The sequence below is a fragment of the Actinoplanes sp. NPDC019969 genome (genome assembly GCF_055562375.1).
The window spans coordinates 274,781-355,889 of the sequence record NZ_JBVHFK010000013.1 but is presented as its reverse complement, the minus strand read 5'-3'; the positions used below and the strand labels follow the sequence as shown (position 1 = coordinate 355,889).

At 70.3% G+C, this 81,109-nt stretch carries 82 protein-coding genes; 50 read left to right on the top strand and 32 right to left on the bottom strand.

Features of this window, described 5'->3' with window-relative positions:
• From ACZ3II_RS34765 to ACZ3II_RS34755, 3 genes are all read left to right on the top strand, one after another.
• Positions 1-1,127: IS256 family transposase (locus ACZ3II_RS34765; protein WP_465523348.1), on the top strand; the 1,127-nt coding region annotated here is incomplete at its 5' end.
• A 207-nt stretch (positions 1,128-1,334) separates the two neighbouring features.
• On the top strand, positions 1,335-1,751 hold the full coding sequence (locus tag ACZ3II_RS34760) for a cytidine deaminase (RefSeq protein WP_465523346.1): 417 nt from the start codon (positions 1,335-1,337) through the stop codon (positions 1,749-1,751).
• 16 nt (positions 1,752-1,767) lie between these two features.
• Positions 1,768-2,277, top strand: coding sequence for a class I SAM-dependent methyltransferase (locus ACZ3II_RS34755; RefSeq protein ID WP_465523344.1), 510 nt, complete (start codon positions 1,768-1,770; stop codon positions 2,275-2,277).
• Here ACZ3II_RS34755 and ACZ3II_RS34750 read toward each other — a convergent pair.
• A complete protein-coding gene (locus ACZ3II_RS34750; RefSeq protein WP_465523342.1) occupies positions 2,253-3,176 on the bottom strand; it encodes an ATP-binding protein in 924 nt (307 codons plus the stop codon). The two genes, ACZ3II_RS34755 and ACZ3II_RS34750, sit on opposite strands and share 25 nt — an antisense overlap.
• Positions 3,177-3,286: 110 nt before the next feature.
• Between ACZ3II_RS34750 and ACZ3II_RS34745 the strand changes: the two genes are divergently transcribed.
• Both ACZ3II_RS34745 and ACZ3II_RS34740 read left to right on the top strand, forming a co-directional pair.
• Positions 3,287-4,249, top strand: coding sequence for an AraC family transcriptional regulator (locus ACZ3II_RS34745; RefSeq protein ID WP_465523340.1), 963 nt, complete (start codon positions 3,287-3,289; stop codon positions 4,247-4,249).
• A gap of 15 nt (positions 4,250-4,264) precedes the next feature.
• On the top strand, positions 4,265-5,221 hold the full coding sequence (locus ACZ3II_RS34740) for a helix-turn-helix transcriptional regulator (protein WP_465523338.1): 957 nt from the start codon (positions 4,265-4,267) through the stop codon (positions 5,219-5,221).
• Here the strand turns inward: ACZ3II_RS34740 and ACZ3II_RS34735 are convergent.
• Positions 5,193-5,939 (bottom strand): MBL fold metallo-hydrolase, encoded by a 747-nt coding sequence (locus ACZ3II_RS34735; protein WP_465523336.1) that lies wholly within the window; start codon positions 5,937-5,939, stop codon positions 5,193-5,195. The genes ACZ3II_RS34740 and ACZ3II_RS34735 overlap by 29 nt on opposite strands.
• 9 nt (positions 5,940-5,948) lie before the next feature.
• A complete protein-coding gene (locus tag ACZ3II_RS34730; protein WP_465523334.1) occupies positions 5,949-6,542 on the bottom strand; it encodes a TetR/AcrR family transcriptional regulator in 594 nt (197 codons plus the stop codon).
• 98 nt (positions 6,543-6,640) lie between these two features.
• Between ACZ3II_RS34730 and ACZ3II_RS34725 the strand changes: the two genes are divergently transcribed.
• The 4 genes from ACZ3II_RS34725 (at position 6,641) to ACZ3II_RS34710 (ending at position 10,920) form a co-directional block, all read left to right on the top strand.
• Complete coding sequence (locus ACZ3II_RS34725) at positions 6,641-7,000, top strand: response regulator (protein WP_465523332.1); 360 nt, start codon at positions 6,641-6,643, stop codon at positions 6,998-7,000.
• Positions 6,997-8,898, top strand: coding sequence for an RAD55 family ATPase (locus ACZ3II_RS34720; protein ID WP_465523330.1), 1,902 nt, complete (start codon positions 6,997-6,999; stop codon positions 8,896-8,898). Before ACZ3II_RS34725 ends, ACZ3II_RS34720 begins: the two co-directional genes overlap by 4 nt.
• Positions 8,899-9,588: 690 nt before the next feature.
• Positions 9,589-10,356: a rod shape-determining protein gene (locus ACZ3II_RS34715; RefSeq protein WP_465523328.1), complete on the top strand. Its 768-nt coding sequence runs from the start codon at positions 9,589-9,591 to the stop codon at positions 10,354-10,356.
• A 66-nt stretch (positions 10,357-10,422) separates the two neighbouring features.
• Positions 10,423-10,920 (top strand): glutathione peroxidase, encoded by a 498-nt coding sequence (locus tag ACZ3II_RS34710; protein WP_465523326.1) that lies wholly within the window; start codon positions 10,423-10,425, stop codon positions 10,918-10,920.
• Positions 10,921-11,101: 181 nt separating this feature from the next.
• Here the strand turns inward: ACZ3II_RS34710 and ACZ3II_RS34705 are convergent, their stop codons facing one another.
• On the bottom strand, positions 11,102-11,326 hold the full coding sequence (locus tag ACZ3II_RS34705; protein ID WP_465523324.1) for a hypothetical protein: 225 nt from the start codon (positions 11,324-11,326) through the stop codon (positions 11,102-11,104).
• A 253-nt stretch (positions 11,327-11,579) separates the two neighbouring features.
• Between ACZ3II_RS34705 and ACZ3II_RS34700 the strand changes: the two genes are divergently transcribed.
• A complete protein-coding gene (locus ACZ3II_RS34700) occupies positions 11,580-12,686 on the top strand; it encodes a glycoside hydrolase family 12 protein (protein WP_465523322.1) in 1,107 nt (368 codons plus the stop codon).
• Positions 12,687-13,254: 568 nt separating this feature from the next.
• Positions 13,255-13,737, top strand: coding sequence for a phosphatase domain-containing protein (locus ACZ3II_RS34695; protein WP_465523320.1), 483 nt, complete (start codon positions 13,255-13,257; stop codon positions 13,735-13,737).
• A 156-nt stretch (positions 13,738-13,893) separates the two neighbouring features.
• On the opposite strand, the gene ACZ3II_RS34690 is transcribed toward ACZ3II_RS34695, so the two are convergent.
• Positions 13,894-14,640, bottom strand: a complete 747-nt coding sequence (locus ACZ3II_RS34690) for a L,D-transpeptidase family protein (protein ID WP_465523318.1) — start codon at positions 14,638-14,640, stop codon at positions 13,894-13,896.
• Between the two features lie 101 nt (positions 14,641-14,741).
• Between ACZ3II_RS34690 and lon the strand changes: the two genes are divergently transcribed.
• Both lon and ACZ3II_RS34680 read left to right on the top strand, forming a co-directional pair.
• Positions 14,742-17,051: an endopeptidase La gene (lon, locus tag ACZ3II_RS34685; RefSeq protein WP_465523316.1), complete on the top strand. Its 2,310-nt coding sequence runs from the start codon at positions 14,742-14,744 to the stop codon at positions 17,049-17,051.
• A 157-nt stretch (positions 17,052-17,208) separates the two neighbouring features.
• Positions 17,209-18,618 (top strand): FAD-dependent oxidoreductase, encoded by a 1,410-nt coding sequence (locus tag ACZ3II_RS34680; protein ID WP_465523314.1) that lies wholly within the window; start codon positions 17,209-17,211, stop codon positions 18,616-18,618.
• On the opposite strand, the gene ACZ3II_RS34675 is transcribed toward ACZ3II_RS34680, so the two are convergent.
• From ACZ3II_RS34675 to ACZ3II_RS34665, 3 genes are read right to left on the bottom strand one after another with little or no spacing between them, the layout of a single operon-like run.
• Positions 18,564-18,923 carry a TfoX/Sxy family protein gene (locus ACZ3II_RS34675; protein WP_465523312.1) on the bottom strand — a complete coding sequence of 120 codons (360 nt, stop codon included), beginning with the start codon at positions 18,921-18,923 and terminating at the stop codon, positions 18,564-18,566. The genes ACZ3II_RS34680 and ACZ3II_RS34675 overlap by 55 nt on opposite strands.
• A gap of 2 nt (positions 18,924-18,925) precedes the next feature.
• Complete coding sequence (locus tag ACZ3II_RS34670) at positions 18,926-20,275, bottom strand: M20/M25/M40 family metallo-hydrolase (protein ID WP_465523310.1); 1,350 nt, start codon at positions 20,273-20,275, stop codon at positions 18,926-18,928.
• Between the two features lie 32 nt (positions 20,276-20,307).
• Positions 20,308-22,500, bottom strand: coding sequence for an Orn/Lys/Arg family decarboxylase (locus tag ACZ3II_RS34665; RefSeq protein ID WP_465523308.1), 2,193 nt, complete (start codon positions 22,498-22,500; stop codon positions 20,308-20,310).
• Between the two features lie 65 nt (positions 22,501-22,565).
• Here ACZ3II_RS34665 and ACZ3II_RS34660 point away from each other — a divergent pair, with 65 nt between their 5' ends.
• The 5 genes from ACZ3II_RS34660 (at position 22,566) to ACZ3II_RS34640 (ending at position 28,596) form a co-directional block, all read left to right on the top strand.
• Positions 22,566-23,720, top strand: a complete 1,155-nt coding sequence (locus ACZ3II_RS34660) for an MFS transporter (RefSeq protein WP_465523306.1) — start codon at positions 22,566-22,568, stop codon at positions 23,718-23,720.
• A gap of 38 nt (positions 23,721-23,758) precedes the next feature.
• A complete protein-coding gene (locus ACZ3II_RS34655) occupies positions 23,759-24,601 on the top strand; it encodes an AraC family transcriptional regulator (RefSeq protein WP_465523304.1) in 843 nt (280 codons plus the stop codon).
• A 61-nt stretch (positions 24,602-24,662) separates the two neighbouring features.
• Positions 24,663-25,493, top strand: coding sequence for an ABC transporter ATP-binding protein (locus tag ACZ3II_RS34650; protein WP_465523302.1), 831 nt, complete (start codon positions 24,663-24,665; stop codon positions 25,491-25,493).
• Positions 25,490-26,536, top strand: a complete 1,047-nt coding sequence (locus ACZ3II_RS34645) for an iron-siderophore ABC transporter substrate-binding protein (RefSeq protein WP_465523300.1) — start codon at positions 25,490-25,492, stop codon at positions 26,534-26,536. The genes ACZ3II_RS34650 and ACZ3II_RS34645 overlap by 4 nt, the downstream gene beginning before the upstream one ends.
• Positions 26,533-28,596 carry an iron ABC transporter permease gene (locus ACZ3II_RS34640; protein WP_465523298.1) on the top strand — a complete coding sequence of 688 codons (2,064 nt, stop codon included), beginning with the start codon at positions 26,533-26,535 and terminating at the stop codon, positions 28,594-28,596. The genes ACZ3II_RS34645 and ACZ3II_RS34640 overlap by 4 nt, the downstream gene beginning before the upstream one ends.
• 70 nt (positions 28,597-28,666) lie before the next feature.
• Here the strand turns inward: ACZ3II_RS34640 and ACZ3II_RS34635 are convergent, their stop codons facing one another.
• Positions 28,667-29,410, bottom strand: a complete 744-nt coding sequence (locus ACZ3II_RS34635; protein ID WP_465523296.1) for an alpha/beta fold hydrolase — start codon at positions 29,408-29,410, stop codon at positions 28,667-28,669.
• A 5-nt stretch (positions 29,411-29,415) separates the two neighbouring features.
• A complete protein-coding gene (locus ACZ3II_RS34630) occupies positions 29,416-30,870 on the bottom strand; it encodes an aldehyde dehydrogenase family protein (RefSeq protein WP_465523294.1) in 1,455 nt (484 codons plus the stop codon).
• A 54-nt stretch (positions 30,871-30,924) separates the two neighbouring features.
• Between ACZ3II_RS34630 and ACZ3II_RS34625 the strand changes: the two genes are divergently transcribed.
• Both ACZ3II_RS34625 and ACZ3II_RS34620 read left to right on the top strand, forming a co-directional pair.
• Positions 30,925-31,728, top strand: a complete 804-nt coding sequence (locus ACZ3II_RS34625; protein WP_465523292.1) for an IclR family transcriptional regulator — start codon at positions 30,925-30,927, stop codon at positions 31,726-31,728.
• A gap of 161 nt (positions 31,729-31,889) precedes the next feature.
• Positions 31,890-33,353 carry a benzaldehyde dehydrogenase gene (locus ACZ3II_RS34620; RefSeq protein WP_465523290.1) on the top strand — a complete coding sequence of 488 codons (1,464 nt, stop codon included), beginning with the start codon at positions 31,890-31,892 and terminating at the stop codon, positions 33,351-33,353.
• A 25-nt stretch (positions 33,354-33,378) separates the two neighbouring features.
• Here ACZ3II_RS34620 and ACZ3II_RS34615 read toward each other — a convergent pair whose 3' ends face one another.
• Entirely contained in the window at positions 33,379-33,738 is a 360-nt protein-coding gene (locus ACZ3II_RS34615; RefSeq protein ID WP_465523378.1) for a hypothetical protein, read from the bottom strand.
• A 41-nt stretch (positions 33,739-33,779) separates the two neighbouring features.
• Between ACZ3II_RS34615 and ACZ3II_RS34610 the strand changes: the two genes are divergently transcribed.
• A complete protein-coding gene (locus ACZ3II_RS34610) occupies positions 33,780-34,241 on the top strand; it encodes a DUF427 domain-containing protein (protein WP_465523288.1) in 462 nt (153 codons plus the stop codon).
• Positions 34,242-34,383: 142 nt separating this feature from the next.
• A complete protein-coding gene (locus ACZ3II_RS34605; protein WP_465523286.1) occupies positions 34,384-34,911 on the top strand; it encodes an excalibur calcium-binding domain-containing protein in 528 nt (175 codons plus the stop codon).
• A gap of 7 nt (positions 34,912-34,918) precedes the next feature.
• On the opposite strand, the gene ACZ3II_RS34600 is transcribed toward ACZ3II_RS34605, so the two are convergent.
• Entirely contained in the window at positions 34,919-35,104 is a 186-nt protein-coding gene (locus ACZ3II_RS34600; RefSeq protein WP_465523284.1) for a DUF1737 domain-containing protein, read from the bottom strand.
• Between the two features lie 27 nt (positions 35,105-35,131).
• On the opposite strand from ACZ3II_RS34600, the gene ACZ3II_RS34595 reads away from it, so the two are divergent.
• Positions 35,132-35,485 carry a hypothetical protein gene (locus ACZ3II_RS34595; protein WP_465523282.1) on the top strand — a complete coding sequence of 118 codons (354 nt, stop codon included), beginning with the start codon at positions 35,132-35,134 and terminating at the stop codon, positions 35,483-35,485.
• On the opposite strand, the gene ACZ3II_RS34590 is transcribed toward ACZ3II_RS34595, so the two are convergent.
• A complete protein-coding gene (locus ACZ3II_RS34590) occupies positions 35,482-36,105 on the bottom strand; it encodes a lipoprotein (protein ID WP_465523280.1) in 624 nt (207 codons plus the stop codon). The genes ACZ3II_RS34595 and ACZ3II_RS34590 overlap by 4 nt on opposite strands.
• A gap of 32 nt (positions 36,106-36,137) precedes the next feature.
• A complete protein-coding gene (locus ACZ3II_RS34585; RefSeq protein WP_465523278.1) occupies positions 36,138-37,115 on the bottom strand; it encodes a sialidase family protein in 978 nt (325 codons plus the stop codon).
• 82 nt (positions 37,116-37,197) lie between these two features.
• On the opposite strand from ACZ3II_RS34585, the gene ACZ3II_RS34580 reads away from it, so the two are divergent.
• Positions 37,198-37,878, top strand: coding sequence for a hypothetical protein (locus ACZ3II_RS34580; protein WP_465523276.1), 681 nt, complete (start codon positions 37,198-37,200; stop codon positions 37,876-37,878).
• 3 nt (positions 37,879-37,881) lie between these two features.
• Here the strand turns inward: ACZ3II_RS34580 and ACZ3II_RS34575 are convergent, their stop codons facing one another.
• Together ACZ3II_RS34575 and ACZ3II_RS34570 are read right to left on the bottom strand one after the other, a co-directional pair.
• Positions 37,882-38,121 (bottom strand): hypothetical protein, encoded by a 240-nt coding sequence (locus ACZ3II_RS34575; protein ID WP_465523274.1) that lies wholly within the window; start codon positions 38,119-38,121, stop codon positions 37,882-37,884.
• Positions 38,118-38,543, bottom strand: a complete 426-nt coding sequence (locus ACZ3II_RS34570) for a hypothetical protein (RefSeq protein WP_465523272.1) — start codon at positions 38,541-38,543, stop codon at positions 38,118-38,120. Before ACZ3II_RS34570 ends, ACZ3II_RS34575 begins: the two co-directional genes overlap by 4 nt.
• 98 nt (positions 38,544-38,641) lie before the next feature.
• Between ACZ3II_RS34570 and ACZ3II_RS34565 the strand changes: the two genes are divergently transcribed.
• The gene (locus ACZ3II_RS34565; protein WP_465523270.1) at positions 38,642-39,985 is read left to right on the top strand and encodes a DUF1810 domain-containing protein; all 1,344 of its coding nucleotides are present in this window, start codon (positions 38,642-38,644) and stop codon (positions 39,983-39,985) included.
• Here the strand turns inward: ACZ3II_RS34565 and ACZ3II_RS34560 are convergent.
• The 3 genes from ACZ3II_RS34560 to ACZ3II_RS34550 all read right to left on the bottom strand — a co-directional run bounded on the left by ACZ3II_RS34560 (position 39,975) and on the right by ACZ3II_RS34550 (position 42,793).
• Positions 39,975-40,820, bottom strand: a complete 846-nt coding sequence (locus ACZ3II_RS34560; protein WP_465523268.1) for a helix-turn-helix domain-containing protein — start codon at positions 40,818-40,820, stop codon at positions 39,975-39,977. The two genes, ACZ3II_RS34565 and ACZ3II_RS34560, sit on opposite strands and share 11 nt — an antisense overlap.
• 5 nt (positions 40,821-40,825) lie before the next feature.
• On the bottom strand, positions 40,826-41,581 hold the full coding sequence (locus ACZ3II_RS34555; RefSeq protein WP_465523266.1) for an alpha/beta fold hydrolase: 756 nt from the start codon (positions 41,579-41,581) through the stop codon (positions 40,826-40,828).
• A 108-nt stretch (positions 41,582-41,689) separates the two neighbouring features.
• The gene (locus ACZ3II_RS34550; protein WP_465523264.1) at positions 41,690-42,793 is read right to left on the bottom strand and encodes a phospholipase D-like domain-containing protein; all 1,104 of its coding nucleotides are present in this window, start codon (positions 42,791-42,793) and stop codon (positions 41,690-41,692) included.
• Between the two features lie 67 nt (positions 42,794-42,860).
• On the opposite strand from ACZ3II_RS34550, the gene ACZ3II_RS34545 reads away from it, so the two are divergent.
• Entirely contained in the window at positions 42,861-43,307 is a 447-nt protein-coding gene (locus ACZ3II_RS34545; RefSeq protein WP_465523262.1) for a PNPOx family protein, read from the top strand.
• Here ACZ3II_RS34545 and ACZ3II_RS34540 read toward each other — a convergent pair.
• Entirely contained in the window at positions 43,294-43,842 is a 549-nt protein-coding gene (locus tag ACZ3II_RS34540) for an alpha/beta fold hydrolase (protein ID WP_465523260.1), read from the bottom strand. The two genes, ACZ3II_RS34545 and ACZ3II_RS34540, sit on opposite strands and share 14 nt — an antisense overlap.
• A 22-nt stretch (positions 43,843-43,864) precedes the next feature.
• Here ACZ3II_RS34540 and ACZ3II_RS34535 point away from each other — a divergent pair, with 22 nt between their 5' ends.
• The 3 genes from ACZ3II_RS34535 to ACZ3II_RS34525 all read left to right on the top strand — a co-directional run bounded on the left by ACZ3II_RS34535 (position 43,865) and on the right by ACZ3II_RS34525 (position 45,285).
• Positions 43,865-44,260: an NUDIX hydrolase gene (locus tag ACZ3II_RS34535; RefSeq protein WP_465523258.1), complete on the top strand. Its 396-nt coding sequence runs from the start codon at positions 43,865-43,867 to the stop codon at positions 44,258-44,260.
• Between the two features lie 83 nt (positions 44,261-44,343).
• A complete protein-coding gene (locus ACZ3II_RS34530) occupies positions 44,344-44,550 on the top strand; it encodes a hypothetical protein (protein WP_465523256.1) in 207 nt (68 codons plus the stop codon).
• A gap of 114 nt (positions 44,551-44,664) precedes the next feature.
• Positions 44,665-45,285, top strand: a complete 621-nt coding sequence (locus ACZ3II_RS34525; RefSeq protein WP_465523254.1) for a maleylpyruvate isomerase family mycothiol-dependent enzyme — start codon at positions 44,665-44,667, stop codon at positions 45,283-45,285.
• Here the strand turns inward: ACZ3II_RS34525 and ACZ3II_RS34520 are convergent.
• Positions 45,282-45,782, bottom strand: coding sequence for an SgcJ/EcaC family oxidoreductase (locus ACZ3II_RS34520; protein ID WP_465523252.1), 501 nt, complete (start codon positions 45,780-45,782; stop codon positions 45,282-45,284). The genes ACZ3II_RS34525 and ACZ3II_RS34520 overlap by 4 nt on opposite strands.
• A gap of 113 nt (positions 45,783-45,895) precedes the next feature.
• Between ACZ3II_RS34520 and ACZ3II_RS34515 the strand changes: the two genes are divergently transcribed.
• Entirely contained in the window at positions 45,896-46,579 is a 684-nt protein-coding gene (locus ACZ3II_RS34515) for a hypothetical protein (protein WP_465523250.1), read from the top strand.
• On the opposite strand, the gene ACZ3II_RS34510 is transcribed toward ACZ3II_RS34515, so the two are convergent.
• Positions 46,564-47,442, bottom strand: coding sequence for an alpha/beta hydrolase (locus ACZ3II_RS34510; RefSeq protein ID WP_465523248.1), 879 nt, complete (start codon positions 47,440-47,442; stop codon positions 46,564-46,566). The genes ACZ3II_RS34515 and ACZ3II_RS34510 overlap by 16 nt on opposite strands.
• Before the next feature lie 95 nt (positions 47,443-47,537).
• Here ACZ3II_RS34510 and ACZ3II_RS34505 point away from each other — a divergent pair, with 95 nt between their 5' ends.
• Complete coding sequence (locus tag ACZ3II_RS34505) at positions 47,538-48,284, top strand: SAM-dependent methyltransferase (RefSeq protein WP_465523246.1); 747 nt, start codon at positions 47,538-47,540, stop codon at positions 48,282-48,284.
• A gap of 121 nt (positions 48,285-48,405) precedes the next feature.
• On the opposite strand, the gene ACZ3II_RS34500 is transcribed toward ACZ3II_RS34505, so the two are convergent.
• Positions 48,406-48,846, bottom strand: coding sequence for a DoxX family protein (locus tag ACZ3II_RS34500; RefSeq protein ID WP_465523244.1), 441 nt, complete (start codon positions 48,844-48,846; stop codon positions 48,406-48,408).
• A 108-nt stretch (positions 48,847-48,954) separates the two neighbouring features.
• On the opposite strand from ACZ3II_RS34500, the gene ACZ3II_RS34495 reads away from it, so the two are divergent.
• The 6 genes from ACZ3II_RS34495 (at position 48,955) to ACZ3II_RS34470 (ending at position 56,218) form a co-directional block, all read left to right on the top strand.
• Entirely contained in the window at positions 48,955-51,255 is a 2,301-nt protein-coding gene (locus tag ACZ3II_RS34495) for a hypothetical protein (RefSeq protein ID WP_465523242.1), read from the top strand.
• Between the two features lie 631 nt (positions 51,256-51,886).
• Positions 51,887-53,557: a hypothetical protein gene (locus ACZ3II_RS34490; protein ID WP_465523240.1), complete on the top strand. Its 1,671-nt coding sequence runs from the start codon at positions 51,887-51,889 to the stop codon at positions 53,555-53,557.
• A 355-nt stretch (positions 53,558-53,912) separates the two neighbouring features.
• Positions 53,913-54,275: a hypothetical protein gene (locus ACZ3II_RS34485; RefSeq protein ID WP_465523238.1), complete on the top strand. Its 363-nt coding sequence runs from the start codon at positions 53,913-53,915 to the stop codon at positions 54,273-54,275.
• A gap of 243 nt (positions 54,276-54,518) precedes the next feature.
• The gene (locus ACZ3II_RS34480) at positions 54,519-55,001 is read left to right on the top strand and encodes a macro domain-containing protein (RefSeq protein WP_465523376.1); all 483 of its coding nucleotides are present in this window, start codon (positions 54,519-54,521) and stop codon (positions 54,999-55,001) included.
• Between the two features lie 10 nt (positions 55,002-55,011).
• Positions 55,012-55,548 carry a hypothetical protein gene (locus tag ACZ3II_RS34475; protein WP_465523236.1) on the top strand — a complete coding sequence of 179 codons (537 nt, stop codon included), beginning with the start codon at positions 55,012-55,014 and terminating at the stop codon, positions 55,546-55,548.
• A 4-nt stretch (positions 55,549-55,552) separates the two neighbouring features.
• Positions 55,553-56,218 carry an alpha/beta fold hydrolase gene (locus ACZ3II_RS34470; RefSeq protein WP_465523234.1) on the top strand — a complete coding sequence of 222 codons (666 nt, stop codon included), beginning with the start codon at positions 55,553-55,555 and terminating at the stop codon, positions 56,216-56,218.
• Here ACZ3II_RS34470 and ACZ3II_RS34465 read toward each other — a convergent pair.
• Positions 56,208-56,942, bottom strand: coding sequence for a Rossmann-fold NAD(P)-binding domain-containing protein (locus ACZ3II_RS34465; RefSeq protein ID WP_465523232.1), 735 nt, complete (start codon positions 56,940-56,942; stop codon positions 56,208-56,210). The two genes, ACZ3II_RS34470 and ACZ3II_RS34465, sit on opposite strands and share 11 nt — an antisense overlap.
• Before the next feature lie 47 nt (positions 56,943-56,989).
• On the opposite strand from ACZ3II_RS34465, the gene ACZ3II_RS34460 reads away from it, so the two are divergent.
• Both ACZ3II_RS34460 and ACZ3II_RS34455 read left to right on the top strand, forming a co-directional pair.
• Positions 56,990-57,316: a winged helix-turn-helix transcriptional regulator gene (locus ACZ3II_RS34460; RefSeq protein WP_465523230.1), complete on the top strand. Its 327-nt coding sequence runs from the start codon at positions 56,990-56,992 to the stop codon at positions 57,314-57,316.
• Positions 57,313-57,921: a hypothetical protein gene (locus ACZ3II_RS34455; RefSeq protein ID WP_465523228.1), complete on the top strand. Its 609-nt coding sequence runs from the start codon at positions 57,313-57,315 to the stop codon at positions 57,919-57,921. Before ACZ3II_RS34460 ends, ACZ3II_RS34455 begins: the two co-directional genes overlap by 4 nt.
• Here ACZ3II_RS34455 and ACZ3II_RS34450 read toward each other — a convergent pair.
• Both ACZ3II_RS34450 and ACZ3II_RS34445 read right to left on the bottom strand, forming a co-directional pair.
• Positions 57,872-58,624, bottom strand: coding sequence for a GNAT family N-acetyltransferase (locus ACZ3II_RS34450; protein ID WP_465523226.1), 753 nt, complete (start codon positions 58,622-58,624; stop codon positions 57,872-57,874). The two genes, ACZ3II_RS34455 and ACZ3II_RS34450, sit on opposite strands and share 50 nt — an antisense overlap.
• A 237-nt stretch (positions 58,625-58,861) precedes the next feature.
• On the bottom strand, positions 58,862-60,391 hold the full coding sequence (locus ACZ3II_RS34445) for a hypothetical protein (RefSeq protein WP_465523224.1): 1,530 nt from the start codon (positions 60,389-60,391) through the stop codon (positions 58,862-58,864).
• A 52-nt stretch (positions 60,392-60,443) separates the two neighbouring features.
• Between ACZ3II_RS34445 and ACZ3II_RS34440 the strand changes: the two genes are divergently transcribed.
• Both ACZ3II_RS34440 and ACZ3II_RS34435 read left to right on the top strand, forming a co-directional pair.
• Positions 60,444-61,211, top strand: coding sequence for an SDR family oxidoreductase (locus tag ACZ3II_RS34440; protein ID WP_465523222.1), 768 nt, complete (start codon positions 60,444-60,446; stop codon positions 61,209-61,211).
• A gap of 339 nt (positions 61,212-61,550) precedes the next feature.
• On the top strand, positions 61,551-62,198 hold the full coding sequence (locus ACZ3II_RS34435) for a hypothetical protein (RefSeq protein WP_465523220.1): 648 nt from the start codon (positions 61,551-61,553) through the stop codon (positions 62,196-62,198).
• Between the two features lie 3 nt (positions 62,199-62,201).
• On the opposite strand, the gene ACZ3II_RS34430 is transcribed toward ACZ3II_RS34435, so the two are convergent.
• Complete coding sequence (locus tag ACZ3II_RS34430; protein ID WP_465523218.1) at positions 62,202-66,524, bottom strand: AAA family ATPase; 4,323 nt, start codon at positions 66,522-66,524, stop codon at positions 62,202-62,204.
• Positions 66,525-66,843: 319 nt separating this feature from the next.
• Between ACZ3II_RS34430 and ACZ3II_RS34425 the strand changes: the two genes are divergently transcribed.
• The 5 genes from ACZ3II_RS34425 to ACZ3II_RS34405 all read left to right on the top strand — a co-directional run bounded on the left by ACZ3II_RS34425 (position 66,844) and on the right by ACZ3II_RS34405 (position 71,830).
• On the top strand, positions 66,844-67,998 hold the full coding sequence (locus tag ACZ3II_RS34425; RefSeq protein ID WP_465523216.1) for a M50 family metallopeptidase: 1,155 nt from the start codon (positions 66,844-66,846) through the stop codon (positions 67,996-67,998).
• A gap of 188 nt (positions 67,999-68,186) precedes the next feature.
• Complete coding sequence (locus ACZ3II_RS34420; RefSeq protein WP_465523214.1) at positions 68,187-69,623, top strand: M48 family metalloprotease; 1,437 nt, start codon at positions 68,187-68,189, stop codon at positions 69,621-69,623.
• A gap of 8 nt (positions 69,624-69,631) precedes the next feature.
• Positions 69,632-70,687: a hypothetical protein gene (locus ACZ3II_RS34415; protein WP_465523212.1), complete on the top strand. Its 1,056-nt coding sequence runs from the start codon at positions 69,632-69,634 to the stop codon at positions 70,685-70,687.
• A gap of 94 nt (positions 70,688-70,781) precedes the next feature.
• Positions 70,782-71,237 (top strand): MaoC family dehydratase, encoded by a 456-nt coding sequence (locus tag ACZ3II_RS34410; protein ID WP_465523210.1) that lies wholly within the window; start codon positions 70,782-70,784, stop codon positions 71,235-71,237.
• A complete protein-coding gene (locus ACZ3II_RS34405; RefSeq protein WP_465523208.1) occupies positions 71,237-71,830 on the top strand; it encodes a YdeI/OmpD-associated family protein in 594 nt (197 codons plus the stop codon). The genes ACZ3II_RS34410 and ACZ3II_RS34405 overlap by 1 nt, the downstream gene beginning before the upstream one ends.
• Before the next feature lie 14 nt (positions 71,831-71,844).
• Here the strand turns inward: ACZ3II_RS34405 and ACZ3II_RS34400 are convergent, their stop codons facing one another.
• Entirely contained in the window at positions 71,845-72,606 is a 762-nt protein-coding gene (locus tag ACZ3II_RS34400) for an endonuclease I family protein (RefSeq protein ID WP_465523374.1), read from the bottom strand.
• A 170-nt stretch (positions 72,607-72,776) separates the two neighbouring features.
• Positions 72,777-73,757, bottom strand: a complete 981-nt coding sequence (locus ACZ3II_RS34395) for a GlxA family transcriptional regulator (RefSeq protein ID WP_465523206.1) — start codon at positions 73,755-73,757, stop codon at positions 72,777-72,779.
• Positions 73,758-73,858: 101 nt separating this feature from the next.
• Between ACZ3II_RS34395 and ACZ3II_RS34390 the strand changes: the two genes are divergently transcribed.
• Positions 73,859-74,794, top strand: coding sequence for an NADP-dependent oxidoreductase (locus ACZ3II_RS34390; RefSeq protein ID WP_465523204.1), 936 nt, complete (start codon positions 73,859-73,861; stop codon positions 74,792-74,794).
• Between the two features lie 45 nt (positions 74,795-74,839).
• On the opposite strand, the gene ACZ3II_RS34385 is transcribed toward ACZ3II_RS34390, so the two are convergent.
• The gene (locus ACZ3II_RS34385; protein ID WP_465523202.1) at positions 74,840-75,295 is read right to left on the bottom strand and encodes an SRPBCC family protein; all 456 of its coding nucleotides are present in this window, start codon (positions 75,293-75,295) and stop codon (positions 74,840-74,842) included.
• Between the two features lie 42 nt (positions 75,296-75,337).
• Here ACZ3II_RS34385 and ACZ3II_RS34380 point away from each other — a divergent pair, with 42 nt between their 5' ends.
• From ACZ3II_RS34380 to ACZ3II_RS34370, 3 genes are all read left to right on the top strand, one after another.
• On the top strand, positions 75,338-75,958 hold the full coding sequence (locus ACZ3II_RS34380; RefSeq protein WP_465523200.1) for a hypothetical protein: 621 nt from the start codon (positions 75,338-75,340) through the stop codon (positions 75,956-75,958).
• A gap of 55 nt (positions 75,959-76,013) precedes the next feature.
• Positions 76,014-78,302, top strand: a complete 2,289-nt coding sequence (locus ACZ3II_RS34375) for a glycoside hydrolase family 9 protein (protein ID WP_465523198.1) — start codon at positions 76,014-76,016, stop codon at positions 78,300-78,302.
• Between the two features lie 63 nt (positions 78,303-78,365).
• Complete coding sequence (locus tag ACZ3II_RS34370) at positions 78,366-78,740, top strand: VOC family protein (protein ID WP_465523196.1); 375 nt, start codon at positions 78,366-78,368, stop codon at positions 78,738-78,740.
• A gap of 4 nt (positions 78,741-78,744) precedes the next feature.
• Here the strand turns inward: ACZ3II_RS34370 and ACZ3II_RS34365 are convergent, their stop codons facing one another.
• Entirely contained in the window at positions 78,745-80,664 is a 1,920-nt protein-coding gene (locus ACZ3II_RS34365) for a caspase family protein (protein WP_465523194.1), read from the bottom strand.
• 9 nt (positions 80,665-80,673) lie between these two features.
• On the bottom strand, positions 80,674-81,039 hold the full coding sequence (locus ACZ3II_RS34360; RefSeq protein ID WP_465523192.1) for an effector-associated constant component EACC1: 366 nt from the start codon (positions 81,037-81,039) through the stop codon (positions 80,674-80,676).
• Positions 81,040-81,109 lie beyond the last annotated feature (70 nt).

Genomic DNA, 81,109 nt, shown 5'->3' with positions numbered 1-81,109 from the left:
CGGCGTTGAACGAGGAGATGACCGAGCATCTCGGTCATGAGAAGAACCAGGCCGGTCAGGATCGCGAGTCGACAAATGTGCGTAACGGCGCCCGGTCGAAGACGGTGGTGTCGGACGCGGCCGGTGAAGTCTTGATTGCTGTTCCCCGTGATCGCGAAGGAACCTTTGAACCGAAAATTGTGAAGAAGCGGCAGCGCCGGCTCGGCGAGGTCGACGAAATGGTGTTGTCGTTGTACGCGAAAGGATTGACCACCGGGGAGATCTCGGCGCATTTCGCGGAGATCTATGGTGCGTCGGTTTCGAAAGAGACCGTCTCGCGGATCACTGACACGGTGGTAGCGGAGATGACGGAATGGTCGTCGCGGCCGCTGGACGCCGTGTACGTCGCCGTGTTCATCGACGCCATCGTCGTCAAGGTCAGGGACGGTCAGGTCGCGAACCGGCCTGTCTACGCGGCGATCGGAGTCACCGTGGACGGCCGCAAGGACGTCCTGGGGCTGTGGGCAGGCAGCGGCGGTGAAGGCGCGAAGTTCTGGATGAGCGTGCTGGTCGACTTGAAGAACCGGGGCGTTCAAGACGTGTTCTTCCTCGTCTGTGACGGGCTGAAAGGGCTTCCCGGCGTGGTCGAGAGCGTGTGGCCGCTGACCACCGTTCAAACCTGCATCATTCATTTGATCCGCAATACGTTCCGGTTGACGTCTCGCGCGGACAGCGACGCGATCAAACGAGACATCAAACTGATTTACACGGCACCGAACGCGGACGCCGCATCGGCTGCACTTGACGAACTGGACGAGAGATGGGGAACCAAATACCGGGCGATGATCCGGTTGTGGCGTAACGCGTGGAACGAATTCATTCCTTTCCTCGACTACGACGTCGAGATCCGCACGGTGATCTGTTCCACCAACGCCATCGAATCACTGAACGCCCGCTACCGCCGCGCCATCCGGGCCCGCGGGCATTTCCCGACCGAACAAGCCGCGATGAAATGCCTGTACCTTGTAACTCGCAGCCTGGATCCCACCGGGGCCGGCCGCACCCGATGGACGATGCGTTGGAAGCCGGTACTCAACGCCTTCGCCATCACCTTCGGTGACCGCTGGCCGGCCGCCGAGAACTACTGACCGAACGCCAGAAACACCGTTCGCGTTACGGACCCAGGGTGGGTGCCGGGGCTGTGGAAGGGAGTGTGGGCTGAGACGGTCGGGAAGGGAAGCCGGATGAGAAGGGCGAAGCGGCGGACGAGAGGTTCGGGAAAAGGCGCGGGACCGGCCGCCGCACGTCAGGATGCAACGGAGACGATGGCAGCGGCTGGACGGAGTAGACGACGCATGACTTCGATTCCGAGTGAGATGTGGGAGAACCTGCGGTCGCACGCCAGGGTGGCGATGGGCAAGGCGTACGCGCCCTACTCCCGCTTCCCGGTAGGGGTGGCGGCGCTCGTCGACGACGGCCGGATCGTGACCGGTGCGAACGTCGAGAACGCCTCCTACGGCCTGGGCCTGTGCGCCGAGTGTTCGCTGATCTCCGATCTGATCATGACGGGTGGCGGCACGCTCGTCGCGTTCACCTGCGTGGACGGGGACGGGAACACGCTGATGCCGTGCGGCAGGTGCCGGCAGTTGCTGTACGAGCACTCCGCGCCTGGCATGCTCCTCGACACGGTCAGCGGTATCCGGACCGTCGAGGACGTGCTCCCGGACGCTTTCGGCCCGCGTACCCTGCGCGCGTATCAGGAATCCCACTGACGGGAAGGGACGCGGCATGGACGCCGGCACCGAGGAGCTACGTGACGCGCACGACGTGCTGTCCGAGTGGTACGCGGCGCACCTGCCCGGTGTGCTGGAGAGCATGCCGGTGGAGCGGGCGATGCTGGACCTGTTCGCCGAGGTGACGGCGGCGGTGGGCACGGAGGTCGCGGATGTGCGCGCGCTGCCGTTCCCGGACGGGTCGCCGGCGGGCGTGGTGTGCTGGTTCTCGCTGATCTATCTGGCGCCGGGGTCCCGCGCCCGGGCGTTCGCCGAGCTGGCCCGCGTGCTGCGGCCGGGCGGTCACCTGGTCGCGGCGTTCAAGCACGGCGACGGTACGGTCCACCGGAACCCGCCCGGCAGCCGGGTCGCCGCCATGGGCCTCGACTTCGACCGTTACTGGCTGTCACCGGCGGAGATGACCGACCGCTTCACCGCCGCCGGTTTCACCACGGTGTTCCAGGGTGCCACCCCGCCGGAGGGCGACGAGCCGGCGTACGGCTACATGCTGGTTAAGAGGCGGTAGCCGAGCAGCAGGCGGGTGCCGGTCCTGTCGCTGGTGACGTCCACGCTGCTGCAGGCCCGGCGGATGAGGAGCAGGCCGCCGTCGGCCGCGCCTCCGCCGGTCATGCCGGGGCCGTGGTCGGTGATCTCGCACCACAGCCGGTCGTCCTTCCGCCACATCAGCAGTTGGCCGTGCCCGTGACCGTGGCACACGGCGTTGGCCATCGCCTCGTGCACGGCGAGCACGAGCAGCGGGAGCTCGTTGTCGGGGAGGCCGTGAGCGGCGCCGAACGAGCCGGCCCGCAGGCGTGCCCGGCGCAGGGTGGCCTGGTTGAACCAGCGCAGCAGTGGAGCCTCCGGTGTGTCCGGGGTCCCGATGAGGTCGCCGATGCGCCCGGCGGTGAAGGCGTCGCCCAGGCGCATCCGGTGGCGCCGCAGGGTGAGCAGTTCGGTGGCCGCGGCGGTGAACGTGGCCGCGCTGTGCCCGGTGCCGGCCCAGTCGCCGGCGGTGCGCCGGTAGAGGCCGACGGCGCCGTGGTGGCGTACGCCGCCGGCGTGCAACGGCACGGCGTGCACGGCGCGGATCCCGGCGTTCAGGGCGGCCGCGGTGAAGCGTGGCCACCGCCGCGACCACACGGCGGCGGTCAGATCGGCGGCGCGGACCGGCTCGCCCGTGGCGGCGTCGTGGCACGGTCCCTCGCCGAGGTCGTCCTGGGTGGCTTCGAGCCGGGCGCTGGTCGTGTCGCTGCCGAACAGCGTCCGCGGGGTACGCCCGGCCGGGCCGGCGGACACCCCGATCCCGTCGGCGCCGGCGACGAGGGCGAGGCCGGCCCGGCACAGGGTGCTCAGGTCGGGCCCGTAGCCGGCGATCAGGTCGAACACGCGCTCGTGGTGGCCGGCCTGGCGGCGCACGTCAGTCACGGTGCCATTAGGTCATCCCGTACGGGGGACCGTGCAGTTGATCTCTTTCGATGTTCGCCTGGTGGGGTATAGCGTTCAGAAAACGCACCGTCGCCGGCGGGAGGACGGTCATGGTCACGGTGGAACGAGCCACGGTCGACATCTCCGATCCCGAACGTGCCCACGAGCTGCTCAGCGACACCTATGTCGACCATCGGTACCGCATCGTCCGGACGGCTCCCGGCTTCACGTACCGGTCCCACTCGGCGCGCGCGGGCGAGCTGGCCATCGACCGCATGGTCCACACCGGGCCCACGGAGACCTTCTCCGCGCCGGTCGAGGGGCGCGCCTGGGTGATCACCCTGCTCGGCGGCCGGTTCACCATCGGGGACGGGCGCGAGGAGCGCCGCCTGGTCAAGGGTGACAGCATGCGCCAGTCCTTCGGCGACCGGCCGACCGCCGCCTGGGAGGCGGTGAACAGCCAGATCATCCAATACCCGTACGCGGCGGTGACCCGTCTCGCCCGCCAGCTCGGGGTCGAGCCCGCGGCGTTGCGTTTCGACGGCACCGCGCCGGTGTCGGCGGCGATGAACCGGCACTGGCTGGCCACCGCCGCCCACGTGGCGCGCAGTTTCGCCGGCCCGGACCCGGCTGTCGCGCATCCGCTGCTGCTGGGCAGCATGATCCACAGCGTCGCCGCGGCCATGCTGACGGTCTTCCCGAACACGACCATGGGCATCGACTACGTCGCCGGGCCGGGCCGGGTTCCGCCGAGTGTGGTGCGGCGGGCGGTGACCTTCATCGACGCGCACGCCGGTGAGCCGATCACCCTCGACGACGTGGCCAGGGCTGCCGGGATCGGCGTGCGCGGGCTGCAGGCCGCGTTCGCCCGTCACCGCGACACCAGCCCCACCGGTTATCTGCGCCGGGTCCGCCTGGAACGCGCCCACCGGGACCTTCAGGCGGGCGACCACACCCGCGGCGACACGGTCGCCGCCATCGCCCGCAGGTGGGGGTTCACCTCCCCCGGCCGGTTCGCCGCCGACTACCGCGCCGTCTTCGGCCGCTCACCCGGTCACACGCTGCGCACCTGAACGGAGGGCACGATCGTGCACGCCCCCAGGACCACGACGTTCACGCTCACCGACGCGGATGCCATCGAACAGTTCTACCAGGACGCCTACGGCGACCTCCGGATCCGGAGCGACGAACACCCCGGCCTGCGGTATCGCGGGACCGCCACCGCGCAGTTCACGCTGGACAGCATGGACCAGTCGGCGGTCCTCGACTTCGCGATCGAGCCGCTGCACAAGATCGTGGTGTCCCGGATGGCCACCGCCCGGATCCGGCACACCAGCCACGACGCCGAACGCCGTTTCCGCGCCGGTGACGTCTTCCTCGGCGCCTACCCGGACCGCCCGTACTCCGCGCACGTGCTGCCCGGCACGCTGACCAACTGCATCCTGGACCCGGCCCTGCTGACCCGGGTGGCGGCCGTCGCTCCGGGCCGCCGCGCCGCGGCCCTGGAGTTCACTGATCTCGACCCGGTCACCCCCGCCGCCGCCGCACAGTGGTGGCGCACCCGATGCCACGTCGCGGACCTGCTCGGCAACACCGAGGCGGCGGCCTTCCCGCTCCTGATCGGCACTGCGGCCCAGCTGCTGGCCACCGTGACGCTGATGACCTTCCCCAACACGGCCCTGACCGACCCCACCATCGAAGATCGGCACGACGCCGCTCCCGCGACCCTGCGCCGTGCCGTCGCGTTCATCGACGAGCACGCCACGGCGGACATCAGCGTCGCCGACATCGCCGCGGCCTGCCACGTCAGCATCCGCGCCGTGCAGCTGACCTTCCGCCGCCACCTCGGCATCACCCCGACGGCGTACCTCCGCCGGGCCCGTCTCGATCAGGTGCACCGTGCTCTCGCCACCGCCGATCCGGCCGGCACCACCGTGGCCGCGGTCGCCGCCCGGTTCGGTTTCGTCAACCACAGCCGGTTCACCGCGACCTACCGTGCCACCTACGGCGTGCTGCCTAGTCACACTCTCCGTGGTGACGGCTGACCGCACCGGCGGCGGAGGGGTGCCGCTTCTGCTCCCGATCGGCCCATCGCCGGACCCGTTCCGGATCGAGCCGCCCGCCGTGCCCGGCGTGGATCGCGACCGGGTCGAGGGCCAGCATCGCGCGCAGGCTGGCCAGGTTGGCGGCCGGGTCGTCGTGGAACGGCGGGTTGGCCGGCCGCCCGGTGATCGAGCCCATGAACGGGCTGGCGATGAGGTCGCCGGCCACCAGGTCGCCGTCGTCGGTCAGCACCGACACCGATCCGGCGGTGTGGCCGGGGGTGGGCATGATCCGGGCGGCGACCCCGAGGTCGTCGAGGCGGTGCGGGCCGTCCAGGATCAGGTCCGGTTCGACCGGGTGGGTGGCGCGGTGCAGCGCGGGCAGGCGGCTGAGCAGGGCGCCGAACGGGCCGGTCGGCCGGTACGGCTCGCGGGCCCGGCCGGCCCGGTACGGCTCGAGGTCGGCGCGGTGGGCGGCGATCGGCGCTCCGGTGAGCCGGCGCACGTGGGCCGCGGCGCCGAAGTGGTCGATGTGGGCATGGGTGAGCACGATCAGCGCCAGGTCGGCGGGGTCGACGCCGTGCGCGGCGATGCCGTCGACGATGCGCCGGCCGGTGCCGGGGATCCCGGCGTCGACCAGGATCGGCCGGCGCCCGAGCAGCAGATAGGCGTTGATGGAGTGCCGCCCGGCGACGGGTATGGCACGAACGGTGACAGGCATGGGTTCTCCTCAGGCCGGGGCCCGTAGCAGCAGTCGGATGTCGGTCTTGGCGAGCAGCACCACGTCGGGGTCGTCGTGCGCCTTGGCCAGCAGTGCCAGCCCCTGCATCAGCGCGAGGACGCGCAGCGCGGCCTGCCCCGGGTCGGCGCCGGCCGGCACGTCGCCGCGCTCGGCCGCCTCGCGGACCGCGGCCGCGAAGTAGCGGGTCCAGCCGGCCAGCACCCGGGCGGCCCGGGCCCGGCCGTCCGGGCCGTGCCCGGCGACCTCGGTGGCCAGGCCGCCGAGGGGGCAGCCGGGGGTGGCGCCGAACCGTTCCCGCATGGCCGTGAGCATCCGCACGAATCCGTCGACGAACCGGTCGATGCGCTCCAGCGGCGGCACGTCGCCGGCGAACGCCTCCTCCAGCAGGGCGTGCATCAGGTCCCAGTTGTGGTCGAGGATCGCTCCGCCGAGCGCCTCCTTGGACGGGAAGAAGTGGTAGAGGCTGCCCTTGTGGACGCCGGCGGCCTTGCAGACGTCCTCGGTGCTGACCTGCGCCAGTGACGCCCCGTGCACCAGATCGCGTGCCACCGCGACGATCCGTTCCCGCGTGTCCCGCGCCACTTCACACCCCTCTCGAACTTGACCGACCAGTCAACCCTAGGACTCTATTGACTGATCAGTCAAGAAATAGTTATGCCCATGAAAGGGGCAAGAGGGACGTGCGATCAACGTGGTGGGTCGACGACGAACCGGACCTGCGGTTCCTGGCACGGCGGATCCTCACCCGCGCCGGGCACCAGGTCGTCGAGGCCGGCAACGGGGCGCTCGCCCTCGACGCCGTCCGGCAGATCCGCCCGGACCTGGTGGTGACCGACGTGATGATGCCGGTGATGGACGGCGTCGAGTTCATGCGCCTGCTGCGGTCCGACCCGGCGACCGCCTCGATCCCGATCCTGTCGGTCAGCTCGGACTGGCGGCTCGCCGTCGACGCCGACGCCGCCCTGGCGAAGCCCTACGAGCGCGCCGATCTGGTCGCGGTCACCGAACGCCTGCTCCGGGAAGGACGTGCCGAACCGTGACGTACCGGAGCACCGGCCAGCCGGACCTCGACCTGATCCTCGGCGGCGGCCTGCGCGAGGGCTCGGTGGTGGTCCTGGCCGGCCCGCCGGGCACCGGCAAGACCGTTCTGGCGCAGCAGATCTGTTTCGCGGCCGCCACCACCGACCGCAAGGCCGTCTACTACACGACCCTGTCCGAGCCGCACGCCAAGCTCGTCGAGCACCTGCGCCACTTCTCCTTCTTCGACCCGGAGGCGCTGGGTTCCCGGGTCGAGTACGTGCATCTCGGCGACATGCTGCGCGACCGCGGGGCCACCCACCTCGACCCGCTGATCAACGAGGTGGTGCGCAAGGCCGTCGAGGACGAGCCGGCGATCCTGGTCATCGACAGCACCATGATGCTGCGGGACTTGGTCAGCGACCAGGCGCTGCGCACCGCGCTCTACGACCTGACCAGCCGGGTCGCGCACAGCGGCGCCGTGCTGCTGCTCGGCGAGTACACCGACGAGGACATGTCGTCCACCGTCGAGTTCTCCCTGGCCGACGGCATCGTCCTGCTGTCGCATCAGGTCCGGGAGCCGGTCGACCGGCGCGGCCTGCGGGTCGCCAAGATGCGCGGCACCGGCCCGCTCGGCGGGCTGCACACCATGCACATCACCGATGACGGCGTACGCGTCTACCCCCGCATCGAATCGTTCCTGCCCACCGACATGCCCGGCCGCGGCGCCCGGGTCACCTCCGGCATCCGCGGCCTGGACGACCTGATGGGCGGTGGCATCCCCGACGGCGACGGCACCGTCGTGCTCGGCCCGACCGGCGTCGGCAAGACCATCGGCTGCCTGGGCTTCCTCGCCGAGGGGCTGGCCCGCGGCGAACGCTGCCTCTACGTCACCTTCCAGGACACCCTCGACGAGCTGCAGGAGATGGCATCCCGGTTCGGCTGGGACTTCCGGTCCGCCCGCGAGCGCGAGCAGCTGATCATCGCCCATGTCCCGGTCGGCGCGCTCGACCTCGATCTCGACGTCCTCGCCTCGATCATCCGGCACAGCCTGGAGGACGGCTCGATCCGCCGGGTCGTCATCGACAGCCTGGCCGAGATGGCCCACGCCGCCCGCGAGGCGCAACGGTTCCCGGCGTACCTCCGCAGCATGCTCGGCGTCGTCCGTGCCGCCGGCGCGTCACTCTGGGTGACCAGCGAGACGCAGTTGTTCGGCCAGGTCGAGGACCCGCTGACCGGCCTCATGTACTGTTCCACAACGTCGTCCAGGTCCGCTACCTGGAACACTGCGCCGAGATGGGCCGCTTCCTCAACGTCGTCAAGATGCGCAACAGCCGCCACGACAACGCCATGTACCGCTGCCACATCCACGACGACGGCGGCCTCGTGGTCGGCGACCGCCTGGAACGCGCCACCGGCCTCCTCGGCTGGAGCGCCCCACGGGACTGCCCGCCAAACCTTTGAGGGGGTACGGGCCACGCAACGCCCCGTGACCCCCGGTGGCTGCGGCAGGCGTTCCCTTCCGATCGTCCCCGGCTGCTACTCATGCATGCCCGTCGCGGTCACCCCGGCGACCAGCGCCCCGGCGCTGCCCGCCACCGGGAACTCGATCGCGGCGTTCCCGGACCGGACGGTCAGCATCTCCACCCCCCGGTACCGCTCGTGCGGCCGCGCGCTGACCTCGGTGATCCGCGCCCGGGGCAGCACCGTCCGGGCCAGCGACAGATCGTCCCCGGCCGGCGTGAACCAGTCCCGCCGGTGGATCACCTGCACCTCCCGGTCGTCGGCCACGACGATCGACGCGTGCAGCACGAGCGGCCACAGCTTCCGGTGGAGCCGCTCGCCCAGGCCGACCGGCGTCACCACCTGCCGCCCGGCCACGTGGACCAGCCGCAGCCACGGCTCGGCCCGGATCAGATGACGGAAGTCGGTCACCAGTCCGGTGTCCTCCCGGCCCAGCCACGCCTCGATCCGCTCCGGCTCCGCGCTTGTCGTCGCCGCTCCCGGCAGATACCGCTCCCGCACCAGCCGGACCAGGTTCCGGATCGGCGCGTTCGCCGACCCGTTGTAGGTGACCGTGTGCGCCGATCCGTCCACCGCGTGGATGGTCAGCCGCCCGTCGAGCAGCCGAACACTCTCCTGGATCGCCACCACCTGATCGAGCGGCAGCCGCGCCGTCCGGTACGTCTCCCCGGTCCGCCGGAGCACCGTGATCGTCTCCGTGTCGAGGGCGATCAGGTAGTCGTACAGATGCATGCCCGGGTCGGCGTTGCGCCGTTCGATGTCCCGCGGCACCTTCAGCACGAGCCGGAACGCCGCCGGGTCGAGGCCCGCGCCCCGGTAGAGCCGCGGCAGATCGTCGACGCCGTGCACCTCGTCGATCCACGGCCCGAAGGCATCGAACTCCCTGGTGCTGATCATCCGGCCGCCCCCCACGTGACATTGTCGGCGCGAATCGTAGACCTCGTCGCACCACCGCCGAGCCGGCATCCCGCTGCTGAGCGCGGTTTCCGGCACCGCCCCGCTCTACCCCGTAACTCAGCACCCCCGCCCTCCCTCCCGCCAGGAATTCGCGTGGCGGCGGCGCGGCCGCCGACCCTATGGTTGGCGCATGCCGGAACCCGTCGAAATGCCCGTTACCGCCCGCCGCGCCAGAGCCTCGGCCGGGTCCCCGCCCGTCGCCGTCGCGGTCGACCTGGGCAGCAGCACCGCCGGCATCTGGGCCACCGATCGCGGGATCGTCAGCGGCCCCAGCGGCCGCGGCCCGGTCCGCCGTGGCCGGGTCGCCGACGTCGCCGCCTGCACGGACCTGCTGACCGGGCTCGTCCGCCGGTACCCGCAGCCGCTCCCCGGCGCCGACATGGTCGTCGCCTGCCGCCCGGTGCTCTCCACCGAGACCGACGAGAAGCTGATGCGCCGCGTCCTGGACAGCGCCTTCGCACCGCGCCGGATCATGTTCATCGACACCGTGCGCGCCGCCGCGATCGGTTCCGGCGCGGCCACCGGCGTGCTGCTGATCGCCGACGTCGGAACCCGTATCACCGAGACCGCCCTGCTCGATCACGGCCGTGTCGTCGCGGCCCACCGCGCCGACATCGGCACCGGTGACCTCGGCGGCAACCTGACCGCCGGCCTGCTGGCCGACGTCGTCGCCCGGCACGTCACCGCCCTGGCGGCCACCGACGCCGACGGCCTGGACCTGGCGCGTGGACGGGGCCTGCTGCTGACCGGCGACGGCGCCCTGCACCCGGACCTGCCCAGGGCCCTGACCGCCGTCCTGGACCTGGAGATCCACCGAGCCGCCGACCCGCGCACCGCGGCCCTGCACGGCGCGGGCCTCGCCGCCACGTCGGCGCTCCGGCATCCCGCCCTGTCCTGACATGACACGTACGCTTGCCGCCGTGGATCGATCCGGGTCCACGACGACGAGCCGCTGGAGGGCCGCGTGCCGCAACCGACCATCTACGACAGCCCGATCGCCGATCTGCACGGCAAGCCGCTCGACCTCACCGGGTTCCGTGGCACCACCGTCCTGATCGTCAACGTGGCCTCGCGGTGCGGGCTGACCCCGCAGTACGCGACTCTGGAGAAGGTGCACGCCCGCTACGCCGACCGCGGATTCACCGTGCTCGGCGTGCCGTGCAACCAGTTCGGCGGCCAGGAGCCGGGCACCGCCGACGAGATCGCGGAGTTCTGCAGCGCGACCTACGGCGTGACGTTCCCGATGACCGAGAAGATCGAGGTGAACGGCGCCGGGCGGCACCCGCTGTACCAGCTGCTCACCGCCGAGTCCGACGCGGACGGCCACACCGGCGACATCCGGTGGAACTTCGAGAAGTTCCTGGTCGGCCCGGACGGCACGGTCCGCGCCCGGTTCTCCCCGCAGACCGCCCCGGACGCACCCGAACTCACCACGGCGATCGAGGCGGCCCTGCCGGCCTGATCCGGCGGGGATCCCCGGCTGCGGGCGCCGTGATCAGCGGCGCCCGCGCCCTTTCCAGCGACCACGCACCGACCTGCGCAAAAGGTTTACGACGCGGGTGAACCTCCGTAGCACATCGTTCATTTCCCGGGTTGACGACCCGATGCCCCGCCATGGCTAGCATCGATTTCCGTAAGCGCGACTACGCGCTACCTGGCCGGCCTGAACGTTTCGAAAGTACCGGCCGGAAACGGTGCTGGACGCTGCCGAGACCATTCTTTGCTTCGCCTGGTCGACGCATTCCCGCGCCATCGGCAAAGGGGGGAAAATGAACCGCACGCTCGAACGACTCGCCATGACCGGTCTCCTGACCGGCGCCCTGCTGGCGCACCGTCACGGCGAGCTGCAAGGGCAGCGGCACCTTCACGTACCGCACCCTGGTCCACCGCCGCGACCTGGCCGGAAAGCCGCACAACTGGACGTCCTCCCACCTCCGGGTCCGCTGCTGACCCATCACTGTGTGGAGTTCGGCCGCGCAGAGCGCCCGAACTCCACACAGTGATAACCATCGCCGAATGGGAGCGATCCCATTACACTCATGTGTCCATGGTGTTGCCGGAGCGCACATCCCCCGCAATCGAAGCGCTTCGACAACGCTCCCCCGACGATGGGAAGAGCACATGACAAGGCGAAAGATCGCGCTCGCGGTGACCACGGCGGCTTCCGTCCTCACCGGAGCGGGGGTCCTCACCGCGCTGCCGGCCTCGGCCGCCGCCGGGTGCAGCGTCACCTACGCGGTGACCAACTCGTGGCAGGGCGGCTTCGGCGCGAACGTCACCGTCAAGAACCTCGGCGACGCCCTCTCCTCCTGGACACTGACCTGGTCGTACGCGGCCGGCCAGACGGTCACCCAGGCCTGGAACACCAACCTGACCCAGAGCGGTTCGGCCGTGACCGCCCGGAACGCCGGCTACAACGGTTCGGTCGCCACGAACGGGACCGTGTCGTTCGGGTTCAACGGCTCGTGGACCGGCAGCAACCCGGCGCCGACCGCGTTCAGCCTGAACGGGACGGCCTGCACCGGCAGCGTCACCACTCCGACGGGCGGCCCGACGACATCCGCCCCGGGCAACGGTGTGCCGGCGGACGCGGTCTGGTCCGGCTCCGGCCAGTGGGACAACTGGACCAGCAACGGCTACACGGTCTACAACAACATCTGGGGTTCGGGCGCCGGCACCCAGACCACCTGGGCGAAGTCCCCGGGCAACTGGGGCGTCGTCGCGAACCATCCCCGGACCAGCGGCATCAAGTCGTACCCGAACGTCAGCTACACCCTGAACCGTTCCCTGTCGTCGCTGAGCACGCTGAGCAGCTCCTACAACGTGACCGTCCCGGTCGACGGCGACTACGTGAGCTCGTACGACATCTGGGCGAACAACAACGCGTACGAGATCATGATCTGGACGAACAAGCAGGGCGCGGTCGGCCCGATCGCCGAGTCCTACGACGCCAACGGCGCGGTCCCGTCAGCACGCAACGTCAGCGTGGGCGGCGCCACCTGGAACATCTACCGCGGTTCCAACGGGGCGAACATCGTGTACTCGTTCGTGCGTACGTCCAACAGCAACTCCGGAACCCTGAACGTCCTGGCGATGCTGAACTGGCTGCGCACCAACGGCTGGTGGGGTGACGTGACGCTCGGCCAGTTCCAGTTCGGCTACGAGATCTCCGGCACGAACGGCCAGGCCGCCTTCACCACCAACAGCTACACCCTCACCGCCAACTGACCCCTTCTCCGGTACGGGCCACCAAAAGTCCCGTGACCCCCGGCGGCTACGGCAGGCGTCCCCTCCGGACCGCCCCCTGCTGCCGCTCATGCATGCCCGTCACGGCTACCCCTGGGGGTGGGGGCCTCAGCTCCGCTGAGACCCCCACCCCCGCACCGTCACGTCCAAGCCAACCCCACCGCACAGCCGCACAGCCGCACAGCCGTGCGGCCGTGCGGCCGTGCGGGCGCGCCGCCGTGCGGACGTGCGGACGTGCGGACGTGCGGACGTGCGGACGTGCGGCAGATCGTGAGCCGTCGCTGACGCCGCTTTCGAGTGGCGCTTGACCGGCCTGAACGACGGCTGACGTCGTCAGCCGTCGGCCAGACCGGCCACCGCGCGGCCAAGACCGGCGTCAGCGACGGCTGGCGAAGCCAGCCGTACACCACACCGGCCACCCCGCCACCAAAACCCGCCTCAACGACGGCCGGCGGTCTTTTCTAGCGGGAGGGTGTGGGGGCGCGATGGCCGGGACGGGACGGCTCGACGTCGCGGTCGGCGGCGGAGGGCGGCGGGGCAGAATGATCACATGCCGGAGAAGCCGATCGCTGTGTTCGACGTGGATGGGGTGGTCGCTGATGTGCGGCATCGGCTGCGGCATGTCGCGCGGCGGCCGAAGAACTGGCTGGCGTTCTTCGCGGCCGCTGACCGGGATCCGGCCCTGGAGGAAGGGGTCGCGATGGTGCTGAGGTATGCGGCCGATCACCGGGTCGTCTGGCTGACCGGCCGCCCGGAACGGTTGCGGCAGGTGACGGAGACGTGGTTCGCCCGGCACGGGCTGCCGGCGGGCCGGTTGCTGATGCGGCCCGACGACGATCGGCGGCCGGCCCGCGAGTACAAGCACGGCCGGCTGCGCGCACTCGCCGGCGAGGGGACGATCGCCGTGGTCGTCGACGACGATCCGGCCGTGGTGAAGGTGTTGAAGGCGGCCGGTTTCCCGGTGCGGCTTGCCGACTGGGTGGGCTACGCCGAGTCGCTGCGCCAGGCCCAGGAACGCGACGGCCGCACGTAAAGGCAGGGAACACGAACGCCCCCGGGTAGAAGGCTGGGAAACACGACGGCCACGCATGGGGAATGCGGGAATGCGATGGCCGCGCATGAGGGAAACGGGACGGCGATGGCCGCATCGTTACAGCGGGAACGCGACCTGCCGTACCGGGCAGAGGGGTCAGGCGGCTCGGAGGGCGACGGCGGGCGCCATCACGATGCGGGGCTTGTGGGCCGGGTCGAGCCAGGTCAGCAGGCGGACCATATCGGGCAGGGCGACGGAGACGCAGCCGGCGGTGGACCCGGCGCCGCTGGCGTGCAGGAAGATCGCTGAGCCGAGCCGGGTGTCGGCGGGCTGGTCGGCGATGTTCTGGCCGCGGACGGTGTCGTACCGCACGCCTTTCGGCTTGTTGAAGTCGATGACGATGGCGTGCGCGTACTGGGTGGGGTAGCCGGCGAGGCGTTCCGCCTCGGAGGTGCGCCAGGTGCGGTACGGCGACGCCCACGTCTGGAACAGGTTGTACGTCTTCGCGTCCTGGTTGTCGCCGGCCCAGTGGTCGTTGCCGTCGACCTTGCGGTACGGCAGCCGGGCGCCCGGGTTCGCGCGGACCCCGAACGCCTCGGTGAGGGTGAACGTCCCGGCCGGGGTCTGCCCGGTGTCCTGGCGCCGGATCGGTGTCCACCGCCAGCCGCCGTACCCGATGCGGGCGGGCATGGCGGTGAGGACTTCCCGCCACCGGTTGTCGGAGCCTTTCTGGTACGCCCGCACTGTCGCCTGGGTCGACGTCCAGCTCTGCCCGGTGACGACGACGAGCTGCCGGGCGTCGCCGACGTGGGCCAGCATGTCGGGCAGTGCGGCGCCGGCCGGTGAGGCGGGCAGCAGCATGATCGTGATCACCAGCGCGGACAGGGCCGCGAACCGTCTCATGGCCGTCGATCTTAGGGCCTGTGTTCGCTGAAAGTGAACGCCGGAAGATCCGGAAGACCGGTGGAGTTGAGTCGTGCGTACTCAACTTCCCGGAGGTAACCGTGACCAGCAAGCGACTCCCCGTGCTGTTCCTCGATGACACCGTCCTGCTTCCGGGCATGGTCGTTCCGGTCGTTCTCGACGAGGCCGCGCAGGCCGCCGTCGACGCGGCCCGCACGTCGGCCGGCTCCGAGCTGCTGATCGCCCCGCGGCTGGAGGACCGGTACGCCTCGTACGGCGTGATCGCCACCCTGGAACAGGTCGGCAAGATCCGTGGCGGCTCTCCCGCCGCCGTGCTGCGGACCGGCCCGCGCGCCAGGATCGGCAGTGGGGTGACCGGCCCCGGTGCCGCCCTGTGGGTGGAGGCCGAACCCGTTCCGGCGACCCCGGCGAACCCGGAGGTACGCGACCTCGCGGACGCGTACAAGAAACTGGTCGTCTCGGTCCTGCAACGTCGTGAGGCGTGGCAGGTCATCGACTCGGTCAGCGCCATCGACGACCCGAGTGATCTGGCGGACACCGCCGGCTGGGCGCCGTACCTGAACAACGATCGCAAACGTGAGCTGCTGGAGACCCCGGACGTCGAGGCCCGGCTGCGGCTGCTGATCGAGTGGACCCGCGATTTCCTGGCCGAGTCCGAGGTCAGCGAGACGATCGAGAAGGACGTCCGCGAATCGGTCGAGAAGCGCAACCGCGAGTACCTGCTGCGGGAACAGCTCAAGGCGATCCGCAAGGAGCTCGGCGAGGGCGAGCCGGACGGCACCGACGACTACCGGTCCCGGATCGAGGCCGCCGACCTGCCGGAGGCGGTCCGTGAGGCGGCGCTGCGGGAGGCCGGCAAGCTGGAGAAGGCAGGCGACCAGAACCCGGAGGCCGCCTGGATCCGGACCTGGCTCGACACCGTCCTGGACCTGCCGTGGAACGAGCGGACCACGGACAACACCGACCTCGAAGCCGCGCGGGCGGTGCTCGACGCCGACCACCACGGTCTCGACGAGGTCAAGGAGCGCATCGTCGAATACCTCGGTGTCCGGGCCCGGCGCGAGTCGCGTGGCCTGGAGACGATCGGCGGCCGGGGTTCCGGCGCGGTGATCCTCCTCGCCGGCCCGCCCGGGGTCGGCAAGACGTCGCTCGGTGAGTCGGTGGCCCGCACGCTGGGCCGCAAGTTCGTCCGGGTCGCGCTCGGCGGCGTCCGGGACGAGGCGGAGATCCGCGGGCACCGGCGCACCTACGTGGGCGCGCTGCCCGGCCGGATCGTCCGCGCGATCAAGGAGGCCGGCACGCTGAACCCGGTGGTGCTGCTGGACGAGGTGGACAAGGTCGGGAGCGACTACCGCGGCGACCCGGCGGCGGCGCTGCTGGAGGTGCTGGACCCGGCGCAGAACCACACGTTCCGCGACCACTACCTGGACCTCGACCTGGACCTGTCGGACGTGCTGTTCATCGCCACCGCGAACGTCCTGGAGACGATTCCGCAGGCGCTGTTCGACCGGATGGAGCTGATCACCATCGACGGCTACACCGAGAACGACAAGGTCGCCATCGCCCGCGACTTCCTGGTGCCGCGCCAGCTCGAACGCGCCGCCCTCTCCCCCGGCGAGGTGACCGTCACCGAGGACGCGTTGCGCGAGATCGCCGCGAATTACACCCGGGAGGCGGGCGTACGGGTCTTTGAACGCCTGCTCGCCAAGGCGTTCCGCAAGGTGTCTCTGCGTGAGCTCCCGGCGACCGTGGACACCGGCGACCTGAAGGACCTGATCGGCCGTCCCCGGTTCACCCCGGAGTCCGGCGAGCGCACCGCCGTGCCCGGCGTCGCCACCGGCCTCGCGGTCACCGGCATGGGCGGTGACGTGCTCTGGATCGAGGCGTCGCTGCTGCCCGGCAACTCCGGCGGCCTGTCGGTGACCGGCCAGCTCGGTGACGTGATGAAGGAGTCGGCGCAGATCGCGCTGTCCTGGGTGCGGGCCAACGCCGGCGCGCTCGGCATCTCCCCGGAGCAGCTGGACCACCCGATCCACCTGCACGTCCCGGCCGGTGCGGTGCCGAAGGACGGCCCGTCGGCGGGCGTCACCATGGTGACGGCGCTGGTGTCGCTGCTGCTGGGCCGCAACGTGCGGGCCGAGGTCGGGATGACCGGCGAGGTGTCGCTGACCGGCCGGGTCCTGCCGATCGGCGGGGTGAAGCAGAAGCTTCTGGCCGCCCAGCGGGCCGGCCTGACCGAGGTCTTCCTCCCGGAGCGCAACGAGCCGGACCTGGACGACGTGCCCGCCGACGTGCGGGAGGCGCTGACCGTGCACATCGTGTCGGACGTGCGGGACATTCTGCGCACCGCCCTGGAGCCGGTCTCCGCCGACGCGGTCGCGGTGGCCTGAGAAAGGGACGCACCGGGATCCGGGTCTCGACTGTCGGATCCCGGTGCGGCGCCCGATCGGGCTTCGGACTTTACGGCCGCCGACGCGGCGTCCGTGGCCACTCTGGAGAAGCCCGTGCCCCCGGTGTGGGGGCACCGCGATCGGAGAGGCATCAGAAGTGAGGCAACGACCAGCCGAGACGTTCATCAGGCTGAGCAGCACCCGGAAACCCGTGGCCGGGGCGAAGTCGCTGCGGCGCGCGATAGTGCTCGGCGGCAGCGTCGCCGGGCTGCTCGCGGCGCGCGTGCTCGCCGACCACGCCGACGAGGTCGTCGTGGTGGAACGCGACGAGACCGGCGAGGACGGCGCCGGCGGCCGGCGCGGGGTTCCGCAGCAGTTCCAGGTGCACACGCTCCTGCCGGCCGGCCGCGAGCAGATCGAGCGCTGGTTCCCCGGGTTCACCGCGGAGGCGGTCAGCCGGGGCGCGGTGCTGTCCCTGCCGCACCAGGTCCAGGCGTGGGCCGACGACGTCGCCGCGGTACAGGCGCCGAACGCCGTGCTGCTGAGCGAGAGCCGGACCTTCCTGGAGACCATGCTGCGCCGGCGCACCCTGGCGCTCGGCAACGTCCACCAGGTCAGCGGCGCCGCCGAAGGGCTCCGGTACGGCGCCGGCCGGGTCACCGCGGTCCGGGTCGCCGGCCGCGACCTGCCCGCCGACTTCGTGGTGGACGCCATGGGCCGGGCGAGCAGGCTGTCGGACTGGCTGCACGAGGACGGCTGGGAACGGCCCGAACTCGAACGGATGCGCATCGACGTCAACTACGCGACGGCGTACTTCCGGCGAGCCGAGGAGGATCCGCCGACCGGGGCGGCGATCTCGCGTTTCTCGCCGCACTACCGGAAGCGGACGCAGGCGGCGGTCACCGCGATCGAGGACATGCGGTGGATGCTGATGCTGACCACGTACGGGGCGGATCGCCCGCTGCCGGACCTGGACGACTTCCTCGCCCGGTGCACCGACCTGCCGCAGCTGTTCCAGCGGATCGCCCGGCAGGAACCGGTCAGTGAGGTGCGCACCTACCGTCAGGCTGACGCGCGGCGCCGCCACTTCGACCGGCTGACCCGGTTCCCGGCCCGGCTGGTCAGCGTCGGCGATGCGGTGGCCTCGTTCAACCCGGTCTACGGGCAGGGCATGTCGTCGGCCGCGCTGCACGCCTCCTGCCTGTCGGAATACCTGTGCGGGGGTCCGGATCTCGACCGGCCGGCGACGGAGTTCCTGCGGCTGCAGAAGGTCGTGGTGGACGCCGCGTGGGAGCTGTCCACCGCGGGCGACGCGCAGCGGACCGAGACCACGAGACCCCCCTTCGCGGTACGCCTGCAACGCGCGCTGGCGGGCCAGGTGATCGCGGCGGCGACGGTGGACCTGCGGATCGCGACGAAGTTCAACGACGTCGCGTTCATGCTCGCCCATCCGAGCACCCTGGCCACCCCGTCGGTGCTGCTCAGATCATTGCTGGTAAACCTTCGGCACCGTCATTCGAGCGAGGCCGTCCCGGAGCCGGCCCCCGCGGAACCGGCGCCGGTGTAGTCGAGGGCCTCCCGGATCCAGCCGGCGAGGACCTCGTCGGAGGCGACGCTGCCGGCGTCCACGACGATCCAGCCCTTGCTCATCCGTTTGCCGCGCATCTGCGGCCACTGCGCGCCGTCGCGTTCCAGGAGGGCGTCGGCGCGGGCCGGGTCGCAGCGCACCATCAGGTCGCCGTGGGTGTTCGCGGTGGCGGTGAGCTTGTCGTCGACCATGAAACTCAAACCCCCGAACATGCGAACCTCCCGCACGGTACGGCCGGCGAGGGCGGCCCGGATGCGGTCGGCGAGTTGCGGGTCGTACGCCACGTTCACCTCTGTGGGCTCGGGGCGGCGGCCGGGCTGCGGTGGCCGTTGGTGGCGACCGCCCGTACGCCGAACAGGACGTTGTCCTTGGACAGGTCGACGGTGACCGTGCCGACCTTGCCGACCGGCAGCGAGTGCTGCCAGTCGGGGGCGGTGGTCTCCCGCCACACCACCTCGTATCCTGCCAGGCCCGGCTCGGTGCCGAGCTGCCACCGCAGTGTGGTCTCGTTGGTGAGCTGGGTGGTGTCGATGACCACGCCTTTCGGGGTGCCGGGCGCCTGGGCGAGGGACCACAGCGCGGCCGCGTTGACCCGGGCGACGCGGGCGATGTAGTGGAAGTCGCAGAACTCGGGCAGGTCGCCGTACTGGACGCCGTTCTCCACCCGGACGTCCTGGTGCTCGTGGGCGAAGTTCTCCCGCGGCTCGGTGAACCGGGCCGCCGGGTACCCGCGCAGCAGGAACGAGATGTGGTCGCTGCCGCGCAGGTAGCGGTCGCGCCGCCAGATCACCCGCACGTTCGTGCCGTCCGGTTCGGTGTCCTTGACGAAGCGGCCGAGCTGCCGGGACGGGCCGTCGTTCTCGCCGCCGGTGCTCTTGCGGACGGTCGCCTCGGCGGCGGTCTCCGACGTGGGCACCCCCTCGACGAACAGGCGCACGGTGCGCGCGTCGGGACGGGTGCCGTCGTGGGCGTCGCCGGTGCCGACGATGTCGTTGCTGAACATGGCCTGGACGTCGGCGCCGGCGTCCCGGTACTGCTGGGCCATGTGGTCGGAGCCGTACAGCCCCTGCTCCTCGCCGGCGACCGCCGCGAACACCAGGGTCGCCCCGGGCCGCCGCGTCGCCAGGACGCGGGCCAGCTCCATGATCACCGCCACGCCGGAGGCGTCGTCGTCGGCGCCCGGGGCGTCCTTGACCGCGTCCATCACGTCGGTGACCCGGGAGTCGTAGTGGCCGGTGACCACGTAGATCCGGTCCGGGTTGACGCTGCCGCGCAGGGTGGCGATGACGTTGGTGATACGGGTCGGGGCGGGGACGCGGGGCGAGACCGGCTGGATGAACGACTGCTGCTCGACGGTCATCCGGCCGGCGCCGGCGGCGGCGTACCGCTGCAGCTCGGCGAAGATCCAGTCGCGGGCCGCGCCGATGCCCCGGTTCGGGTCGTCCTGCGCGGACAGGGTGTGCCGGGTGCCAAACGACACCAGCTTGCGGACGATCGCCTCGACCCGGCGTGGATCGATCTCCCGCAGGACGGCCCGCAGCTCCCGGTCGGGTGGCGCCGCCTTGGCGGGGCCCGGAACGGCGACGCCGGCGGCTGACGCCGCGCCGGCCATCAGGATGGTGCGCCTCGTCGACATGCGCCCCACTCTGCCGCACATGTCCACGCTCATCAATGTCTGAGACAGGCGACCGTGTCGTCGACGACGCCGTGGGTGATGCCGGTGAAGCCGGGCCAGCGCTGCGCCAGGATCTGCTCGTGGCGCAGGAACCGCACGATCGGCGCGCTGATCCGCTCGCCCGGCACCAGCAGCGGGATCCCCGGCGGGTACGGCGTGAGCAGCACCGCCGTGGTCCGCCCGGCCAGCTCGGTCACCGGCACGTGCTCGACCCGCCCGGCCGCCATCGCCGTCCATGCCTCGGCGGGCGGGGTGACCTGTTCGACCGGCTCGGTGTAGACGGTGGTGGTCAGCTCGGCCAGGTCGGCGTCGCGGTAGGTGGCGTGCAGGTCGGCGCAGAGATCCCGGAGACCGCGGGCCGCGTACCCCGGGAAGCTCGCCGCGAAGGCCGGCATGAGCCGTTCCACCCGGGCGTTGCCGTCGTAGGCGGCCTTGAACCGGTGCAGCTCGGCGACCAGCGAGTTCCACCGTCCCTTGGTGACGCCGATGGTGAACAGCACGAACAGCGAGTACAGCCCGACCTTCTCCACCACCACCCCGTGTTCGGCGAGGTAGCGGGCCAGCACCACGCCGGGGATCGCGGGCTCACCGGGGGCGCTGAACTCGCCGTGCACGGTCAGGCCCGGCGTGGTGAGGGTGACCTTGATCGGGTCAAGCATGGTGAACCCGTCGTCGACCTTCGCGAAGCCGTGCCAGGTGGCGTCCGCCGTCAGTTCCCACTCGGCGCGCTCGGCGAGCCCGGTGCGCGGCGGGGTGTCCGGCCCCCACACGCCGAACCACCAGCCGGGCTGTTCCGTGCCGATCCGGATGATCGCGCGGCGGAACTCCATCGCCTCGGTGATCACCTCCTCGACCAGGGCGGGGCCGCGTTTGCCGGCCATCATCTCGGCGGAGACGTCGCAGCTGGCGATGATGGCGTACTGCGGGCTGGTGGAGGTGTGCATCCGGTACGCCTGGGCGAACACCCGCTCGTCGAAACGACCGCCGGCGGTGTCCTGGACGAGGATCTGGGACGCCTGGGAGAGGCCGGCGAGGAGTTTGTGGGTGGACTGGGTGGCGTAGACGACGGTGTGATCGGTGCGGTCCCGGTCGTTGGCGACACCGTGCATGCCCTCGTACAGCGGGTGGAACGCGGCGTGCGGCAGCCACGCCTCGTCGAAGTGCAGGGCGTCGGCCACCCCGTCGAGGGTCCGCCGCAGCTCGTCGGCGCGGTAGATGATCCCGTCGTAGGTGGACTGGGTGAGCGCCAGCAGCCGGATCGGCCGGGTCTTGTCGGTGATCAGCGGACTGGCCTCGATCTTGGCGCGCAGCGCGGCCGGGCTGAACTCGCTGCGCGGGATGGGCCCGATGATGCCGGCCTTGTTGCGGGTCGGCATGAGATAGATGGGTACGGCGCCGGTGATCATGATCGCGTGCAGCACCGACTTGTGGCAGTTCCGGTCGACGGCGACGACGTCCCCCGGCCCCACCAGGGAGTTCCACACGATCTTGTTGGAGGTGGAGGTGCCGTTGGTGACGAAGTAGAGGTGGTCGGCGCGGAACGTCCGGGCGGCGAGGCGCTCGCTGTCGGCGATCGGGCCGGTGTGGTCGAGCAGCTGCCCGAGGTCCTCGACGGCGTTGCACACGTCGGCGCGCAGCAGGTTCTCGCCGAAGAACTCGTGGAACAGGGTGCCGACCGGGCTCTTGAGGAACGCGGTGCCGCCGGAGTGGCCGGGGCAGTGCCAGGAGTAGGCGCCGTCGGCGGCGTACCGCATCAGCGCGGCGAAGAACGGCGGCGCGAGCTGCCCGACGTAGTGGCCGACCTCCCGCTTGATCTTGCGGGCCAGGAAGTCCGGGGTGTCCTCGTAGGCGTTGACCACCCCGTCGATGCGGGCGAGGACCGTCTGCGGGATGCCGCGCGCGGTCAGCTGCTCACCGAACAGCAGGATCGGCACCCGGTCGTTGTGCGCCCGGATCGTCTCCACGAAGTCGGCGGCGAGCCGGATCGCGGGAGCGTCGGTGGGATGCAGGGCGTAGACGATGGTCGCGCTGGACCGGGCGATGTGCGCGAGCATGCCGGGGCGTTCCGCGCCGTACTCCCGCAGCTCCAGACCGGCCCGGACCAGGGCTTCCTCGAGCAGGTCGAGGGGTCGCCGCGCCCCGGTGGCGCCGTTCGCGGGCGCGACCAGAGCGACGGGGAACGACATGCCGTGACGCTAGCCGGGGAGCGGGCGGCCCGTCCCGGAAACCGCGCACATGAGATGATCTTGACATGCAGCGGATGGTGATCGCCGCCGTGCAGGTGCTCGCCCTGACGGTGTGGTTCTCCGCGTCCGCCGTGGTGCCCGCGCTGCGCGAGTCGTGGGGCATCAGCGCGAGCGCCGCCGTCTGGCTGACCGCCTCGGTCCAGCTCGGGTTCGTCGCCGGGGCGGTCGTCTCGGCCGCGTTCAACCTGGCCGACCGGATCCGGGCGCACCTGCTGATGGCGGTCTGCGCCGCGCTGGCCGCCGGGTGCACCGCGGTCTTCGCCGGCGCCGTCGACAGCCTGGCCGGCGCGGTGCCGCTGCGGTTCCTCACCGGCGTCTTCCTGGCCGGGGTCTACCCGGTCGGCATGAAACTGACCGCCTCCTGGACCCCGCCCGGCCGCCGGGGCCTCGCCTTCGGCGTCATGATCGGCGCGCTGACTCTCGGGTCGGCCCTGCCGCACCTGATCCGCGGCCTCGGCGACCTGCCGTGGCGCGGGGTGATGGGCGCCGCCGCCGGGTGCGCTGCCGCCGGGGCGGTGCTGGCGGCGGCGCTGGTGCGGGAGGGTCCCCAGTTCGCCCGCGGCGTGCCGCCGCGACCCCATCCGCGGTACGCCGTGACGATGTTCCGGGAACGCGGCCCCCGCCTGGTGAACCTGGGCTATTTCGGTCACATGTGGGAGCTGTACGCGCTGTGGACCTGGCTCCCCACCTTCCTGGCCATGGGCGGTGGCGGCGGCAGCCTCCTGGCGTTCACGGCGATCGGGGTCGCCGGGGTGGCCGGCTGCCTGCTCGGTGGCTGGGCCGCGGACCGGTTCGGCCGGGTGCCCGCCGCGGTCACCGCCCTCGCCGTCAGCGGCCTCTGCTGCCTGCTCTCCCCGCTGTTCTTCGCCGCACCACCTGCGCTGGTCGCGGCGCTCGCCGTGGTGTGGGGCGCGGCGGTGATCGCCGACTCCGGGGTGTTCTCCACGGCGCTGAGCGAGGTCGCCGACGCCAGGTACGTGGGCACCGCCCTGACCGCGCAGACGGCGATCGGTTTCGCGCTGACCGTCGTCACCATCCAGCTGGTCCCGGTGCTCGCCGCCGCGGCCGGTTGGCGCTGGGCGTTCCTGCTGCTCGCGCCCGGTCCACTGGCCGGCGCCTGGGCCATGGTGCGCGCACGGGGTGCGCTGCGGAGCACGTGAACGAATCTCCCGGGAGGTCGCCACGTACGCTCCCCGGCATGCTCGCACCCGACGTCAGCCTGGGCACATGGCGGCGCGATCCGGCAACCGTGGTCCGCCGGGCCGTGTCGGTGCCGCCGGGTGACCTGACGATCTTCGCCGAGTCCGAGGTGCCGGGCACCGCGACCGACTGGCTGCCGCACACCCATCCGATGCACGAGCTGGTGTGGGTGCGCGGCGGCACGCTGACCTCCCGGATCGGCAACCGGATCCTGACCGTGCCGCCCGGTTTCGGCCTGTGGCTGCCGGCCGGGGTGATGCACGGTGGCCGGCTGACGGCGTCGGCCGAGCTGCACGACGCGTTCTTCGCCCCGGATCGCACCCCGGACGTGATCGCCTTCACCGAGCCGACCTTGATCACGATGACGCCGCTGCTGGAGTCGTTACTGCTGCGCCTGGCCTCGGATGAGCTGGAGCCGGGCGCGCGGGCCCGTACCGAGGCGGTGGTGTTCGACGTGCTCGTCCCGTCGGAGCGGCAGTTCGCCCTGGAGCTGCCGGGTGATCCGCGGATCGACGGAATCGCCGAGGCGCTGCTGGAGAATCCGTCCGACGACCGTGGGCTGCAGGAGTGGGCCGCGGAGCTGGGCCTCAGCGACCGGACGATCACCCGGGCGTTCCGGGGCGCGACCGGGCTGTCGTTCGCGCAGTGGCGGCAGGCGCTGCGGGTGCACGAGGCCCTGGCGCTGCTGTCGGCGGGCGCGGACGTGCAGAGCGTGTCGGAGCGGCTCGGGTACGCCCAGCCGAGCACGTTCATCGCCGCGTTCCGCCGGGTGATGCGGGTGACACCGGGAGCGCTGATGTCCGGAATCCCGTATCAGCTGTCCCGAGTGCAGGATTGCTGACAACTTCAAGATCACCTAGCCTCCGTAAGGCAAGGCAACCCTTACCTACGGAGCTGATCCCATGTCCTCGCCCGCTCTGCGCGGCGACCGCCTCGTCCTGCGCTACGGCAGGACGCCGGTGGTGCACGGCGTCTCGGTCGAGCTGACACCCGGTCACGTGACCGCGCTGATCGGGCCGAACGGCAGCGGCAAGTCCACGCTGCTGCGCTCCCTGGCCCGGCTGCACCGCGTCGACGAGGGCACGGTGCTGCTCGGCGCGGACCGGCCGGTGTCGCTGCTCAGCGCCCGGGAGTTCGCCACCGAGGTCACCCTGTTCGCCCAGTCGCGGCCGGCCCCGCACGGGCTCACCGTCCGCGAGGTGGTCCTGTTCGGCCGGCACCCGCACCGGCGGCGCTTCGCCGGGCCGTCCGCCGCGGACCGGGCCGCGGTCGAACGGGCGATGACGGTCACCGGCGTCCACGACATGGCCGGACGGACCGCCGGCGAACTGTCCGGCGGCGAGATGCAGCGCGTGTGGCTGGCCGCCTGCCTGGCCCAGGAGACCGGTGTCGTGCTGCTCGACGAACCCACCAACCACCTCGACCTGCGCTACCAGATCGAGACCCTGGACCTGGTGCGCGACCTGGCCGGCGAGCACGGCGCCGCCGTCGGCATCGTGCTGCACGACCTCGACCACGCCGCCCGGGTCGCCGACACCCTGCTGCTCCTGCACGCCGGGCGGGTGCACGCGGCCGGCGACCCCGCGCAGGTGCTCACCGCCGGAAACCTCAGCGAGGTGTACGGCCTGCGCGTCGACGTCGAACGCGACCCGCGCACCGGCCGGCTGCGCATCGACCCCGTCGGGCGGTATCCCGCCCGTACCCGCACCACCCCTGGAGAGAAGCTCGCATGATCCGCCTCGCCCACCTCGCGGCCACTGCCGTGACCCTCGCCACGGTCGCGGCCTGCGGCACCACGAAGGTCGACGAACCCGCCGCGGCCCCCTCCGCCCCCACCTCGCAGACCTGCGCGAACGACACCACCACGACCGCGACCGGCCCGGTGTCGCTCACCGACGGCGTCGGCCGCACGGTCGAACTCGCCAAGCCCGCGCAGCGGGTCGCCGTCCTGGAGTGGCAGCAGACCGAGGACCTGCTCACCCTGTGCCTCAACCCGGTTGCGGTCGCCGACCCGAAGGGTTACGGCACCTACGTGAAGGCCGAGAAGCTGCCGGACGGCGTGGCCGACGCCGGGCAGCGCGGCGAGCCGGACCTGGACGCGATCTACGCCACCGACCCGGATCTGATCATCGTGGAGGCGTTCAAGGCCGACGACGAGATCATCACCAAGCTGGCGAAGCGCGGGGTCCCGGTGCTGGCCACGGTCGGCGCGGACGCGTCCGGGCAGATCGCGAACATGAAGAAGGTCTTCTCGATGATCGGTACGGCGACCGGCCGTACCGAACGCGCCGACCTGGTCCTGAAGCAGTTCGACGAGCACCTCGCCGAGGCCGAGCAGAAGGTCGCCGCCGCGAACGTGACGGCCAAGGACTTCCTGTTCTTCGACGGCTGGATCGAGGGCGGCAACGTGGTGATCCGCCCGTACGGCAAGGGCGCCCTGTTCACCGAGCTCGGCGAGCAGCTCGGGCTGACGCCCGCCTGGACCGACAAGATCAATGCGGCGTACGGCAGCGGCGGTGTCGACCCGGCCTACGGTCTCGCCCAGACCGACATCGAGGGCCTCACCGCCGTCGGCTCGGCCACCCTGTTCTACTCCGACGACGAGACCGCCGACAGCTACGTCACGCAGCTGCGCAAGAGCCCGATCTGGACGGCGCTGCCGGCGGTCAAGGAGAACCGCGCGCACGCCTTCCCGGCCGGCGTCTGGGGCGCGGGCGGGCCGCTCTCCAACGAGCAGGCGATCGACGCGTACGTGAAGATCCTGACCAAGGCGTGAACAGCGACACCCGCATCGGCGCCGGCCGTGGCGTGAGCGGGGCGGCAGTGCTGGCCGTCCTGCTCGTCGCCGTCGCCGGGGCCGGTCTCTGGCACGTCACCCAGGGCACGTCCGGTGTCGGGCCGGCGGATCTGCTGCGCCACCTGTTCGGGGCGCGGGAGCAGGTCGGCGGCGTACCGGTCGAATATGTCCTGACCGGCTCCCGCCTACCGCGCGTGCTCGCCGGGGTGGCCGTCGGTGTCGCGCTCGGCACCGCCGGCGCGCTGCTGCAGTCGGTCACCCGCAACGCCCTGGCCGCCCCGGACACCCTCGCGGTAACCGCCGGGGCCTACTTCGCGCTGTGCGCGGTCGCCGCGTTCGGTGTCACGGTGCCGCTGTGGGCGTCCGGGGCGGTCGCGTTCACCGGCGGTGTGCTGGCCGCGGCGCTGGTGCTCGGCCTGGTCGGGTTCGGCGCGGGCATCGCCTCGACCCGGCTGATCCTGGCCGGGTCGGCGGTGGCGATGGCACTCGACGCGGCGACGGCGACCCTGCTGATCCTGTTCCAGGAGAACACCACCGGCCTGTACGCCTGGGGCAGCGGCTCCCTCGCCCAGTTGAACCTGGACGCCGCCCTGCGCGCCGCCCCCGTCATCGGCATCGTGCTGGCCGCCGCGCTGCTGCTGTCCCGGCGGCTCGACGTGCTCGGCCTCGGCGACGACACGGCCGCCTCGCTCGGTGTCCGGGTCCGCGCCACCCGGCTCCTCGCGGTGCTCTGCGCCGTCCTGCTGACCAGCGTCTCGGTGACCCTGGCCGGGCCGATCGCGTTCATCGGCCTGGCCGCGCCGGTCGTGGTGCGCCTGGCCGCGAACCGGATCGGCGTGCTCGGCCGGCACGCGTTCCTGATCCCCGCGTGCGGGCTGGCCGGGGCGCTGCTGGTGCTGCTGGCCGACGTGGCGCTGCGGGCGGTCCTGGGCGCGCAAGCCGCCGCCTCGATCCCCACCGGCATCCCGACGGCGCTGCTCGGCGCCGTGGTGATCGTGATCCTGGCGCTGCGGCTGCGGGACGTCGGCGCGGTCCGGGAGGCGCCCCGCGCGCACGTCGCGGTCCGGTCCCGCCGCCGCTTCCTGACCGTCGTCGCCGTCGTATCGGTGCTGCTCGCCGGCGCGGTGCTGGCCGGTCTGCTGTCCGGCAGCCTGTGGCTGCGCACCGGCGACATCGCGTTGTGGCTGCAGGGCGCCGCACCGGACCTGATCGGCCGGGCCCTCGACGACCGGGCGCCCCGGGTGGCCGCCGCCGTCGCCGCCGGGGCGGCGCTCGCCCTCGCCGGAACCGTCGTGCAGGGCACGGTCCGCAACCCCCTCGCCGAGCCGGGCGTGCTCGGCATCACCGCCGGCGCCGGCCTGGGCGCGGTCCTCGTGGTCACCTCCGGCCTGTCCGGCGGCCGTCCCGCCCTGATCGCCGCCGCTGTCGCTCTCGGCCTCGGCACGTTCGCGCTGATCACCCGCCTGGCCTGGCGCGGCGGGCTGCTGCCGGACCGGTTCCTGCTGATCGGCATCGGCTGCGGGTACGCGCTCAGCAACGTCAGCACCTTCCTGCTGCTGCGCGCCGACCCGTGGGACACCCCGCGGATCCTCACCTGGCTGTCCGGCACCACCTACGGCAGGACGTTCGCGGACGTGCTGCCGGTCGCCGTGGTGCTGCTGCTGGCCACGCCCGTGGTCCTGGCGTACCGCCGCGACCTGGATCTTCTCGCCGTCGACGAGGACACCCCACAGATCTTCGGGGTACGCCGCGACCGCGCGCGACTGACCCTGCTGACCGTCGCGGCCGGCACCGCCGCCGTCAGCGTGATCGCCGTCGGGGTCGTCGGGTTCGCCGGCCTGGTCGCCCCGCACCTGGCCCGCCGCCTCGCCGGCGCCCGCCACGGCCGGATCGTCCCGGTCGCCATGCTGCTCGGCGCCCTCCTGGTGTGCGTCGCCGACACCCTGGGCCGGACCGTGATCGCCCCGGCGCAGATCCCGGCCGGCCTGATGATGGCCCTGATCGGCGCGCCCTACTTCGTCTGGCTGCTCCGTCGCTGAAGGTCGAGCCCCGGCTGGTTCTCATGGCTGTCTCGCGTGCCGCGAGACAGCCATGGGCGCCAGCCGGGTTCTATCCCAAAAAGTCGCGGATCAGCAGGCTGACCAGGCCGGGGCGTTCGGCGACGAGGTGATGCGAGGTCCCCGGCACGATGCAGAGCTGCGCGCCGGGGATCGACGCGGCGATGAGCAGACTGTGATCGGGCCGCACGGTGTCCCGGTCGCCGGCCATCACCAGCACCGGCGCGGTGATCCGAGCCAGGTCCTCCGGGTCGATGTGCGGTTCGCTGGTCCACAGCCGGAACAGCTTCGCCAGCACCACGTCGGCATGGCCCGGCCCGTCCGGGGACAGCCGCTCGTAGTGCATCCGTTCGACGTCCGGCCGCGGCTCCCGGGGTTGCGCGCTGAGCACGGTCCCGGCGGAGTCGGTGAACGCGGACGGGTCGAGGTTCGCGCTGATCGCGGTCAGCGAGCGCACCCGCTCCGGATGGTCGAGGGCGAGCAGAAGCCCGATGATCGCGCCGTCGCTGTACCCGACGATGTGGGCCGACGGGAGACCGACGGCGTCCAGGTAGGCGAGGGTGTCGGCGACGCCGCGGGCGTACCCGTACTCTTCCGCGATGTCGGCGGACCTGCCGTGCCCGGGGCGCTCGAACGCGTACACCCGGTGGTCCGGTGCCAGCGCCTCAGCCTGCGCCCGCAACGATTCCAGCGAGCAGAACCCACCGTGCAACAGCAGGACCGGATCACCCTCGCCACTGACTTCCGCGTAGAGGTCGGCATCGCCGATCCGCAGGTGCCCCACCGTCTCCCCCATGATCATCAGAACGGGAACACCCGGTCCTGGTCCCGCACGGAGATCCACTGCGTCTCGGTGAACTCCTCGGCCGCCATCGGAATGCCGAAACGGCCCCAGCCGGTGTCCTTCACCCCGCCGAACGGCATCTGCGGCTCGTCGTTGACCGTCTGGTCGTTGACGTGCACGATGCCGGCCTCCAGGCGGGCCGCCAGCCGCAGCGCGCCCGGCACGTCCCGGGAGATGATCGACGCGACCAGCCCCAGGTCGGACCGGTTGGCCCGCTCGACGGCCTCCTCGGCGGACTCCACGATCTCGACGGTGACGATCGGGCCGAACGTCTCCGCCTCGGCGAGTTCGGTGTGCGGCGGGACGTCGACCAGCACGGTGGCCGGATAGCAGGGCGGTCGCGCCGCGCCGCCGGCCAGGATCCGGGCGCCCGCGTCGACGGCCTGCCGGACCCGGCGGTCCAGGGTGGCCAGGGCCCACTCGTTGATCACCGGGCCGATCACGGTCGCCGGGTCGTCCGGGTCGCCGGCCGGCAGGGACGCCACCTTCGCGGCGAACCGGGCCAGGAACTCGCCGGCCACCGGCCGGGCCACGTAGATCCGGCGGGCGCACATGCACAGCTGGCCCTGGTGCAGGAAGGACCCGTACGCCGCCGCCTCGACCGCGTAGCCCACGTCGGCGTCCCCGGCGACGATCATCGGGTTCTGGCCGCTGAGCTGCAGCACGACCCGTTTCAGGCGGCTGCCGGCCTGCTCGGCGAGCCGCCGGCCGGTCGGGGTGGAGCCGGTGAAGTTGATCCGTTTGACCCGCCGGCTGTCCAGCAGCGCGTCCGCGATCACCCCGGCCTCACCGGGCGCGTGCGTCACCACGTTGAGCACGCCGTCCGGCAGCCCGGCCGCGTGGAGGATCTCACCCCACAACACCCCTCCGGTGTACGGCGACTCCTCCGACGGTTTCAGCACCACCGTGTTGCCCAGCGCGAGCGGCCCGGCGATGGCCCGGCCGCTCAGTGACAGCGAGGCGTTCCACGGCGCGATCGCCCCGACCACACCGACCGGCCGGCGCACCGCCATCGCCTGGGTGCCCGGGATGTCGGACGGGAGCAGTTGGCCGACCGGCTGGTAGGCGAGCTGGGCGGCCTGGCGCAGCAGGTTCACCGCGAAGTCGACCTGGATCCGGCCGAACCGGGCGCCGCAGCCGGTCTCCCGGGCGAGGTCCGCCAGCACGGTTCCCCGCCGGTCCGCCAGGATGTCGGCGGCGCGCAGCAGGATGCCCTGCCGCTGGGCGGGCGCGGCCTGCGACCACTGCCCGAACGCCCGCTGCGCCGCGTCGATCGCCCGCCGCGCGTCCTCCTCGTCACCGGCCGCGACCGGCCCGATCACCGCACCGGACCAGGGCGAACGGTTGTCGTACGTGCGTCCCGAGACGGCGTCCGCCCACGTTCCCCCGATGAAGTGGCGCACAGCTCGCATGACCCCCAGCCTAACGTTCGGCTGACCCGAACGGAGGCGGCGTATCTTGAACCCATGACGCAGGCGGCACCCGGTGACTTCTCGGTCTCGCTCGAACGAGGACTGACCATCCTGTCCGCGTTCAGCAGCAGCCGGCCGGTGCTCGGCATCGCCGACCTGGCCCGGATCGCCGGCGTCACCAAGAGCACCGCCCACCGGTACGTGTCCACCCTCGCCCACCTCGGCTACGTCCAGCAGGACCCGGACACCCGCAAGTACTCGCTCGGGCCGAAGGTCGCCGACCTCGGATTCGCCGCGATCGAGTCGATGGAGCTCACCCGGGTCGCCGCGCCGCTGCTGCAGAGCCTGGCCGACGAGACCGGGTTCACCGTCAGCCTGGCGATCTGCGAGAGCCGCGACGTGGTGTACGTGGACCGGCGCCGCAGCGGCCGCCGCAACACCCTCGCCATCGACCTGAACCTGCACGTCGGGTCCCGGCTGCCGGCGTACTGCACGGCGCTGGGCAAGGCGATCCTCGCCTGGAGGGACCCGCAGGCGCTGCGGCAGATCCTGGAGCGCTCGGACATGGCCCGTCGCGGCCCGAACACCATCACCAACCGGGAGCAGCTGATGGTCGCCCTCGCCAAGGTGCGCCAGAGCGGCATCGCCGTGAACGACGAGGAGCTGGCGCCCGGCCTGCGCTCGTTCGCCGCCCCGATCCGGGACCGCACCGGCGAGGTGATCGCCGCCGTGAACGTGGCGGTGCATCTGAGCGCCGCCCATCACTCCCTGGAGTCGCTCACCGCGCAGATCGAGCCGCACCTGCGCCGGACCGCCCGGGAGATCTCGCAGCGCCTCGGCGACCGTTCGGAAGATTAAGAAACCGTTTCAGCCAGTCGAACGGCATGTTGCCGGTGCCGTGGCAGGCTCCTACCGTCGTCGCCACCGGGGCCGTAGGTCACCCCCGGCTGGTCGTCAGGGCAGTCTCGGCACCCGCGAGACAGCCCTGACGACCAGCCGGACGAGGAAGGGAGCGCGCTGTGGGACTGCTCGACAGCGTCGACTGGCAGGGCAACATCTTCATGAACGGCACGTGGACAGCGGGCCGCGGCGGCGACTATCCGGTCGTCGAGCCGGCCACCGGCGCCGAACTCGGCCGGATGGGCCGGGCCACCGCGGAGGACGTGACCGAGGCGGCCGCGTACGCCGCCGAAGCCCAGAAGAAGTGGGCGGCCCTGCCGCACACCGCCCGGGCCGCCGTCCTGCGCCGGGCCGGTGACCTGTGGCAGCAGCACGCCGACGAGATCAGCTGGTGGAACATCCGCGAGGTCGGCGCGGTCCCGGGGATGGCCGGGTTCGCCCTGCACGTCGCCGCGGAGGAGTGCTTCGAGGCGGCAGCGCTGCCCAGCCGCCCGCACGGTGAGTTGCTGCCGTCCGAACAGCCCCGGCTGTCGATGGCCCGCCGCCTCCCGGCCGGCGTGGTCAGCGTCATCTCCCCGTTCAACGTGCCGATCATCCTGGGCATCCGGTCGGTCGCGCCGGCCCTGGCGCTGGGCAACGCGGTGATCCTGAAACCGGACCCGCGGACCGCGGTCACCGGCGGCGCCCTGATGGCCCGGATCTTCGAGGAGGCCGGGCTGCCGCCGGGCGTGCTGCAGATGCTGCCCGGCGGCGCCGACGTCGGCGAGGCGCTGATCACCGACCCGCACATCCGGGTCATCTCGTTCACCGGGTCCACGCCGGTCGGCCGCCGGATCGGCGAACTCGCCGGCAAGCACCTCAAACGCGCCCACCTGGAGCTCGGCGGCAACTCCGCGCTGCTGGTCCTGGACGACGCCGACGTCGACGCGGCGGTCAATCTGGCCGCCTGGGGCTCGTTCTTCAACCAGGGCCAGATCTGCATGACCACCGGCCGGCATCTGGTCGCCGACCGGCTGTACGACGAGTTCGTGGAACGGCTCGCCGCCAAGGCCGCCAAGCTCCCGGTCGGCGACCCGGCCACCGAGCAGGTCGCGCTCGGCCCGATCATCGACGCCGGCCAGCGCGACAAGATCCACGGCCTGGTCACGGCCAGCGCCGGCCAGGGCGCCCGGGTCGCCGCCGGCGGCGCCTATCAGGACCTGTTCTATCAGGCGACGGTCCTCGCGGACGTGCCGATCTCGGCGCCCGCGTTCGCCGGCGAGGTGTTCGGCCCGGTCGCCCCGGTCACCCGGGTGTCGTCGGTGGAGGCCGCGATCGAGCTGGCCGCCGCCGGCGAGTACGGCCTGTCCCTGGGCATCGTCACCCGTGACGTGATGCGCGGGCTGGCCGTCGCCGAGCAGATCCCGACCGGCATCGTGCACATCAACGACCAGACCGTCAACGACGAGGCCAACGCCCCGTTCGGTGGCGTCGGGGCGTCCGGCACCGGCTCCCGGTTCGGCGGCCCGGCCGCCAACATCGAGGCCTTCACCGAGACCCGCTGGATCACCATGCGCGGCGAACCCGCCTCCTACCCCTTCTGACCCCCGACCGGGGCTGGTGATCCGTTCAGCTGTGGAGCCGGCCCTCCGGGGTGTCGACGATGTAACAGGCGCACTCCAGGATCTCCAGGAGCGCCGCCCGCACCCGGCTGATCCCCTCGTCGTCCAGATCGAGCCGTACCCGGGTGTCCCGCGCGTACCCGGCGTCCGCCGCGGTCCGTGCGCCGAACTCCAAGGTCAGCTCGTGGCCGATCAGGGTGAAGGCGCCCGGACCGGGCCCGACCACCCCGGCCGGGTTGATCACGTCGTCGTCGCGGCGCTCGTAGCGCATCCGCAGCCGCATGACCTCCGCGCCCGCGTTGCTGAGGGTCAGCGTGAGATCGTCGTCGGTCTCGTGGACGTCGACACCGTCGGCGACCAATCTCATGATGTCCACCGGGGGACCGTACCGCCTGGCACTCTGGATCGATGGAATCGGTGTGGGACTACCCGCGCCCACCACGGGTGGAGCGCACCACGGACCGGGTGACGATCGTGCACGCCGGGCAGACGATCGTCGACAGTGACCGCTGCCACCGGGTGCTGGAGACGTCGCACCCGCCGGTGTACTACGTGCCGCGCGACGACATCGCCGCCGGTGTGCTGGAGCCGGCGGCGGGCCGGTCGTTCTGCGAGTTCAAGGGTGTCGCCGGCTATTGGGACCTGGTGGTCGGCGACGTCCGGGTGTCCCGTGCCGGGTGGTCCTACGAGGATCCGGTGCCCGCGTACGCGGTGATCACCGGGGCCGTCGCGTTCTACCCGAGCCGGGTCGACGAGTGCCGGGTGGCCGGTGAGCTGGTGCGCCCGCAGGAGGGCGACTTCTACGGCGGCTGGATCACCGACGGCATCACCGGCCCGTTCAAGGGCGGCCCCGGCACGCGCGGCTGGTGACGGGATCGGCCATGTCGGATACCACCATCTGTCATCACTCCCGGACCGGCCATTCGGATGATCGCTAGAAGATGATCATGTGCGGCAGACTGCACCTCATGTCGCAGCCGTCAGCGCCCGCCCCCGTGATCGTGATGCCGCGATGTTCCGCCTGACCCCGCCCTGGCAGGGCTGGCTCGACCGGCGCCGCGAGGAGGAGGAACGCCGCCGGGAGGAGGAGGCCCGCCGCGAGGCGGAGCGGAAGCGCAAGGAACGCCGGGAACTGAAGTTTCTCGGCGCCGGCATGGCGGTGCTCGCGGTCATCATCACGATCGGCGCGCTCACCGAGGACGACGAGCCCGCAGCCGTCGCGACCGCCTCCTCCCCCAGCGCCACGAGCCGGCCGGCCAAGGTCACGGCCGTGACCACGTCGGCGGCCACCGCCGTCGTCACCACGAAGCCGGCAACCGCCGTCGTCACCACGAAGCCGGCCACCACCAAACCGGCGCGGAAGCCGACCACGCCCCCGCCCGCGCCCGTGGAGGAGGACGAGCCGGACGACGGGGCGGACCCTCGGTTCAGCACCTGCAAGAAGGCGAAGGCTGCCGGCTACGGCCCGTACTTCCGCGGCGTCGACCCCGAATACTCCTGGTACCGCGACGCCGACAAGGACGGAAAGGTCTGCGAGTAGGCCGGCGTCACGGTGAGTTGTCGGCGAGCACGAGCGCCTGGGCGGCGATGACCTGGACGCCGTTGAACGTCACCGTCGGCGACCCGTGCAGCCGGTAACCCTGATCGAGAAGACTGCTGACGCGCGCGCAGAACTCGGCGTCGTCCGGGCCGGTGATGAGCCGGTAACGAAGGGGCTCCGCAAGATCAGACATCGCCCCATCCTGCCGTACCCTCAGCGGATGCGGCAGAGCGTTCCGGCCCGGTTCAGCACGCCGGTGCTGACCGGGATCCAGTTGATCGTGGCGATGGCGTACTTCTACGGCGTCGTGGCGTTCCTCACCACCGATGCCGAGTCGTTTCCCGAGCACGCGCCGCCGACCTGGGCGATGCCCGCCGTCCTGGCGACCCTCTTCGGCGTGCTGCTCGTTCCGCTGGGCCTGCTGATCGCCGGGCCCCTGCTGACCTGGCGCCGTTACCGGGCCGAGAACCGGCAGTGGCCGGCGCTGGCCGCGGCGACCGCGGTCAGCGCCCTCACCCTGGCGGTGATGATCTCCCCGTTGGGCTGGGAGATCTTCGACTGGTACGTCTCCTAGGAGCCGACCGCCGCCGACTTCAGCGCGAGCTGGAAAGCCGGCAGCATCCCCGCGTGCTCCGACTCGTCGAACGCGTTGAGCGCCACGATGACCGCCCCCGCCTTGGTGTTCATCGCGAACGCCGAGTAGCGGGTGGTCATGTCCAGGCTGGTGTCCTTGAGATCCCAGGTCACCTGCGCGCCCTGCTGACCGGCCACCTGGATGTCCTGGTAGGTGGCCCCGGACACCTGCCGCTTGCCGACCTTGACGAACGACTCCAGGTGCGCCCGCGGCTGCCCGCTGAGCCCGGCGGCGACGTAGACGCGGAGGAAGCCGATGTTGCCGGCCGGTTTGGCGTCGACCTCGCAGACCGTGGTGAACGCGCCGACCTTGGCCAGTTCGGCGAACTCACCGAACTTCTTGACGTCGACGGCCTTCGGCTTCCAGTCGGCGGCGGTGTCGAACGTGAACGGCAACACGCACGGGCTGCCCTTGGGGCCGACCTTCACACCCGCGGCGACGGCGGGTGCGGCGGGAGCGGCAGCGGAGGTGGTGGCCGGGGCCGCCGGGGCCGGCGAGCTCTCGGAGCAACCACCGGCGGCCAGGACTCCGGCCACCGCGACGATTCGTAGGGTCTTCACAGGTCGGGGAGCTTACACACGGGGTACGACATTCACCTGCGGTAGTCGCCGGCCTCGGTGAAGACGCCGATCACCGTTGCTTTCGGCACGTCGAACCCGAGCGTCAGGAACCGGCCCGGCGCCACCTCCGCACTCGACGGATTCGCCTGGTCAGGGTGGCCGGAGTCGTAGAGGTGGATGTCCGGGTAACCGTCCCAGCCGCCCTCGGGCCGGGTGACGAGCCGCCCGACGGTGTCCCGATGCTGGGAGAACCGGGGTTCCAGGTCACCGTACGTCACCAGCACCTCGCCGCTTTCCAGCACCAGGGCGTGATGCGACGACGCGGGCATGTCCGTCGGTTGCGGCACGCTCCACTTGCGGCCGCCGTCGGAGGACCTTGCGAGGTACGCGTGACCGGCGGTCGTCCGGATCAGCGCCACCACCTCGTCACCGAGCACGACGAGTGACGGCTCCTGCAGATCGGTGTCGTCGTCGGCGAGCACCACCGCGTCCTCGGTCGCCCAGGTCCGCCCGCCGTCGCCGCTGCGCACGATGACGGCCCGTTCCCGCACGTCACGGTTCGGACGCCCGTACAGCGGCAGCAGCACGTCCCCGTCCGGCAGCTGCACCGCCGCCCCGTGCGACACCGCCCACCGCAGGTCCCCGACGGCGGCCGGCTCGGTCCAGCTCTGCCCGCCGTCGGTGCTGCGGCACACGTACGTCCCGTGGCTGGTGTGCCGTGGCCGGGCCCCCCACTCCAGGACGAAGAAGCTCAGCAGCACCGTCCCGTCGGCCAGCACCGCGAGTTTCGGGTCCCGGTCGTCGAACGGCCCGTCCGCCGCCGTGCGTGGCTCGCTCCAGGTCAGGCCGCCGTCGGCGCTGTCGGTGACCCGGATCCGGCCGTCGGAGTCGACGTGTCCCGGCCCTTCCCGCCAGGTCGCCAGCAGCCGCCCGTCGGCGAGCTTGACGATGTCGGGGAAGTGCGCCAGAAGACCCGGTTCGGCATGGGCCACGATGATCGGCTCCGCCACGTGCACGCCTTTCGCTCGTTCTCCACCAGCGGCGGCAACGGTACCCCGGTTAGCCTCCGGTCCGCCGGGTAAGGCGGAGCGCATGAGGCTGATGTGGATCGCGGGCGCCGGGCTGGCCGTGGCTACCGGGGTACGGCTGGCACGTTCCCGGCACCGGCGGTCGCTGCATCCGGCGGGCCGTTCGATGACCGGCACGCTGGACATCTGGGGTTGCCCGCACCCGGTGGGCTCGGTGCTGCTGGATCGCCCGGGGCAGTACGCGGTGACCGTACGCCTCTCGAAAGGTCTCGGCACCCGCGGCAGCCGCCCGGACGTCCGCGGTCTCGCCGTCCGCATCCCCGCATCCGGCCGTGATCTTGATCTTCTGCTGTCCACGGTGGGCCCGGGCCGCTGGGGCCGGCACGTGCCGATGCCGCGCCGCACGTTCGACGCCACCTACGGCACGGTCACCGCCTACCGCACCCCGGCCGGCCGCCTCTACCTGGCCGCCGTCCCCGATCCGGCCACCCGGCTCGGCGATTCCCTGTCCGAGATCAAACCCCATTCAGCAGTTCTTCTGTACGCGATCCGCAGCGACCGCCCACAGCCCTTCGGCCGTCTCGTCCTCGGCGACCCGCTGCCCCCGGCCACCGACGAGTCCCTGGCCTTCGACCCGATCCGCAACTCCACCGGCGACCTGCACCCCACCGGCCTCCTGCACGGAGCCCGCGGCCTCGCCTACCCGGCCAGCCAACGCTGGCGCGGCCTCACGACCCCGTGCTGACCCTCACCGCTGCCAGCGGGCCTCGTCGTCCGGCATGTCCGGGCTGGCGGAGTGGAACGGCGCCCCCAGCTCCCGCCCGGCCTTCTCCCCCGCCACCCCACACCGATGACGAAGGCCGCCGTGCCCGTCCGCGGTGAGGCAGCGCTCCGCCGTCGACCAGGTGCGCCCACGGGCGCCAGCGGCGAGGAAGGCAAGCGATGCCAGGCCGTCCCACCGCTCGACTCTCGGCTTCGTGCGCGTCACCACGCCACGATGTACCGGCCGGTGCGATCATCGCGACCGATCTCCGCCCGGTGGATCACGAACCCGAACTCCTCGGCGGCCCACCCGGCGATCGCGGGGGCCAGCGCTTGATCGATGTAGTCCACTTCGAAGATCTCCACAGCGTGCAGTACGACGATGACGTGCGACTCGGGTCCAACCCGGGCGATGTCGGCCGCGACGTGCTGGAGCCCGGTCCGCAGCCAGCCGATCTGGTCCTCGTCGAGCCGCAACGGCGTACCCCGGAAGCCTTCGACGACCCGCCGCGCGTCCAGCCAGAGCCGATCGCTGACGGCTTCGAGCCCGTCCGGTGGGCCCGTCACCCGCACCGCCTCGGCGGTGACGCCGACGAAGACCCCCATTCTGTTGCTCTGCCGCTTGAACCGATGGTTGCGCACTGCCACGACTCACCACCCTCTCGTCGACTTAGGTATAGAAGTTGTAGACCGATGGCAGCAGTCGCGGTGCGGGCGGCGGTGATTTTCTCGTAGGCATGAAGTCGATGAGCGGTCGCATCCCCCCGGCGCTGGTTCTGCTGCTGGTGGCGCCCTTCTTCGGGGAGACGCTGTCGACGGCGACGCCACCGCTGGACCTGATCCTGCCGTGGCGGCTGCCCGTGGTCGTCGCGCTCTACGGCTGTGGGGCGCTGCTCTGCCGCGAGATCGCGCACCGCTTCCGGCTCGGGCTGCCGGGGCTCTGCCTGCTCGGCGCCGCCTACGCGGTGTATGAGGAGGGGCTGGTCGACCGTTACTGGTTCGATCCGCGTTATTGGGCGGACGTGGGTGTCGGCTCCTACAGCGAGGTCTGGCACACCAACCTCCTGATCGCCTCGCACCTGACCGTCTTCCACGTCGCGGTCAGCATCTGTTCGTCGGCCCTGGTCGTCGAGTGGCTGTTCCCGGCCCACCGGCACCGGCCATGGACCGGCCGGCCCGGGCTCGTCCTGGCCGGGCTGGCGCTGCTGTGCGTCCTGCCCCTGACGCACGCCGATTTCGCCCGGGTCCCGGCCGGTCAGTTGCTCGCCGCCGCCGGCCTGTGCGTCCTGTTCGTCGTCGCCGCCTTCCTGGCGCCCCGCCGCCGGCCTCGCATCGCGGCCCGCCGCCGGCCGCGCCCACGGCTTCTCGGTGTGATCGCCTTCGCCGGCACGGCAGCCCACTTCATCCTCGTGTACGCGGTCCCGTCGACCGGCCTCCCCTGGCCGGTCGGGACGGCCCTCGCCCTGGGCCCGGCCGTCGTGGCCGCCGTGCTGATCAGCCGGCTGGCAACCGGCGACGGGCTGTCGGTCGTCACCGGGATCGTGGCCTTCTTCGTGGTCCTCGCCGCACTGGTCGGGCTGGGCGGCCGCTATGACCTCACGGTCGCCGCGCTCGCCACTACGCTGGTCCTCTGGTCACTTCACCGGAGAGAGGGTTCTCGTCCCATGACTGCTTCTGATCCGTTGGAGAGGTTCGTCTCGGCGCAGGCGGGGGTCTACGAGACAGCGCTCGCCGAGATCCGGAACGGCGCGAAGCGTACGCACTGGATGTGGTTCGTCTTTCCGCAGTTGCGGGGCCTGGGGTCGAGCCCGACCGCCCAGCAGTACGCGATCAGTGACCTGGCCGAGGCCCGCGCCTACCGGTCGCATCCGGTCCTCGGTCCCCGGCTCGTCGAGTCCGCGGCGGCCGTGGCCGCCTCCGCGACACCGAGCGCCGACCGCCTGTTCGGCTATCCCGACGACCTGAAGCTCCGCTCGTCGATGACGCTGTTCCACCGCGCCGCCCCCGAGGAGCCGGTCTTCCAGCAGGTCCTCGACAAGTATTTCGACGGCCGACCCGACCCCCGCACCGACCAGCTGCTCAACGGCTGAGGCAGCACCCGGACGACACGGTGTGGTCGATCCGGCGTGGCCAGGCGGTGTCGTCGATAGCCAGCCAGGGGGCGCCGGCGACGGCTGCCGGAGTCGATCCGGTGAAGGATCTGATCTCCCGGTGCAGGTGGGACTGGTCGGCGTAACCGCTCGTGGCCGCGACCGCAGCGGCCGGCCGCCCGGCGGCGAGCAGGTGGGCCGCATGATCGAAGCGCACCAGGCGAGCCGCGTGTTTCGGCGTGATGCCGAGCTGAGCGCGGAACCGGGACCACAGCCGTTTCCGGCTCCAGCCGACCTCCGTGGCCAGATCGTCGACGCGCAGCCGGCCGAGACCCGCCCGGGTACGCCGCCAGGCCCGCGCCACCTCGGCATCGGCCGGCCGCCGCGTCTCCCCTTGCCGCCCGAGCAGGTCCGTCACGATCGCGAACCGTTCCTCCCACGACGCGGTCGCCCGCAGCCGCTCCTCGACCCGTCCGGCGTCGCCGCCCCACACGTCCGCGAGGGGCACCACGGTCCCGGCGAGTTCCGGGCCGAGGAGGGCGGGGTCGAGGCGGATCTGCAGGCACTCACCGGGACCGTTCGCTGAGGCCGTCAACTCGCCCGGCACCAGGCCTGCGGCGAAACTGCCGCGGATCCGGCCGGCCGGCGTGCGCACGAGGATGCCGTCGTCGCTGCTCAGGTCGATGATCACGGTGATGCCGGGGTGCGCGACCATGGTGATGTCCACGGTGCCGGCGACGGCACCGCGGCGGAACCCGGCCATGCTGAGCCCCGGGAACCGGCCCGGCGAGCGCGGCACCACCACGTCCACCTCGGACCACACCCAGCCGCCCATGGCATTCAGGTTAGGCCGTCGAGCAGGCTCCCCGGCGCCTCGAACATCGGCAGATGCCCGACACCGGCCAGCATCTCGACGCGGGCCCCGGGCACCGTCCGGTAGCGCTGCGCCGACGCCGGGTCCCACCGTGGGTCGGCGTCTCCGAACAACACCAGCAGGGGTACGCCGAGCGCGCCGAGCCGCTCCGGCATGCTGCGTTCAGTGAGGTACGCGAGATAGCCGTCCTCGATCGCCCGGAACGTCCGGTAGTCCTGCCCCTGCAGATCGGCGACCACGTCGCCGGGCAGTTCGACCGGTCCGGCGGCGGTCGCCGCGAGCGCACGGCGGATCACCGCGCCGGTCCGGAACCGCCACAGCAGCGGACCGAACGGCGGCCTCAGCAGAACCCGCAACACCGCCGGCTGCGGAGACAACGCGTCGAGCGCGGGACCGGTACTGATCAGCGTCAACGAGGCGACCAGATCCGGCCGCTGTTCGGTGAGCGCGGTGGCGAGGTAGCCGCCGCTGGAATGCCCGGCCACGGCGACATCCCGCAGCCCGAGATCATCGAGCACCGCCGCCACCCGCCGAGCCTGTGCGGGCACGTCGTAGCCGGCGGCGGCCGGTGATCTCCCGCAGCCGGGCAGGTCGATCCGGATGACGTGGTGATCGGCGGCCAGCCCGGCGATCACCGGGTTCCAGGTGCTGCCGGCGGCCCCGGTCCCATGAATGAGCAACATCGGCGGCGCGCCCGCCGGACCGTCGTGAACGACATACATGCCGCCGACGATCCCCGGTTCGCCGCCTCCCGTCTTGAACGAATGTCCGTCCGGAGGTCCCGGCCCGGCCGGCTCTGAAAGGCGACCGAAGCCGTACCACGAAAGGGTTCAGGTGATCGGGTGGGAGAGGTCGGCGACGATGCGGTCGATCTCGGCCAGAGCGAAGGCGGCCAGTCTGCGCTGGGCGGTCTCGGCCGCCGGATCGGTCTCCTCCAGGTCGCCGAGCACGACGATGTTCTCGTCGTTGAGCGTGTTCGCCGGCGCGGTGAAGTTGAAACTGCCCGCCACCACCAGCCGCCGGTCGATGATCATCAGCTTGTGGTGCACTTTGCGGACCCCGTTGCCGAACGTGTTCTCGTACAACTGCGCACCCGCCTGCAGCAACTGTTTCGTCGCCGCCCATTCCTGCGAACCCTGCCCGCGATCGAGCACGCCCCGGACCGGAATTCCCGCTTTGAGGAGCCATTCCATCGTGTCGTCGATGCCGGACGACTGCGCGAACGTGAACATCGCGAAATCGACGCGCTCCCGCGCTTTCAGCATCTGCTTCATGATCTCCATCTCCGGCCCGTGGTAGGGCGCGAAGATCGGCTTGACCCGGATCTTCCCGAGCCGGAACTCGGCCGGCCGCGAAGTGACCCGCTCGTTGAGCGCGCCGAACGTGCCGGTGCGCATCCGCTGGAACTCCGCCAGGTACAGGTTCGCCGCCGTCTGTCCGCGAAGGATCACCAAGTGGTTGAGGTTGTTGCCGGCCTGATCGGGGTTGCCGGGCGGGTTGACGCCGGTGTCGGTGCGGGTGAAGTTCGTCGAGCCGGTGAGCACCGCGGCGGTGTCCCGGCCGGGATCGCGGACGATGAACTTCTGGTGGAAGATCTTCGGGTTCAGGTCGGTGACCAGGTCGACCCCGGCCCGCAGCAGCGCCGCATGGATCACCCGGTTCGTCTCGTTCTCGCCGGTCGCCGCCCACGGATCGGCGAGCGCCGGGCTCTCCCGCAGATAGTCGCCCTCGAGGATCATCTGCACCCGCAGCTTGCGGCCCTTGGCCGCCAGAATCGATTCAGCGATGGTACGGGAGTCGAGCTCCTGCACGGCCACCAGCAGCGTCTCGGCCGCCCCGGCGATGAAGTCACGGATCACACGGTCGAGATCATCGGGCCCACCGAGCACCGGCGGTCCGGCATAGAACTCGACACTTCCCAGGTCGATGCCCATGCCGGCCAGTGTGCGCCCGCCCACTGACGCTCCGGGATGCCTCTGTCGGGTGTTATACGTTGACTTCATGGCCGAGAAGTTGAAGATGCAGGGCCTGGTGAACCGGTTCGTCCGCGTGCTGCTGTGGGTCCCGGGCCTGTCCCGCGTCGTCGGGCGCCGTTTGATCACGCTGTACGTGGTGGGCCGCAAAACCGGCAAACGTTACGTCCTGCCTCTCGCCTACACCCCGCACGATCACGAGCTTCTCATCGGTACGCCGTTCGCCTGGTCCCGCAATCTCCGCACCGGCGACGTGATCCAGGTCCGCTACCTGGGCCGGCCCCGTTCCGCCGACGTACGCGTCGCGACCGACGAGCCGTCCGTGGTCAAGGCCTACGACGTGATCGCCCGCCACAACAAGCACTTCGCCGACTTCAACGAGATCGGTTTCGACGACGCCGGCAACCCGCGCCCCGAGGACCTGCACCGCGCCTGGACCGGCGGCGCCCGCGTCCTCTACCTCACCATTCACTGATCACCCGGGCCACTTCCGCGAGGTCGTCCCCGAGCTGGTGATCACGCCCCGCCAGCAGCGACACCCGCGCGTGCGGGATCGCCGTCCCGTACCGCTCCGCATCCCCCGGCGGAATCGTCTCGTCCGCCAGCCCATGAAACACATGCACCGGCACACCGGCCGGCAGTTCCGGCTCGTCCACGAACGGCGCCGCGATCAGCACGATCCCACCCCACCGTCGCTCCGGCACTTCTTCGCTGGTGGCCGCATCCGGCCGCTTCTCCCGGACAAGTTCGCTGATCGTCGCAACCAGAATCGTCCCGCCCACCGAGTGCCCCACGACTATCGCCCCGTCGTCCAGCAGCGCCATCTCGCTCCGGATCGCCGCGCTCCAACTGGCTGCATTCGGATCGTCCTCGTCAGGCATGCGCGGGTACCGAACCTCGTACCCCTCTCCGAGTTCCCGCCGCAGACTGTCGACGAGCCTGCCGTCCCACTCGTCGTACGTCCCCGCCCCACCACCCTGCACGAACAGCACCTGCCGCGTCGTCGCCATCCCCACTGTCTACCCTCTCGTCATGGCCCTTCGCCGCCCCCTGATCGACAAGATCGCCTGGATCCACCTGAAGGACGGCGCCGTCCTGAGCACCCGCAGCCACGGCAAGGACGTCTACTACCTGCCCGGCGGCAAACGCGAGCCCGGCGAATCCGACCTGGACACCCTGTCCCGCGAGATCCGCGAGGAACTCGACGTCACCGTCTCGAACGCCACCCTGTACGGCGTCTTCGAAGCCCAGGCCCACGGTCACCCACCCGGCACGACGGTCCGGATGACCTGTTACACGGCCTCCTACACCGGCACCCTCCGCCCGTGCAACGAGATCGCCGAGCTGGCCTGGCTCACGTACGCCGACCGCCCGCACGTCTCCCCCGTCGACCAGCTCATCTTCGACCACCTCTTCCCCGCCCGTTGAGCAACGAGCAGCCAAAAGCAGCAGGCCGCGACGGGCGGGAGCACCCGGCGGACCGTACCGGAATGCGCCTACCACCAGCGCCCGTGATCGATGCGGCGGCTGAACTGCGGGTGCGGATGGGTGACCGGGCGGGCGTGTGGGAGTTTCTGCGCCTGTTCAACCAGGCGTGGGGACTGCCGGAGAAGGCGCGGGAACGACACGTGGACATGCCGGTGCCGGTGCGGCTGATCCGCCGACGGTCATGGACGCCGGGCAGGGCTGGCAGCCGTATCTCGATCGCCTGTCGTTGACCTGTGTCGACCTGGCCATGACCGCGGTCCTGGACCAGGCGATGATCCTTTGAAGACACGGCCTAGGCGCACGGGACAGCGGCCCGGCTGGGATAACGTTCCGATGTGGACGTAATGGCGATGATCAGTGACGAGCGCCGCCGGATGGCCGATCTGGTCGACTCCCTGGACGCCGGGCAGCTCGCGACCCGCAGCCTGTGTGACGCGTGGACCGTTCAGGAGGTCGTCGGCCACCTGGTCGCGGCGATCGCCGCACCGGGCTCGGCGCTGCTGAAGCTGCTGGTGCGCAGCGGTTTCAACCTGCACAGGGCCAACGCCCGGCTCGCCGCCCGGATGGCCGAGCGGCCCGCCGGTGAACTGGCCGGGCTGTTGCGGGAGCATGCGGACGATCCTCTCCAGCCGCCGATCGTCGGCTATCCGGGGCAGCTCACCGACCTTCAGGTGCACGGGCAGGACATCCGCCGGCCGCTGGGTCTGGCGCCCAAGCTCGAACCGGACCGGCTCCGGGTGACGCTGGACTTCCTGGTCGGTGGGCGGGCGGTGGGTTTCGTGCCGAAGCGGCGGCCGGTCGGCCTGCGGTTCGAGGCCACCGACCTGGGCTGGTCCGCGGGCAGCGGCGCCCTGGTCAGCGGCGACGGCGAGGCGGTGATGCTGGCGCTGACCGGCCGCCGCGTGGCCTTGGCCGACCTGTCCGGCGACGGGGTGGAGGAGCTGCGCCGCCGGATCGGAGGCTAGGGGCGGAGCGGGCGGATCCGGGTGTTCTGGAACGAGGTGTAGAGCCAGCGGCCGTCCCGTTTCACGGCCACGTTCGTGTTGACGGAGAGACTCTCCTCGGTGCACTCGGTCTGACCGGGCCACAGGACGCAGCCGGTGCGGACGATGAAGGCCAGATCCGGCTCCGGGAATCGGATCCGCTCGTCTTTCTGCAGCAGGCGGGTGCCGCGCATGTACTTGTCGAAGTAATACCCCATTCCCTCCTCGATCTCGGCGCGTCCGCTCATGTGGTCGCCGTTGAAGGTGACCAGGTCGGCGTCGGTGGTGTAGACCGCGGCGTACGCCTTGGCGTCGGCGGCGGCCCACGCGGCGTCCTGGCGTTGCCGCAGCTCCTGCAAGGCGGCGAGATCCCGGTCCCGCCCGGAGCCGGCCGACGCGGACCCGGCGGTGGCGCCGAGCGCGGCGACCGGAACGACGATCGTGGCGACCAGGGCGGCGATTCTGCGGTATCGGCTCATGCCCGAAACCGTAGAAAGCCCAACCACTCCCCCGAAACCTTCCACAGGGGTATTCACGTATCCCTCTGCGGGGGTACACGCGGGCCCGGAACCCGTAAGGGGATGATCGTCGGATGGATCTGCCGTTGCACGACCCGTTGTTCTGGGCGCGGTACACGTTCGCCTACGACGAGGAGGCCGGATACGAGCGCCTCGGGGACCTCACCGGCCGGATCGAGCCGCTCGACCTGGGCGACGACGACGAGGACATCGAGGGCGTCGAGGTGTTCTTCGAGGTCGGCGAGGGCTACCGGCTGGTCCTCGACCTCGGCCTGGAACTCGATCTGCACGAACTCGGCATCGCCGTGCCCGGCAAGCGCAAGGTAGCGTCCCTGGGCTGGGACGACCTGGCGCACTGGCATCCGCACGCGTTCCGCTGGTTCGAGCTGGAGACGATCTGCCGGGCCGTCGACGGCGACCGGCACCCCGGGCCGGCGCTCGCGCTGCTCTGCCGGTTCGCCGCAATCTTCGACGGCGACGATGTGGAAGCGGCCGCCGCGCAGGTCGATGCCGCCTACGAGTCACTGCGGCCCGAGGGCTGGTCCGGTTACTGGCCGAACTCTGCGGACTGGCTGGTCAAGGCCGATCTGCGCGGCCAGAACGTCACCTGGCACACCGACGGCGACGGTCGCCACTGGGCGGTCCAGGACGGCGCGAACCACCGTGACCTCTACACCCGCCGGCAGGGGCCGAAGAGATTCCCGCACCGGAAGCTGGCCCGTCTGCTCGCGGTGGCGCGGGCTCAGACCGGCGGCTGAGTGGTCCGGCGAATGTGCTCGGCGATGGCCTCCCGGCCGGCACGGGCCTCCGGGACCGGCAGCAACGGATAGTCGTGGATCGCGCCGGGCTCCTCGTGATAGGTCAGCGGCACCTCCGGTGGCATCCGGTCGCGCAGCAGGCGGCAGTCGGCGACGGTGATGTCGCGGGTGCCGACCAGGATCTGCAGCGGTGGCAGCGCGCTCAGATCGCCGAAGATCGGGCTGAGCCGCGGGTCCCGCAACGGCACGTCCCCGGCCCAGGCGGCGGCGATCGGCCGCAGGCCCGGCCGTTTCAGCCACGGGTCGTGCGGCTCGATCAGATCGACTTCGGGGTTGCTGATCGACAGGTCCAGCCAGGGCGCGATGGCGGTCACCCCGGCGACACCGCCGGAAGCCTGGGCGGCCGCCAGAGCCAGGCCGCCGCCCGCCGAGTCGCCGGTCAGGTAGACCTGGCGGCCTCGGGCGGTCTCGGCGGCGATCACCGCGGTGACGAAGCCGAGGGCGGCCAGGCCCTGGTGGGCGGGCGCGAGGCCGTAGACGGGGACGGCGATCTCATGCCCGGTACGCCGGGCGAGCCACGCGATCAGCGACCAGTGCTGCGGGACGATCTCGCTGGTGTACGCGCCGCCGTGCAGGTAGATCACGGTGACGCCGGTGTCGTCCGCACCGGGACGGACACGATGCAGATCGAAGCCGTGGTCCCGGGTGGTGCTCACCTCGTACGCCCGGGTCACGCTCTTCGGTGGCGCGGAAGCGCCCTTGGGCCGCGCCAGCGTCCGCAAACCGGCCGCCTCGCTGAGGAACCGCCGCCGGTAGGCCAGCCGGACGAACGCCGCCACCACACCCATCTGCCAACTCGCCACGGCGCCGATCATAGGGCCGCCCGCCGGCAAAAATCGATCGCAGGATCGTCTCGTCGCCGTTAGATTGCGGGCTTCGTTCAGGCCCGAGGAGTCGTGTGGATCTGCCTCGTAACTTCTCCATCCGGGAACGGGATCACCGCATCCACGACCCGTTCACCCCGCAGCAGCTCGCCACCCTCGGTGCTGCCATCCGGCTTCGCCCGGGACAGTCCGTGCTGGATCTGGCCTGCGGCAGCGGGGAGATGCTGTGCACGTGGAGCCGGGATCACGGCGTCACCGGCACGGGCGTCGACATCAGCACCGTCTTCCTGGCCGCGGCCCGTGCCCGGGCGTCGGAGCTGGGTGTCGGCGGGTCGGTGTCGTTCGTGCACGGCGACGCGTCCGGGTTCGTCGCCGAAACGCCGGTCGACGTCGCCGCGTGCGTCGGCGCCACCTGGATCGGCGGCGGGGTCGCGGGCACCCTCGCGCTGCTGGAGCGCAGCCTGCGGCCGGGCGGCCTGGTCCTGGTCGGCGAGCCGTTCTGGCGGCAGGACCCGCCGGATCAGGAGGCGGTCGAGGGCAGCGGCGCCGGTTCCCGCGACGACTTCACCGACCTGCCGGGCCTGGTGGAGTCGTTCGGGCGGCTCGGCTGGGACCTGGTGGAGATGGTGCTCGCGGACGAGGACGGCTGGGATCGCTACGTCGCGGCCCAGTGGTTCACCGTACGTGAGTGGCTCGACGCGAACCCCGGCGACGAGATGGCCGCCGAGTTCCGCGCCGAGCTGGACACCGCGCCGCTGCGTTACGTCCGCTACCAGCGGCGTTACCTCGGCTGGGGAGTCTTTGCCCTGAAGAAGCGCTGACGCTGTTCAGTCCCGGGGCTCCAGCACGACCACCGCGGTCGGGGTGGAGCGCCGGGCCGCGTACTCGTCAAGATGGTTGGTGAAGCCGCGGTGCCCTTCACTGTGTCACCCGGGCACACCCTCAGGCGGCGGCCGGCGCGGGGACGGCCGGGCGCTCGTCCTTCTTCCGGCGCGACAGCAGCGCATCGAGCGACCAGGGACCGGCGCCGAGGGCGGCGACGGCCAGGAACGACCAGGCGTAGAGCGCGGAGCTGACGCCGCCGTTCTCGATCGGGAGAAGACCGGATTTCTGGTGTACGACGAAGTACGCGTACGCCATCGATCCGGAGGCGAGGATCGCGGCCGGCCGGGTGAACAGGCCGAGCAGGACGAGGCCGCCGCAGACGAGCTGGATGACGGCGGCGTACCACCCGGGCCAGGTCCCGGCGGGGACGGCCGCTCCGGTTCCGGGGTTGCCGCCGAACAGCCCGAACAGGCTGGCGAGTCCGTGGCAGGCGAAGAGCAGCCCGAGGACGATGCGGAAAAGGGACCATACCGGACCGGCATAGCGGGGGAACGTCACGGTTGCTCCAGGTTTGTACGTGGATAAGGTAAGGCTACCCTAAATAGACGGCCCGCTCCATGTCCACAGTGACTCAGCACACGGGATCGGCTCACCTACCGTGTAGCCGTGGATCAATCCGGATGGGTGCCCCTGCGGCCGGAGGACGACTTCACCGCGCAACTGCTGGCGGCCTCCCGAGCCCGGCGCGGCCTGGCGTGTGCCGGCGCCGACGTGGATGCGGCCGAGCTCCGGGCGGCATGCCTGTCCGCCGGCGAAGCCGACCCGTTCGGTCTGCGCCTCCGCGATGCCCGGGTGACCGGCCGGCTCGACCTGCGGGCCTGCGAGGTGACGGTCCCGCTCCGCTTCCAGGGCTGCACGTTCACCGAGCCGGTCGACGTCGAGGGCGCGAACCTGCACGAACTGCTGATCACCGCGGACATCCCGGCGACCAGACCCAGTGTTCTCCCCGGCCTCCTCGCCGCCGGCTGCCGGATCACCCGGGACCTGATCCTGTCCGGCATGGTGGTGACCGGCGATCTCCCCGCCCGGCCCGGTAGCCGCACCTCGGCGAGCATGTGGCTGACCGAGGCGGACATCGGTGGCAGCCTCGTCGCCCGGGGCACACAGATCCGGCCCGCTGCCGGGCGCGCGCTGGAGGCGCCCCGGATCCGGGTCGGCGGCAACATCCGGCTGCTGGACGGATTCCGGGCGACCGGTGAGGTACGCCTCCCGTCCCTGCGTCTCGACGGTTCCCTCGATGTGATCGGCGCCGCGTTCGAGCCGGCGGACGGGCGTGCGCTCGACGTGTCCAAGGCGGCCATCGGCGGAAGCGTCTACCTGCTGGATTCACCGAACACCCGCCGCCGGCCGCGGGTGAGCGGCCGGATCGACATGAGCCACGCGACGGTGCAGGGTGAGGTGTTCATCCGGAGCGCGGATCTGACCGCTCCACCGGCCGGCTCCGGCGGACATTTCTACGACGTCGTTCCGGGCGCCGAGCGCCCGTTCCTGCTGGCATCCCGGCTGACGGTGCACGGGGCGCTGCGGATCGAGGGCGAGACGGTGGTACGCGGTGGGCTCCTGCTGCCCGGCGCGCAACTGGGCGGTGGACTCACGCTGGCAGGGGCGGTGTGGAACCCGCAGGACATCGCCCTCGACCTCACGCAGGCCACCCTGGGCGGCGGCATCGAAGCCTCCGACGTCTCGGTCGAGGGAACGCTCCGGCTCGACAACGCCCGTGTCGACGGCCCGATCCACGCGGAGCGGGCCGTTCTCACCCAGCCGTCCGCACGCCGCTGCCTGTCCGCCGTCAACCTCTCGGTCACCGGCGACGTGCAGCTCCGTGGCCTGACCGCCCGGGGCGGCAAGCTGACCTTCCGGGGCGCCTCGATCACCGGTGTCTTCAACGCCCAGGACGCCGACGTCACCAACCCGGGCGACGCGACGGTCAGCCTCAACATGGCGCAGGTCAACGGCAACGTCCGGTTGTGCGGCCGGTTCCGGTCGGCCGGGCTGGTCGTCCTGAACCGCGCGGTCGTCGGGGGCCGCCTGCGGGCCGACGGGGCGAACCTGACCTGGACGCCCGCGACCGGACCACTGGAACCCCCGGGTGAGCCGAACCGGCGCGAAGCCGCGGTGGAGGCCATCTTCGCGGTGTTCCGCGGCGGGATGGACCTCGGCTGGGAGATCAACGCCGGGGCGGTCGACCTCACCGGCACGGTCACGTCCTACCTCGCCGATCGCCTGGATCGGGACTGGCCCGCCGACACCCACATCGGCGGTTTCGCCTACGACCGGTTCGAGGCGCTCGCCTGGCGCGGCGACGCGGTGTGGGACGCGACCGCACGGATCGCCTGGCTGGCGGGGATGGAACGGTACGAGCCCCGCGCCTGGGAACACCTGGCGACGGTCCTCCGCACCGCGGGCGACCACGACGGCGCCGACGCCGTGCTGGTGGCGCAGCGACGACGGGCCCGGCGCTCCCGGACCGCGCCACGCCGCTTCTTCGACGTCCTGCAGGACGTCACGGTCCGGTACGGATTCCGGCCGCAGCGCGCGCTCTACCTGCTCCTGGCCCTGATCGCCGCGGTCACCGCCGGGCTGAGCCTCCCCGGCGTCCAGTCGCAGATGCGCGCCACCGACCAGAACGCCCTCGTCTTCACCACGTCCGGCGCCCAGCCTCTGCCGGACGAGCACGATCCGCCGGGCGAATGCGGGAACGGCAAGGTCCGCTGCCTCAGCCCGTTCTTCTACGCCGTCGACACCGTCGTCCCGCTGATCGACCTGCATCAGCGTTCCACCTGGTACCCGGTCGACGAACACGACGGCATGCTGCTGGAGTGGCTGCTGAATCTCTGCACCATCCTGGGCTGGGTCGCCTCGACCGTCTTCGCGGTGTCCTTCACCCGCCTCGGCCGGTCCGGCTGACCAGCTTGGGAACTGGTCAGCCGGACCGGCCGAGGCGGTGATCCGCCGGCGCCGGTCCACGGCTGCGATCAGCGGTTCGGCGAAGAGCGGAAGATGCGGTCGGCCGAAGGCTCGATCACGTTCGGGACGGCGAGACCACCCATCGGCAGCGGCACAACTCTGCCGCGAGACGCAGTCTCGCGCATTGGCGCTTCGGAGACGCCACTTGCCGTCGACAGTGCCTAGTGTCTTAGTAGTGCGAAGACGAAGTGACACCTGCCGATGATCACCCTCCGCATCACACGGAATATAGAGATCATTACCGCCCGAGCGAGAGGAGCCATATAGGCGATCTTCTTTTACGCATCCGGCAGCTCGAACCGGTACGCCAAGTGTGCCTGGAGATCGCCGCGCCCACACACCTGGACGCAGCACCCGTGCCATGGGCCGATTCTTTGGAGGTGAGGACCCTGCAATCCAGGAAAGGATGACCATGCCGGAGCGCACACATGAGGCAATGCTCGTACTGACCTTTTGCCTTGCAGTACTGACGTTGGTGTTGTGGGGAAGGCCCGAGCCGGCCAATGTGTCCCCTCAGCCACAGCAGCAGCCCAGCGTCCACCAGAGTATCCAGCCGTAAGGGAGATGTCAGATGGCTCGAGGCGACGAGGGTCAGCATGGGCCGCCGATCGTCAACAACTTGACGCCCGGGGTGCTGACGCATTTCATCCTCGAGTCGCACCGCTCAGCTCTTCCGCGTAGCGGCCTCGGCAAGGCCGACCGGTACGCGGAAGAGATCGGCAGACATTACGAGAGAGCGATGAGGCGGCCGTACACCGGTGGACTCACTCGGTTCACCGTCAACTCCTGGTGGCGGACAGGGATACCGTCGGATCTATTGGCCCCAGCTATCGCTGCTCTGGACATCGGAAGCCGGCGACCTGGCTTCCGCACGGAATTAGACATATTCGAGCGGTTTGCTTGTCGAAACTCAGGCCGGCTCGATCGACTCGCCGATCATGGACGCGCTGGCGGCCTGTGGCAGCCGGACTCGGCGCTACAGCCCCGAGCTGCTCGCGGGGACACGCTCACTCTGCAAGAGTGGATGCAACTCGGCCAACTGTATGTCCGATGGCCTGGATTTTTGGATGCCTTTTCACATGAGATGCCTTCGGTGCTGGAAAACCTCATGAGCGCTACGCGCACATGCACTACCAAGGAATTCCGACAGATTCGCGAAACTGCGGTGATCCTTGCAGGCGTCGCTCCGCACGAATTCGGTCGACATCTACGAAGTTCCGACCATCCGCGCCTATACCAACGGTTCGAGGTCGCCGGCCACGTCGAGAGCATCGATCTAGAATCTTTGTTTTCGATCATTTTGGATCCAAATACAGAAAAGTGGCACCTCAACAGTGGCCTGAACGCGCTGAGGAAGCATGTTGTGGAGGATCGAGCTCCGCTTGATCCGCGTCGTGGTGGTGAGATCCGCTCCCGGTTGCTGGAACTGCTCGATGAGTCGGACGCCGTGTATACCGATCTTCCCGAGTCGGCTGCGACGCTTGCGGAGGCATGGTTTGGCGCAGACCGGCAGATGACTGCAGCCATCAGTGATCGATTCGGTCCTAATCTTCAGCGTGCAGGGACTGTGGTTCCGAGCCAAGGGGATCTTGAAAAGCGGTATGAACTCGTACATGAGGTCGTCAGTGGCTCGATCACCGATCACATCGATCGACCCGGCGACTTCCGAAATTTTATCGAATACGCGAATCAGGTGGTTTACCACGTCGTGTTCTCGCCACAGCGGGTGATGCGTCAAATTGCGGCGAGCGCTCTTTCTCTGAGCCGGTTCCAGTCAACGTTAAGTGAGACTTTCGCTGCCATGATCCAGGGTGGCCAGTACAGCGATGGTCATTTTGACCGTTTTTTGATCGGCCCGTTCGGTTCCATGCGTGACGTTGGATCATCGGCGACCCGCCATCTGGTGAAGATCGTGCGACAGCGCGGTCAGGCATACCTTCGCGGGCCGGCGTCCATGTTTTTGCCGGACCTGCTCACTCATCGCGATTCCAGCGCTTTGAGGACGCTGTACGACGAAGAGCTAACAGTGGGCGTTGGGCGTACGTCCGACGCTGTGGGCCATGTCGTCCGCCGATCGATCGCCACCGCCGCCGGTCAGCTCACTCAACCCGCGCAGAGTTCCGAGTATCCAAATGCTCGGCAAGGCGAAATCGACAGCCGCCGCCTCCTTGATCGCATCGCGTCACGCGACCCCTCCGAAGAAGTGCGAACCGAAGCGCGCCGTTGGCAGCGAATCAGTTAGTTGCTCACCTTGCTCGCCACCTGGGAACCAGCCGACGTTACGCCCACGAGACGGTCGTCGACATCCACCTGACGGCTGTCCAGGCGCTCAAGGTGGACCCGTTGGGCAAACAGTCGGCGCTGCGGCCGCCCAGGCTTGTGGACGGCAAGCGACGCGTTTCACGTCTCGGTCATATCTGGCACTTGCGGAACATCTATGCCGCGTAGCCCAGAGCGTCCTCCTGGCGCAACCGGCCGGCCAGAACAGGCAGGGCGCCGGCCAGTGCTCCAGCACTGATGGCGCCAGCGAGATCATGATCCGAAGGTCGCGCCCGGTCGGTGTGACGTCGTGGGCGCCACGACTAAGGTATCGAGGCGTGAAGATGAGCGCGGTCGTGACCGGCGGGTTCGCCGTGGTGGTGGGGCTGGCGGTTCTGCTCGTGGTGAGTCCGGCCTCGTTCGTGGGCCTGGCGCCGGACTGGCTCACGCCGGACGGCACCGGCCGGAGCGCCGCCTGGGCCGCCGCCGGGTTCAGCACCGCCGTCGCCGGGCTCCTGGCGTTTCTGCGCGGCCGGGGGCGGTGGCTGCGGGCCGCTGCCGTCTCGGTGTTGCTGCTGTTCGCGGCCGTTTCCGGGGCGTACGCGATGAGCATCGGCGACACGGACCCGGACAAACCGGAGGAACCGGAGAACACCTGCGTGGCCTACAGCGGCGGCCGGCACACCTGCCCGGGCGGCTGACCGGCCCGCCCTGACGCGCCGGGAGGCACCGAGCCGCCCACGGCGGAGGCGGGCACCGAGTTCCCGCGGCAAAGGCGGGCGCGAACCTCCCACGGCGAAGACGCGCACCCAGCGATGCGCGGCCACGGCAGGCATCCGGCGATACGCGGCTACGGCAGGCGCTCGGCGATGCGCGGCCACGGTGGGCGGCGGTGTGCGGATAACACGAATGACGGGTGCGGCCCCGTACGCGAAGATCTCTTGATGGTGGAATTGAAGATCATCAAGGGTGACGCGACGAGCCCTCAGGCGAAGGGCCCGAAAGTGATCGCCCATGTCTGCAATGACATCGGGGCGTGGGGCAAAGGCTTCGTGGAGGCCGTCTCCCGGCGCTGGCCCGAGCCAGAACGTTCGTTCCGCAAATGGCACCGCGAACGGGCCGGCAACGACTACGGCCTCGGCGCGGTACAGGTCGTGCAGGTGCAGGCCGATATCTGGGTGGCCAACATGATCGGGCAGCGGGGCATCCGGACCGCCCGGTCCCGCCACAACGCCGCGCCGGTTCGGTACGAGGCGATCGAGAAGTGCCTGCACCTTCTGGCCGGGCACGCGCGGGAGCTGAACGCGTCGGTGCACATGCCGCGCATCGGGTGCGGGCTCGCGGGCGGACGCTGGGAGCGGATCGAGCCTATGATCGTTGCCGCTCTATGCGATCGGGACGTTCCCGTCACGGTCTACGACTTCTGAGAGGGCCCCGATGAGCCGCCTGATCAACGCGGTCACCATGACCACGATTCTCGACCGGCACCTGTTCGGGCTGGTCGACGAGGATCACGGGGAGGGCATGGTGAGCCCGCACGTGGACGGCGGCTGGGTGGCCACGGGCCGTGGTTCGATCGTGGTGGAGAGCCCGTACGACAACCTCGAGGCGATCCTGCGGCTGCAGGAGTGGGACGGCGAGCCGGAGCCGGACGGCGAGGCGTGGGACGACGTGGTGACCGTCGGCATGGAGTGCCTGGGACGCAACGGGCCGCTCGGGCTCAACCAGATCACCATGGGCTGGGACGACACCGGGTTCACGCTGAGCCGGCCGGGCTGGTTCCACGTGCGGCTGGCCTGCCGTAACGGGGCGGAGGCGCAGGAGGCGTACTTCGGCGTGCTGGCCCGGCACGGTCATGAGCTGACGCCGGCCTGTGACAAGGAGCTGTCCGAGCTCACGATCAAGGAGGAGTTCCTGGTTCAGTTCTGGCTGCGCGATCCGGACGCGGATCGTCCGGGACAGGGTCTAGGTTGACCCGGTGACTGCGGAACAGCTGATTCTCATCGGTGGATTGTGGACGGACGCGTCGGTGTGGGACGACGTCGTGGCGAAGCTGGACGGCGCGGTGCCGGTGCGCCTGCCGGCCGAGCGGTCGGCGACCCTGGACGACCAGGTCGCAGCGGTGCTCGCGGCCGTGGACGCCGCGCCGGGCAGGCCGATCGTGGTGGGGCACTCGGCGGCGTGCACGCTGGCCTGGCTGGCCGCCGACGCCCGGCCGGAGAAGGTCGGGAAGGTGGTGCTGATCGGCGGGTTCGCGATGGGCGACGGCGACCGGTTCTTCGGGCACTTCCCGATCGAGGACGGCGTGATGCCGTTCCCCGGCTGGGAGCCGTTCGAGGGCCCGGACGCCGCCGACATCGACGAGGCGACCCGGGCGGCGTTCGCGGCGAACGCGGTGCCGGTGCCCGAAGGCGTGGCGAAGGGGATCGTTCGGCTGACCGACGAGCGGCGGTACGACGTACCCGTCGTGGTCGTCTGCCCCGAGTTCAGCCCCGCGCAGGCCCGCGAGTGGATCGCGAGCGGCGACGCGGGGGACGTCGCCAAGGCCAAGCACGTCGAGCTGCTCGACATCGACTCCGGGCACTGGCCGATGCTGACCCGCCCGGCGGAGCTGGCCGAACTGCTGGCGCGGCTCAGCTCGTGAGTTCCGCCAGCCGGGCGTAGAGGCGGGCCGCGTCGTCCCGATCAAGATCAGGGGCGATGGCGGTCCCGCGCCGGAGGGCGGTCAGGCGTGCGGTCGGCGGGTCCTCCAGGAGAGCCTTGAGGGGTACGGCGGAAGTCGCCGGCCTGGCCCCGAAGAGGCGGGCCGCGGTCCCGATGATCGCGCGCAGCGGCCGGCCGAGGTTCCGGTGCATCCCGCTGTCGACGAACAGCGGGTTGTACAGGACGTACCGGACTCGGCTCTCCGGGAAACGGTCCGCGAAGCCCGCGCCGAGCAGATCGAGCGCCCGCGCCCCCTGCATGGTCGACGTGAGCAGCGAATATCCCCTGGTCAGCTGGAGATCGTCCCAGTGGATCCGGCCCGCCTTGATCCCGCCGACCCCGCACAGGTTGAGGAGCACCGGGTTCGGGGCACGCTCCAGCGCCGGGCGCAGCCCCTCGGTCAGCAGGTAGCGGGCGGCGACAACGACGGCGAAACTGCGTTCCAGGCCGTCGGCGGTCTCGATCCGCTTGTTGGAGAACTGGCCGGCGGACAGCACCAGGGCGTCGATCCGGTCCGGAAGCCGGGCGATCAGCTCGCGGGTCCCGGCGATCGATGACAGGTCGGCGTCGGCGCTGCCGAGAGCGATCACGTTCCAGCCGGTCAGGGAGTCGGCGAGGGCCTTGCCTATGCCGCGGGTACCGCCCGCGATCACCACAGTGCGCATACTGGGATCGTCGGCGCTACCGGACCGGTCGGAAAGAAGGCACATCCATGTCACTCCTGCCGCTGCCGGTCACCTCGGCGGATCGTGAGAGCTGCGAGGCGACGTCCGTGCTGCGGCGCGTCGGCGAGAAGTGGAGCGTGCTGATCCTGGCGGTCCTCGGCGAGGGGCCGAAGGGGTTCAACGAGCTCGATCGGACGGTGGAGGGGCTCAGCCGGCGCATTCTCACCCGTACCCTGCGCAATCTGGAGAGTGACGGGCTGATCAGCCGCAAGCCGGCCGCGGACCGGATGGAATACGCCCTGACCGATTCCGGTCAGTCCCTCCTGCCACTGATCATCGCCCTCGGCGAGTGGGCGATCGAACACCGCCGATGAGCCTGCCGCAGGAGCGCCTGATCGCCCGCGTCGCGGAGAAGTGCCGTGCCGACGAGCGGATCGTCGCCGCGCTGACGTACGGCTCGTTCGTGCAGGGCACCGCCGATGCGCACAGTGACATCGAGTTCTGGCTGTTCTTCGACACCGTTCCGTCGCGGCGGCCCTGGCTGGACGGCATCGGGCCGATCCGGCACGTGGTCGTCAACGAGTTCGGCAGTCACGTGGCGTTCTTCCCGGGCCTGATCCGCGGCGAATTCCACTTCGCTACGCACGGTGACATCGCGTCGGTCGCGAACTGGCTGACGCTCGCCCATCACGTCACGCTGCGTGGCGAGCTGCTGCGAGCGGCTGATGCGCTGGCGCACACGCGGCGGCATCTGCTGTGGATGGCCCGGCTCGCCGAGAACCGTACTCAGCACTGGCTCACCCCGTCCCGCAACGCGGAGAACGACCTGCCCGGTTCGGTGGTGACCGTGTTTCATCAGGCCAGGACCGTGGAGGCGGTCTGGTCGGCGGGACGCCGCTACTGCCTCGGTGTTCTCCCGGACGCGTCGATCAAGGATCTCGACGCAGCGGTTTCCGATAGCGGTGCATACTCTCCGTGACGCGGAAACCGAATCGTTCGTAGAGGCTGCGCGCACCGGACGGGTCGTGGGCCTCGGTGCGCAGCCGGGCCGGGCCGCCGATGCCCTCCAGCGCTCGCGCGAGCAGGGCGGAGGCGACGCCGCGCCGCTGGAAGTCCGGGTCCACCTGAAGGTCGTCGATCTCGTCGCCGATCACCGCGACGAAGCCGGCGATCCGCTCCCCCGCCGTCGCCACCTGGAAACCGGCCAGGTCGGAGCGTTGCAGCCAGGCCCGCCAGCGCTCTTCCGGCGGCACGGCGACGAACGGGCGGCCGGCCCAGGCCCGCCCGGCGAGCCGGTGCAGATCAGCGGCGTCCGATACGGTCACGGTCCGCATGTGGAGGCCTTCCGGCAAGAGCTTTCGCGGTACGGGTGACGCCTCCCGCACCATCCACACCATGCTGAACGTCTTCTCATAGCCACGGCTCAGCAGGAGCGCCTCCCTACTGTCATCACCGTCGGTGACATTGCCGCCGAGCATCACCGGGCCGGTCAGTCCCCGTTCGGCGGCCAGCCGGGCGGCGGCCGCTTCGGTCTGGTCGAGCAGCCGGCCGCCGATGCCGCGCCGCCGATGCTCCGGCTCGACGTGACCGTCCGTGAGAAACACATGAACACCGTCCGACTCGGTCCACGAGCGCAGCGACGCCCACCCCGCGGTTTCCTGCACCGACCAGTCCGTTCCCACCGTCCGCCTCCCTGTACCGAACGTTCTCCCTCTTGCGGGAGCCCTACCTGAACCGAACGTTCTCCCTCTGGCGAAAGCCCTACCTGAACCGACCGTTTCCTCCGCCGGGTCCAACCTGTACCGAACATTCTCCGCCCGCCGGCGGATCCGCCTAGAACGAACGTTCTGCCCCTGCCGAGAGGCCGACCTGGAACGAACGTTCTCCCCTTCGCCCGGCGCTCTGCCGACGGCCTCATCTCACAGCCTCTCCAGGACGGTTCGCCACCGCAGAGCCGGATTGGCCGCAGCGTGGACCGCCAACTCCGGATCGTCCAGCAGAGCCAGCACACGATCGGCCGGCAGGCGCGGGCAGCGCGCCATCGCCTCCCGTACCTCCTGATCAGGATCGGTCGTCAAGTGGTCGATCACCGCCGGATCGGCCGCCGGGTCACGCGCTGCCAGCAGCCGGACGCGGGGCTCGGCATGGTCGGCGAACCGTGCCAGCCCTTCTCGCGGGAACCCCGGCGATGACAGCAGGATGCCGTTGCGCGGGGTCTCCAGATACTGGTCGAGCAGCAGGTCGCCAGGAGCGGCAGGGTGGTTGCGGGCCAGGTTGGCCCGTACCGCCGGATCCGGATCGGACGCCAGCGCCGGGACCAGCGCAAGCGGAACGTCGTCGCGTTGTGCCGCCAGGCGGCGCAGCCGCGGATTCTCCGACCGCGCCCAGCGCGCCACCTCGTCGGGGTCGAGGTCTGCCTTCCCCGCCAGGATCGCCCGATCATTTTCGGAGACGTACGCGTGCAGCGCGACCGCCTCCCGAACCTCCTCTACCGGATCGGCGGCCAGCGTCTCGACCAGTTCGCCCGGCAGCCCGTCACGGGTCGCGACCGCACAGCGCACGGCCGGATCCGGGTCCCCGGCGAAAGTGGAGACCAGGGCGGCGGGCAGATCGCGGCGGCCCGCGAGCCGAGCCCGGACCTCCGCCTCGGGATCGCCGGCCAGCCGTGCGATCTGCTCCGGTGGCAGGCGGCTCGCCGCCGAGGACCGAACTTCGGTGTCCGGGAATCGGGAGAGCCGGTCCACGATGTCCGGGGGCAGGAACTTGTTGCCCATCATGGCGCGCACCTGCTCGACGTCACCGCCGCCCAGAATCTGCTCGATCAGGGGCCGGGAGAGCCGCCAGTTGATCAGCAGCATCCAGAGGGCGTGGCAGTGCTGCTCGGGCAGATCGCCGGGTTGCAGGGTCCGTTCCCAGTCCGCGACGGTGGCGGCCGCGATCGCCCGTACCTCCGGGTCCGGATCGTCGAGCAGGAACTCCCGGCGGTCTCGGCGGGTGAAGGTGGCCACCTGCCGGCGAACCCGGGGATCCGGATGACGCGCGGCGAAGTCCAGCCGGTCCCAGTTCGACTCGAAGAACTCGCCGAACAGTTCAGCAGTGGTGAACGGGAAGTCCGGCGGCGGGTCGATCATCCTCGTCACGAGGCGCGACAGCACCTCTTCGGGCAGGGCCCGCTTCCGGCTGGCCCACGCCTTGAACCACACCCGCCAATCCGGATCGTCGAGCAGGCGGTCGAACGATGCCGGGCTGAGCCGTTCGTTGCCGGCGACGGCCCGGCGCACCACGGCGGACGGATGGGCGGCCATCGCCTCCAGCAGGGACTGCGGGGTGTCGTCGCGCGCTTGAAGTCCGGCGGTCATCTGGTCGGGCCATTTCCGCCACAGTGCGGTCAGTACGTCGTACGGAAGGGAAGGATTCCGGGCGAGCCCCGCCGGCACCGTGGTATGCACGCGCCCGATCCTAGGACTGTCACACTCCGGCGGGCCGATTCGTCGTACCGGCATGACCCGCATTCTCGTGACCGGCTCCACCGGGACCCTGGGCCGTCCGGTGACCGATCTCCTGCATCGGCGCGGCGCCGAGGTACGCGGTCTGAGCCGCCGTGCCTCCTCCCTCACCGGCCCGGTGTTCCGTGGCGATCTGGCGACCGGCGAAGGCCTGGCTCCGGCGTTGGCCGGCGTGGACGTGGTGGTGCACTGCGCGAGTGACACCCGCCGGATGGGACGCTCCGACCTTCAGGCGACCCGCAACCTGCTGGATGCCGCCGGGCGTGCCGACCACCCGTACGTCCTCTTCCTCTCGATCGTCGGCGCCGACCGGATCCCGTACCCGTACTACAGGGTGAAACTGCAGCTCGAAGCCCTGATCGAGGCCTATGGCGGCGGGATCCTGCGCGCCACCCAGTTCCACGACTTCGTTCTCGGCGGCGCCCGCCTCGCCGCACGTCTGCCGATCGTCCCCGCTCCCGACGTCCCGGTCCAGCCGATCGCCACCACCGCCGTAGCCGCCCGTATCGCCGAACTCCTCGACGACCCTCGGCCCGGCCGTGCCGCTGACCTGGGCGGTCCTGAGGTCCTGCACACGCCTGAGGTGTTCCGCTCCTACCTCACCGCTGTCGGCAGCCATCGCCGCATACTGCCGGTGCGCCTTCCCGGCGCCACCTTCCGCGCCTTCCAGCGCGGCGCCCACCTCACCCCGCATCGATCTACCGGCCAGCTCTGGTCCGACTTCCTGCAGACCCAGTTCTCCGGTACGACGACCGGCCCCTGATCCGTCTCCGACTTCCGGCTGTCTCACTGGCTCCTGCGATAGTCCAACAGCACACGGAGGACTATGGGGTGATCAGTCGCTCGCCACTTCGCCGCTAACCCCTACTCTGACAACAATGTTGGGATCACGACGGAGGTGCAAGTGACAGGTGAGGCGAGCATTCATCGGTGCCTACCCGTTCCGCCAGCTCGTAAGCGTCTTGCCCTGCACTCTCCGCCTCGATGGGTGTGCGTGGTATGCGGCCAGGCGGTCGGCGACGCCATCGACAGCGATGACGCGCTCCTGCGCCCGGGCGAACCCGGCTGGGCTGGTCCAGTCCTTCGCACCATAGGCGACAACATGCACGGCGCCACCAGGGCATGGCTGAACGAGTCGATCGGGCAGCACGACAGCGGCACCTTGAAACTCGTCCACGATGTCGACCTCCTCCTGGAGGACGCACTGAAGGAACCAATTGATGATCTTGAACTACTCAGCGCTTGCCGCTGGCTGGAGGAGGCGGCCGGCGGTAGCGAGCTACACCGTCGATTCCGTGACATACCACGGTATGGCCTTCTGGCCTTGCTCGATGTTGTGGACGGCCAGATCGACTACCGCGAACCCAGACTTGGACCAGTCGTAGAGATCGGTATCGCGGTTGCTGAGATACTCGGGGGTGGCATCCTCGGAAACGGCGCTTATGACATGGTCAAGGCCACCGTTGCACGACTGCGCAACAGGAGCAATAAAGAGACTCCTCCCCAGACATCGCCAAACTCGAAGCCACTGGCGCGAACCGACGCCCTGGCACTGGCGCTGGCCGCCATCGACTCAGACTGGCCCGAACACTCTGCTCTCGTTCCGCGACTATTGGTTCGAGACGAGCAGCGTACTAATTCCGGGACCTGGAGGTTCGTCCTGACACATTCAGGACAGGTATTCACCGTGCTCGTGCCTCCAGGGAATCCCGGCTTGAGTGATCTGACGATCAGCCGTCGGAACGCTTGAGGCTCAACCGAACAGCTCGGACAGCGAAACTTCTATGACCGCAATCCCAGCAATAGCGGTGAAGGCGATGTGCGCTCTCCCGGAGGTGGCATCCTGCGCGATATCGATAGCGGTCACGGGGGCTGCCACCACCACCCGACGAAGTTCCGAGCCGGCCGCAAGGTCCCAGAATCGCAACGTATGGTCATCCGAACCCGAGACCACGATCGCCCGGCCTCCCACCGTGACTGCGGCTACCGCGTTCACCCATCCCAGGTGTCCTGAGAACGGCCTACCCCATTCCGTACCGGCGCTGATGTCCCAGCTACGAACTGTTCCGTCGTCACTGGCGGTGACCGCGATCGTTCTACTGTCGACCTCGGTGACACAGATGTCCAGAATCCAATCTGTATGCCCCGTCAAAGGCGGACCGACAGACTCGCGGGTCAGTAGGTCCCAGATGCGGACTGTTCCGTCGTTTCCGCCAGATACCAATAGCGGGCGATCACCTACCACAACGGGCTGGAGACACCGCACCGGACCGACATGGCCCCGCATCGGCTCTCCGACAACGACGCCCTCAGCAAGATCCCACAGACGAATAGTGCCGTCCTCACCGGCCGAGACAAGAATCTCCCGACCGTCGATCTCGATGCGCTGCGCGTCATTCACGGCACCCTGATGAGCGCGCAGAGGCCGGCCCATTTGTGCCCGAGTCTGTAGATCGAATCGGCGGATTGTCGCATCGCTGGATACGGAGTACACCACCTCGCGTCCGTCCACACGACCCACGCCAACAGTGTTGACGATCGACTCATGCCCTTCAAGGGCAGGACCGAATGGTTGCCCCGTGGCCGCATCGACCACGTGGACTCGAGAGTCTCCCCCAGCCGTCACGAGTACGTGTCGGCCATGGATCTGCGCTCTGGCCACCGTCTCCAGCGACGTAGCACCGCCCAGAACCACATCTACCGGGCCAGCGGAATCTGAGCGCCAACGGCGGACACTAGGGTCGACCGCGCTGGAGATCAGCAGGTGTGAGCGGCCGGACGCGATCGTGGCGAGGCCGATCACTCCACGGACGTGCTCGATCAGCACTTGCGGATCGCCGTCGTTGGCGTTCAGATCCCACATGCGCACGCGGCCGTCTGAGCCGCCTGAGTAAACACGACCTCGATCATCGGCTGGACCCGCGGCGACAGACCAGATGCCGCTCCCGAGGACCGTCAATGGGGGACGGACGGCAGCAAGGGTTGACGGGTCACGCACAATGAGGGTCCCGTCATATGAGCCGGACACGACCAACGGTTCTCGCCGCGTCTGCACGACTGCGAGGGCTCGGACCGTAGCCAGATGATCGCGCTGGACAGCCACACATTCCGAAGTCACCGGATCCCAGGCTCTCACCGTGGAATCCGCTGCGGCAGAGTAGATCAGCACCCGATCCGCTACCGAAGCGCCGGCCACAGAACAGATGGCGCCGTCGTGCCCCACGAGGGCCGGCCCCCACTGAGCCGAATGCTGAAGATCCCATAACCGCACTGTCGCATCGTCCGCGCCTGAAACCAGAATCTGCCTTCCATCAACAGATACAAGCGCCAGAGCACGGACAGGTCCAGCATGTCCTACCAGGAGGCTCACCTGTGCTCGCGTCGAAAGGCTCCATATGCGGATGTCGCCGTCCGCGGAAGCGGACACCAGAAGATCCTCGCCGCCGACACAGGCCGTGAGGACCGCATGAACTCTCTTGCGATGACCCTCGAACGGTGACCCGATCAAATCGCCGGTGGTCAGGTCGATAAGGCGCACCGCACCATCGGATCCGCCGGTTGCCAGAATTTCCTTACCAACAGGGTCGGCGAAGGCATGGATGGAGACCGTGGAGTTCAAATCTGTGATCGAGGCTGATCCGGTACGCCATCGAGCCCAGATCGGCGAGATTTCAGAAGTCGGCAGATCGGCGGGGGCATCCAGTCCTGCCACCGTAATCTGGAATCTTAAGCTATCCGCCCTAGAGATGATGTCGGCATCACCAAGATACGGCTCACAAATCGCCCAAGCGCCCAAGATAGGTGCGGCATCGGCGGATATTCCAAGGTCGAGAAGACGACGAACAGAGAGACTTGTCTCCCAGGGCAAGAAACGCGCTGGAATATGCTGGTCATCAAGAACGGAACCCCTATTGGCATGTTCGACGAGATGCCGCCTAACATACGGGTGAGGAACCGAAATGTTGGAGCCGACGACCAGATCCCCGAGCGTCGTCGCTATTTCGGCATGCACATCGGAATCATCTTTCTCGTCGACACCCGAGCCCGCATGCCACACGGACTCGTCTCGAAGAACCTCGCTGATGCGCTCATGCGTCGGCCGGTAAACAAGCCGTCCGTCCTCGCTGTCAGAAGTCATATACCCGGCTAGCCGTCCGCCGGTCATTGCCATAATCGCAGCATTGATGTCTTCGGCACCGGCCGGCTGCCGACCGAATCGACGTGCAATCGCAGGCCAGACATTCGACCAGGGAAGTCCCGCACCGAACGAGTACGCCGTGGCTCTGATAGCAGCCACCAGGTGATCCAATGGTATGGATTTTCTCCGGCTTTCGTCGCGAAGATCCTCACGAAGAAGTCCCGCGGCGCCGTTCTTGAGTGCCGCAAGGACTTCACCGAAAGGAACGGAACCACCGCCGGCGAGGACCCGACTGACCGCGATCCGTGCGTCAAGGAATGACGGCGTTGCCGCAGCCGCGAGCTTGTCCGCGAGTTCTGCCGTCTTCTCTTCAGCCGTCTCGCGAGGCTCATCATGGCCTGCATCACCTACGGGGAGAAGCAGTGCTCGCACATACTGAGCGATTGAGGCGGTCACTTCGGGCGCTTCGTCCACCCGCTGGATCGCCAATTCAGCTCCGGAACCAACCGTCGCCAGAACGCGTTGTACAGCGCCGACAAGGCTATGCGGCGCTACTCCGACCGACTGGGTCGGCCGGTCTGAACGGATTCCCAGCAGGATCCGGACGAGCGGATTCCCGGCCGCGCTGACGATCTTTTCCAGTTCACCGACGACCTCAGAAATCACTAGGGCCGGCTCAATTGCCTCATCCACCCCGTCGATGACGATTGTTGTTGTCGTATCGGCATTTTTGATGTGATCGCACAGGCGGTCCACGGCTCGCTGAAGGGGAGCCGGCTCCTCCGCGCCGAGAAGTCGCAGCATGGTTCGACTCAAAGAATCACAGTCGAGATTACGGGCGTAGACCGCGACATCAACAGCCCCTGTCGCAGGAAGAAGGTCAGACGGAACCTGTCTGATCACCTCGGCGAACTTGGGATTTGCACGAAAGCGCGGATCCGTCAACGTGACTGCTCTGGCCAGAACAGCGGACTTGCCACTACCGGCTTCCCCCGTGACAACGAGGACTCCGGTGCCATCCCGGAGAAATTCGACGATCCGCCGCATGATTTCGGCACGCCCGGTGAAATACCACCCCGCCTCCGATTCCGATAGTCTTCCCGACGCCCGAGAGATCCAGTGCTCAAGATCTTCGGAGATCGACATTGCCATCTGCCTTCGCTCCGGATCCACGAACTCGTTCGGCGGCACGAAAGCGGGGTTCGGCAAACAAGGGTTTCCTATGGAACTGAGCGAGGAGCGCGGCCACGCCCACAGAGGCTCAAGAAGCGAAACCTCGGCCTCGAAAAGCATGGACAGCTCGCTCGCCACGTCCTGAAAAGAGAGGTAACGGCCCGAGAATCCGTTGCGCGGATCAGCGAACCGGGCATGCAAACGGCTCAGTACGGTGACGAACTCGCCGACGCGAGGCTGCTCGTCGAAGTCCGCACAGGTGAGAATGGCCAATGTCTTCAACTTACGCCGTTCAGGACGCAGACTTCTCAACCTCATACCGAGTTCGACCTGCAACACTCCCGCATAACAGGAATCGATCATGACTACGACGTGCTCGGCATCCGAGGCGACCACTGTCTCCACGAGGTCAGCAGTTGCGTATGCCGTCAACGAAAGATTTCTCTCGTCCGTCTCCGGAAGTATCAGGAAATGTCGGCTGGAAGGGTCATGCACTCCATGTCCGGTAACGTAGAGAATCGTCGGCTCGTCAACATGGAGCCGCCCTATTCCATTCTCACGAATAAATTTGTGTATCTGGAAGACATCGCGCGGAGCAAGATACAATAGGCCGCTGTCACCGCCTGAGCCTTTATTACCGAACCAGCCAGTCACCACGGCGATCTGGTCGTCTACGGCGTCGTTGTACGGGCTCGGTCCACCTTGGTCGCGAATCGCTATGACGATCAGGCGGCGACGATCAGGTGTCTCGTCTGGTCCAGTCATCGACGGTGAGCCCCCGCCTGACGCAGGCCGCCACCGGGTTTCATGGGCTCGTCGGTCCTGCATGCTCCGACTTGGCTACGGCCGATCACAGCGCCCCCTCTAGATTTGCAGCTGCACCGCCTCCAATCCTTCCTGAAGGAAGACACCGTCACAACAGTGAATGTGACTACCTGCCCTCGAGCAATGCACACATGTGACGCCGGAATCCGTTCAATGCAGAGCAAGGACGGCGCTGTCCCGGCCCGCAAAGAGGCCGCGACCCGCTGCGAGCCCTGCCTGGTGTTCGTCAAAGAGCTTGCCTGATGCGTACGATCCACGCGTGCCGGCTTACCTCACCGGGGTCGTCCTCTTCGTGATCGGCCTCTGTCTCTCGCTCACGCTGCACGAGGCGGGGCACCTGCTGACCGCGCGCGCCTTCGGGTTGCGGGTGCGGCGGTTCTTCGTGGGCCGCGGCCCCACCGTGTTCGCGTTCCGGCGCGGCGGCACCGAGTACGGGCTGAAGGCCCTCCCGATCGGCGGGTTCTGCGAGATCGCCGGGATGACCACGCTGGACGAGCTGACCCCGGACGAGCGGTCCCGGGCGATGTGGCGGTTGCCGGCCTGGAAACGCACCGCCGTGATGGCGGCCGGGCCGGTCACGCACGTGCTGCTGGCGATGGCGATCCTGTACGGGATGGCGGTCAGCACCGGCCTGCCGAACCTGCACCCGGTCAGCGCGCCGGTGATCGCCGCGACCAGCTGTGTCGACACGACCCGGTGCCCGGCGGCGGAGGCGGGGCTGCGGCCCGGCGACCGGATCACCGCGGTGGCCGGGACACCGACGCCGGCCTGGACCGACGTGCTCGCCGTGGTACGGGCGGCGGACGGGCCGACGGCGCTGACCGTGCAGCGGGACGGGGTGACGCTGGTCCTCACGGCCGAGGTGGCGCGGGTGTCGCGGGACGGCGGGACGGTCGGCATGATCGGCGCGACGGCGGCGCCGCCCCCGGCGTACCTCACCTATGGACCGGCCGCGGCCGTCGGCGCGACCGCGAGTTTCACCGCCGACCTGATGCACCGCGCCACCGCGCAGTTGATCGCCTTCCCGCAGCGGCTCCCGGCGGTGGTCGAGGCGATCGGCGGCGCCGAGCGGGGCCCGGACACGCCGATCAGCATGGTCGGTGCGAGCCGGCTCGGTGGCGAGGCCGTCGAGCGCGGGCTGTGGGAGGTGTTCCTGCTGCTGCTGGCGAGCCTGAACCTGTTCATGGCGGTGTTCAACCTGCTGCCGGCGCTGCCGCTGGACGGCGGGCACATCCTGGTGATCTGGTACGAGAAGGCCCGCGACGCCGTGCGCCGGATGCGCGGGCGTCAGGCGCTGGGCCCGGTCGACTTCACCCGGCTCTACCCGGTCACCCTGGCTCTGGTCCTGATCGGCGGCGCGGTCATGCTGCTGACCATCACCGCCGATGTGGTGAACCCGGTCCGCCTTTCCTGAAGGTACGGGCCACGCCAGGCGTCCCCTCACGACGGTCCGGACGAGATCACCAGCCATCAGCGATGTCGTCGATCTTGTAGTTCTCCCGCTCGATGGTGCAGACTTCCCCGGCCGCTGCTCGGCACGACTCTGGGGTGAGAGTGGGCAGATCCATGCTCGTTCGGCTACGCGCCGTCGCGGCAGTGGCCATGCTCGTCGGGTTCTACCTCCCGGCGCTGGCGCTGGCCGCGGGTCTGGTCACGATCGAACTGCTCGCGCTCGATCGATCCGTGCCTGCGGCCGGCACGACGGCGCTCTTCGTCGTTCCCGCGCTGTTCGCTCTCGTGAAGGCCCTGAACACCGTCGAGAAGCAGCAGGGCACCGAGAAGGTCATGGGCATCGGCGTGACGCCCGGGGAACAACCCGTGCTGTGGGCCTTGGTGCATGAACTGGCCCGGCGGGTCGGCACCCGGGCCCCCGACAAGGTCATCATCGTCGCGGAGGTCGACGCGGCGGTACGGGAACAGACGCGCTTCCTCGGTCTCGGCGTGGGCAGGCGGGAGATGTTCGTCGGTGCGCCGCTGCTGGCCTGCCTCACCGAGGCGCAGTTGGCTGCCGTGCTCGGTCACGAGTTGGCCCACTACGGCAACCAGGGCACGCGGATTTCCAGCATCGTGATGACGGGCCGTAACGCGCTGCGCTCGGTGCTGTCCGGGCTCCACGCCGGCGATTGGTTCTCGCGGCGGCTCGCCACGCTTGTCGAGCCGTACGCGAAGCTCTATTTCCGGGTGTCCGCCGCGCCCTGCCGTCGTCACGAACTCGCTGCGGACGTCACCTCGGCCGAGGTGGCCGGGTCGGCTGCGGCCGCCTCCGCCCTCCGGGAACTCCCGGCGGTCGAAGCCGTGTGGACGCACTTCCTCGACTGGCACCTGGGAACGGCGTGGGCCGCCGGCTACCTGCCGCTCACGTTCTTCGACCGATTCGCGCGTCTGCGGGACGAGCCGGAGATGCGCGTCGTCCTGGACGAGATCCGGATGAGCCCGCCCGAGCCGGAACAGATGCCTGACGACTCGCATCCGCCGCTGCGCGATCGCATCGCGGCGATCGAGCGGCTCGCCCGCCCTCGGCCGCCCGGCGGCGAGCGCCCGGCGACCGCATTGCTGCATGGCGACGTGCTGGACCAGTGCCTGATGAACACGCTTGCCGACGAGGCGGCCACGAAGACCAGTGTCGACTGGGTGACCGCCGATCACGTGAGTGCCCGCCGCGCGGTGGCGAGCAGAACCCAGGCGGTGCTTGCCAAGGCCGGCGGCACGTTGGGCCACGTGCTGGACGCGCTCGATGCCGGACGGGTCGCCGACCTCGGGCCCGACGGCTCTGGTCCGGGTGACACGTCGGCCGGTCCCCGCGCGCGCCGCGAGTTCGCCATGCCGTACGTCCGCAACGACGTGCGGGCGCTGGTCGCACTCGCCCTGTCCGACGCGGGTCGCGGGAGCTGGACGCTGTCGTGGTCGGGTGATGCCCGGCTCGTCACGCCGTTGGCCCTCGACGAGGACGTGATCACCGCGGCGCTGGCCCGCGACACCACCGGCCTTCGCGCCATGCTCGCCGCCGCCGGCGTCGGGCTCGACTACCACCCCTTTTAGGACACCACATGTCGCTGCTGAGTAAAGCCGGGGAATACCTCCAGATCTTCAAGCTGATGCGGGAGGCGAGCCGCCGTGGCATCGATATCGACGACATGCCGATGGAGGTGGTGGCCGCGACGCTACGTCCCAAGAAGGCTGACCCGGCGCGGCACGGCCTCGTGCCGGACGCGGCCCTGACCACGGATCGAGCCCCTGACCCCGAGTTGGACCAGGCTACGGCCGCCGCAGAAGCGGGGCAGTGGGAGCCGGCGGCCCGGTTGATCGCTCGCACCTGGCGGGACTGGGATCGCCGCGCTGTCCTCGTCGGCCACTTCGGCACGCTCGCGGCGCACGACGACACCTGGCTGACGGCGTGGCGGGCAGCCCGCCCCGACGACGGTGACCTCGCCGTCGTGCACGCCGATGCGCTCGTCACGCTCGCCTGGCAGATCCGCGGCTCCGCCTTTGCCAGCGAGACCACCCGGGAACAGGCCGCGGGCTTCCGCCGGGTGCTCGGGCAGGCCGAGGAGGCCGCCTGGGACGCCACGCGCCGCATGCCGGACGATCCCACCCCGTGGGTCACCCTGATCACCCTGGCCCGTGGCCTGTCCTACGACCACGACGCGTTCGGCCGGCTGTGGCAGGGACTCGTCGAACGGGCGCCGTACCACCTCCACGGACACGTGCAGGCGCTGCAGTACTGGTGCCGCAAGTGGCACGGCTCGCATGAGCTGATGAACGCCTTCGCGGACCGCGCCGCGGCGTCGTCGCCGGCTCTGGCCCGCCTGCCGTTCCACGCGGCGATGGAGATGGACGGCTCCGACGGCGCCGAATGGCGTTCGCCCAGCGTCCAGCGATCGATCGCCACCATGCTGGCCCAGCCGAACCTGACGCACAACGACCGTGGCTGGCTGGCGTACGCGCTGACGCAGGGCAAGCGCTACGACGAGGCGGTCGAACAGTTCCGTGTGCTCGGCGCCGACGCCAGCGGTGGCCCGTGGGCATCCTGGGACGACGGCGCGAAGCTGATGTTCGCCGAGACACGAGCCGATGCCTGCCGGCACGCCCGCCCGCGCCGCTGATCCCCGCCTTCACCTGCGCAGGCGCGTCGGTGTTCCGGTTCGGAGACGCGCAGGTTGCCGAGGGTCCGGCTCGCCCCGACCGTAGGATGATCGGATGGGATTCACCGGCATCGACGACCTGCTCAGCCGTGACGAGCTCGGCGTGAGCTCCTGGCATCTGGTCGACCAGGACCGCATCGACCGGTTCGCCGAGGTCACCGGGGACCGGCAGTGGATTCACACCGACCCGGAGCGGGCCGCGCGGGAGAGCCCGTTCGGCGGCACCATCGCGCACGGGGCGCTGACCCTGTCGCTGTGCATGACCTTCCTGACCGAGGTCGTGGAGGTCGAGGGGGTGACGATGGTGGTCAACGGCGGGTTCGACAAGGTCCGCTTCCACACGCCGGTGCCGGCCGGGTCACGGCTGCGCGGCGCGATCAACCTCCAGCAGACCCGCAGCATCCCCGGCGGCGCCCGGATCGTGGTGCGCACCCGCGCCGAGATCGACGGCGCCACCCGCCCGGCCTGCGTCGCCGACCAGGTGCTCGCCCTCTACCACGGGCCGGCGTGATGGCGATCGAGCTGGAGGAACTGATCGTCGCCGACGCCGCGGCGCTGCGGGTGTGGCTGCTGGAGAACCACACCACCTCGCCGGGAGTGTGGCTGGCGCTGACCCGCAAGGGCGGCACCGTCACCACGCTGACCTGGCAGCAGGCCGTCGACGAGGCGCTGTGCGCCGGGTGGATCGACGGTCAGGCGCGCAAGCGCGACGAGGAGACCTCCTGGATCCGGCTCACCCCGCGCCGGGCGCGCAGCTCCTGGTCGCAGCGCAACGTGGAGAACGTGGCCCGCCTCGAAGCGGAGGGCCGGATCCTGCCCGCCGGGAAGGCCGCGGTGGAGGCGGCCAAGGCGGACGGCAGGTGGGCGGCCGCGTACGCCCCGCCGTCCGAGGCCGAGGTGCCCGCCGACCTACTGGCCGCGATCGCGGCGAACCCGGCCGCCCAGGCCATGCTGGACGTGCTCACCAAGGCGAACCGGTTCGCGCTCATCCACCGGCTCAACGCCGTCAAACGCGCCGAGACCCGGGAGCGCAAGATCGTCGAGTTCGTCGCGATGCTGGCCCGCCACGAGACCTTCTACCCGCAGAAGGCCAGACCGCGATGACCGCCGGGAACGCTTCAGAAGATCTCGTCCGCCCATTCCGGGTGGTCGATGAAGGGGTTCCGGTTGTGCTGGTACCGCTCGAAGATGATCTCGTTGCGGCGGCGCTCGAACGCGTCCACCGGGTCCTGGTCGTGCCACTTCAGCAGCGCTGACAACCGGCCCAGCCGGCCCCTGCCGGTGCTGGTGACGGCCTTGTCGACTTCGAGGTCCAGTTCGCCGCGGCCGCCCTCGTACCGCACCGCCATGTAGAAGACCATCCGCGCGACGTCGCCCTTGGCTTCGTCCCTCGGTTCCCAGGAGTCCTCGTCGGACCGGTTGTTCGGAACCCCGGGCACGGGATCGCCGCCGTTGTCGAAGTCCTCGTTGCCACGCATGCGGTTGATGTCGACGTCCTCCGGCCGCAGGTGGTGCAGATCGGTACCGACGCCGGGATCGGTGTCGAACCGGCCCTCGGACTGCGGCCAGACGTGCTCACGATTCCACTGGCCGTCACCGCCCCCGTTCTGATTCTTCGACCGGCTGATGCCCGAGTAGACGAGGATCACGTTTCTCCGGTCCGCGGGATCCTCGTCGGTGACCTTGAGGGCATCCCACACCTTCTTGTACGAGAGGTGCCGCGCCCCGGTCGAGATGATGTCGTGCAGGGCGTCCTTCAGCTCGGCGCCGGTCAGGCCCTGGGCGGCGGCGTAGTAGTCGGCCGTGGCAGCGGCCGAGGCCGGGGCCGGCACCGCGACCGGGGGCACCGCCAGCACGAACACTCCGGCAAGCGCGGTCATCACACGCACGGGTCACTCCGATCGACAGGTGATATCAGCGCGCCGAGCGTATGAAGAACATCGGGCCGCAGCGGCCGGAACAGCCGCCGGTCACCCGAATCGGCGTGCCCGCCTTCCGGGGCCTGGCGAGACGGCATGGCGCCGTTGACATCGCCGCCGGTACACCCGCGTCAGAGCGCGGCCGTGCCCATCGGGACGTGGTGGAAGGTGCGGCGGTAACTGTTCGGGCCGACCCCGGTGGCCGCCCGCAGATGCTGCCGCAACGACGCCGACGTGCCGAAACCGGCCCGCTCGGCGACCCGCTCGACGGGCAGGTCGGTGGTCTCCAGGAGATTGCGCGCCAGGTCGACACGCTGGTTGATCAGCCACGAGCCGGGGGTGGCGCCGGTCTCCTGACGGAACCGGCGGGTGAACGTCCGAATGCTCATCCGGGCGTGCCCGGCCAGCGTCGCCAGGGTCAGCGGCTCGTCGAGGCGCTGCAGCGCCCACTCCCGGGTCGGCGCGGTGGACGTCTCGGCGCGGTCCGGGACCGGCTGCTCGATGTACTGTGCCTGGCCGCCGTCGCGCCACGGCGGCACGATGCAGCGCCGGGCCACCGCGTTGGCGATCTCGCTGCCGTGGTCGCGGCGCACGATGTGCAGGCACAGGTCGACGCCGGCGGCCGCGCCGGCCGAGGTGAGCACGTCACCGTCGTCGACGAACAGCACGGCGGGGTCGACAGCGATGCCCGGGAACAGCTTCTGGAAGTGGCCGACGCAGTGCCAGTGGTTGGTGGCGGGACGGCCGTCGAGCAGGCCTGCGGAGGCCAGCACGTACGCCCCGGTGCAGATCGACACGAGCCGGGTGCCGGGGCGCACGTGGGCGAGGGCGGCGCGGACCGGGTCGCTGAGGCGGCCCTCGGTGAACATCGGCGCGACCGGCTCCAGCGCGGGCACCACGACCGTGCCGGCGGTGGCGAGGATCTCCGGCCCGTGTTCAGGGGTGATCACGAAGTCGGCGGCGGTCGGCACCGGGCCGTCGCCGAGGCCCGCGGTGACGACCTCGTACAGCGGGGCGCCGGTGTGGTCGACGGCGCTCCCGAAGACCCGCTTGGGGATGCCCATCTCGAACGGGTAGACGCCCGGCAGCGCGAGCACGACGACACGATGCATGGCCAGATCCTTTCACATGTCGTCGTTCAGGCCACTGTTTCGCCGGTGCCACGAACGGGAGGCTGATCGCCGAGACAAGACAACGGAAGGACCGGTACGGAATGCGTGCGATCAAGCAGGAGACGCTGGGTGGGCCCGACGTGCTCACCGGGACGACGGTGGAGAAGCCGTCACCGGGGCCGACCGAGGTCCTGGTACGGGTGCACGCCGCCGGCCTCAACCCGGTCGACGTCAAGTCCCGGCAGGCCGGCGGCTTCCTGGGGCAGCCACCGTTCGTCCTCGGCTGGGACGTCTCCGGCGTCGTCGAGCGGGTCGGCATCGGTGTCACCCTGTTCAGCCCGGGTGACGAGGTGTTCGGGATGCCGTGGTTCCCGCGGCAGGCGGGCGCCTACGCCGACTACGTGACGGCCCCGTCGCGGCACTTCGCCGCCAAACCGGAGAACCTCGACCACGTCCGGGCGGCGGGTCTCCCCCTGGCCGGGCTGACCGCCTGGCAGGCCCTCACCGACCGCGCCCGGGTGCGGCCGGGCCAGCGGGTCCTGATCCATGCGGCGGCCGGCGGGGTCGGGCATCTCGCGGTGCAGATCGCCAAGAGCCTGGGGGCGTACGTGATCGGCACCGCCCGGGCTGGCAAGCACGACCTGCTCCGCGAGCTGGGCGCGGACGAGGTGATCGACTACACGGCGGTCGACGTGGCCGCGGCGGTCGCGCCGGTGGACGTGGTGATCGACCCGATCGGCGGCGAGAACGGCCCGCGCAGCCTGCGTGCCCTGCGCCCGGGCGGCATCCTCGTCTCCCTGAACTCCCCGGCCGAGCAGAACCTCGTCCCGCAGGCCGAGGAGCTGGGGGTACGCGCCGGTTTCCTGCTCGTCGAACCGGACCGGGCCGGGCTGCTGGCGCTGGCCGACCTGGTCCGCGCCGGCCGGCTGCGGGTGCTGGTCGAGGCCGAGTTCCCCCTGGAGCAGGCCGCGAAGGCGCACGAGCTGAGCGAGACCGGCCGTACCACCGGCAAGATCGTCCTCACCACCAACGCCTGAGCGTGTTGATTTCGGCCGCGCAGCGCGCCCGAAATCAACACGCCATCAGTGCCGCTCGACGTCGCGGGCCAGGCCGCGCAGGGTGGCCGCGAAACCGGCCTTGCCGATCAGGTCCACCAGCGGAGCGACGTACCGGGTGATCCGGCGAGGGGACACCGTCACGTCCTCGGTCCAGGTCACCCGGCACCGCCCGCCGGGCAGCGGCGCCACCGAGAACCAGGCCCGCCCGTGCACCACCCGGCCGTGCTTGGTGATCTCGCAGCGGCCGGGCCGGTCGCCGGACGGCGGCTCCCACACGACGATCTCCATCGGATCGTCGAAGCCGAGCGGCCCCACCCCGGTGCGCGCGACGAACCGGGCGCCGATCCCGTCCGGCCGCCCGCCGATCACCCGCACTCGAGTCAGCGGCACCCAGTCGCCGTGCCGCGGCCAGTCCACCAGCGTGTTCCAGGTGTCGGTGGCGGGGGCGTCCACATCTCGGGTGACGGTGAAGGCGGCCATGCCGACACGGTACCCAGACGACCCGCCGGGTATGACAGTGGAATGGATCATGTACGTCTGCGTTTCGACGGCTGGATCGCCGGGCTCGGCACCGCCGGTGGCACCCGCCTCGTCGTCGGTCACTGGCCGGACTCCCCGCTGGGGCCGGTCACCGATGTGATGGTGGAGCGCCCGGACGGGCATCGGCTGCTGCTGGCCGAGACCGCCGAGCTGGCCGCGTTCGTTGCCGAGACCTACACCTTCGATGAGGTACGGGTGAAGCCCGTCACCGTGAACCGGACACCGTCGGCGTGGACGGTGTCCGCCGGGCCGCTCACCGTCCGGTTCACCACCGGTGGCCGTGGCCTGCTGGGATGGCTGCTGAAAGCGGTCCCGCCGGCGCTGTCCCGGCAGTTGTGGTGGGTGCGGCTGATCGACCTGCCGGCCCGGCTGCTCCGGGGCGTCCGCACGCACGGCAGCGCCGGCAACGGCAGGCGCGAGTGGTACGCCGTCCGCGACCTGCACACGATCGTCTCCGCCACCGCCACCATGGACGGCCTCGACCTGGGCACGCTGGCCGACGTGCATCCGCCGGTGCGTTTCGGGTTCGGTTCGGCGCCCCGCTCCCCCGCCCTGGTCCGGATCACCACGACGGTGGAGGTAACACGCTGGCAACACCATTGAACTGGGAGCGCTCCCATGTAACGATGACGGTCACTGTCTCGCGAGGTGGTCGCCCATGTTGAAGAAGTTCGCCGGAGCCGTGACTGCCGCCCTGCTCGGGGCCGGTCTGCTCTGGGTCGCCGCGCCGTCCGGGGCGTCCGCCGCCCCGGCCCGCAGTTACGGGGAAGCGCTGCAGAAGTCACTGTTGTTCTACGAGGCCCAGGTGTCGGGCAAGAAACCGGACTGGAACCGGGTGTCCTGGCGCGGCGACTCGGCGATGACCGACGGCGCCGACGTGGGCCTGGATCTGACCGGCGGGTGGTACGACGCCGGCGACCACGTCAAGTTCGGCCTGCCGATGGCGTTCACCACGACCATGCTCGCCTGGGGCGCGGTGGAGAACCGGCAGGCGTACGCGGACTCCGGGCAGTTGACCCATCTCCTCAACAACCTGCGGGTGCCCAACGACTACTTCATCAAGGCGCACCCGTCGGCCGACGTGCTGTACGGGCAGGTCGGCAAGGGCGACGACGACCACAAGTGGTGGGGTCCGGCCGAGGTGATGCCGATGGCGCGTCCCGCGTACAAGATCGATGCCACCTGTGGGGGAAGCGAACTCGCCGCCGAGACGGCTGCCGCGATGGCCGCCAGCTCCCTGGTGTTCCGGCCCACCGACGCGGCGTACGCCGACAAGCTCCTCGGCCACGCCAAGCAGCTGTACTCGTTCGCCGACCGGGTGCGCCGCAACTACCACGAGTGCATCACCGACGCGACGTCGTTCTACCGGTCCTGGAGCGGGTACGCCGACGAGCTGGTGTGGGGCGCGATCTGGCTGCACCGGGCCACCGGCGACGCGTCGTACCTGGCGAAGGCCGAGGCGGGGTACGACGCGCAGGGCAACGAGAACCAGACCAGCACCAAGATGTACAAGTGGACGATCTCCTGGGACAACAAGCAGTACGGCAACTACGTGCTGCTGTCCCAGCTGACCGGCAAGCAGAAGTACCTCGACGACGCGAACCGCTGGCTCGACTGGTTCACCGTCGGCGTCAACGGCGAGAAGGTGCGCACCTCGCCGGGCGGCATGGTGGTGGTCGACTCGTGGGGCGCGCTGCGGTACGCCGCCAACACCGCGTTCGTCGCCCTGGTGCACAGCGACCATCTCAGCGACGCCACCCGCAAACAGCGCTACCACGACTTCGCGGTCCGGCAGATCGACTACGCCCTCGGCGACAACCCGCGCAACGCCAGCTACGTGATCGGGTACGGCGCGGACTCGCCGAGGAACCCGCACCACCGGACGGCGCACGGCTCCTGGTGGGACAGCCAGACGGTGCCCGCCGAGACCCGGCACGTGCTGTACGGCGCGCTCGTCGGCGGCCCGTCCTCCCCCGACGACAAGTACACCGACAGCCGCGGCGACTACGTGATGAACGAGGTCGCCACCGACTACAACGCCGGGTTCACCTCCGCGCTGGCCCGGCTGTACGGCGAGTTCGGCGGGCCGCCGCTGGCCGGCTTCCCGGTCGCCGAGAAGCCGGACATCGCGGAGCTGTCCGTCGAGACCACCGTCATGCAGAACGAGACCCGGTCCACCGGGGTGAAGGTGGTCGTCTACAACAAGTCGGCGTTCCCGGCCCGGGCGCTCACCGCCGGGAAGTTCCGGTACTACTTCACCCGCGACGACGACAAGCCGTTGCAGGTCAGCTCGCCGTACACGCAGGGCTGCCCCGGGCCGACGGCGGCGAAGCAGCACTCCGAAAACGTCTGGTACGTCGAGGTGGACTGCACCGGGTACCGGATCGCCCCGGCCGGGCAGTCGGCGCACCGGATGGAGGTCCAGCTCAAGATCGGCGTCGCCGAGGGTGGCGTGTGGAACCCGGCGAACGACCCGTCCTACCAGGCCGCGGCGGGGCCGAACCCGCGGGTGGCGCTGTTCGACGGGACCACGCTGGTGTGGGGCGCGGTGCCGGACGGGACGACCCCGGATCCGACCCCTTCGGACTCGCCGTCGCCCTCGCCGTCGGTGTCGGTGACTCCGCCGCCGCCGGCCGGGTGCCGGATCGCGTACACCACCAGTGACTGGGGCTCCGGCTTCACCGCGACCGTGACGATCACCAACGGTCCGGTGGCGGCGAGCGGGTGGACGCTGACGTTCCCGTACGCCAGCGGTCAGAAGGTCTCGCAAGCCTGGTCGGCCGAGGTCAGCCAGTCGGGCACCCAGGTGACGGCCCGGAACGCCGCCTGGAACCCGGGCCTCCCGGCGGGCGGCACGGTCAGCTTCGGCTTCAACGGCACCCACACCGGCACGAACCCCGCCCCGACCGCCTTCACCCTCAACGGCGCCGCCTGCACGGCGGGCTGACCCGGACCGGCTCCGGACGAGGTCTCGTCCGGAGCCGGTCGCGCCCGTCGATACTGTGCCCGTATGGCATCGATCAGGAAGTTCCAGGTGACCTTCGACTGCGCGGACCCCGATCGGGTCGCCCGGTTCTGGGCCGAGGTTCTGGGATACGTCCGGCAGCCGGGCACCGCCGCGGCCTGCGTGGACCCGGCCGGGGAGGGACCGCGCCTGTTCTTCCAGAAGGTTCCCGAGGGCCGGGTCGTGAAGAACCGGGTGCATCTGGACGTACGGGTGGGCACCGGTCTCACCGGCGACGAGCGGCTGGCCGTCCTGCTGGCCGAATGCGAACGCCTGGAAGCCCTGGGCGCGAAGCGCGTGCAGGTGCTGTACGCCGACGGCGTGAACGAGTCGTGCATCCCGATGCAGGACGTCGAGGGCAACGAGTTCTGCCTCGACTGACCGGTCAGTCGCCGGCAGGTCCCGGGAGCAGCACGGACGCGATCGCGGCGAGGACAGCGGGCAGGACGGCCACCCACGGGTGGAAGTCGAACTCGGCGTTGGAGAACCAGTAGAGGTACCCGCTGCCCTCGCCGAGCGCGGCCGCGTACCCCAGCAGCACCACCGCCCGGACCGGATTCAGCCACCGCTGGTAGTAGCCGGTCTCCGCGGACACCGCCAGCTCCACCGACAGGACGATCAGCAGCACCGCGAACAGCAGGTACTCCCAGGGCGCCACGACCGTGCTCTCGGACGGGATCAGGGCGGTCGGCGGATCCGTCCAGGACGCCATGCCGACACCGATCCGGAACCACAGGATGATCACGTTCGCGGCAGCGAGAACCGCTGTCGACACCGCGAAGACCCGCTTGACGGTACGGCGGCCCGAGTCACCCTTCGACCAGACGACCTCCGGGCCGAACACGGCGGCGACCCGGTCCCGGGGCCACGCCGCCGCGACCAGGCACCACACCCCGGCCAGGCACAGCAGGATCGACCCCTTGTCCGCCTCCAGACTCCTGTCCGCGTAGTAGCCGGGCAGCGCGTCCAGCCTGTTGCCGACCAGTAGCGGCACACCGCGGATCGTCATGGCCACCGCCGCCACCGCGGTGACGCCGAGCGCGGTGACCCGGGCCCACGGCGGGCGGAGACGGCCGCTCAGCGCCGCGACTGCTCCGCAGAGCGCTGCCAGGGCGAACAGCGCCGCCCACCGGTCCTGGAAGACCTGGGTGATCGACAGCGGCGGGACGTACTTCTCCAGCTTGGCCCAGGGCAGCGCCACACCGGCGATGAGCAGGACGACTCCCGCGATGGCCGGCCAGGCAGCCGCGACAGAGGGCCGTGCCTCCCTACGCCCCACCGGCCTTTCCACCACCGGCTTCTCCGCCGCGGGGGCCGGTTCTCCCGCCACCGCCGGGGTCGGCGTGGGCCGGGACGCCGGGGTGCCGACGGCGTCGATGCCCTGCCGGGCGGCGGTCTGGACCGCGCGGCTGTCGTCGTCGGCGAGGCGCTGCAACTCCACCCGGACCGCGTCGCGGACCACCTCGTTCCCCGCCGCGTAGAGCCGCGCCAGGCCGTCGATCGCGTTCAGCCGGTCGGCGGGCAGCGGGCTGTCCAGGGCGTGCCGCAGGTACGACGGCATCGACCACCGGGTGTTCCGCGCGATCACGATCCGGCCCTCGACGTCGTCCTGCTTCTTCGGCCGCTGCCCCGGCTGCTCCTCCACCACCCGGTCGTGCACGTACGTGTACAGCTCGTCCAAACTGATGTCGCCGTCCCCGTCGAGGTCCGCGTTGCCGTCCCGCAACCCTTCCACCAGATGCCGGGTGAACACCGACTGCGGCGCCTCCCCCTCGGCCCGGCTGCCCTCGAACGAGTACTGGGTGGCGTCCGACGCGGTCAGCACCGACCGGCCCCGGCCCTGGAAGCGTTCCAGGGTGTGCACGGCGGTGTCACCCTTCGCGAGCCGCCCGGCCGGGAACGCCCCGCTGTAGCAGCAGTCCAGGATCAGCACCTTCTGCCGCGACGGGCTGCCCTCCATCGCCTGGTCGATCTGCTCGGCGGCGAGAGCCGTGAACAGCAGCCCGTCGCGCCGGGTGTTCGCCGCCGCCAGGTACAGCCGGCCGGCGTCGTCCTTGAGGCCGTGCCCGGTGAAATACAACAGAGTCAGGTCGTCCCGGCGGGTGTCCCGGTAGAAGTCGCCGATCGCCGCGCCGGCCCGGTAGTGCGGCTCGTTGATCAGCTGGGTCACCTCGAAACCGGCCACCTCCGGGTCGCGCAGGATCGCCGCGAGGGCCTCGGCGTCGTGGGCGGGCGCGGTCAGGCGGGACAGCGCGGCGTCCTCGTACTCGTAGGTGGCGATCAGAAGCGCCCGGCGCCGGCCCATGTCCCCCTCCTAGGAGTGGCGGCTGATGAAATGCTCGAGAAGAACACGTTGCTGATCCGGGGTCGCCCCGTCCAGCTCGACGGAGTCACCGTCGATGGTCACCACCATCCGGTGCCGCCGGTGCTGCCGGCCCAGCCAGTCACGCACCGCCGCGATCAGCACGGTCAGCGCGCCACCGGAGGCGCTCATCGCCACCACGATCGAGCCGATCGTGGCGGCGTCCGGCCCCTTCGCACCGTCCGGGGCGTGCTCGCCCGCGGTGGCCACGAAGTCGAGGTCGAGGTCGGCGAGTTCGGCACGCAGCCGCCGGGTGGCCCGCTCGGCCTCCTCCGGATCCAGGTCGTCGCGCACCAGCGCCAGGCTCACGTTCTGCATGTGAAACATGTTCTATCCGCCCGCGCGGGGGGCTCAACTCGTTTACCTGTTGGAAGGCCGACAGTGGGCG

Coding starts and splice junctions, on each gene's coding strand:
- ACZ3II_RS34435 (WP_465523220.1), top strand. CDS start 61,551: ATGCACGGCGCCACCAGGGCATGGCTGAACGAGTCGATCGGGCAGCAC.
- ACZ3II_RS34635 (WP_465523296.1), bottom strand. CDS start 29,410: ATGGGGGAGACGGTGGGGCACCTGCGGATCGGCGATGCCGACCTCTAC.
- ACZ3II_RS34700 (WP_465523322.1), top strand. CDS start 11,580: ATGACAAGGCGAAAGATCGCGCTCGCGGTGACCACGGCGGCTTCCGTC.
- ACZ3II_RS34395 (WP_465523206.1), bottom strand. CDS start 73,757: ATGCATCGTGTCGTCGTGCTCGCGCTGCCGGGCGTCTACCCGTTCGAG.
- ACZ3II_RS34430 (WP_465523218.1), bottom strand. CDS start 66,524: ATGACTGGACCAGACGAGACACCTGATCGTCGCCGCCTGATCGTCATA.
- ACZ3II_RS34545 (WP_465523262.1), top strand. CDS start 42,861: ATGGCCGAGAAGTTGAAGATGCAGGGCCTGGTGAACCGGTTCGTCCGC.
- ACZ3II_RS34375 (WP_465523198.1), top strand. CDS start 76,014: ATGTTGAAGAAGTTCGCCGGAGCCGTGACTGCCGCCCTGCTCGGGGCC.
- ACZ3II_RS34655 (WP_465523304.1), top strand. CDS start 23,759: ATGCTCGCACCCGACGTCAGCCTGGGCACATGGCGGCGCGATCCGGCA.
- ACZ3II_RS34610 (WP_465523288.1), top strand. CDS start 33,780: ATGGAATCGGTGTGGGACTACCCGCGCCCACCACGGGTGGAGCGCACC.
- ACZ3II_RS34360 (WP_465523192.1), bottom strand. CDS start 81,039: ATGCAGAACGTGAGCCTGGCGCTGGTGCGCGACGACCTGGATCCGGAG.
- ACZ3II_RS34595 (WP_465523282.1), top strand. CDS start 35,132: ATGCGGCAGAGCGTTCCGGCCCGGTTCAGCACGCCGGTGCTGACCGGG.
- ACZ3II_RS34630 (WP_465523294.1), bottom strand. CDS start 30,870: ATGCGAGCTGTGCGCCACTTCATCGGGGGAACGTGGGCGGACGCCGTC.
- ACZ3II_RS34745 (WP_465523340.1), top strand. CDS start 3,287: ATGGTCACGGTGGAACGAGCCACGGTCGACATCTCCGATCCCGAACGT.
- ACZ3II_RS34405 (WP_465523208.1), top strand. CDS start 71,237: ATGGCGATCGAGCTGGAGGAACTGATCGTCGCCGACGCCGCGGCGCTG.
- ACZ3II_RS34600 (WP_465523284.1), bottom strand. CDS start 35,104: ATGTCTGATCTTGCGGAGCCCCTTCGTTACCGGCTCATCACCGGCCCG.
- ACZ3II_RS34525 (WP_465523254.1), top strand. CDS start 44,665: ATGGCGATGATCAGTGACGAGCGCCGCCGGATGGCCGATCTGGTCGAC.
- ACZ3II_RS34465 (WP_465523232.1), bottom strand. CDS start 56,942: ATGCGCACTGTGGTGATCGCGGGCGGTACCCGCGGCATAGGCAAGGCC.
- ACZ3II_RS34645 (WP_465523300.1), top strand. CDS start 25,490: ATGATCCGCCTCGCCCACCTCGCGGCCACTGCCGTGACCCTCGCCACG.
- ACZ3II_RS34455 (WP_465523228.1), top strand. CDS start 57,313: ATGAGCCTGCCGCAGGAGCGCCTGATCGCCCGCGTCGCGGAGAAGTGC.
- ACZ3II_RS34520 (WP_465523252.1), bottom strand. CDS start 45,782: ATGAGCCGATACCGCAGAATCGCCGCCCTGGTCGCCACGATCGTCGTT.
- ACZ3II_RS34760 (WP_465523346.1), top strand. CDS start 1,335: ATGACTTCGATTCCGAGTGAGATGTGGGAGAACCTGCGGTCGCACGCC.
- ACZ3II_RS34415 (WP_465523212.1), top strand. CDS start 69,632: ATGTCGCTGCTGAGTAAAGCCGGGGAATACCTCCAGATCTTCAAGCTG.
- ACZ3II_RS34460 (WP_465523230.1), top strand. CDS start 56,990: ATGTCACTCCTGCCGCTGCCGGTCACCTCGGCGGATCGTGAGAGCTGC.
- ACZ3II_RS34605 (WP_465523286.1), top strand. CDS start 34,384: ATGTTCCGCCTGACCCCGCCCTGGCAGGGCTGGCTCGACCGGCGCCGC.
- ACZ3II_RS34690 (WP_465523318.1), bottom strand. CDS start 14,640: ATGAGACGGTTCGCGGCCCTGTCCGCGCTGGTGATCACGATCATGCTG.
- ACZ3II_RS34540 (WP_465523260.1), bottom strand. CDS start 43,842: ATGGCGACGACGCGGCAGGTGCTGTTCGTGCAGGGTGGTGGGGCGGGG.
- ACZ3II_RS34390 (WP_465523204.1), top strand. CDS start 73,859: ATGCGTGCGATCAAGCAGGAGACGCTGGGTGGGCCCGACGTGCTCACC.
- ACZ3II_RS34565 (WP_465523270.1), top strand. CDS start 38,642: ATGAGCGGTCGCATCCCCCCGGCGCTGGTTCTGCTGCTGGTGGCGCCC.
- ACZ3II_RS34695 (WP_465523320.1), top strand. CDS start 13,255: ATGCCGGAGAAGCCGATCGCTGTGTTCGACGTGGATGGGGTGGTCGCT.
- ACZ3II_RS34365 (WP_465523194.1), bottom strand. CDS start 80,664: ATGGGCCGGCGCCGGGCGCTTCTGATCGCCACCTACGAGTACGAGGAC.
- ACZ3II_RS34665 (WP_465523308.1), bottom strand. CDS start 22,500: ATGTCGTTCCCCGTCGCTCTGGTCGCGCCCGCGAACGGCGCCACCGGG.
- ACZ3II_RS34515 (WP_465523250.1), top strand. CDS start 45,896: ATGGATCTGCCGTTGCACGACCCGTTGTTCTGGGCGCGGTACACGTTC.
- ACZ3II_RS34380 (WP_465523200.1), top strand. CDS start 75,338: ATGGATCATGTACGTCTGCGTTTCGACGGCTGGATCGCCGGGCTCGGC.
- ACZ3II_RS34410 (WP_465523210.1), top strand. CDS start 70,782: ATGGGATTCACCGGCATCGACGACCTGCTCAGCCGTGACGAGCTCGGC.
- ACZ3II_RS34420 (WP_465523214.1), top strand. CDS start 68,187: ATGCTCGTCGGGTTCTACCTCCCGGCGCTGGCGCTGGCCGCGGGTCTG.
- ACZ3II_RS34535 (WP_465523258.1), top strand. CDS start 43,865: ATGGCCCTTCGCCGCCCCCTGATCGACAAGATCGCCTGGATCCACCTG.
- ACZ3II_RS34555 (WP_465523266.1), bottom strand. CDS start 41,581: ATGTATGTCGTTCACGACGGTCCGGCGGGCGCGCCGCCGATGTTGCTC.
- ACZ3II_RS34400 (WP_465523374.1), bottom strand. CDS start 72,606: ATGACCGCGCTTGCCGGAGTGTTCGTGCTGGCGGTGCCCCCGGTCGCG.
- ACZ3II_RS34440 (WP_465523222.1), top strand. CDS start 60,444: ATGACCCGCATTCTCGTGACCGGCTCCACCGGGACCCTGGGCCGTCCG.
- ACZ3II_RS34385 (WP_465523202.1), bottom strand. CDS start 75,295: ATGGCCGCCTTCACCGTCACCCGAGATGTGGACGCCCCCGCCACCGAC.
- ACZ3II_RS34475 (WP_465523236.1), top strand. CDS start 55,012: ATGAGCCGCCTGATCAACGCGGTCACCATGACCACGATTCTCGACCGG.
- ACZ3II_RS34625 (WP_465523292.1), top strand. CDS start 30,925: ATGACGCAGGCGGCACCCGGTGACTTCTCGGTCTCGCTCGAACGAGGA.
- ACZ3II_RS34580 (WP_465523276.1), top strand. CDS start 37,198: ATGAGGCTGATGTGGATCGCGGGCGCCGGGCTGGCCGTGGCTACCGGG.
- ACZ3II_RS34755 (WP_465523344.1), top strand. CDS start 1,768: ATGGACGCCGGCACCGAGGAGCTACGTGACGCGCACGACGTGCTGTCC.
- ACZ3II_RS34480 (WP_465523376.1), top strand. CDS start 54,519: ATGGTGGAATTGAAGATCATCAAGGGTGACGCGACGAGCCCTCAGGCG.
- ACZ3II_RS34735 (WP_465523336.1), bottom strand. CDS start 5,939: ATGCCTGTCACCGTTCGTGCCATACCCGTCGCCGGGCGGCACTCCATC.
- ACZ3II_RS34490 (WP_465523240.1), top strand. CDS start 51,887: ATGGCTCGAGGCGACGAGGGTCAGCATGGGCCGCCGATCGTCAACAAC.
- ACZ3II_RS34660 (WP_465523306.1), top strand. CDS start 22,566: ATGCAGCGGATGGTGATCGCCGCCGTGCAGGTGCTCGCCCTGACGGTG.
- ACZ3II_RS34550 (WP_465523264.1), bottom strand. CDS start 42,793: ATGGGCATCGACCTGGGAAGTGTCGAGTTCTATGCCGGACCGCCGGTG.
- ACZ3II_RS34715 (WP_465523328.1), top strand. CDS start 9,589: ATGCCGGAACCCGTCGAAATGCCCGTTACCGCCCGCCGCGCCAGAGCC.
- ACZ3II_RS34615 (WP_465523378.1), bottom strand. CDS start 33,738: ATGAGATTGGTCGCCGACGGTGTCGACGTCCACGAGACCGACGACGAT.
- ACZ3II_RS34650 (WP_465523302.1), top strand. CDS start 24,663: ATGTCCTCGCCCGCTCTGCGCGGCGACCGCCTCGTCCTGCGCTACGGC.
- ACZ3II_RS34370 (WP_465523196.1), top strand. CDS start 78,366: ATGGCATCGATCAGGAAGTTCCAGGTGACCTTCGACTGCGCGGACCCC.
- ACZ3II_RS34670 (WP_465523310.1), bottom strand. CDS start 20,275: ATGTCGACGAGGCGCACCATCCTGATGGCCGGCGCGGCGTCAGCCGCC.
- ACZ3II_RS34560 (WP_465523268.1), bottom strand. CDS start 40,820: ATGGGCGGCTGGGTGTGGTCCGAGGTGGACGTGGTGGTGCCGCGCTCG.